Source organism: Flavobacterium sp. CFBP9031 (genome assembly GCF_034044945.1).
Classification (GTDB): Bacteria; Bacteroidota; Bacteroidia; order Flavobacteriales; family Flavobacteriaceae; genus Flavobacterium.
On record NZ_JAXCWF010000016.1, the window covers coordinates 1 to 115,343 of the forward strand.

The following is a 115,343-nucleotide window of genomic DNA, read 5'->3' on the forward strand; positions in this document are numbered from 1 at the left end:
ACTTCTTCTACACAACGAAGTTTAAATTCACAATTGTACTTGACTTTTCTTTCCATAAAAATGCCCCCAAATAGTGTCTAACTTTTTGGGGGCAGTTCATTAGAGTCTCTTTTTTGTTTTTAAGTATTTAAAGCTTTAATATGTTCTTCTTTAGCTTTTAAAAACTCTGAATTTAATCGTTCAATTTCTTCTAAAGCTTCAATCCATTTGTCAGCTGGATTTATATTGAAAGTTGGATAATAGTTTTTTACATTAGTGTAATCTTATTTTTGATAATAATTGCTCTTAAATTGTTTATGGCGTAACGCATTCTTCCCAACGCTGTATTTATACTGATTTCTTTTTCTTCAGATATTTCTTTAAAACTCATATTACGATATAATCGCATTTCAACTATTTCTTTTTGATCGTCATTGAGTTCTTCTATCAGTTTTTTTAAATCAATTTGAATCTGGTTTGTAATTATTCTATTTTCAATATTTGGAGAATTATCAGATAGAATAGAAAAAACGGAAAATTCATCAGTATCTCTTTGTATTGGCATTCTTTTTATTTTACGGAAATGATCCATAATCAAATTGTGAGAAATTCTCATAACCCAAGAAACGAATTTATCTTCTTCCTTATAAGAATTGCTTTTAAGTGTCTTAATTACTTTAACAAACGTATCTTGAAAAACATCATTTGCAATATCTGTATCCTTAATCTTCGAGCATATAAAACCATATATTCTAGATTTATGTCTGTTAATTAATTTTGAGAGCGCTTCTTCGTTACCTTCTACGTATTTTTTTATCAATAAAGAGTCAGGTATATTCAATTCAGTCATAACATCAAATTTCTAATTTTTGGAGTTGCAAAATTAAAGATGAATTGAATGTATCTTTTTGCCTATTAAGACTTTAAAGTATCAAAATACGGTCTTTTTTTATATAATTCCAGTTTCCTCCAAAAATCATAAACCTAACATTTCTAACTGTTCTTGCTATAGGGCTTTTGTTTATATTAAAAAGGTTAATGTATTAACCTGAAATATTTTTTAAATTGCTTGAAATAGAAATCAATTTATTATTTACAGAAAATGAATAAAACAACAATACTACTGATACTAGTAATCGTACTTTTTTCCTGTAAGAAAGATATTAATTCAGGATTTGATACTGTTGATAAACAAACTTTAGATTCAGTAAAGAATACAGAAAAGAATAAAAAATCTAATAGTAATATTGATAAGAGCATTTATACTAAATATGTATATACTAATTCTAAAGACAAAAGTCTAATAGTACAAAATAGCCTGCCCAAAGGCGGAATAAAATATACTCATCCTAAAGGAAACGAATACATTTATGCTGTATTTTGGACTCGAATAATCAATGAAACAGATGATTCTATTGAATTGAAAATTAACTTTCCTATAGATTCTTATGAGATTCCTACTCTGCCTGGAAAATATTACAAAACATTGATTCCATCTGACACGATGACAATTCAGAAAATACCTTTGTTTAATTATGGTTTGACAAACTTAGAAACTTTTTTTGATAAGAATATTGATAAACCATCTTTATTAAAAAGGACTATTAAACCAAAAGAATCAACTGCATTTTATGTTGTAACGTTTCGTTTGATTGGAGGAGATCAATATGGTGTGTTGAGAACAGAACTTAGTTTAAAGGGACAAAATCTTTTTTATAAAATAAGAGATAAAGAAATTCTGTGCGGAAGTATAGAAATAAAATAAGCTACTAAAAAAGAAAAATCCTGTAAATCAAAAGACTTACAGGATTTTCGTTTCTTTGTGGGGAGAGCAGGATTCGAACCTGCGAAGTTCACACAGCAGATTTACAGTCTGCCCTCGTTGGCCGCTTGAGTATCTCCCCAAAATCTGATTGCAAATTACAATTTATTGCATTCACGAAATTCAAAAAAAAATCCTTAATTTCTTAAGGATTTATTTGTGGGCGATGAGGGGTTCGAACCCCCGACCCCCTCGGTGTAAACGAGGTGCTCTGAACCAGCTGAGCTAATCGCCCTATTTTACTAGGCTGCTATCGTTTGTGATTGCGAGTGCAAATATACAGCTAGATTTTATATTTGCAAGCCTTTTTTTGAAAAAAGTAAAAAAAACTTCAATAAAAATATATAGAAAACTATTTTTCAACGAATTAAAAAAAAGAAAAAATCTGCAATTTCTAAATTTTAGTTAAAAATTGATTAGTCGAAAGCTTATTCAAGATATTCTTTTTGTATTCATTTGCTATAGTCATACCTTTGCGTACCTTAATTGTATATTCAAATGGCAAGATTTCAAGAAAATGATTTACCTAAAGCTAAATTAAACTCTAACTCCCTACAAAAAGCTCTCCGAATTTTTAAATACGCTAAAAATCACAAATGGAAATTCTTCCTAGGCTTGATTTTCTTATTTTTAACAAGCGCCACTGCCTTAGCCTTTCCTAAATTAATGGGAATGCTGGTTGATTGCGTTACGAATAAAGATCTTTCTAAAGCAAACGAAATTGCACTTGGTTTAATGGTGATTCTCACACTTCAGGCAATTTTCTCGTTTTTTAGAATTTCATTGTTTGTAAATTTTACCGAAAACTCTCTTTCTAATATTCGTTTTGCATTATATGAGAATCTGATAAAATTACCCATGTCGTTTTATTCTCAAAAACGTGTTGGAGAACTTAATAGTAGAATCAGTGCCGATATTTCGCAATTGCAAGATACATTTAGCACCACTATTGCTGAGTTTCTGCGTCAGTTTATTTTAATTATTGGAGGTTTTGTAATCTTAGGAAGCATTAGTCCAAAATTAACCTTAATGATGCTGGCAATTGTACCTATTGTAGCAGTTGCTGCTGTGATCTTTGGAAGATTCATTCGTAAATACGGAAAAAAAACACAAGATAAAGTTGCCGAAAGCCAGGTTATAGTTGAAGAAACACTGCAAGGAATTAGCAATGTAAAAGCATTTGCTAACGAATGGTACGAAATTCAGCGTTATAAAAACAAAATTAGAGAAATTGTAAAAATCGCTATTAAAGGTGGTCAATACAGAGGTTATTTTGCTTCGTTTATTATTCTTTGCCTTTTCGGATGTGTTGTTGCTGTTGTTTGGTACGGAATCACATTAACGATTAAAGGAGAAGTTGAAGGTGTTGGTGATTTAATCTCGTTTGTATTATATACTACATTTATTGGTGCTTCTTTTGGTGGAATTGCAGAAATGTACGCGCAAATTCAAAAAGCAGTTGGCGCAACAGAGCGTGTTTTTGAATTATTAGAAGAAACTCCAGAAGAAATCAATGCTAAGCCAAGACTTTCGGCAGTTGAAAAAATAAAAGGAAATGTAGCTTTCAATAACGTTGCTTTTAGTTATCCTTCAAGAAAGGAAGTTCAGGTTTTAAAAGATGTGAATTTCAATGCCGAATTCGGCCAGAAAATAGCAATCGTTGGACCAAGTGGAGCCGGAAAATCTACTATTTCTTCGCTTTTATTGCGTTTTTACGATATAACTTCAGGAGAAATTTTAGTTGATGGAAAAAATATTTACGATTATGATTTAGAAAATCTTCGAGGAAATATGAGTATCGTTCCTCAAGATGTTATTTTGTTTGGTGGAACAATTAGAGAAAATATTGCTTATGGAAATCCAAACGCTTCTGAAGAAGAAATTATAGCAGCCGCTAAACAAGCTAATGCGTTCAATTTTGTAGATGGTTTCCCTGAGAAATTTGAAACTTTGGTTGGAGAACGTGGAGTTAAGCTTTCTGGAGGTCAGCGTCAGCGTATCGCAATTGCGAGAGCTTTGCTTAAAAACCCAAGCATTTTGATCTTAGACGAAGCAACTTCTTCTTTAGATAGTGAAAGCGAAAAACTAGTTCAAGAAGCTCTAGAAGTTCTGATGGAAGGAAGAACAAGCATTATTATTGCGCACAGGCTTTCTACAATTAGAAATGCAGACAAAATCTTAGTTTTAGACAACGGAAGAATTTCTGAAGAAGGAACACATCAAGAACTAATAAACTTAGAAAACGGAATTTACAAGAATTTAAGCAACTTACAGTTTAGTAACTCTTAATTTGAAAATCCAATTTTTATAAAATCCAAATTCAAAAAAAAACTCCATTTAAAAATCAAATGGAGTTTTTTTATCTCAAATAACAAACCCGAAAGATTCTTAAAAACTGTCGGGTTTAATAATACTGACTTATTTCGAATAAAAAAGCTTCAATTTTAATTGAAGCTTTTTCTATATTAAACTGTAAACTGAATTATTTCCCTTTTCTACGTTTACGTTCTGCTTTAATCATAGATAATTCGCGGCTAGTTTGACCAGCAACAGAAGTATTCTCTTCTGCACGACGAATCAAGTACGGCATAACATCTTTTACAGGTCCGAATGGTAAGTATTTAGCAACGTTATAACCATTTTCTGCTAAGTTGTAGCTAATATTATCACTCATTCCGTATAATTGTCCGAACCAAATTCTAGAATCATTTTTAGCGATTCCTTTTTGGGCCATCATTTCCATTAATTTATAAGAGCTCAATTCGTTGTGAGTTCCTGCAAAAATGGCCATTTTTTCAATATGCTCTAACATATATTGTACAGCATTATCGTAATTGATATCAGTAGCTTCTTTAGAAACACAGATTGGAGAAACATAACCTTTTTCTTCCGCTCTTTTGTTTTCTTTTTCCATGTAAGCGCCACGAACTAGTTTCATTCCGATATAAAAACCTTCGGATTTCGCTACCTCATGAAGTTTTTTCAAATAATCTAAACGATCCCAACGATACATTTGCAAAGTGTTAAATACAATTGCTTTTTCTTTATTGTATTTACGCATCATATCGGTAACCAAATCATCAGCTGAATCTTGCATCCAGCTTTCTTCACCATCAATTAATAAGGCAACATCTTTTTTATGAGCTTCGCCACAAACTTTATCAAAACGGGCCACTACTCGATCCCACTCTGCTTGTTCTGCGGGATTAAGAGTTTGTTTTTCTCCTAATTTTTCGTACAATTCAAAACGACCTAAACCTGTTGGTTTAAAAACTGCAAATGGAATTGCTAAACGTTCTTTAGCAAAATCAATAGTTCTTAAAGTCATTTCTAATGCAGCATCAAATTGCTCCTCTTCTTCTTTTCCTTCAACAGAATAATCTAAAACAGACGAAACGCCTTTTGTAAACATTTTATCTACAACAGTAAGACAGTCGTTTTCGTTTACACCACCACAAAAGTGATCAAAAACAGTTGCACGAATTAATCCTTCTACTGGTAAATGAGCTTTAATTGCAAAATTTGTTACAGCAGTTCCTATTCTTACTAGAGGTTCACTGTCAATCATTTTGAAAAGGAAATAAGCTCTATCAAGTTCTGTATCACTTTTTAGCGAAAACGCAACTTGTGTGTTATCGAATATTTTTTCCATTAAGTTTAGTTTTTGTGCAAAGATATAGAGTGTTTTGAATATTATTCACTAAATGGTATCATATTTTTCAATTTTAGCAATAAAAAAGAAATCAATTTTAGCTAAAGAATGCGATAGAATAATTATTTTCCAAATAAGTAAGAAATTACTTTGAATTTTTACTAATTTTGCAAAAAAATGAGTGTTATGAATGCAATTGATAAAATACTTAATGAAACAAAAAGAAAGCAAAGCATCTCAAGCTTTACTGTTCTAACAGTTATTATTTCATTACTCGCAATTGACTTTTTTCCTTATTTTAAAAGTTTAGAAATCATCAATCCTCAATTCCTTTATTTGTCACTGATAAATATGCTATTGGGCTTTTATTTTTACTTTAATTCAGATATAACTTCAATTACCTCATTGTCAATATTAAAAAAGAGTTTCCTTTTTAAACTTTATCTAGCTTTTGTATTTCTTTGCGGAATATCTCTTTTTGCAGCAAAAAACACATCGCTAGTTTATACTAAATTTACTGAAATAGTAATTGTATTTTGCTTATTTATAAATCTCACTATTCTACTGAAAGACAAGCTAGATCTGCTTTATAAAATTACTATAATCGTAGGTATTAGCGCTTTTTTACAGGCTTGGTTGCAATTATGCAATTTTATAATTATTCCGCGACATGCTTCCATAATAGATCTTTTGCATGCAATGAAAGGAAATACAGGAAATATAAATATACTTGCAGCAAGTCTTACAATCAAAGTTCCATTTTTATTGCTTGGAATAACTTATTACGATGGTTATAAAAAATGGTTCCTTCTCGTCGCATTATTTTCAGTAAGTGCAGTCATTTTTCTAACTGGCGCAAGAACTCCTTTAATAAATCTTTTTTTAATCTATACTGTCTACATCATTTATCTACTTAAAGGATCTCTTAGTAAATCGAATTTCATAAGGATTATATATTTAATAATTCCTGTTTTAATAGCTGTATTATTTGTAAATTCAATTTTTGAAAAATCTAAAGACAAGGAACGATATGCATCGTTGGAGAACAGAGTTAGCCAGATTAATACTGATGACGCTTCATCAAACGCTAGATTAACATTTTGGGGTAATGCAATTAAAATGAGCGAAAAAAATCCAATTTTTGGAATTGGATTAGGTAATTATCAAGTCGAATCCATTCCTTATGAAAGGACTACTTCTAACGATTCAACTGTTTCTTTGCATGCCCATAATGACTTTCTTGAAATCTTAGCTGAAACAGGTATTATTAATGGTTTAATTTACCTTTCTATATTTATTTATCTTTTAATTATTAATTTGAAAAAGATAATTAAGCCAAATAGCACCGATAAGCAACTTATTGCGATCTTAACATTGATGTTGCTAATTGCATATGGTATAGATTCTTTCTTTAATTTCCCGATGTACAGACCTACAATGGCTATATTTTTTAGTTTGATTTTAGCCTTGAGCTTGGCTAATACTGAAATAGATCAAATCGTGCCATCAAATAAAATTTCATTAAAAATTACAGTTTCAATTATAATTATAGTATCTCTACTAACAAGTTATTCTGCTTTTATAATTTATAAAGCTTCAAACTTAGAATACTTAATTGCTCTTGACGATATAAACATGAACACAAAAGGTGTTCTTAGCGGAGATGAAGTAGTGAATAAAATGTCAGCATATCCCAATACACTTAGTAGTTCAGAGTCATTTTATGAATATGCTGGAATTTATTATGTACGCGAGAAAAATTACGAAAAGGCACTTAACTGTTTTTCAAAAGCAAGTAAAATTAATGGTTATGCTGGACGTATTGAGTTTTACAAGCAAGTCATTTCTAAACATAAAGGAAATATTGATAGTGCTTATATTTATTCAAAACAAGCTTTTTATCTACGTCCAAGAAATTATGACATATTTAATAATGCAATTAAATTTGCTATATCTAAAAGGGACACATTAGAAATAATAAAACAGAATAAGTTGTTTTCGGAATACAGACCAATGCCTCAAACATGGAATATTGCAGCTCGCGGACTTCAATATTCAGGCTATAATTATCGAAATTTACTTAAATTTATTGATGAAGGATTGAGGAAATTCCCTAAAGATAGTCTCTTAACAATACAAAAAAACGAACTTTTAATTACAAGTTATCTAATTGGAGGTCATAATTTTGAAAACAAATCGGATTTAAACAATGCTTTACATTCCTATGAAAAAGCGTTAAAAATTGATCCTAGAAATGTGTACGTATCTCAAAATATAGGATTTAATTATTTAAAGCAGGGGCAAAATAAAAAAGCAATAAATGCTTTTCTTGAAGCATTAAAATCGCCTGGTTTAAATGGCGGAAAGACAGAGTTTTTCTTAGGTATTTGTTATTTAAAAGAAAATGATAAAGCTAATGCACTTAAGTATTTTAACTTAGCAAAAGAGAAAAATTATTCTGCTGCAAAACAATTAATGTCTAAAATTCAGAATACTGATGCAGAAGAAGCTGCATTAAAAAAGCGTAAAAATGATCTTTTAATCGCAGATTTAATTACAGAAGGACAAAAATTTGAAGAACAGAAAAAAATGGATGAAGCTCTTGAGTCTTACCAAAAAGCTTTAAAAATTGATCCAAAAAGTATTTACGCTGCACAAAATATTGGTTTCTATTATTTAAAAGTCGGCCAGTCAAAAAAAGCCATAAATTATCTTTTGAATGCTTTAAAGTATCCGGGCTTAAATGGTGGAAAAACAGAATATTTCCTTGCAATTTGTTATCTCCAAGAAAATGACAATAGTAATGCATGTAAGTATTTGCATATATCAAAAAGCAAAAGCTATCGTGATGCTGAAGCACTAATTGCTAACAAATGCAATTAGCTATACAGGCGAAATTTTGAATTTAAGAAAGCTGCTAAATGATATAGGCTAATTTATTTTAAAACAAATTAGCCCAGAAGTTTGAATATTATTACGTTAAAAATGCCTTATTTTGCGCTTTCAATTAACAAAAGAATTATGCAATCTATTCAAGCCAATAATTATCTTGTACATTTTAATGAGAATGCTTACGAAGCTTTAAATAAACATTTGAGAGAGAATAAATATTCTAACATATTTATAATCGTAGATGATCAGACTAATGAACATTGTTTGCCAAAATTTATTCCTTTATTAGAGACAGATTTAGCGATCGAAATCATTGAATTTGAAGCTGGTGAAGCCAATAAAAACATTGAGACTTGTATCGAGATATGGAATATATTAACAGAACTTGGTGCTGATAGAAAATCGCTAGTTATTAATTTGGGAGGTGGCGTTGTTACAGACTTAGGTGGTTTTGTTGCTTCTACTTTTAAAAGAGGTGTAAATTTCATTAATATCCCTACTACATTATTATCTATGGTTGATGCTTCTGTTGGAGGAAAAACTGGTGTTGACTTAGGAAATCTTAAAAATCAGATTGGCGTTATCAACGTGCCTCAAATGGTTTTAATTGACACGCAATATTTGGAAACTTTACCACAAAGCGAAATGCGTTCTGGTTTGGCAGAAATGCTAAAACACGGGTTAATATATGATGCGCCGTACTGGAGACAATTTTCAGATTTGAAATCCATTGTTTTTGATGAATTAGACCAATTAATTTATCGTTCGGTTGAAATCAAGAATGAAATCGTAATTCAGGATCCAACTGAGAAAAACATCCGTAAAGCTTTAAACTTCGGACATACGTTAGGACACGCCATTGAAGGATACTTTCTAGAAAGTGAAGAAAAAACCACTTTACTACATGGAGAAGCCATTGCGGTTGGAATGATTTTGGAAAGTTATATTTCTCTTCAAAAAGGATTAATTTCTGCAGAAGAATATAGAGAGATTAAAGCAGTGATTAAAGACATTTATGATGATGTAATTTTTGAAGAAAAAGACATCGATCCGATCTTAGAATTGCTAATTCACGACAAAAAAAATGAATACGGTTTAATTCAATTTGCATTGATTGAAGAAATCGGAAAAATAAAAATTAACCAATCCGTTGAAAATAAATTGATTCTAGAAGCGTTTGAGGATTATAAATCTTAAACTTTTTTTAATCAAAAGCATTGCATTTGGTATATATTATTTTTTACATTTGCGCCATGAAAACAAAGAATCAGCAAAGACACTTTAGCTCTTACAGAAACAGACTCAACAGTTCTTTATTAAGAATGTTGGATCGTTTTTATAATAGTAAAAGCCCATTCTGTTTTGATGTTTTCCAATGTACAAAAGCCGAGCACGAAAAACTGCCGATTATATTTGCCAATATTAGAGTTTGAATTTAAGATTAAGCCCCAGAAAGCCTAACATTAAGTAAAATACAATCTCTAAACATTGATAAATAAATGAATACAAAATATTCTGATCTAATAAATCAAACATACTACTTTCCACAAGAGGAATTCAAACTAAACAAAGACAACCTATTGTTTCACAACATCGATTTGATGAAATTGGTTGAGCAATATGGCACACCATTAAAGTTTACTTATCTGCCTCAGATTTCTGAAAATATCAACAAAGCAAAAGCTTGGTTCAGAAAATCAATGGAAAAAAATAAATACGAAGCAAAATATTACTATTGTTATTGCACAAAAAGCTCTCATTTTGAATACATTATGAATGAAGCTTTCAAGAATAACATTCACATCGAAACTTCATCTGCATTTGACGTGAATATTGTGGAGAATTTATTAGAAAATGGAAAAATCAACAAAAGTACTTATGTAATTTGTAACGGTTTTAAAAGAGATGAATATATTGCTAACATTGCAAGATTAATCAACAACGGACATAAAAACACTATTCCGATTATTGATAATTACGAGGAGTTAGATTTGCTTCAGGCAGAAATTAAAGGAAAATTCAAAATCGGAATCCGTATCGCTGCCGAAGAAGAGCCTAAGTTTGAGTTTTATACTTCTAGATTAGGTATTGGTTACAAAAACATAGTTTCTTTCTATAAAAAACAAATACAGGAAAATGATAAATTAGAGCTGAAAATGCTTCACTTTTTTATCAATACCGGAATTAACGATACATCATATTACTGGAATGAGCTTGTAAAATGTATTAAAGTATATATTGCTCTTAAAAAAGAGTGTCCTACTCTAGACGGTTTGAACATTGGTGGTGGTTTTCCAATTAAAAACTCACTTGCCTTTGAATATGATTATCAATACATGATTGATGAAATTATCAATCAGATCAAAATTGCTTGTGATGAAGCTGAAGTTGATGTTCCAAATATTTTTACGGAATTTGGATCATTTACTGTAGGTGAAAGCGGTGGTGCAATCTATCAGATTTTGTATCAGAAACAACAAAATGATAGAGAAAAATGGAATATGATTGACTCATCTTTCATTACCACTTTACCAGATACTTGGGCTATAAACAAACGTTTTATTATGCTGGCAGTAAATCGCTGGAATGATACTTACGAACGGGTTCTGTTAGGAGGTCTGACTTGTGATAGTGACGATTATTACAATTCTGAGCAAAACATGAACGCCATTTATTTGCCTAAATATAACAAAGAGAAGCCTTTGTATATTGGATTCTTTAATACTGGCGCTTATCAAGAAACAATTGGAGGATACGGAGGTCTACACCACTGTTTGATTCCACAACCTAAACATATTTTAATCGATCGTGATGAGAATGGAATTCTGGCAACCGAAGTGTTCTCAGAGCAACAGACTTCAGACGACGTTTTAAAGATTTTAGGATACAAAAAAAAGGTGTAAAAAAAACGGCACATTAAGTAATAATTTTTCTTAAAAAATTCTTAATTTGCATGAACATCCAAAAAGGTTAAAACTTTTTAATTCAAAAAAAAAACAAAAAAAATGAAAGGACCAATCAGTCAGTTTATTGAAAAACATTATTTGCATTTTAACTCTGCTTCATTAGTAGATGCTGCAAAAGCTTATGAGCAGCAATTAGCTGATGGTGCTAAAATGCTGGTAAGTATGGCTGGCGCAATGAGTACAGCAGAAATTGGTAAAATTTTTGCCGAAGTAATCAGACAGGACAAAGTGCATATTATTTCATGTACTGGAGCAAACTTAGAAGAAGATATCATGAATTTAGTAGCTCATTCTCACTACGAGAGAGTTCCTAACTATCGCGATTTAACACCAGAAGACGAATGGGCTTTATTAGAAAGAGGATTAAACCGTGTTACAGACACTTGTATTCCTGAGCATGAAGCTTTCCGTCGTTTGCAAAAACATATTTACAAAATTTGGAAAGACGCTGATGACAAAGGTGAGCGTTACTTCCCGCATGAATTTATGTATAAAATGTTATTGTCTGGCGTTTTAGAAGAATATTATGAAATTGATCTAAAAGATAGCTGGATGTATGCAGCTGCAGAGAAAAACTTGCCGATTATCGTTCCAGGATGGGAAGATAGTACAATGGGGAACATCTTTGCTTCATACGTAATTAAAGGAGAATTAAAAGCGTCTACTATGAAATCTGGAATTGAATACATGACTTTCCTTGCGGATTGGTATTCTAAAAACAGTTCAAACGGAATTGGATTCTTCCAAATCGGTGGTGGTATCGCAGGTGACTTCCCTATCTGTGTAGTGCCAATGCTATACCAAGATATGGAAATGCACGATGTTCCATTTTGGAGTTATTTCTGCCAAATTTCAGATTCAACAACTAGTTATGGATCTTATTCTGGAGCAGTTCCAAATGAAAAAATCACTTGGGGTAAATTAGACATCAAAACCCCAAAATTTATTATTGAATCGGATGCTACAATCGTTGCGCCGTTAATTTTTGCATACTTATTAGATTTATAAGATAATTTATGAAAAGAGTTATAGTAGACTACGCCAAACTTACCAACGAAATTTTAAACCTTTTGGTTGAAAAATTTCCTGATGGTTATGATGATTCGGATGTTATCCGTTTTAGAAATGCTAAAAACGAATTGGTTGAAGCTGTAGAAGTTCGTACTGAAGACACAATTTACTTGGTGAAAATTAGTACTAAACTTGCTGACAGAATTGAAAACTACGATGAAGATGATGATTTAGATGTTGATGTAGATGCAATTGCGCCAGTTAAAGGTATTGATCTTGATGATGATATTAGCAATGACGATGACGAAGATGATGATAATCTTGATAAGCCAGATACTGACAGTGGTGACGATGATGACGATGAAGATGACAAAGCAGATACTGAATATGATGAAGAAGACGAAGACGATGAAGATTAATTCATTTTCTTTTTAATAAATAAAGGAACTCTATTGGGAGTTCCTTTTTTTTATGATGAATAAGAAACAAACAAAACCAAATTATATTTTTATTTTTATAGGATTATTTTTACATTTAAATCTTGGATAAAAAATATATGCCTATGACTTCAGAAATTCTACATACTACACTAAAAGAAAATTTTGGTTTCGAAAGATTCAGACCCAATCAAGAAACCATAATTAATACCATTTTGTCAGGACAAGATACCTTGGCAATTATGCCCACTGGAGGTGGAAAATCAATATGTTTTCAACTTCCCGCTTTAATTCTACCAGGAATAACAGTTGTCATATCGCCTTTGATCGCTTTAATGAAAGATCAGGTTGATAGTTTAAAAACCAACGGAATTTCTGCTTGTTTTATTAATAGTAGCCAATCTTCTCAAGAGCAGCAATATTATATTGATAATTTAAAAACAAATCATTTTAAGTTAGTTTATATCGCGCCTGAAAGTCTTTCTTATTTGGATATGGCTTTCAATGAGTTGAACATTAGCTTAATAGCAATTGATGAAGCACATTGTATTTCGTCTTGGGGTCATGACTTTAGACCTGCTTATACTAATTTGGGTTATTTGAAAAGTCGTTTCCCTTCTACTCCAATTTTGGCCTTAACTGCGACTGCTGACAAAGCAACACGAACAGATATAACCAAGCAATTAAATCTTAAGAATCCAAAAACGTTTATCGCTTCTTTTGATAGAGCAAATTTGAGTCTAGAAGTTCGTCCTGCTTTAGATCGCGTTAAGCAAATCATTGATTTTATTGAAAGCAAACCCAATGAATCTGGAATAATTTATTGCTTGAGTCGTAAAACTACAGAAGAACTTGCTGAAAAACTTAAAAAGAACGGAATTGAAGCTAAAGCATATCATGCAGGCCTAGATAATGAAACACGTGCCAAAACTCAGGATCAATTTATTAATGACGATTGTCAAGTAGTTTGCGCTACAATTGCTTTCGGAATGGGAATTGACAAATCAAATGTTCGTTGGGTCATTCACTACAATCTTCCAAAAAATATAGAAGGATATTACCAAGAAATTGGGCGTGCGGGCCGAGATGGTTTGCCAGCTGAAACCGTTTTGTTTGAAAGTTACGCCGATGTAATTCAATTGCAGAAATTTGCATCGGAAGGATTGAACTCAGATATTCAGCTTGCAAAGTTAGATCGTATGAAGCAATATGCCGATGCTGTAAGCTGCCGCAGAAAAATTCTGCTGTCTTATTTTGGCGAACTGGTAACTGAGAATTGCGGAAACTGCGATATTTGCAAAAATCCGCCAACTTTTTTCGATGGGACGATTCTCGCACAAAAGGCTTTGTCGGCAATTGTGCGATTAAGAGAATCTGAGTCTCTAGCTGTAATTGTTGATTTTTTGAGAGGCTCGAGAAACGCGTATATTTACGAAAAAAATTATCAAGAGCTAAAAACGTACGGAATTGGCGCTGATGTTTCTTGGTACGATTGGAATCAATATCTTATTCAGCTTATCAATTTAGGATATTGTGAAATTGCTTTTCATCAGCACAATAAAATTTTGCTTACTCCTTTTGCGAAGAAAGTTTTGTTTGAAGGAGAAAAAGTAAAACTGACAACAGTTGTCAAAAAAGTAATTGATAAAAACGAAGCCAAAGAAGCAAAACCAAAAGCTGCTAAAAATTCTCTTTTTGAAACGCTTAGAAAATTACGTTATGAAATCGCTCAAGAAGAAGAAGTTCCCGCGTATGTTATCTTTAGTGATGCATCATTAAGACAAATGGAAGTTTTAAGACCAATGTCTGATGAAGATTTTCTTGCTGTGGAAGGTGTTGGTAAAGCTAAACTAGAAAAATACGGAACCGATTTTATAAATGCTATAATTGAATTTCAGCGGAATAAATCGGTTGTCAAAAAAGAGAAAAAAGAAAATACTTATAAAAAAACGCTAGAATTATTTCAAGCCGGACTTTCTGTAAAGGAAATTGCTGAGCAACGAAATCTGGGCGAAACTACAATCATTTCTCATTTGGCTAAATTATACGTTGACGGAAATGATATAGATTTAAGTCAATTTGTTTCGGAAGAGGAAATTCTTCAAATTGAAAAAGCTAAGATTGAATTAGAAAATCCTAATGCATTAAGACCTTACTTCGATTACTTTGAAGAAAAAATGTCTTATGACAAAATTCGATTTGGATTGGCGTTCCTGGAGAGAAAGCATCAAACAGCATAAAAAGGCTTCGACTTCGCTCAGCCTGACATACCAATTAATAAACTATCTATTCCAGGCTGAGCGAAGTCGAAGCTCACGTTTCTAAAAGCAAAAAACTGTACTTTTTCAAGTACAGTTTTTTTTTTATATACAAAGTATATTTTACAAATATCTCTCTTCAAAAACTTTCTGATGGTGTTTTTGATGTCCAATCATTACAAAACCTAAAGCACGAACAGAAATCGGATTGTTAGACGCAGTTCCAATTCTCTTCAACTGTTCTTTGGATAAGCTTTTGTAAAATAATAAAGTCGAATGTCTTACCGCTGAAAATTCAGTAAGCAGATCTTGAATACTTCTGCTGTTTGAATTTGTATTGTCTGCATAATCATTTTCCTCAAAGCTTGGTAAAGGCGTTTTGTCGTTTCTTGAAAAACGCAAAGCACGATATGCAAAAATTCTCTCCGTATCTATTACGTGCTGAATAATATCTTTAATGGTCCACTTCCCTTCCGCGTAGCGATAATCAAATTTATCCATTGGAATATTTTGAACAAATCGAATGAACTCGTGAAGAGAAATTTCCAATTCTTCAATTAAAATACCATCTCCGGCTGCTTTAATGTAAGTTTCAAAATGACCTGAATATTCATTTTCCAATAATTCTGATGCTCTCATTTTTTATTTTTTTAAGCTGAGTTTCTACTTGCATTCGTATTTCCGAATAGTGATCTCGTTACGATTTTCTCATAAACTTTAATCAACTCTTCATCAGGAGTTTGTTCTTTGTTTAGCTCATTGATTCTCAATAAAGCATATTGCTGAATTGTCAATAAAGGCAAAACAATACGCTCTCTTATTTGAATAGAAGCAATACCATCAGGATAATTTTCCATTAATGTTTTATGATCAGCAATTTTCAACAAAAGACGTTTTGTTTCTGAGAACTCATCGTAAATAATCTGCCAGAATTCGCCAAACTCAGGATCATTTTTCATGTAAGCTGTCAAAGGCAAGAATGATTTTGCTAATGACATCATACTGTTTTCAAGCAAAGTTTTGAAAAACAATGAATTGTGATATAAATCGCTTACTTTGTTCCATTGACCAGATTCTTCAAAATGTTTTAATGCCGAACCTACTCCAAAAAACCCAGGAACGTTTTGCTTTAATTGACTCCATGAACCTACAAACGGAATTGCTCTTAAATCGGCAAAATCTAAAGATTCAGATTTACTTCTTTTTGAAGGACGGCTTCCAATATTAGTTTTTGAATAATATTTAAGCGTACTCATTTTTTCTAAATACGGAATAAACTTTGGATGGTTTTTGAAACTTAAATATTTCTCATAACCTAAATTAGCCAAATCCGTTAAAATTTGAGTTTCATCAGCTGTTAGTTCATTTTTCTCTTTACTAAATACTTGATTTGTAACACCGGCACTCAATAAGTTTTCGATATTGTAACGGCAAGAATCTAAAGTTCCAAAATTAGAGCTAATAGTCTGACCTTGAACTGTAATTTGAATCTCGTTGTTTTCAATTTTTGGACCTAAAGAAGCGTAGAATTTATGTGTTTTTCCACCGCCACGAGCTGGAGGTCCACCACGTCCGTCAAAGAAAATAGCTTTAATTCCGTATTCTCTAGAAATTTTAGTCAGCGAAATTTTAGCTTGATAAATACTCCAGTTTGCCATTAAATAGCCGCCATCTTTAGTTCCGTCAGAGAATCCAAGCATTATGGTTTGCTTATTTCCTCTAGATTTCAAATGTTTAGCATATTCTGGATTGGTATACAATTGCTCCATAATGGCATGTGCATTTTGTAAATCGTCTACAGATTCAAAAAGCGGAATAATATCAACTGTTGGTTTTTCCCAGTTATTTAAACGAATCATAGCAAATGTTTCCATCACATTCAACGCACTTTCGTTATTACTGATAATGTAACGGTTTGCTCCTTCTTCACCATTATTTTGCTGAATGGTTTTAATGGCTTGCACCGATTCTAAAGTATATCTTGTAATTTCATTTTCGAAATCAACAGGATTTAGATTTCCTTTTACTTTAGAAAGAACATCAATTTTTTGATCTTCTGTCAATTCGAAATAATTCTTAGGAAAAACATCTGAACCAGAATTCAAATAGTAATCTACCACATCTTTGAAAACGGCATTATGAATTTTACTATTCTGACGAATATCTAAAGTCGCAAAATGGAATCCGAACAAATTAATTTTTACTAGAAAAGCATCTAATTCATCCAAATATAAAGATTGATGTTTCTCTATAATTATAGTTCGAATTTTGTTTAATTGTGTCAATAATTCTTCTAAAGTAATAAAGATATCTCCTTTAGAATAGAATACAGAACGGTAAAGCTTATGTTCAAGTTCTGCTACTAAATCATCTACACCTGAGAAAGTTAGCTTGCGTTTTAAGTTTCTCATTTCTACATAATAGCACTTTAAAATTGAGGTGCGCAAACGATCTGCAACTTTAAGTGTAATATCTGTAGTAACAAAAGGATTTCCGTCACGATCACCCCCTGGCCAGAAACCAAGTTTTACTAATTGATTATGAATCGGATTTCCGTTTAAAATGTTTTTCTGCAAATAATGTACAATTTCTCCTGCAGTAGCATAAAATACATTTTCTAGGTACCAAATTAAGCTTACTGCTTCATCATAAGGATTTGGTTTTTCTTTCTGAATGAAAGGCGTTTTTCCTAATTGAGCAAGTAATTGTTTAATTTGAAGCAAATCATTTTGACGAATAGCTTCTGTCAAGTCATTTATAATTCCTAAAACGGGTCCTGGATAAAACTGAGTAGGATGCGCTGTTAAAACTGTACGAACGTTAAAGTTTTCTAGAAACTCTACCAATTCGTCATCTTTCTCTTTAGCATCAGATTTCTCCTTAATATCACGAAGAGATCCACGCCCTTCCATATTATTAACTTCTGGAAAAGCAGCATCTTCAATGGCATCAAACAATACAATCTGACGTTCTATATATTGAATAAATCGAAACATAAGATCGATTTTTTCATCTTCAGAAGTATTGTTTAAAAATTTATTAGAAAAGAAATCTACGATTTCTTTTGGTGTTTCTTGTTTTTTAAAGCCCGTTTCGCAAGTCTCTGTAAATAAAGGAAGTAAGACCCCTGTGTTATCTATAGAGTCAAAAGGTAATGTTATGAAAACACTATTATAAATGTGGTATTTTGAGAGAACGTCTTGATTAAAACGCTCAATTTTTGGCAACGTATACATAATCGTGTTATAGTTGGTTGGTTAATTAGTCATAAAAAAACCCCAAGAATAAACTTGAGGTTATATTTTAATATAGCATTCAAGAAAAGTTATTACATATTTTTGAAAATAGTATGCATCAAACGCTTCTTATCGTTTATACTTTCCTCTAATGAAATCATTGTTTCTGTTCTGTAAACACCATCAATATCGTCAATCATAAAGATAACTTCTTTCGCGTGCTTAGTATCTTTTGCTCTAATTTTACAAAAGATGTTGAATTTTCCTGTAGTTACAGAAGCTACAGTTACGAATGGAATTTGATTGATTCTCTCTAATACAAATTTAGTCTGAGATGTATTATTTAGAAAAACCCCTACATAAGCAATAAATGAATAACCTAATTTATCGTAATCCAAGGCTAATGAAGACCCCATGATGATACCGGCATCTTCCATCTTTTTAACTCTAACGTGTACTGTACCAGCAGATATCAATAGTTTTTTTGCAATGTCAGTAAACGGAACTCTCGTATTGTCTATTAACATATCTAAAATCTGGTGATCTACTTCATCTAAACGAAATTTACTCATAATTGTTTAATTAATATTACTAATTGCTATTACAAAGTATAAAATTATATATAAAAAACAACAAATTCACATAAAAATTAACTTTTTATTAATCCGTTAACAAATTTAACATTTTTATTTAAATAAAAATTTGCTTTCTGACCCGTTTTTGGAAAATTTTGGAAATCGTCCGAATATTCTGCGCCTTTTGCGTCGTATTCGTAATGACCAAAATAATTTTCCAGCTCACCTACTTCTACTATGTAAGCATTAAAATGAATCTTATTTTCGATTAATTCCTCTTTGTATTGTGCGACAAAATTCGTAATAATTTCGATACCATCATAATTTATTTTGACATTTTTATACATAAAATCATAAAAAACCACGTTATTTTGTGAAATATTCAAATATTCACCAAATCGATTATTAACTAAATCGTTTTCGGATATCAGTTTGAAGCTTGTAATTAACGCGAAAAATATGAACTTTCGAGTAACTTCTCGCTCGTAGTCACCTTGAAAGTGCCCAGCCTCAAATAAAATGGTTGAAACGCCTAAAAATTGAAAAGTGTCTCCTATACAATTAATATTGAACGAGTCATCAAAACGGCCAACTTGTCCCGGAATGTATTTTTGCAGTTCTTCATTGATTCCTGCAATAATATTGATCGCCTTTAATCTATTATCGTTTACTTCTCTTTCCTCATTATAAGAAGGAGCTAAAAAAGAAACCGTCGCTGGCTTTCCTGTCGTTCCTGCTCCAAAGATGGTTCGCTGGTCATGTAGGTTAAAACAGAAATCAGGTTTAAATTTTTCAAATACTTCGCGTAGAACTTTGCTTTCTGGTTGTGTCAGGTTTTGAGAATCACGATTTAAATCTACTTCATTTGCATTTGCTCGTGTATAAAGTCTCGCTCCATCAGGATTAAGTATCGGAATACAGTAGAAAGTAAAAGTCTCCAGCATTTGCTTAGCAAAATCAGTATCGCCATTTAATAAATTAATGAAATCAAATAAAGATTTAGTTGTTGTGCTTTCGTTACCATGCATTTGAGACCATAAATAAACACGTAACTTTCCTGTTCCGATTTGGTAACTATATATAGGTTCGCCTAAAACAGATGTACCAATAATCTCCACTTGGCCATTTGTATTTAACTTATCTAAAAGAGGTTTTATATGATCTAAAGTAAGATATCGTCCAGATATTGACTTTTCTTTGTATTGCGTAAAAAGCTGTTCTAAATTCATTGTATTTTGATTAGTTTACAAAAGTAAATATCTTTATTTTTACAATTGTAAACAAAAGAAAAATTTAATAATTTAGATTTGTAAACAGTTTTATAAAGTATTTATCCATTTACGCTTTAACTTGTTTTAATAGAGCTGTTTAATTCATTTAATATTCATAAATATATTAATTTCAGTTAATTATAAAGCTTTACATAAATTTTATATTTAACATAAAACTAAAGTCCTATTAAAAATGAAACAACAAGACTGGAGTGTTCTTTCTTTTTGTTTACATTTGTAAATAGAACAATTTAAAACATTAATTCACAATGGTAAACATAGATGATTTTGTAAAAAGACTCGAAACCATATTAGATTATTATGGTTTAAATGCTTCTACCTTTGCAGATAAAATTGGTGTGCAACGTTCTAGTATGTCTCATCTTTTATCTGGTAGAAACAAGCCAAGTTTAGATTTTGTAATGAAAATTCTGGAGGTTTTCCCTGATGTTGATCTGTATTGGATTTTAGTTGGGAAAGGAAGTTTTCCTAAAAACCATGACGAAAATTTAGAAATTCCAGAATCTCCTACTCCAATTTCATCCAATGAAAATATAGGTACAGATTTGTTTTCTTCCATTGAAAAAAATGAAGAAGAAAAGAGCGAAATAAAAAAAGTATCTCCTTCAAAAAATGTAAATATTAATTTTGAAGATGATGAAATTGAAAAAATAGTCTTATTCTACAAAAATGGAACTTTTAAAGCCTATTCTCCATAATATAAAAATTAGCGCGTATTTGATTCTTAGTCCAGAAAATTTTCAAATATGCAATTCTCGCGCGTTTGAAAAAATTCTCAGAAATTACAATTTGACTCCATTTTCAGGAATTTTCCCCAAAACTCCTTCATAGTGTTTTTTTAAGATTTCAAAATCGGCTTCATAATTTCCAGTTGGATAAAATGGCTTGCCCAGATTTACTTCTTTTTTGCCCCAATCAAAAGCTACGGGAACAATTGGAACATTCGCTTTAAGAGCGATAAAATAAAATCCTGTTTTAATTTCTTTTACTTTTTTTCTAGTTCCTTCTGGAGCAACAGCTAAACGAAAGATTTCTTTTCTGTCAAAAATTGCAGCAATAGAATCTACTTTATTTAATCCGCCGGAACGATCTAAAGGCTCTCCTCCAACATTTCTAAAATAATAACCGAACGGAAAACGAAACAATTCTTTCTTTCCTACCCAATTCATCTGTAGTCCAGAGATGCCTCGAGTAAAAAGTCCGATATAAAAATCGTGATTACTCGTATGAGGCATCACCATGAGTATACATTTTTTAACTTCTGCATTTTCGATTCCTACTATTTTCCAGCCCATTAGCTTAAAAAAGACGAATTTATATAATAGTTTTTTCATTAAAGATATAATATTTCGTGCAAAATAAAAGATTTAATGGTAAATTTGAGTAAAAGCATAAAAAATGATTCGAAAATTTTTCAGTTACTTAATTCCAATAAAAATATTTAAGAAAAAATCGACCCGAAGTAAAATGATCGAAGTTACCTGGGCAAATGGAGAATTAGTATTGGACACTGAAAACACCAATTATTCGTACGGAAGTCTACAGCGTATATTAAGGTACGGACTTCGAAATATTGGTTATGATAAAATTCTAGAAATGGAACACATCTTATTATTAGGTGTTGCTGGTGGAAGCGTAGTTAAAACATTAGTAAATGAGATCGAATATAAAGAAAAAATAACTGGGGTAGAAATAGATCCCGATATGATTGAGATTGCAAATCAGTATTTTAATCTTAATCAAATTAAACAGTTGGAAGTGGTTATTGATGATGCATTTGAATTTGTTTTAAAAACAAAAGAGAAATACGATCTCATAATAATTGATATTTTTGAAGATACACATATGCCTAACTTTTTGTTTGAGAAGTTTTTTGTAGATAGAATCTGCACGATTTTAAAAGATGCTGGCTTTGTTTTATTCAACACCATGATATTAGACGAAGCGCATAATGTTCGAAATAGAAAGTATGTGACAGAAGTTAATCCGAAATTGTTTCAAACCAAAATGTTACCCCGAATAGAAGTACATAATGAATTAATAATTATAAATAAAGTTGCCTAGTTTTATGAAGCCCCTTACCTCAATCTTAAATGCCCAGCCACCTACTAAAGTTATTGATGCCTCAATTAATATTTCAGAATACACGCCGTTAAATTTATCGGTTTCTAATGAGGAATTAGTAAGTCAAAAATTGGATACCTCAGAAGATTTTGAAAAATACATTTCAAAATTTTTAAAAGAAAACAACGCTAAAGTTGCATTTGGCGGTTATATAGAAGGAAGATTTTTATATCAAAGAAGTCCTATTTTTTTAGATGTATCCAAACCCGAACGTAATATTCACATAGGATTAGATTTATGGGCCGAAGCTGGAACAGCTGTTCTTGCTGCCCTTGACGGAGTTGTTCATAGTTTTAAAAACAATATTGGCCTAGGAGACTATGGACCGACTATTATATTGGAACATGAAGTAGAAAATGAGAAATTTTATACTTTATACGGACATTTATCGTTAGAAAGTATAGAAAATTTAAATATCGGAGACCAATTTAAGAAAGGCGAAAAGATTGCGACTTTAGGAAATGCCTCAGTAAATGGAGATTACGCCCCTCATGTACATTTTCAGATTATCCATAATATTGGCGATTATTGGGGAGACTATCCAGGCGTCTGCAATACAAATGACCTAAACTTTTATATCGAAAATTGTCCCGATCCTAACTTATTATTAAAAATTACTTAAATAGTTATGAAGAAAGCAGGATTGATTATATGTTTGTTATTGTTAATTGGATGTAAGTCGAAAACAGTAAGTAGAGATACAGAAGATTTAAAAATTAAAAAAGTTTCTGGAGAAGAAGTAAATGCAAATCAGCAGCGAAAAGCGTATGATTTAGGAAAGAGAGTTTTAGAAACTTGTAACACTTCAAAATTTAAACCTTTTAATGAAACTGAAGTTACTAAATCGGTTATGGAAAACACTACAGAAGAGCGTTTAACAAAGACCTGCCAAAGATTTAGACAATATTACGGAAGTTTTATAGATTTAAAATTGGATGGAGTTTACAAAACCAAACAAGAAGTCATTTACCGCTATCATGCCTTGTACACTAAAAAAGTGGCCAATAAAGAATTACGCATTTTTGTAAATGAAGATAATCTTATTTCTGCCATAAAATCTATGGATTGGGATGAGAAATTTGATGCCAAATTAGCCGAACAATAAATACCATATATATGAATTTTAAACTGTCACTACTCCTATTATTTTTTATTTCAACTTTTGCTTCGGCACAGCAAACAATGAGTGTAAAAGGTTCAGCTCCCTATCCAGCAACACAAGAATACACTTTTATTTGCGAAAAATATGCTTACTCTGGCGAAATTAACGTTCAAATAGCTAAGACGGAAAAAGGAGGCATTTTAAAACTAACTGTTTCAACAGCAAGTGACAAAGCAAAAATTGCTGGTGGCGTTTATGTCGATTTAACCAATGCAGATGTAATTGCGTGTACAGATAAAAACGTAAAAGAATCTGCTGACGGAAAAACAACTGCCTACTATTATTTTACTCCCGCAGAATGGCTGAAACTTAAAAAGACCGATATTTATGCGATACGGTTTATAATTGCTGGAGGGCCAGATATTTTAGGGAATCTAACGGGACATTTTACTGCTTACAGCAAAGTGAAGTATTTCTCAACAGCATTTGATAAAACAAAAAAAACATTTGATACAGCAAAAGAAATTAGTGTTTTGTAATGATTTTTTAATTTAATAAACCTTATATTTAACATAAATATATTTTTATGAATGCAAATGAGGCTTTAATTGCAAAATTCTATACTGCTTTCGCAAATGCAGATGCTAAAACGATGAGTGAATGCTATCATCCGAAAGTTCATTTTATAGATCCAGCTTTTGGATTATTAAAAGAAGAACAGGTTTCTAAAATGTGGGAAATGTTACTTCTAAAAAGTAAAGGCAATTTAAAAATCGAATTTTCAAACGTAACTGCCGACGATTCTACTGGTTCAGCAAATTGGACCGCTACCTATAATTTTAGCAAAACAAATAGAAAAGTTGTCAATAAAATCTCTGCCCATTTTATTTTTCAAGACGGATTAATTATCAAACACACCGATAGTTTTGATGTGTGGAAATGGTCAAAACAAGCTTTTGGCATTACGGGCTATTTATTAGGTTGGACAGGATTTTTTCAGAAGAAAGTTCAATCGCAAGCCTTATCAGCACTGAAACAATTTCAGAATGCCAAATAAAACAATACGTTACAACTAGATATCACTATTTGCCTCACGCCCGATTCTAATTTTTTTGTTACTTAATTTTACTAAAAGTGTAAATTTTAGATACTAATGAAAGAAATCGTACACAAAAAATTAAATGAACTACAGGCAACTGCAATTTGCGGAAACGACATTAGCTCTTCTTGCTTATATGTTTCAGCGTTAACCATTTTATATGCAGGTCAATATGCTTGGATTTCACTTCTAATTGTTGCTGTTGTATTATTTCTTTTCCGTAAAATTTACGCTGAAGTTGTTGGAGCAATTCCTTTAAATGGTGGTGCTTATAATGTTTTATTAAACACTTCGACCAAACGTCTGGCTTCTTTAGCAGCGACTTTAACGGTTTTATCCTATATGGCAACCGCTGTAATTTCTGCTTCTGAAGGAATGCATTACCTGCACGGAATCTTTGAAGGTTTAAATGTAACAATTGCAACAGTAGTCGTTTTAATTCTGTTTACGGGATTAGCCATTTTAGGAATTGGAGAATCGGCATTTGTGGCCGTCATTATTTTCATGACACATATAGGGACTTTGACTTTGCTGGTTTTAGCATCAGTTTGGTTTGTCCTAACTCACGGATTAGATACTTTTCACATCAATTGGCAAACACCTATTTCATCAGGAAGCATACAAACGGCTCTTTTTCTTGGTTTTTCGGCAGCCATGTTGGGCATCTCAGGTTTTGAGAGTTCGGCCAATTTTGTTGAAGAACAAGAACACGGTGTTTTTCCTAAAACACTTCGAAACATGTGGGGAATTGTAAGTTTCTTCAATCCCGTAATTGCTATTTTGTTAATCAGCGTAATTCCGCTAACAGAAGTTGGAGAAAATAAAGAATCACTTTTAGCGCATTTAGGAGAAACAACAGGTGGATCTTGGTTAGCATGGCTTATCTCTATAGATGCTGTTATGGTGCTGTGCGGAGCTGTTTTAACCTCATTTGTGGGGGTTTCAGGGCTTTTAAACCGAATGACATTAGACCGAATTCTTCCTAATTATTTTCTAAAACAAAACAAAAGAGGTTCTCATTATAGAATTGTTTTAAGTTTTCTAATTCTTTGTATTTCTGTTCTTTTTGCGACAAACGGGCATTTGGAATCTCTTGCTGGAGTTTATACTTTTTCATTTTTAGCTGTTATGGCTCTTTTCGGAATCGGAAATCTGCTTTTAAAATACAAACGCAGAAAACTGCCAAGACCAGAACGTGCGCGAGGTATTGCGGTCGTAATTGCGGTAGTTTCTGTAATAGCTGCTTTTTTTGGAAACATGCTCCTCAACATCAATTCGTTTTATACCTTTTTGCAATATATGATTCCAGCCTTACTCTTTATTGGAATTATGCTCAATCGTGTTATCTTAATACGTCTATTAATAGAAGCTTTAGAATATTTCTATCAGCCACTGCGTAAAATGGTTATTCTGAGTAATCGTTATCTTGAAAAACTAAGTTCCGAAATTAACTCTCAAGAGTTTGTTTTCTTTACAAAAGGAGATGACATTACAATCTTGAACAAAGTCTTGCAATACGTTGAAGACAACGAAACTACAAAGAAATTAAAAATTGTTCATGTCAAAAAAGATCCTGTAGACAACGAAGCACTTAAAAAAGATCTCGAAGTTTTAGATCGCGCTTACGGCGGACTAGATATAGAATACATCGAAATTGAAGGCACATTTGGTCCCGAAATAATCGACGAGCTTTCTGAAAAATGGAAAATCCCAAAAAACTTTATGTTTATCGGTTCTCCAGGAAACAAATTCTCTTACCGTGTAGCCGATCTTGGTGGTGTACGATTGATTATGTAATTTTTAAGAAGCAGAAAAATTTGTGTTTTCATAAGAAATAACAAAATTAATTGCCTTAGAAGACCTTTGTCAAAGTTTCAAACTTTGACAAAGGTTATACGTAAAATTGACAAACCCGACAGGTTTCAAAAACCTGTCGGGTTTACTAAACTTTGCGTTCTTTAAAAATATTTTTATAGAAAAAACTTTCGCGAACTTTGCGGTTAAATAAAAATCTAAGATTTAAACCAACTTTCAACTAGTTCATCTTCAAACGAAGTTGCATCTTTATGAATAAACTCGTTACGCATTTTATCATAAGAATAATCCAATGCCCAAGTTTTATGATTTGCTGCCAACTCTTTTATACTTTCACAAACAAAAGCAATTTCCTCATCTGTAGTCGTTGGGTGAATCGACATTCTAATCCATCCCGGCTTTTTAATTAAATCACCAATCGTAATTTCATTAACCAGCTTATTAGAAGTTTCTTGATCAACATGTAATAAATAATGACCGTAAGTTCCCGCACAGCTGCATCCTCCTCTAGTCTGAATTCCGAAACGATCATTCAAAATTTTAACACCCAAATTAAAGTGAAGATCATCAATAAAGAATGAAATGACCCCCAGACGTTCTTTGTGTTGCCCTGCTAAAATTTTGATATTTTCGACAGAATCTAATTGAGAGAAAACATAATCAACAATTTCGTGCTCACGCTCCATGATGTTTTCAATCCCCATTTCTTCTTTCAATTCAATGGCAAGCGCGATTTTAATAACTTGTAGAAAACCAGGTGTTCCACCATCTTCGCGATCTTCAATATTATCGATGTATTTATGCTCACCCCAAGGATTTGTCCAACTTACCGTTCCTCCTCCAGGGCAATCAGGAATCATATTATTGTATAATTTCTTATTGAAAATTAAAACCCCAGAAGTTCCTGGCCCTCCTAAGAATTTATGTGGAGACATAAAAACAGCATCTAAATAGGCTTCTGGATCAGCAGGATGCATGTCAATTTCTACATAAGGTCCAGAACAAGCAAAATCAACAAAACAAACACCATTGTACTGATGAATCAATTTTGCCGCTTCGTGAAAAGGAGTTCTTAATCCAGTAACATTCGAACATGCTGTAATAGAAGCGATTTTTATCGTTCTATCTTTATATTTTTCTAATAAAACTTCAAGATTTTCTAAATTGAAAAGCCCTTTCTCGCAAGAAGGAATAATTTCTACATCTGCAATAGTCTCCAACCAAGAAGTCTGGTTAGAATGGTGCTCCATATGCGAAATAAAGACAATTGGCTTTTTCTCAGCAGGAACATTGGTAAAACCTTTCAAGTTTTCAGGAATTTTCAATCCCAAAATACGTTGGAACTTATTGATAACTCCCGTCATTCCAGTTCCATCCGTAATTAACACATCATCATGATTGGCATTAGCATGACGCTTAATAATATGTCTAGCATGATGATACGCTTTTGTCATGGCAGTACCAGAAACAGTCGTTTCTGTATGTGTATTGGCAACAAATGGCCCAAATTGATTCAATAATTTTTCTTCAATAGGGCGATATAATCTTCCGCTGGCAGTCCAATCGGTGTAAATTATTGATTTTCTGCCATAAGGTGACGTAAATTCTTGGTTTATACCGACAATATTTTGTCTAAATTCCTGAAAATACGTTTCCAGGGTCATGGTACTATTTTTGCTATTCATTAGTTGTGCCTTGTGTTTGACTGCAAATATATAGTTTTTTTATAAAATTGCGAATTTATCAATACTAAACTTCAAACACTACGTTACCGTTTGGTATTTTTAGTTAAAAGAACTTTTTTTTAATAAATTATCATAATATCCTATCGAATTAATAGGCATTAAATTTAAAGAAAGCATTATTTATGGGAAATTTATCAGTTGCTACCTTTGGTGGCGGATGTTTTTGGTGTATTGAGGCTGTAATTCAGCGTATAAAAGGTGTAGAATCTATAAAATCGGGTTATTCGGACGGATTTATAAAGAATCCTGCTTATCGCGAAGTATGCACGGGTAGAACAGGACATGCTGAAGTGATTCAAGTAACTTTCAACCCTGACATAATTTCATATCATGACTTAATTTTCATATTCATGACAAGTCATGATCCAACAACTTTAAATCGTCAAGGTGGCGATAGCGGAACGCAATATCGTTCTATCATTCTATATCATAATGACGAACAAAAAGAAATTGCAGAAAAAGTATTTGAAGAAGTTCAGCCTGCATATCCAGATCCAATTGTAACCCAATTAAAGCCTTTTGAAGTTTTTTACGAAGCCGAAGATTATCACCAGAACTATTATAATGAAAATCAAGAAGCTGGATATTGCCAAGTTGTAATTGATCCAAAAATTCAAAAACTTAAAAAAATGTATGCTGATAGGTTAATCAGCTAAATTTAGTTCTAGCCACAGATTACACAGATTAAAAAAGATTTTCTGTATTATCCATTTGCCACGAATTACACGAATTCGCACGAATCTTATTTAAACTAAGCCTAAAAATTAGTGGAAATTTGTGCAATTCGTGGCAAACAAAAAAATCCTTCTATTCTGTATAATCTGTGGCAAAAAGAAAATCAACAAAATGAAAAATCTTAAAATAAAAAATCGTTTTACTGCCGAATTACCAGCAGATCCAGATCTGACAAATGAAATTCGTCAGGTTAAAGACACGCTGTTTTCGTACGTAAATCCAGTAAAACCTTCCAATCCAAAATTGATTCATGCTTCTCAAGAAGTTGCTGAATTGGTTGGTATTTCTAAAGATGAAATTCAATCAGAGGAATTTTTAAATGTTTTTTCTGGAAAAGAAATTCTTCCAGAATCACATCCTTATGCAATGTGCTACGCAGGACATCAATTTGGAAACTGGGCAGGACAATTAGGCGACGGTCGTGCAATCAATCTGATGGAAGTAGAAAACAACAATCAGTTTTATACTCTGCAATTAAAAGGAGCTGGAAAAACTCCCTATTCTAGAACTGCAGATGGATTGGCTGTTTTACGTTCTTCTATAAGAGAGTATCTATGCGCCGAAGCAATGCACTATTTGGGTGTTCCTACTACTCGATCGCTTTCTCTTGCTCTTTCTGGAGATCAAGTTTTAAGGGATATTTTGTATAACGGAAATCCTGCTTATGAAAAAGGTGCAATTGTTTGTCGTGTTGCTCCTTCATTTATTCGTTTCGGAAGCTTTGAAATGCTAACGGCTCGAAATGAGTTGAAAAATTTGAAACAGTTTGTAGAATATACTATTCAACACTATTTTCCTGAAATAAAGGGCGAACCCAAAGAACAATATTTACAATTCTTTCAAAAAGTTGCCGATACAACTCGCGAAATGATTCTGCATTGGCAACGTGTCGGATTTGTACATGGTGTAATGAATACCGACAATATGTCGATTCACGGAATCACAATCGATTATGGCCCATACGGATGGCTTGAAAATTATGATCCAGACTGGACGCCAAATACAACCGACAGCCAAAATAGAAGATATCGTTTCGGAAATCAGCCTCAGGTAGCTCAATGGAATTTGTTTCAATTGGCTAATTCGCTTTATCCTTTGGTTAATGAAGCGGCACCTTTAGAAAAGATCTTAGATTCATTTATGACAGAGTTTGAAAATGATTACAAAACAATGTTTTTAAGCAAATTAGGTATCTTTACTTCAAGTGAATCTGATAATAAAATTATTAAAGGTTTAGAGGAAATTTTGCAGTTATCAGAAACCGATATGACTATCTTTTTTAGAAATCTGAGTAAAATTAAAAAAGAAGATTCTGTAGAACAAGCATTCGAAAAAATAGAATACGCTTTTTATATTTCAGAAGAAATAAAAGAAAACATTCTCGATGCTTGGCAAAAATGGTTTACGGTTTATTTGAAAAGATTAAACGCAGAAGAACTTTCAGATGAAGAAAGGGCTTTAAAAATGAATCAAATTAATCCGAAATATGTACTTCGAAATTATATGGCTCAATTAGCCATAGATGCTGCAGATAAAGACGATTACTCTTTGGTTGATGAATTATTTCAGCTTTTGAAAAATCCATATGATGAACAGCCTGAATCTGAAAAATGGTTTGCCAAACGTCCAGATTGGGCAAGAACTAAGGTGGGATGCTCTATGTTATCTTGTAGTTCATAAAAGTTTTTTGCCACGAATTACACAAATTCACACCAATTTCTATACTTTAAGAATAAAAATTAAACGGATAAAATTGGTGTGAATTTGTGTAATTCGTGCCTTACTTTTACTTTGAGCTTATATAATCTACAATCAGATTAGCATGAACTCTCGAGTTTTCTATAAACCACTTATGCGTCTGCATTCCGCCGCAAACTACACCAGCAAGGAATAAACCTTCTACATTAGTTTCCATGGTTTCAGGATTATAAACTGGAATTTTTAATTCATCTTCAGAAAGTTTAATACCCATTTTTTCTAGAAAAGTAAGATCTGGCTTATAACCCGTTAAAGCTAGAACGAAATCATTTTCAATTGTAACTTTTCCGTTTGGAGTTTCAATTTCTACTTCATTTTCTCTAATTTCGGTGATATTAGATTCAAAATAAGCTTTAATACTTCCTTCTGCAATTCGGTTTTCAATATCGGGTTTAACCCAATATTTTACACGGCTATTAATTTCGTTTTTACGAATTACCATGGTAACCTCTGATCCTTTTCTCCAGCATTCTAAAGACGCATCTACAGACGAATTATTAGCGCCTACAACCAAAACTTTTCTAAAAGCATATTCGTGCGCTTCTTTATAATAATGGCGTACTTTGGGTAAAGCTTCACCTAAAACATTCATTTCAATCGGAATATCATAAAAGCCAGTTGCAATTACCACGTTTTGAGCTTCATAATTTCGTTTGTCTGTTGTAATCTTAAAAATTGCGTTTTGTTTTTCAACACTCAGAACCTTTTCAAATAAATTGATATTGAATTTAAAATAGCGATGAATATTTCTGTAATATTCCAAAGCTTCCTGACGTCCTGGTTTTGGTGCCAAACAATTAAACGGAATCTCGCCAATTTCTAATCTTTCTGCTGTAGAAAAAAAGGTCATGTAAAGTGGATAGTTGAAAATGCTATTAACGATCGCACCTTTTTCTATAATTAAATATTTAAGTTTTTTCTTTTCAGCTTCTATCGCACAAGCCAGACCAATTGGTCCGCCCCCCACAATAATAAGGTCGTATTTTGATTCTGTCATTTTATTTTTGCCAATCTTTAAATGGATTTTTGCTTAAGTAAGCATTGTAATATCTTTCGTCATTTGTTACTTCTTCGCCCAACCATTCTGGCTTTTCAAAAGTTTCATTTTCAGAATTTAACTCGATTTCAGCCATTACCAAACCTTCATTTTCTCCATAAAACTCATCTACTTCAAAGATATGCTCTCCAGATTTTATTTCGTAACGTGTTTTTTCAATTTTGCCCTTTTCGCATAATTTCAATAGCTCTTGTGCTTCATCTAACGGAATTTCATTTTCCCATTCAAAACGAGACATACCACCGCTATGGCTTATTCCTTTTATGGTTATAAAGCCTTTGTGCCCTTTAATCCTAATCCGAACTGTACGCTCAGGAGCAGAACTCAAATAACCCTGGGCAATATTATTCTGAGTAAAAGCTTGACTCTTGAAATCATTGGATTTCACAAGAAACTTTCTTTCTATTTCGACCATTTTAACTGTAGATTATTTTTTATGCAAGTTACTCATTTTAATCAAGTCTTTGAACGTATAAAAATCGAAAAACAAGTCATTTTTTTTGCTTCACTTTAATGTATAAACATTAAAATAACTGATTATTAATGTGTTATGATTATTATTTTAATTAAATTTGATAGAATCTTAATCCGAAATATATGTCTAAAAAAGCACTTTACCTGTTAGGCATTGCAATAACCATCATTTTGGGTACTTTTTTATATCTGAAATTTTGCTGCAATTGCTGCGAAAAAACAACAACGGACATTACTCCAAAAACAGTTACTCCTACTGTCACAGAGCCCAATTTTGTTCCGTTTGTATTAAATGGTCCCGGACTTAATTATCAGACAAATGATAATTTGAAGTTCCTTAAAAACAGTGCAAAGCTTATTATGCCTGTAAGCGACTCGGTCACAACTGGCATCGATAACTTAAAGAAATTCTTAGAAGCAAATCCGAAACAGAAAATTACAATAACTGGTTACGCGACTTCGGACGAAACAAATTCTACTACTTTTGAAAATCTAGGTCTGGCGAGGGCCAATGATGTTAAGAATTATTTTGTTTCAAAAGGATTGTTAGAAAATCAGTTTTCTACTAAAGGCACCATTATAGATAAGTGGAAAATGAGTGGCGACACACTTCTTGGGCCTGCAGAATATTTATTTGAAGCAATAGATTCTACTGCAACATCAAATGATGAGTGGAGCGCATTAAAAGCAAAAATAAATGCTGATCCGTTAATTCTCCACTTCAACACCAACAAATCTAGCGAGAAATTAAGCGATATTGAGAAGCAAAAAGTTACTGACATCGCCAAATATGCCGAGAACGTAAAAGATGCGGTGATTGTAGTGATCGGGCATTCTGATAATGTTGGTAATCGCGATTCAAATATTGTTTTAGGACAAAAAAGAGCCGATTTCTCAAAAAATTATCTCTCTAAAAACGGAATCGATAATGCGAGAATTGAAACACAATCTAAAGGTCCTGACGAGCCTATTGGCGATAATAACACTGCAGAAGGAAAAGCTTCAAACAGAAGAACTGTAATTACCATTAAATAACATAAAAATATACGATCATGAATATACCTTGTATCTTAATACCTATTCTAGTAGGCTTAATTTGTGGAATCTTAGGTTATTTACTAGGAAAAATGAATTCTAAAAATGATGATTCGCTTTCAGCATCACTTCAAGCTGATTTAGATGCCTGTAAAGCGAATACACGAAACTTAAATGCAAAAATCGCTACACTAGAAGCAGATTTGGCGGCAAAAACCAAAGCTTCGGTACAATCTTTTGCAACTGCACCTGCAGACATTGTTTTTGATGCTGGTTTGGCGGCAAATGTCTTAGGCAAGAAAATTAAAGAAAATGATTTAAAAATTGTAGAAGGAATTGGTCCTAAAATAGAAGCGCTGTTTAATGCCTCAGGAATCAATACCTGGTACGAGCTTTCACAAGCTTCTACCGAAAAAATGCAGTCTATTCTTGATGCTGGCGGAGAAAATTACGCCATGCATAATCCGAGCACATGGGCAAAACAAGCACTCTTGGCTTATCAAGGCAAATGGCAGGATTTGAAAGAATGGCAAGAAAATCTTTTGGGAGGAAAAGAGTAAAAAATAGGTTCAAAGGTACATAGTTTCAAAGGTTCAGAGATTTTACCTTTGTCACTCTGTACCTTTGAACCTTTCCCAATTCTTAGAAGAATTGTACCAAAGTTTTCCATTTTTTACTTCAAGTGGGCAATCTATATTATTAGTATATAATGCTCCGGTTCCTAAACCTTGTGGCATATCTGAATTTAAAGTAAAGGTCCATTGTGCAATAGCATTCAATCCGATATTGCTTTCTAATGCCGAAGTAATCCACCAGCCAATATTATTTTTTTCTGCTAGAGTAATCCATTCCTGAGTACCACGGAAACCACCAATAAAGCTTGGTTTTAAAATGATGTATTGGGGTTGGATTTCTTGAAGCAGTTTTTCTTTTTCTTCAAATGAAAACACTCCAATAAGCTCTTCGTCTAAAGCAATTGGAAATGGAGTTTGTTTGCACAATTCTGCCATTTCTGAAATATGACCTTTTTTAATTGGTTGTTCTATGCTATGAAGCTGAAATTGATTTAATTGATTCAATTTATTTAAAGCCTCTATTGAAGAAAAAGCACCATTAGCATCAACTCTGATTTCTATCTCTTCTGCAGAAAAATGGCTTCTGATATATTGCAACAATTCTAATTCTTTATTGAAATCAATAGCACCAATTTTAAGTTTTATGCAGCTAAAACCGTCTGCCAATTTCTCTTCTATTTGCTGTTTCATAAAAACAGCTTCGCCCATCCAAACTAATCCGTTTATGGTTATTGAGCTTGAATTATTAGTAAAACGTGACGGAAATAAAATGTATGAATCTTCGCTTTTAAGAGACAAGAAAGCCATTTCTAACCCAAATTGAATAGAAGGGAATTCTAATAAAGCGTTCCAAAGTTCGGTTTCTCCTAAATGAATATTATCGCAAGCCCATTTTAGTTTTTCTTCGTAGTCTTCGCGGTCGTCTGCACTTAAGCCACGAAGTATGCCGCACTCTCCTATTCCTTTTTTGCCATTTTCTTCCAGAATTATAAACCAAGTTTCTTTCTCGGTCATAATCCCTCTTGAAGTTCCTGAGGGGCGTTTAAACTCTAATAAATATTTTTGATAGGATGCTTTCATTTTTTTTTAAGATGCTGAGTTGCTAAGATACTGAGCTGCTAAGCTTAAAAAAAACCTTAAGAAGCATTTCACATCTAAACAACTTAGTGTTTTAAAAACTTAGTTATATAATTTTAAGATTTTTTCAAAATCTTTTGTTGGCAAACCTGCTTTTTCAAATGCTGCAAAGTCTAATTTTGTTTTGGCAATCCAGCTTAAGCTATCGGTTACATTTTGTGTTTGGTATTTTTTGTAAATGGCTTTAGCAGCACCATAATCATCGCTTACCAAATAAGTATGTGCCAAATTTAATTTTACCAATAATTCGGTATCATCCAATTTTTCGCCTTCTAAAAGCACTTTTAATGCTTTTGCATATTGTTTGGTTAAAATATAGCAATAACCTAAAGAACTGTAATCTAATGCAGTTGCTTTGCCTTCGCTAACAATCGTGTTTAATTTTGGAATTGCCTCGTTGTATTTTTGAGCTTTAATTAAAGAAGCAACTTGCGTTCTCAAATCGTTGAATACATTTTTAGAAATATCGGCATCTTTGTAACAGCTGTTTCCAAAATCTTTGTACACTTTTGTCTTTTCTACGGCTAATAATTTTTGAAACTCGTCGTAACGATATTGCTTCATAATTTTATTTAAAATGCAAACACAGAAATCATCTGAATTGGCCATTTTTTGTGCCATTGTAGACGTTTTGCACAAACTTATAATTTCATTTTTATTGTCTTGATTCCAACCACGGCTTAATTTAGTATCAACCCAAGGCACCACTTCTATAACAACTTTCTGACTCAAGATCCAATTTTTGCTTTCAAAGCCAAACCAAATAGTGCTAATATCTTCTTTTAAACAAGAAGATTTGTTTACGGATAAACGTTTGGCATCTTTGCTTACAGGTTCTGCTTGAGAATAGCAAGCATTGTCAATTTTACCATCTGCAATATATTTTTTAGCATTTTCATTAGATGTAAAAATCGAATAAGTGCATTTGTCATCTCCTGAAATTTTTGACATCAGAAAAACAGCGCCAGCCGAACCCTGACTTACTCCTGTTGGATCTGGAATTGCTTTTAACAAAGAGACCAAACTATTGGCCATTTCTTGGTTTTTGTCTAAAAGAGTGATTCTATATACAATTTCTGTAGTTCCAACCGGCAAATCTTCTGTTGGTATAGAAATTCTATCGCGCGCAGGAACCATAATTTCTTTGGTTGTAGCGCGTTCTTTGTCCCAATAACCGTCTTTTTGTGCAAACGCATTACTGGAAATTGCGATAAATAGTAAGAATAGAATTGGTTTGAAAGTTGAATTTTGTGATGATGCTTTAGTTGCCACTGATTTCACAGATTAAAATGATTTTTACTTTAAAAAACTTTAATTCAATTAACATAGATTATGCCAAATAACTTTCTTATGGAATTGAGTGCCCTAGCCCCGATAGTAGCGATATCCTTTTGTGGCGGGGTTCGCCACAAAAGATATAGCGTATAGCGGGATTAGCTCCTTCGACTCCGCTCAGGATGACAATTATAATTCAATAGAATCTCCGATTGGTAAAAGCATTAAGTCTTTTCCTTTATCGAAGAATTTACGAATTGCTTCTTCATGATTGATTTCGATATAGCCAAAAGTGTCAAAGTGATATCCTAAAACTTTGTCACATTCTACAAAATCTGAAGCAATAATAGCATCTTCAACATCCATTGTAAAATTGTTTCCAATTGGAAGAATTGCTAAATCTAATTTTGTACGAAGCGGAATCAATTTCATATCGTAAGTCAAAGCAGTATCTCCAGCGATATATATATTTTTATGTTCTCCTTCGATTACAAAACCTCCAGGATTACCTCCGTATGTGCCATCAGGAAAACTGCTTGAGTGAATTGCGTTTACATATTTTACTTTTCCGAAATCAAATTTCCAGCTTCCACCGTGATTCATTGGGTGCGAATTGAATCCTTTTTTTGCGTAATAGCTTGCAATCTCAGCATTAGAAACAATAACTGCCTTTGTATTTTGAGCAATAGCTTCAACATCTAAAACGTGATCAGGATGTGCATGTGTCAATAAGATATAATCGGCTTTTATGGTACTAAGATTGATTGATGCTGCTTGCGGATTTCCGGTAATAAATGGATCCACAATGATATGTTTTCCTCCTACTTCAATTCCCAATGAAGCATGTCCGTAGTATGTAATTTTCATTTTTTTACCTTTTAAATTAAACGTTTATTTTTATCTACCTCCCAAAAAGAGGTTTACAATGATATCTGAAATCAAAGAAATCATACACACTGTAAGTAGTATAGAAAGTAAGAACGTGCTTAATGCCAGTTTCTTTAATTCTGGATCTAATAATTTTGGATCTTGATTTTTGTAAACGGTGATTAAATGTTTTGTCAACGGAATATAAGCCAATAAAAACAGATATTGGTCGAAGTTGTAATCGCTTAAAATAGCAAATACAACTACTAATACCATTGCAGTAATAATCAGGAAAAAGTGATAGTTTTTAGCTTTTTTAGCTCCTATCTGCACTACAATTGTATTTTTACCCGATTTTTTATCCGACTCCTGATCGCGCATATTGTTTAGGTTTAAAACCCCAACACTCAATAGCCCGATTGCAACGGATGGAAGAATCAAAAGCGGATCAACTTCTTTTGCATACAAAAAGTTCACTCCCAAAGTACTCACTAATCCGAAGAAAATAAAAACGAATAAATCTCCAAATCCTCTATAACCATAAGCAGAATTACCAACTGTATAGCGAATTGCAGAAACAATAGCCGCGATTCCTAATAATAGAAAAAAGATTGAATATCCGAAATTGTCTTTTCCGAAAGCAAAATAAATTAATGTGATGGCAGACAATAAAGTTAAAAGCGAAGTAATAATAATGGCTTTTTTCATTGCCTGAGGCGTAATAACACCACTCTGAATAGCGCGTTGTGGCCCTACTCGATCAGCATTATCAGTACCTTTTACTCCATCGCCATAATCGTTTGCAAAATTGGATAAAACCTGTAATCCTAACGTTGTCAATAGAGCAAAACCAAAAACTTTCCAGCTGAATACTTCTGTTGGAGTGTTAATCGTTTCTGTTGGATTTGACAATGCATAAATACTTCCAACTATAATTCCGGAAACTGATAAAGGTAATGTGCGCAGTCTAGCGGCTTCAATCCAATGTTTCATTATTTGTTTTGTTTTTTTAGTTTCAGGTTTCAAGTTTCAGGTTCTTAACTTGAAACCTGAAACTTGAAACTATTTTATAACTTATTTAAGGTAACCACTTATTTTCACCGAAGTTTGGTTTTCTTTTCTCTAAGAAAGCGTTTCTTCCTTCTTTTGCTTCTTCGGTCATGTAAGCTAAACGAGTTGCTTCTCCTGCAAAAACTTGTTGTCCGACCATTCCGTCGTCTGTCAAGTTCATTGCAAATTTCAGCATTTTTATAGATGTTGGTGATTTTTGAAGAATTTCCTGTGCCCACTCGTAAGCAGTAGCTTCTAACTCGTCATGTGGAATTACAGCATTTACCATTCCCATTTCAAAAGCTTCTTGAGCAGAATAATTTCTACCTAAAAAGAAGATTTCACGAGCTTTTTTCTGACCCACCATTTTAGCCAAATATGCCGATCCGTAACCACCGTCAAAACTTGTTACGTCTGCATCAGTTTGTTTAAAAATGGCATGTTCTTTACTTGCAAGCGTCATGTCGCAAACTACGTGCAAACTATGTCCGCCACCTACGGCCCATCCTGGAACCACTGCAATAACTACTTTAGGCATAAAACGGATTAAACGCTGTACTTCTAAAATATTTAAACGGTGCTGTCCGTCTTCTCCAACGTATCCTTGGTGTCCACGCGCATTTTGATCTCCACCGCTGCAGAAAGAATAAACTCCGTCTTTTGTTGAAGGCCCTTCAGCTGAAAGTAAAACTACACCAATCGAAGTATCCTCTTGTGCATCATAAAAAGCTTGGTATAATTCTGAAGTAGTTTTAGGACGGAATGCATTTCTAACATTAGGTCTGTTAAAAGCTATTCTCGCTACTCCATTGCATTTTTTATAAGTTATATCTTCAAATTCTCTGGCTGTAATCCAATCCATTTTGATTTTTTGTTTAAAAATAATTATAGGGTAAAAATAAATCATTTTTACTACTTTACCTACTCAATCGCTCTTAAGTCTTTGCTAAATTGACTTCTAATGTTAACAATTGGTATTTACTTACAAAAAATAACATTTTTTAACATTAGTTTAGAAAAATAATAATTAATTTTACACCCTAGAAATCAATGAGATACAAAACATTTCAAAGATTTCAGATTGATTTTCTTTCACTGATTTATTAACCTAAAAAATGATTTTTTTGAGAAAATTTAAAAAATTTGTCGCTCATTTTTTTAGGGTTTTAAGTAACAAACCTCAATTAAAGGAGCAAATGATTTATGTGTTTGTCGAAACTTCAAAAAGAAAAAAGTAACACCTAAGGTTAAATGTTAGAATTGTCTATTGATTAGTATAGAAATGATAACGAAAAGAGGAAAAAAGTACTAATTCACAACTTTCTAAAAGTTATTTTATAAAACCAATGGATGAGCCGTGAAATTCTCTTTTTTGCTTTTAAGATAGGTGCATTGATTATTTAAAAGACATACCATCGATGGGACGATCTCTAAAATACGTAAAGCCATTGTCCTGAGATGAATTCGAATTATTTTATTTCTGTTTTTTTTTAATTACAATTTTTTTTAAAACTGAATAAAAAGCGAAAGGCTGCTTGTAATGAGCAGCCTTTCGTGTTATAATAATTTTGCTAGCGCAAAATAAATTCCAAATTTTAAATTCCAAATTCCAAGTATCAATTGGAATTTGGAATTTTTTAATTGGAATTTCTATTCTTTTACCAGATAAATTCCGTCTTCTTTAATTTCAATCAGTTTTTCTTTGTATAATGAGCCAATTGCTTTTTTGAATGACTTTTTACTCATTTTCAAAACTGTTTTAATGTCTTCTGGATGAGAATTATCGTTTAAGCGAAGGAAACCTCTGCTGGCTCTCAATTCGCTTAAAATCTTCTCTGCATTGGGCTCGATACTCTCAACGCCTTGAGGCTGAAGCGCAACATCAATTTTGTTATCAGGACGAATGTTTTTGATATAACCACGCATTCTGTCGCCGGTTCTTATCGAATCATCATAAACTTCATCTTTGTACAAAAGGCCTTTATGTTGTTCGTTTATAATAACATTAATTCCCATATCGGTAATATGAGACACGATTAAATCTACTTCTTCTCCTTTTTCAACCGTCAACTGGTCATTACTCAAAAATTGATTGGTTTTACTTGAAGCCACCAAACGATTGGTCTGTGTGTCTAAATATAAATAAACCAAATAGCGTTTTCCTTTTTCCATCGGACGCGCTTGTTCTTTAAACGGAACCAAGATATCTTTTTCCATTCCCCAGTCCATAAACGCACCAACGTTATTAATGTAATTTACTCTCAAAAGAGCAAACTCATTAAGTAAAATGTACGGAACCAAAGTTGTCGCAACTGGTCGCTGTTCATGATCTAAGTAAACAAAAACGATTAATTCTTCGCCAATTTCAAATACTTTTGGTACATATTTATTGGGAAGCAAAACATCGTGAACGCCATCTGGATCGTTTTCAGGATCTCCTAAAAACAAACCAACTTTGGTGTCACGCAATATAGTTAGGGTATTGTATTTTCCTATTTCTAGCATTTTCTAAATATTCTAAGTTGATTATACAACTAAGTTTGTGAGGTGCAAAGGTACGAAGTTTGGCATCGTACAAAGAAATTAATTTAACAAAACTTAATTTGTAGGTAAAAAACAGAAAATCCCTTTATAAGTAGAACTTATGAAGGGATTTTAAATTGCATCAAACTTAATTACTTGAAGATGCTTTCTTTCTTAAAATGTACAGTCAGTAAATAATAAACAACAGCTCTATATTTGTGTTTATTAGATTTTCCATATTTTTCCATAACGGCATCAATTCCTTTGTCTAAATCTGGACCACTACTTAAACCTAATTTCTTAATTAGAAAGTTGTTTTTTACAGTATCCAATTCTGATTGTTGCGAAGAAGCTACTGTAGAGGCATCATCATTATAAATAGATGGGCCACAAGCAATTGTGACTTTTGTTAATAAATCTACATCAGCTGTAATACCGCATTTCTCTTTTAAATCAGCAGTGTACTTTGTAATTAATTCTTCTCTCTTGCTCATAACTATGAATGTATTTGGTGAATAATGCGCCAAATCTATAGCTAAAGAAGCAATAAATCAATAATTTTAACAAAATTTTTCTTTCAAAAAATCAATATAGGTATTTAAAATACTGCTTTAAAATCTGATCATTCTCCAATGTTGGCGTAAATACTTCCAAAATTGCTGGTGCATCATCTGAACCATATAAGGATTTGATTCCGCTTTCTAAAGATTCATTGTCTTTTGCTGCATAATAATTAAAATTATACATCTTAGCCAAATGCTCCGCTGTAAGATTATGAGAGGTTTCAAAATACGTATTGAAAACAGGTTTTTCTTCATGTCCGGGCAAAATTCTAAAGATTCCTCCTCCTCCATTATTTATTAGAATAATTTTGAAGTTTTTTGGAATGTATGAATTCCATAAAGCATTGCTATCGTACAAGAAACTAATGTCTCCAGTAACAAAAACAGTTTGCTTTTTATTTCCAACCGCTGCACCAATTGCTGTAGAAGTGCTTCCATCAATTCCGCTTGTTCCGCGATTACAGAAAACCTCAATAGAACTATCAATATCGATTAATTGCGCATAGCGAATTGCAGAACTGTTGCTAATTTGCAACAAACTATTTTTAGGAAGTGATTCTATTACTTTTTCGAAAACTTTAAAATCAGAAAAATCAATTTTACTTAAATATTCTTTTCTTCTCTCTAATCTCGTTTGGTAAACGGCATCTACATTTTTAAAATAATTGCTTTTTACAAAAGAGGTTTTTGAAAGCAGGTTTTTAAAGAAATCATTGGGCTGCATCTCAAAATGTTTTGTCAATGCTCCAAATGTATCATACGCTCTTAAAGTATCAATATGCCAATGGTGTTCTGGTTTGTATTTTCTTAAAAATCCTTTGATTCTTTTTGAGACAACCATTCCTCCAAAAGTGATTAAAACTTCAGGGTTAAACTTCTTAAAATCAAAATCATCAAAAGGAGTAATTAAAGTATCTATTGAATTGATAAAACTAGGATGATGTAAATTTGATGTTGTTTCTGTCAGTACAACAATTGACGGATCTGAAGCTAAATTTTCAATAACTTCTTGATCAATTGCATTTGCTTCGTTAACTCCTACTAAGATTAATTTTCGCTTTGCAGTATTCCAAATAGAAACTATTTCGTCGCTATTTTCTATTGCTAAAGGAAAAGCTTCTGGCTCGGGATTTGTAATTTTGGGCTGTACAGAAAGCTCTTCTGTTGTTTCGTATAAAGGTTCTTCAAAAGGCGCGTTAATATGAACTGGTCCTTTCTTTTGAATTGCCGTTTCAATGGCCAAATTGATTTTCAAATCATTTTCTTCTGAAGCATCTTCGGTCAAATTTGCATTAAAAACGGAATGATTAGAGAAAACATTTTCTTGACGAATCGTTTGTCCGTCACCAATATCAATTTTACTTTGCGGACGATCGGCAGAGATTACAATTAAAGGAATTTGGCTGTAAAACGCTTCCGCGAAAGCGGGATAATAATTCAATAAAGCCGATCCTGAAGTACAAACAATTGCAGTTGGCTGTTTAGTTTGCTGTGCAATTCCTAGAGCAAAAAAAGCGGCACATCGCTCGTCTGCAATACTATAACAGGTAAAATTTGAATTTTGAGCAAATCCGATAGTTAACGGTGCATTTCTAGATCCTGGAGAAATTATAATATTAACAATGCCTTTGGCAGATAAAATTTCGATAATGCTTTGTGCAAGCGCTATTTTGGGGTAAATCATTCCGGTCGTGTATTACTTTTTTCAAAGAAAAATCCTTATTTAATCTTTCTTTCTCTTGCTTACAAAGTTACAAACTTCGCACTTGATTTATATTATAATTAGGAATATATTAAGGCTCTTTCTCAAAAAAGGGGATATATTTGTAAAATCGAATAATTAATAAAAGCCAGCCTTATTATGCGTTTCTTATTTATACTTTTTTTATCTGTTACTTTTCAAACCATAACTTCTCAGAATCAATTTGTTCCTGTTGATGTTCCGTACAAAACAGCTTTAGAAAATGCAAAAAAAGAAGGAAAACCACTTTTTGTAATGCTTTATGCCGATTGGTGTCCGCATTGTAATTTAATGAAAACCGAAGTTTTAAGCGATCCCGCTATTATTGATTTTTTGAATAAAAATTATGTATGCACGTATAAAAATATTGAAAAAGAAGAAGGAATTGCTTTAAAGAATAAATTCAATACAAAATCACTTCCTACTTTTTTATTTCTTGACGGCAATGAAACGCTAATTTATGCTCTGAAAGGAGAAATGAAAAAAGCGGAGTTTCAAAATGAATTGCGTTATGCTTTAAATCCGAAAATGCAATTACCATATTTAGAAAAGGAGTTTCTTGCTGATCCAAGCAATTCTGATAAATTCTTCACGTATTTAAATACTCTAAAAAAAGGAAAAGACAGAACTGAGTTATCAATACCAACTCACGTATATTTGAATACTCAAACGGATAATCAATTGGTTAGCGAATTAAACTGGAGAGTTATAGCCAACGGTGTTACGGATATTAAATCTAGAGAATTTCAGTTTGTTTTAGACCATCAGAAGGAATTTGCTGCTGTAGCATCTCAAAATCGCGTTGACCGTAAAATTGAAAGTATTGTAAATGAATTGCTTCGTCCTTTGGTTGATAATTTAGATACGGTAAACTATTATAAACAAAGGGAAATTGCCAAATCTATCCGATTGCAAAAAACAGATTCTTTGGTTTTTAAATACGATTTGACATTAGCAGAAAGAACTGAAAAGTGGAATTTCTATAAAAAAGTTACTCTTGAAGATACTCAGAAACTAGTTTGGAACGATGCTAGTTTTTTAAAGGACATCGGAAATACTTACTTTAAACATATTAAAGACACTGAAAGTTTAAAAAAGGCTATTTCTTGGGTGGATCGCTCTTTAGAATTAAATGATTCCTACGACGGAAACTTACTCGAAGCTAAGCTTTACAATAAAATAAAGAATAAGAAAAAAGCTTTGGAATACGCCAAAAATGCCAAAGCCATTGCTAAAGAAATGGATTGGAACTCTAAAGAAGTAGATGTTCTATTGGCTGAACTGAATACCAAATAAATCACAATAATTACCAATGAGCATTATTTTAAGACCTGCAACCACAAACGATTTACAAAAGATTCTAGAAATTGTAAATCACTCTATTTTACATACAACCGCTAATTATAGCTACGAGATTCAAACTTTGGAAGTTCAGACCAAATGGTTTGAAGATAAAAAAGCTAAAAATCTTCCTGTAATTGTAGCCGATTTAGATGGCGAAGTAGTTGGTTTTGGAAGTTATGGGCAATTTAGAGAGAAAATAGGCTATCAATATACCGTAGAACATTCTGTCTATGTAGTGGACAATGTTATAGGAAAAGGAATTGGTTCTAAACTTTTGACAGAATTAATTTGTTTAGCAAAAGAACAAGGTTATCATGTTATGATTGGCGCAATTGATGCTGATAATGCAGGAAGTATTGCTTTTCATGAAAAATTTGGATTTATCGCTACGGGCACGATTCGTGAAGTTGGCTACAAATTTGACCATTGGCTGGACTTGGTTTTTATGCAACTTATTTTAGTTTAACCGCAAAGTTCGCGAAGCATTACGCAAGGTTCGCAAAGTATTTAAAAACTCTGTTCCTTTGCCTTTGTATCTTTGGAACTTAAAGTTTTTGTTTTATTAACCGCAAAGTACGCAAAGTATTTAAAAACTCTGTTCCTTTGTATCTTTGTCCCTTTGAAACTAAAAAAAAAACTCAAATTTGAAATTTTCAAATTTGAGTTTTTTTTTATGCTTTTTAGCTTTTAATCCAATTAATAACTTCAGGTTCTGTAACTAAAGTTTTTGGTTTAATTACTTTAACCAATTCCCCTTTTTCGTTGATTAGGTATTTTTGAAAATTCCATTCTACTTCAGAATCTTGCAATCCATTTCTAGATTTCTCGGTTAAGAATTTATACACTTCACACATATCACTTCCTTTAACAGAAACCTTGTTCATCATCGGGAAAGTTACACCGTAATTCTGCTGGCAGAATGTTTCGATTTCTTTAGCCGTTCCAGGCTCTTGTGATGCAAAATTATTTGCTGGAAATCCAACAATTACAAAACCTTTATCTTTATATTCTTTGTAAACCGCTTCTAAATCTTTGTATTGCGGAGTTAAACCGCATTTTGAAGCTGTATTAACAATCATGACTTTTTTGCCTTTTAAAGAAGCAAAGTCAAAAGTATCTCCTGATAAATCTTCTACTTTAAATTGATAAATTGTTTCTTTAGCCATGGCTTTATCTTTTTTAGATAATTTGTTTGTATTAGTTTGAGCATTTAATCCTGTTGCTGACAAAAGAGCTGCTCCAAATAGCATTAATATTATTTTTTTCATCTGATAATTTTTTATAAAATTAGCTAAAATCCATTTCACAAAAACTATTTTAAGTCTATAATTTTTGCCAATCAAAAGTTAAATAAAAAATTGAAGCCTAACGTTAATCAGACGTTAGGCTTCCCCCCATACAAACAAATCAAACCATGAATTAATTATTATGTAATCTTTTATAAATTATAGTTGATGACACTCGGTTATGTCGAAAATTTCTTCAACCCCCATATGTCAAACGTCTTTAAAAAAAATCTCTTATTGGCTTGTATGATGAAAACTTAAATCCTAAAATTGTCGAATGACCTATTAAAAAAATCTTCTTTTTTTGGAAGTCCGAGTGCATCAACTATTTAATATTTTTAAACTATTTCGTTATCAATTCTTATACTAATAAAGCTCGTTAAAGCATCTTTTAAAAATTCACTTTCAGAAAAACTGATCAGTGTCAAAACTGTTGTTAATCCAACTATTAATATTCTGACTATTATTTTGCTATCCATATGTCTATAATGCTATTATAACAACAGTTTTTCGATTTTCTATGACTCTATTAAGATTTTTCTGGCCTTATAAATACATTTACGAAATTGGATTGTTTTTGGTTTTAAAAAAATGAAAAAAAAATGCATTTTTTTCTTGAAGCCTTTATTTTCTTAGGTTTTTCGCTATTAAAAAAAATATAAAAGTGAGAGAAAAATAATTTAACTTTATAACAGGTTAACATATAATGCTTCAATTTCTAATGTTTAAACTTAAAATTTCTAATCTATGAGTCAAGAAGAACTGCTAGTTTTAATTTACAAAAAGGACGAAAAAGCTTTTACCCATTTGTACGATATGTATTCAAAAAGCTTGTTTTCTGTCATTCATGTCCTAATCAAAAATCGAGAAGAAGCAGAAGATGTTCTGCAAGATGTTTTTGTCAAAATTTGGAAAAACATCGATTCTTATAATGAAAGTAAAGGTCGTTTTTACACCTGGATCATTAATATTGCCAGAAACACATCGATCGATAAACTTCGTTCTAAAGACTATAATAACACGCAAAAAAACCTTTCCTCAGATAATTTCGTAAATCTGTTAGATGAGAGTAATAAATTAAGCCACAAACTCGATGCAATTGGAATTCAAGAATTCGTAAAGAAACTGAAACCAAAATGTATCGAAATAATTAACCTATTATTCTTTAAAGGATATACCCAGCAAGAAGCTTCAGAAGAATTGGCACTGCCACTGGGGACTATCAAGACACAAAACAGAAACTGTATTAACGATTTACGTAATTATTTGAAAGTATAATGGAAGCACAAGAATATATAGAATCAGGAATTTTAGAGCTATACGTTTATGGCTTACTGAGCGAAAAAGAAAATTTAGAAATAGCAGAACTAGCAAAAAAGTCACCCGAAGTTGATCAAGAAATCATTTCGATAGAAAAAGCTATAATTGCACTTTCGTCGAGCTTCTCTCCTTTCCATTCTGTGGAAAATTTTGAAAAAATTAAAGCTCGTCTGGAGCTTAAGCACGGAAAAGTAGTCGAACTGAAACCGACTTCAAACTGGGCTCAATATGTGGGTTGGGCCGCTGCAGTATTATTATTGCTAGGTTTAGGATATCAGACTTTAGAATTAACAAAAACTAAAGAAGCAATCTCGACTGTTGGCAATGAAAAAAATAAAATTCAGCGCGAATATGCTTTCTTAGATCAGCAGAATAAACAAACTGAAAAAAATCTAAGCATTGTGAGAGATATTAAAAATACTGGAGTTACTCTTGGCGGTCAGGCCGTTTCTCCAGCTTCTTTTGCAAAAGTATACTGGAATAAGCAGACTAAAACAACTTATATTGATGCCGCAGGTTTACCAGATCCTCCAAAAGGAATGGTTTATCAGGTTTGGTCTTTAAAGCTAAGTCCTGTTCTTACGCCAACAAGTATTGGTTTACTGGATGATTTTGAAGGAAATAAACAAAAAATCTTTGCTGTAAGCCAAACCGATTCGGCTGAGGCTTTTGGAATTACTTTGGAGCCAGCTGGCGGAAGTCCAACACCAACAATGGAACAGCTTTATACTTTAGGAAAAGTTTAAAACTTACTTTTCATAAAAAGCTAAAACGCATATTCAGAGTAATATGCGTTTTTTTTTATTACTTTTAAATTCACCAAAAACCAATTTATGAATTCAACCTTGCTCTTAAGAATTGCTACGGCCATTATCCTCTTGACCCATTCCGTTTTCGGAATGTTTAATAATGGTATTAATGATTTTGGAAATCTTTTTCTAAATCAAATTGGTTTTGCTCCTTATGGCGTGTTTCTAGCTTGGAGCATCAAATTATCTCATGTTTTAGCGGCGGTACTTTTGTTAGCAAACAAATACGTTAAACTTGCGGGTTTTGTAACCATTTTTGTTCTTATAATGGGAATCATTCTAGTGCATTTTAAAGAAGGCTGGTTTGTTGTAGGCGGAGGAAGAAACGGTGTTGAATATAATTTTCTGCTCATAATAGTTTTATTGGCAATTATGTATCCTAGTGGAATCATAAGAAAGTAAAAAAGTAATTCATAAACCAAATATGAAACTGAAATGGAAATAATGTGTAAAAATTGCCATCAGATCTTTACAGGTCATTATTGCAATAATTGCGGTCAGCCTGCAGAAACACACAAAATAAATATTCATTTTTTGTGGCACGACATTCAACACGGTTTATTGCATTTTGATAAAGGCATTTTGTATTCTCTGAAGCAATTGTTTACAAGGCCAGGCCATTCTATCCGCGAATTTATAGAAGGAAAAAGAGTTCGTCATTTTAAGCCTTTATCACTGGTTGTGGTTCTTGCGACGCTTTATGGGGTTTTATATCATTATTTTCACATTAATACTTTTGATTCGGTAAAGAGTCCAAACATAGATTCTGATTATTTAAACGAATGGTTCGCGACCCATTTCTCATGGGTAACAGTAGCTTCCATTCCTATTTATACTATTGGTACGTATCTCGTTTTTAGAAAACAAGGTTATAATTTTGTGGAACTTTTTGTGCTTAATACTTTCAAAGCTGCACAAAGAATTTCTGTACAGCTACTAACAATACCAGCGTTAATTTTTTTCAATCATACTTCACACATACAGCAGTATACTTATACCATGTATATTATTGGTATTGTTTTAATCTTTTGGACCAACATTCAGTTCTTCAATAAAATATCTAAAACAAAAGCATTTTTCTTATCCATATTAAGTCATCTTATCTTTTTGTTTTGCTTTTTAATACTAACTGCTATTGTACTTCTTCTGTCAGGTAAATTTTCAGATTAGAAATAAAAAAAAGGCCCAACATGATGTTGAGCCTTTTTTATGAATTAATAATTATTGTAAATTATTTATTTCTTTACTTTTTTAGTTTTGTAGTATTTATGATATTTTGGATACGTAATTGCTCCAATTATACTAATGGCAATTAGTAAATAATATACCCAGTTTAATGAATGTGCTTCTCCGCTTGCATAAGAATGCAGACCAACTAAGTGAAAATTCACTCCATAATAAGTAAATAAGATCGAAATAAAAGCAAACATACTCATTAAGTTAAAGAACCATTTTCCTCTTAGCGCAGGTACAAAACGAGCGTGAATAACAAAGGCATAAACCATAATTGAAATTAAAGCCCAAGTTTCTTTTGGATCCCATCCCCAGTAACGTCCCCAGCTTTCATTTGCCCATTGTCCGCCAAGGAAGTTTCCAATAGTCAACATAATAAGACCAATTGTTAAGGCCATTTCATTGATATAGCTTATTTCTTTAATATGTAAGTCCATTTTAGTTTTGTTTTTCTCAGTTGTAAAGAAAATCAATACAAGACCAACAAAACCTAAAATCATTCCTAATGCAAATGGGCCGTAACTAGCAACGATTACTGCAACGTGAATCATTAACCAGTAAGAATTAAGCACCGGCTGTAAATTTGCAATTTCAGGGTCAATCCAGTTCATGTAAGCAGCCATCAAAATCATTGCTGTAACAAATGCAGATGAAGCAACTGTTAATTTAGATTTTCTATCAAAAGCAAGTCCGAAGAACATAGTTGCCCAAGCCACATATACAATAGATTCGTACGCGTTACTCCAAGGTGCGTGTCCAGAAATATACCAGCGTGCAATTAATCCTACCGTATGAAGTGCAAACAATAATCCCACCATAACGTGGAAAACGTTTACGGTAACACGAAGCCATTTTTTCTCAAAGAAAATATTTAAAATCGTAAATATTAACATCAAAATAGCTACTGTAATATACCAGTAAGGCAAAACTTTAAATACATCATACTTATTGTAAGCAATCTCTGCATCGATTTTTTGCTCACTTGGTCTTACTTTAGCTCCAAATTTCTTTTGAAAACCATTGATGCTTTCTACTAAATTATCTGCTGTATCGAAGTTTTTTTCGATAGAACCGTTATTTAAAGCACTAAAATATAACGGAAGAATTTGTTTTACGTAAGTAGAATCCATTCCTTTAAAACCAGCACTTTCACGCTCTAAATAAGAAACCCATTTGTGGTTTGGATCATTTGGAATTGGGAAGATTCTTAAAATACTTCCGCTTAATGCCGATTCCATTAAGTTTACTTTTTTATCAGTCTCAACAAAATCTTTCTCAAAATTATTCGGATTTGCTGCTTTGTAAGCTGCATCTAAATAAGGAGATAATTTATAATTTCCTTGTTCATCAAAGAATTTTACGAACGGTGCATATTGATCTTTAGAATCAATTCCGATAATTTTACGAATACTATCATTTCCAGATTTAATATAAATCAATGGAACTTGAATCCAAACCTGCGCATATTGCGTCATAGATAAGAAAACCTGATCAGAATTCATTTCGTTATACTTATCACTATGACTTACTTTACGAAGTAATTCTGATGAAAACGTATTAATTGGCTTCATTCTACCTCCAGCATCCTGAATAATCAAACGACCAAATTTTGCTGCGTGCGCTTCTGGCGCTTTGTAAATATTCAATAAAGAATCTAACTGTTTCTTGCTTGGCGGAGCCGTAACGTGATTGGCATGATCATTTGAATCTGCCGTATGCTCATGGTCATGATCATGATCGTGTGAATGAACATGAGGGGTTTGCTGTGCAAATCCGTTCAAACTAATCAATAAAACTAAAATAGTAATTAGCTTTTCTTTTTTCTTCTGAATGGCTTCTAATTTCTTTTTCAAATCACCAAAACGAGAATGTTTCGTAAACATAATTGCCATTAAACCAATGTATAATAGAAAATAACCAAAATAAGTAATATTCGTTCCCCAGAAATCGTGGTTTACAGATAAAACAGTTCCTTTTTCGTCTGGATCAAATGAAGATTGGAAGAAACGGAAACCTTTATAATCTAAAACGTGATTCATAAAAATATCGGCATCAAAAGTTTCTGTAGAATCCTGAACGGTTACTTTACTTTTGTATGAAGAATAACTTTTTTCTGTTCCAGGATATTTCTCAGCAATAAAATCGTTCAAACGAATTTTAAATGGCAAGACATAAGCTTTACTTCCAAAGAAAATAGAATATTCTATATTGCCAATTTTAACCGTTTTAGCTTCGCCAACTTGGCCTTTATTACCAAAAACCATTACTTCTTTTTCCTGTCCTTCTGCTTTTACTTTAACGACTAAGGCATCAGAATGAGATTTTGCTTTGAAATCATTATTAGATTCGTAATCCACTTTTCCTTTCAATGGAGGCTCTGGAAATACAATTCTAATATCTCCAATGCTGTATAATGAACGCATCATTAAAGGCTGCACATTATCTTTTGTAACTTTTCCTTTAAATTGATCAGCCATTCTCATAAATTCACCCTCAAAAGGAGTCTGGATTGTATATTCTTTTCCAGTTGTATTGATGTTAATGGCACCGTCTGTCTGCTTATTTAAAGCAAATAAAACATTGTGAATGTTCTGAACTTCACCTTCTTTCAGGTAATGTTCTTCACGTCCACCCGCTCCAGCTTCAACTAATTTAAGGTATAAAGTTCCGTTTGGATCTGGCTTAACCACTTCTTTTGCTCCCATGATATAGTTCGAATAGGTAACTTCAAAAGGAGTTTCGTCAAATTTTCCTGAAATGCTAAAGTCATTATTGGTAACAGGAGAAAGTAAAAGGCTTTTTTCAAAAACCCTTCTTTTCATTTCCCCTTTATATTCACCATCAGCAAAAATGGTTAAAAAGGTTTTATCTGAATATACTTGGTTTTCTGCCGCGCCTTCGCGAATTGGCATCATTCCTTCGTAACTAATATATCTTGTAATAAAAGCTCCTAAAAGGATAAAAACAAAAGCAAGGTGCAATAAAAGAGTTGCCCATTTTTCTTTTTTATGCAATTGATATCTTTTGATATTTCCGAAGAAATTAAGCATAAAGATGGCCATAATTGCCTCAAACCACCAAGTATTGTAAATTAGTATTCTAGCCGTATCGGTATTGTATTTACTTTCGATAAAAGTTCCAATACCCATTGCAATTGCGAATGTTAAAAAAAGAACGGCCATTAATCGTGTAGAAAACAAAAAAGAGAATATTTTTTTATCCATTTCTTAGGAATTACATTGTATAAAAGTGCGACAAAAGTACTTAAAAATGTTGATTAGCAGGCTTTGCCTTTTGTTAATAAAAACCAAAAATAAGGACTATTTTTTAAACGAATTGGTAATAAGGAAAGTTTAAACCTACAAAACAGATGTGCTTTTTTTGAATAATTGTTTTTAGCTAAAAAGTGTTAGAATTCTAACCAAAACCAGAAGACAATAAAAATTTCAAAAAAGCATTATCAATATTCAATAGTCTCCCGCATTAAAAAAAATAATACTAATTTTGCTTTCATGATTCAGATAACAATAATCGGTTCCGGCAATGTTGCACAGCATTTGATAAAGGCTTTTTCTGCCAGCAAAATTGTTGAAATTAAGCAGGTTTTTTCACGAAAGAAAGAAGCCTTACTTCATCTTATTGATTCTGAAAAGATTGTAACCGATTTTCAAGCATTAGAACCTACTGATTTGCATATTATTTCAGTTTCAGATAATGCCATTACAGAAGTTTCAGAACAGCTTCCGTTTAACAATCAATTGGTGGTTCATACTTCTGGAACATCTTCCATTGAACTTTTAGATCCTAAAAACAGACGAGGTGTTTTTTATCCGCTTCAGACATTTTCTAAAAATAAAGAATTAGATTATTCTGTTGTTCCATTCTGTTTGGAAGCAGAAAATACAGCCGATTTCAAACTTTTAGAAACCATTGCAAAAAGTGTTTCAACTGCGGTTTATTCTATAAGTTCAGAACAGCGCAAGGCACTTCATGTTGCTGCCGTATTTGTAAGCAATTTTACGAATCACTTGTACCAAATGGGGCACGAAATCTGCGAAGAAAACCAAGTTCCTTTTGCTGTTTTAAAGCCTTTAATTCAGGAAACGGCAGATAAAATCAATACACTCGATCCTATTGATGCACAAACAGGCCCAGCGATACGCCATGATTCTAACACAACCAATGCGCATATGGCCTTTTTACAAGACGAAAACAAAAAAAATATCTATAAAATCCTAACACAATCTATACAGCATAATGGGAAAAAGTTATAAAGAAATAATGAATGACATCACAACGTTTGTTTTTGATGTAGATGGCGTACTTACAGATGGTTCTGTTTTTGTAACCAATGAAGGCGAAATGTTAAGAACAATGAACATTCGTGATGGTTATGCAATGAAAGCGGCTATTGAAAGTGGTTACCATGTATGCATTATTTCTGGCGGAAGCAATGAAGGTGTACGTGTACGTTTGCGCAATTTGGGCGTTAATGACATTCATTTAGGAACTCCGGATAAAGTAAAAACTTTTAAAGCTTACTGCGAAAGCAACAATATTAAACCCGAAAATGTGTTGTATATGGGAGACGATATCCCTGATTTTCATGTAATGAAATTAGTTGGACTTCCAACTTGTCCGCAAGATGCTAGTCCGGAAATTAAAACACTATGCCGCTATATCTCACATGTAAAAGGCGGACGTGGCGCTGCGAGAGACGTTATCGAGCAAGTGATGAAAGTGCAAGGAAAATGGATGGATTATTTTAACGGAAAACACGATTAAGTAATCAGTCGCAGTTTTCAGTCCCAGTATCCATTTAAAAAAACTCAGTACCTTAGAATCTTAGCCTCTCAGAACCTTAGAATATGAAATTCCTAAAACTTATTCGTTATAAAAACCTTTTAATGCTTGCTTTTATGCAGCTGCTTTTTCGCTATGCCTTTTTAAAACAACAGCAAGTTCCGCTGGCATTGGCTGACTGGCAATATGGATTGCTGGTTTTAAGCACTGTTTTATTAGCCGCTGCAGGTTATGTAATTAATAATATTTACGATGTGGGAACTGATAGCATCAACAAACCGCAAAATGTTGTCGTTGGAAAAGGAATTACAGAAACGGCTGCTTATAATATTTATATAGGTTTAAATATTTCTGGCGTAGCAATTGGTTTTATTCTGTCGAATATTATTATGAGGCCGACTTTTGCATCCCTTTTTATTCTAATAGCTTCGCTTCTATATTTTTATGCAACGAGTCTAAAACAAATTATGATTTTAGGTAATTTCGTAGTGGCATTGCTTTTAGCAGCAAGTGTGTTAATTATTGGCATTTTTGATCTTTTTCCTGCTACAACAGGCGAAAATCAAGCCCAAATGGCCAGTCTTTTTTCTATTCTAATAGACTATGCCTTATTTGCTTTTATGATTAATTTTATTCGTGAAATTATAAAAGATATCGAAGATGTAAATGGCGATTACAATATGGGAATGAATACGTTACCTGTTGCAATAGGAGTTAATAGAGCGGCCAAAATCGCTTTGGGCTTTGCTGTTGTTGCATTTATTATGTGTGCGCTTTATTGCAATACGTACTTCATGCAAAACAAGCTTTACATTTCAGTATTTTATGCTTTTGCCACTGTTTTAGCGCCTTTGCTTTATTTTATAGTAAAAATATTTAGTGCAAAATCTCAAAAGGAATTTCATCATTTAAGCAACATCTTAAAACTTATCTTATTCTTCGGAATCTTATCAATCTTGGTTATTGCCTTAAATATCAAATACAATGCTTAAAGAAAAACTAAAAAAGTATAAAATCATTTTAGCTTCGGGTTCTCCTCGCAGACAGCAATTTTTTAAGGATTTAGACCTTGATTTTGAAATTCGCTTAAAAGACGTTGAAGAAATTTATCCGCCAGAATTAAAAGCGGTAGAAATTACCGATTATCTAGCCGAATTAAAGGCCAGCGCTTTTGAAGGAGAATTGAAAGAAAACGAAATCTTGGTTACAAGCGATACCATTGTTTGGCACCAGAATAAAGCTTTAGGAAAGCCTAAAAGTGCCGAAGAAGCATTTGAAATGATTAAATCGATGTCTAATGCAACTCATGAAGTCATTACTTCTGTTTGTTTTAAAACTTCAGATTCCTCTACTCTTTTGCACGATATTACAAAAGTAACCTTCAACGATTTGTCAGACGAAGCTATTTTGTATTATATAGAAAACTACAAACCTTACGATAAAGCTGGTGCTTATGGTATTCAGGAATGGTTTGGTTTTATGGCAGTTGCAAAAGTAGAAGGTTCTTATACCAATGTAATGGGGCTTCCGACAGCCAAAGTTTACGAATTTTTGACTACATTAGTGTAAAAATTTATTTATGTTTTCTTTTAAAGAGTATAGCCGAGAAATAATAGCGACAATCATTCTTATTGGTGTTTTGATTGTATTACGTATAGTAATTGCTAAACTAATAAAGCGTTTTGCGGCTACAAGTCAATTATTTGAACATCGCACCAATCTGGTTATTAAGTATATTAATATTTTAATGAATATACTTCTTGTAACCATTTTGATCATAATCTGGGGAGTTCAGACAGAAGATATTTTTATTACCATTTCTTCTATTGCAACTGTAATTGGTGTTGCTATGTTTGCGCAATGGTCGATTTTAAGCAATATTACTTCCGGAATGGTTTTATTCTTTTCCTTTCCTTTTAGAATTGGGGATACGATTAAAATTCATGATAAAGATTTTCCAATTGAAGCTGAAATCGAAGACATTAATACCTTTCATGTAAGCTTAAAAACAAAAGAAGGAGAAAAAATTGTTTTCCCGAACAATTTACTGCTTCAAAAAGGAATTTCGATTATTCCAGCAAAATATGAAGAGCGAGAGTTTTTTGACTAAAATGTAATGGGAATTTTATAACGGGCGCGAGAAAAGCTAGAACGTAAAAAGACAAATAAAGTGTAATATTTGTTTTATAAATTCAGCTAAATAAAATAAAAAATGACTCGGCCAATAACATTACCCTTTTATGCAAAACTTTCTTTTATTCTTGTAACTTTAATTTGTTTTGCATTCATTTTTTGTCTCGGAAAAGATATTCTTACGCCCATTTTAATGGCATTTTTATTTGCCGTTTTACTCCTTCCGATTTTTACTTTTCTAAAGACCAAACTTAAGTTTCCAAGGCACCTCGCTGCTATAGTCTGTCTTGCTATTTTCATTTCTATTGTGGTCGGAATTCTAGTTTTTATTTCCTACCAAGTCACTTATATGGCCAATGATTTTGAAACTATAAAGAAAAATGCAAACTCCTTTATTGTCGAAATTCATAAGTTTATAAGAGAAAATTTTCAGGTAAGCATTGGCGAACAGAAAAAATATCTGGATTCTGTTACAAAAGATTCGGTCAAAACGGGTCAGGCTAAACTAGGTTCGTTTATAATTTCGATAAGCGATGTTCTTTTGGACAGTACCATTATGATCATTTACACTTTTTTGTTTTTGATTTATAAAGAGCATTTTAAACTGTTTTTTGCCAAGTTAATCAAACAAGAAAATCATGGAATTTTGCAGGATATTTTATCTCAGATAAAAGTTTCAATCAACAATTACATCGTCAGTTTAATTATCGAAATGATTGTTGTTTCGGTATTGACGAGTTTAGGTTTGTGGATCATTGGCGTGAAATACTTCGTCCTTCTCGGATTGATTACAGGAATTTTGAACTTGATTCCTTATATCGGAATTTTTATTGCTGGAATTATTACCGTTCTGGCATCGTTAACAGGATCTGGAGAAATTTCAGTAATCCTCGGAATTCTAATTGTAAACGTTATTGTTCAGTTTATTGATAATAATCTCCTTGTGCCGTTAATTATTAATTCTAAAGTAGAAATAAATGCTTTTGTGTCTATTATGGGAATTATTGTCGGAGGTGCCGCAGCTGGAATTGCCGGAATGTTTTTAGCTATTCCGCTTTTGGCTATTTTGAAAATTATTTTTGATCGAATTGATTCGCTTTCTGCTTGGGGTTATCTAATGGGAAATCATGTTCCGCGAAAATTTGCTTGGAGAAAGAGAAAAATTACAACAGAAAATTAAAAATAACGTTATGCTAGCATAGCATCTGTTTATTCCTTAAATTCATAAAACTTAAAACTATTAGAAGAAAATTACCGAATGTCTTTAAACAATAAAATACTGTTTTTTATTTTGCTGTGCTTTTGTTTACAAAGCGGGTATGCGCAGGTAAATGATAATAAAAAAGAGCCTAAAAAAGAGAAAGATACTACGGAAATCTACACTAAGATTAGAAATTATTCTAAGAAAAATAAATTTACGCAGACCATGCATAAATTATTCTTCAGATCTAAAAAACCGAAGAAAAAAGAAGAATTGCTTGTTCCTATTGATTCCACAAATTATGATGGGAAAATTATTCGAAAAATCAATATTATTACTCTGGATCCTTTTGGGTATTCTGTTGCCGATACTACTCTAACTCCGAAAAACTGGGGAGAAAGAATGGGTAACAGACTTCATTTAAAAACAAAGAAAATTGCCATTTACAACTTGTTGCTTTTTAAGAGAAATTCTCGTTACGATACCTACAAAGTTCTAGAGTCTGAGCGTTTGATTCGTGCGCAGCGCTATGTTACAGCGGTTAGAATTTCCAATCAGACAGTGGGTCAAGCTTCAGATTCTGTAGATGTTACCATTCGTGTTTTAGATTCCTGGAGTACAATTCCGAGGTTTTCAATTTCGAGCAATCAAGTTTCGGTAGGTTTTAAAGAAAAAGATTTTTTTGGAAGTGGACAACAGCTTGAATATCGTTTTACCAACCGTTTTGATGACGGTCAAAATGCCAATGAAGTAACGTATACTGTTCCCAATATTAAGAATACCTATATAGGAACTGTTCTGCATTACAAAATGGATTTAGATAATAACTATATTAAAAGCATTGATATCGAACGAGACTTCTACTCTCCCCTGACCAAATGGGCTGGCGGATTTTATATGGATGAAAGTTTTAGAAAAGATACGCTTCAGGCTCCAGATTCTACATTTGCTTATCAACCCAAAAAATATACCTCACAAGATGTTTGGGCGGGGCGTGCTTTTAAAGTATTTGAAGACAATCACAAAGCCATAACAAACCTTGTTACTACTGCTCGTTTTTTGAATGTCAATTACAGTGAGTCGCCATCTGATCTTTACGATCCGAATCATTTTTATTCTTCTGAAAAGCTAATTCTGAGTGGAATTGGTCTCAATACAAGAAAATTTATCAAAGACAGCTATATTTTTAGAAACGGACAAACAGAAGACGTACCGATAGGAAGAATATATGGTGTTACTTTTGGATATCAGTACAAAAACACTTTTTGGCGGCCTTATGTTGGGGCTCAATTCTCTTTTGGAAATTATTACCGTTTAGGTTTTTTAAGTATGAATTTTGAAGCAGGCACTTTTTTTCATCAATCCAAAACTTACCAAACTTCCTTTCTGTTTGAATCCAATTATTTTACAAAATTATTTAGCGTCGGAAATTGGAAAATCAGACAATTCGTAAATCCGAAAGTGGTAATTGGAATAAATCGTGATGACATAATTGGAGATCAGCTGAATATAAATGAAGGAAACGGAATTCCTGGATTTAACAGTTATTTGTATGGAACCAGCAAAGCTGTTTTATCACTACAGACACAAACGTATTCGCCACACTCTTTACTTGGATTTCGTTTAAACCCATTTTTCAATTATTCCATTGCAGTATTAGGAAGTCCAGAAATGGCAATGACAAAGAGTAAGCCCTATTCTAAACTTACCGTAGGATTATTAATTAGTAATGACTACTTGGTTTTCAGTTCATTCCAGCTTTCGTTATCTTATTATCCAAGTATTCCGCAGCAAGGCGATAATGTTTTCAAAACCAATACTTTTGAAACTACCGATTACGGACTTCAAAGTTTCGAACTTGCAAAGCCTAGAGTTGTCAATTACAAATAATTTTTTTGTCTTTTTTTTGAAAAACTCTAAAAGCAACAAAAACCTTTAAAATCAATAAATTAACCATTTTCAACCGTTTTCTCTACTCGTTGAAATGCATTTTTACTCGACAAAATACATCTGCTTTTATTTTTTGGCACAGTATATGAATATCCCTGTTCAAGATTAACATTATAAAATTAAAAAAAGATGAAAACGATAAAATTAGCAATCGCCGGATTATTTCTAATGGTTGCAAACGCCACACAAGCTCAAGTATCGGTTAACGTAAATATTGGTGCTCCGCCAGCTTGGGGACCAGTAGGATATACAGAAATGGAATATTACTATCTTCCAGATGTTGAGGCTTACTACGATGTTCGTGCTGCTCAATTTATCTATTTCGGAGGAGGAAAATGGGTAAGAGCGACGTACTTACCTAGACAATATAGAAACTATGATTTGTATGGAGGTTACAAAGTAGTTTTAACAGATTATCACGGTAGAACTCCTTATACTTATTTTGACCGTCATAGAGTGAAATATTACAGAGGATACCACGGAGCTCCACAAAGACCATACAAACCAAGACCTGTATATGGTTACAGTGAACGTCGTCATTACGATCGTAAAGATTACAAACATTACGACAAACACAATAAACATGATAAACACCATGACAGACATGATCATGATGATCACGATCGTGGGCATGGACACGGTAGAAGATAATAATGCTAAATTACTAGCGATCAATACAAGAGAGTATCAAAAAAAACGATACTCTCTTTTTTTATGATTTGTTTAATGGGATCTTTTGTTAAAATGTTGTATATTCAATATAAACAACTGTATTACAGTAAGTTTCGCGTTAAAAATCTGATCTGTAATATATTTATAATATATATTTGCGCCGAATTTTAAAATCCAAAAAAGAAATTTATGAAAAAGAATGTTTATTTGCTTTCATTTTTAGCAATGTCACTGTTAATAGGTTGTGACGATAACAATGACAACAAAAACGATGGACAATCGTCAAATAACATTACCATTACCTCAGATCAATCTACATTAAACCAAAGACTTGACTTAACTAATTCTGGGGTAATCTCGATCGAAAATGGTGCTTTAGCAGGAAAATCTGCAGAGACTACCAACACTTCTTTTCCTCTTGTTCAAATTGCCGAAGTAAAACCACCAGTTGATGCAAACGGAAGAACGTTACAAGCTAGTCACGTTACTGTAAACGGAAATTACGCCTATGTTTCTTATATTATGAGAGGCGATGCTTATTCTGGAGCTATTGATGTGATTGATGTTTCTGATCCGTACAAACCAAAATTGGTCACTTCTGCCCTAATTCCAAGTACAGATATTACCTCTCTGACTTTTTCTGGATCAAATTTAATTATCGGAGCTGCTAAAGATGTAGACAAAGACACTCAACTAGCAGGGAATCCGGCAATTGTGTTTAATATGGAGTTAAGTTCAGGATTGCTTACAGATAAATTGAAAACAAATTACTTAGAAAGTAGAGTTACAACAGACGTAGCTGCTAATGCTTCTAATTATTTTGCTGTAACGGGAGACAACGGAAGTTTGTTTAAAGTAAACAGTTCTACAAAAGTAATTGCAGGAAAAGCTGCTATGGCCGATTTCCGTTCTATTGCTTTAACAAGCGATAAAGTTGTTACTTTAAGCGGAACTAAAGGAGTTAACATTTACAATCAATCGACTCTTGCATTGCAAAAGAGCTTTACAACTTCTGTAGACGTTAGTGGGGCAAAAAGAACGATGGATATCGACGGAACAAAACTTTTTGTTTCTGAAGGTCCAAATGGTCTTGGCGTATACGACATCAACAGTGGATCAAAGTTACAAACTATCGGAATCACAACTGCAGGCGAAGACAATGTAACCAATGCGGTTTCTTTTAATGATGGCTATGCTTTTGTTGCTAACGGAGCATTGGGACTTAATGTGTATCAATCTGCAACACAGCTAAATTTATTAGGTTCGGTTGGAATTGCAGGTTCTTCAAACTATGTAAAATCAAGCGGAAATTACATTTATGTAGCAAGCGGAACTGGCGGTTTGAAAATCATTAAAATGGAAAAACCAAATACTACTTTTGCGAGCTGTCTAACTTATGGTTTATACAATCAAGGGAGAGATTTGATTTTAAATTCTAATGATATAAAATCTTACCAAGGAGCAACAGCTATTAATTCGGCAATCATTAATTCTGGTGCAGTTTTAACACATTGTGGTTCTATTACTGTTCTTAGTAACTTAACACTAAATAGCGGTGGTACTTTTAACATGAGAGGAAGTTTATCTCAAGGTAAATACCAGCAATCATCTCCAACAGAATTAATTATCAATAGCAATGCTACATTGCAAGTTGAAGGATCTGTTGTAATTTGGGGAGATTTGAGATTGAATAGTGGCGCTAAAATCAATTTCATTGGAAATACTTCTTCTATCACTATTTACGGAAAAGTTACAAAAGGTACTGGCGTAACTATTACAGGAAACTACGTTGATACAGAAAACAAATTGAAATAAGCAGTAAACGGCATCAAATATATATTTTTAAGAAGCTGTCAGAACCAATCTGGCAGCTTTTTTTGTTTCATCATCTTAAAGAAAGGTATAATTATTGAGCGTTAACATTTCATTTAAATAATCTTCCATAAAATAATTACTATTTTTGGAATAATTTCAAAAAACACCTAACACTCACCATGCGAAAAATACAGATTCAAATCTTTATTCTATTTTTTATAGGTTTTCAGATTTCATTTGCACAACAGCCGCAAAAACCAAATTCAGTTGAAATTTACAATCAAATTAAAAAACTAAACTTTTTAGGTTCTGTATTGTATGTTGCTGCACATCCTGATGATGAAAACACTAGAATGATTTCGTATTTAGCCAATGAAATGAATGCCAGAACGGGTTATTTATCACTTACTCGTGGAGATGGCGGACAAAACTTGATTGGCCCGCAATTGCGTGAATTATTGGGTGTTATTAGAACTCAGGAATTAATTGAAGCTCGAAAAATAGATGGTGGCGAACAATTTTTTTCTAGAGCAAACGATTTTGGTTTTTCAAAAAATCCATCTGAAACTTTAGATATTTGGGACAAAGACAAAGTACTTGCTGATGTAGTTTGGACCATTAGAAAATTTCAGCCAGACGTTATTATTAATAGATTTGATCATCGTTCTCCTGGTACAACACACGGACATCATACCTCTTCTGCCATGCTGAGTGTTGAAAGCTTCAAATTAACAAACGATCCTAAAATTTATCCCGAACAATTAAAATATGTTTCTCCTTGGCAGGTAAAACGCCAATTCTTCAATCCTTCTTGGTGGTTTTACGGAAGCCAAGAAAAATTTGATGCTGCCAATAAATCTAAATTTACGAAGTTAGAAACAGGCGTTTACTACACAGGAATAGGAAAATCAAATCAGGAAATCGCTGCTTTAAGCCGAAGCCGTCATCAGTCACAAGGTTTTGGAAGTACTGGTGTTCGCGGTGAAGAAACCGAATATTTGGAGCTAATTAATGGCGAGACCCCAAAAGAACGTGATAATTTATTTGACGGTATAGATACAAGCTGGAACCGTGTTAAAAACGGAAAACCAGTTGGAGATTTGATTTCTTCCATCATTTCAAAATACGATTTTAGCCATCCTTCTGCAAGTATTCCAGATTTAGTCAAAGCCTATGCAATGATTCAAGCTTTAGACGATACCCATTGGAAAGAGATTAAACTTGCTGCTATAAAAAACATTATCGCATCTTGTTCTGGTTTATATCTTGAAGCGGTTGCCAACGAACAAGAAGCAACTCCAGGAAGTACAATAAAATTAACTCTTGAAGCTATTAATAGATGTTCTATCGGAATGCAATTAATTAGTGTGACTACGCTTCCAGACAATCAAACAACAGCCCAAAACGTTGTATTGAAGAATAATAACGATCAGAAGATCAATCTGCAATTGCAGCTTCCAAACAATATAGAATACACTCAACCTTATTGGCTAAAAGAAAAAGCAACAGTTGGAATGTATACCGTTTCTAATCAAGAAATTATTGGTACACCAGATATTATTAGAGACACAAAAGTGGTCTTTAACATCAAAATCAATGATATAGAGATTCCGTTTGAGCGCACTGTTGTGTACAAGTACAATGATGGCGTAAAAGGCGAAATGTACAATTTTCTTGATATCGTTCCAGAAGTTACAACTTCTATTTTAGAAAAAGTTTTAATTTTTGGAAATACCAAAAGCAAAATGGTTCCGGTAAAAGTTCGCGCTGGAAAAGATGATATAAAAGGGAATCTTCAATTAGAGTTGCCTAAAAGCTGGTCTGTTTCTCCAAAAGAAATTCCGTTTGTTTTAGACAAAAAAGGCAACGAGCAAATCTTCTATTTTGAAGTAACACCTCCAGTAAATCCAGAGGAAGCCACAGTAAAAAGTGTCGCAATTGTAGACAAAAAACGCTTTGACAAAGACCTAACTATTATTGATTTCAGTCATATTACCAAACAAATGGTTTTAAAACCATCTGAATCAAAATGCATTAGAATTGATTTAAAAATTTCTGGCGATGCAATTGCTTATATTATGGGCGCTGGAGACGAAGTTCCGGAAAGTTTGACTCAAATGGGATATAAAGTTTCGATCTTAAAACCCGAAGAAATTACTCCAGAAAAATTAGATTCTTTCAGTACTGTAATTACCGGAGTTCGTGCTTACAATACCGTAAATGCTTTGGCAAACAAGCAAAATATACTTTTCAATTTTGTAAAAAGCGGTAAAAACATGATTGTACAATACAATACAAATGGAAAATTAGTGACGGACAAAATTGCTCCTTATCCGTTGAAATTATCAAACGATCGTGTAACAGAAGAAAATGCTAAAATTACATTCTTAGCACCAAATCATCCTGTTTTAAATACGCCTAATAAAATATCTGAAAAAGATTTTCAAGGATGGACACAAGAACAAGGTCTATATTATCCAAACGAATATGATCCTGCCTTCACTCCTATTATTTCGTCGCACGATAAAGGAGAATCTCCAAAAGATGGAGCTCTTCTTGTCGCACCTTACGGAAAAGGATATTACATTTACACTGGTTTGAGTTTCTTTAGAGAATTGCCAGAAGGTGTTTCTGGAGCCTATCGATTATTATCGAATATTATTTCTCTAAAACAGCCAATTGAAGCTCCTAAACAAGATTTAAAGCAATAAATATGGAAGCTAAAAAAATAAAAAAATGGAAAAAAAGCTACACTTATGTTTTAGTAGCAAATGCAATCTATATTGCTATCTTTTTCTTAATCATGCAATTATACTCATAACCTATGCAGCTATTTGACTGGATCGTACTTATTGTCACACTATTATTTATTGTTGGATACGGCTCTTGGAAAACCCGAGGAAGTAAAAACGTAGAAGATTTTATTTTAGGAAACAACGAAACGCCTTGGTATACTGTAGGTCTTTCTGTAATGGCGACGCAAGCGAGTGCAATTACATTTTTATCGACTCCAGGGCAGGCTTATCATGACGGAATGGGGTTCGTGCAATTCTATTTTGGTTTGCCAATTGCGATGATTGTTATTTGTTTGACTTTTATTCCGCTATATCATAAAAGCAAAGTTTATACGGCTTATGAATTTTTAGAAAAAAGATTTGATGTGAAAACCCGTTCGCTTGCTGCAATTTTATTTTTAGTGCAAAGAGGTCTAGGAACCGGTTTAACTATTTATGCTCCAGCGATTATCTTGTCTGCACTTCTAGGATGGAATTTAACTGTAATGAATATCATTATCGGAGTTTTGGTAATCATATATACCTTTTCTGGAGGAACAAAGGCGGTAAACGTTACGCAAAAACAGCAGATGTTTGTCATTATGTCTGGAATGTTTATCACGTTTTTCTTGATTCTGCATTATCTTCCAAACGATATGACTTTTAATAGTGCGCTGCATATTGCGGGAGCAAATGACAAAATGAATATTGTTGACTTTTCTTTTAATCCCGAAGAAAAATATACTTTTTGGAGTGGTATTACAGGAGGTTTCTTTTTAGCACTTGCCTATTTTGGTACAGACCAATCACAGGTGGGACGTTACTTATCTGGAAAATCAGTTCGAGAAAGTCAAATGGGATTAATTATGAACGGGCTTCTAAAAGTGCCAATGCAGTTCTTTATTCTTCTTACAGGAGTTATGGTTTTTGTGTTTTTTCAATTCAATCCGGTTCCTTTAAATTTTAATCCGAATAATAAAATTGCAATTGAAAAGTCGGCTTATAAACAAGAATATCATGTTTTAGAAGAAAAACTAGTGAAACTTTCTGAAGATAAAAAAGTTATTAATTTATTGTATATCGATCAGCTGAATCAAGATTATGACAATCCGATTTTGCGTAAAGAATTGGTTGCGCTATCCAATAAAGAAAAAGATCTTCGCGATAAAGCCAAGGAAATAATTTCGAGAGCCGATAGTAATTCAGAAACCAACGATAAAGATTATGTGTTTTTTCATTTTATTCTGCATTATTTGCCAAAAGGTCTAATCGGATTGTTATTGGCCGTTATTATTTCGGCTGCCATGTCTTCTACTGCTTCTGGATTAACTGCACTGGCTTCTACAACAGCAATAGATATTTACAAACGAAATCAGAAAGAAGAAAAGTCGGAGAAACATTATTTACATGTTACCAAGTTTTTTACTCTTTTTTGGGGAGTTATAGCAATACTTTTTGCATGCGTTGGAACTTTGTTTGAAAATTTAATTCAGCTTGTAAACATTATTGGTTCTATTTTCTACGGAACTGTTTTAGGAATCTTCCTTGTAGCTTTTTATACCAAAAGAGTTCAAGCAAAACCAATGTTTATCAGTGCTCTCATAAGTCAGTTTACGATTTTTGTAATTTATTATTTTATGGTTTACAGACAGGAGAAACTGGGTTATTTATGGCTTAATTTTATTGGTGCTATTTTGACTATTGTATTGGCGCTTTTACTTCAGTTTTTGTTCTTTAAAGGAAAATCGGATGATAATGAGTTAATGCTTGAATAAAAGATGATTCGAAAACTGTTTTTAGTACTATTATTATTTTCATTCTCTCAGATAGAAAGTCAGAATCTTGATGCTTCTAATATAGTTGTAGACACTTCAATTTCTGCTCAATTATACACAAAATGTTTTGAGAATTTAAATCAAGGAAATGAAATTTTCTTGAAATATCCAGGATTTCAAAGTTCAAAATTTTGTTCATTAATCACTTGTTCTTTCCTTCTTTCATACAAAGAAGTTGATTTACAAATTGCTGGCGAGCAAAGATTAATTGGCATTGCTACTCAATTATTTAAAGAAGGAAATCCAGTTTATTTAATTAGCGGTTTAGATAGTTCTTTTGAAGCAGGTAAGAAAAATGAAAACTTAGAAGATGACAATCACATTGTTTATATTAGTTATTCCGATTGTATCAGTCCTGCATTTTTAAGAAAAGCGTCAGAAATTGTAAACCAACAGACTGATTCATTAATTAAACAAAAATCGCTCAAATAAGGCCTGATGCCCTAGCCCTGATGGGAGCGGCATCCTTTTGTGGCGGGGTTCGCCACAAAAGATATAGCGGACAGCAGGAAACAGCTGCTTAAAATTCAAATAACTATTTCGTTCCAATACGATTCTTCATTTATTGTAAGTAAAAAAGACTATTTTAGTACGTTGTAAAACTGACCTAAAACTAACCAATTTTAAGCTGAAGAAATGAAGATTTCAGACGATTTAGAAAAACTATTGCCATTTGGCTATCTCTTTTTGATTGTAATGGGGATACTAAAAGACAGTATTTATTATTATCAATTCGGAATTAATATCTTAAGGTATTCTACTATTATGGACGTTTTAATTAGTCCGATTGCTGAATTTACCTCAAACCCAATTATTCTTGGAGCTATCATTATACTTTTTTTGGTTCATTTTTATCTTCCTTCTTTTTTAGCGAAGAACAAAGATTTGGCCTTTGTAAAAAGATCTTTTGAACTAAAATCGACTGATGCATTATCTCCAGAAGAAACTAAAAGCTACTATAATAGCATTGCCATAAAATCACTTATACTTTTTCTGTTGTCTTTTTTTCTTGGCTATGGTATGGCAGGAGGTTATTTTACCAAGAAAAAGCTAAAAGAAAACAAATTGGAGTACAGCTATCAAATGGATTTTAACGAAGGAGAATCTAAAAACGTTTTTGTTATTGGAAACAATAGTTTGTACTACTTTTATTTTGTCAAAGGAGATAAAAAAGTAAAAATTACTCCGCTAGCCGCTATAAAAAACATTGAACTCGTTGAGAACAGAATGATTGATTAATTATTGTTATCTAAAAAAAAGCTTTATGAAAGATCACAGAAGGTACAGCAATAAAACCAAAGCTGCTTTTATATTACTAGTTGTAATGCTTATCATTCTGCTTGGTAACTTTAATACGTTGCGAAATTCTAAAAACGTAAATGACAATATCAATGCTATTTACAAAGACCGATTGGTTGTGGCGCATTATATTTTTCAATATTCTAAAGAACTTCATTTTATAAAAGCTGAAGCTGAAAAATTAGATTTAAGCGATAATATCAAGAAAGATGAAATTATTCACACCTTAGACATTATTCATAATATTGATGATTTATATGCTAAAACGGTTTTGACCAATAAAGAAAAACAGTATTTTGATGCTTTTTTACTTTCATGCAAAGAAATCAACAAACAGGTTGAAAATAAAGATTGGAACAAAATAGCCAATTCGAGTGCACAAGCACTAAAAACTCTCGAATCTCTTTCGCAAATTCAGATTGAAGAAGGAAAAGCAAAACTTGCTGTCGCAAATGCGATGTACAGCAGAAACAATGTACTTGGCCAACTTCAAATCGCATTGCTGATTATTTTAGGAGGCATTACTTTTTATTTATTAATTATAAAGAAAATAAAAAGGACGGTAAAAATTCCTGAACCGCCCTCTATGAATTAAATTCCTTAAAGTTTTCTTTCTTCTTCTTTTATTGAAAGATCATTGATACTTGCAAAACGTTTTTGCATCAAACCATTTGAATCAAACTCCCAATTCTCATTTCCATAGGCTCTAAACCAGTTTCCTTCAAGATCTTGATATTCATACTCAAATCGAACCGCAATTCTATTTTCGGTATGCGCCCAATATTCTTTTTTAAGTTTATAATTTTTCTCCTTTTTCCATTTTTGCGTTAAGAACTGTACAATTTCTTCTCTTCCGTTTACAAATTGATTTCTGTTCCTCCACTCACTGTCAATCGTATAGGCTTTTGAAACTCTTTCTGGATCCTGACTGTTCCAAGCATCTTCTGCTAATTGAATTTTCTCTATTGCTGTTTCATACGAGAAAGGCGGCAATGGCAATTTCTGTTCCATAATAATTAGATTAAAGTTTGGATAATTTTCTTAGTTTGCTCAATAAATTGATTGGATTTAAAAAGCTGACTTTCTATAATGCAACTCTCAAAAAGCAGATATATGTGATCTGATAAAAGATTATCATTTAAAATTTCGGTAAAATAGACGCGTAAATCAGCTTTATGGTTTTGAATTACGTTTAAAATTTTAATATTATCTGATTGAATTTCTGATAGAATATTTAGAAAACTGCAACCTCTAAAATTTTCCTTTTTATTCATATAAATTAAGAAATCAAAAGAAGCTAAAATTTTTAGTTTCCTGTCCTCTTCTTTGGATGTAAACTTTTGCAATTCTTCAAACCAAAAGAAATGACGCTGATTTAAAAAAGCCACACACAAATCCTCCTTAGATTTAAAATGCTGATAAAAACTTGCCTTTGCAACTTTTGCTTCTTCAATAATTTGATTGATGCCAGTAGCATTATAACCTTGTGTGTGAAATAAAGTAAATGTCTTCTCTAATATTCTTTCTTTTGGCAGCATAACATCGTAATTTATATCTGCAAATATAAAAAACATTTTTAAACAAACAGACAAGTCTGTATATTTTATTCTAAAGACAAAAAAAAATCCAAAACTCGTCAGTTTTGGATTTTGATATTTTAAAAAATTGGAATTTAAGAATTCGGAAGAATTATTATCTGCTCCATTCAGCGATACTATCTTTATTCAATTTTACGTAATCGGCGTTGTTTGCCGCTTCAGCAGATGCTAGAGAAGCTTTTGCAGTTTCGATTGCTCCTTTTTTGTCACCTTGTTTTGCTTGAATTTGAGACTTCAATCTTGTTACGTAGTATGGTTTATCTGAACTCATATCAAGCGCTTTGTCTACATAATTTCTAGCTGTTTCGATATTTCCATTTGATTGGAATAAATATTGAGATGCAGCAAAATAATCATTCCAAGTTGGACCTGCCAAAGTTTTCTCAATACTTGCCACAGCAATTTTAGCTGTTGGAACTTCAAATTTTAAAGCTACATGAGAATTTTCCCAAGCAATATCTAAATATCCAAAATTAGGATCTAATCCGTTAATTCCTATTGTAAAAGTTTCAATTGGAGTTGGCAAAGCATCTTCTTTAACTGTAGTTTTTAAAGCTACGTACGAATCGCTCCAGTTTTCTGGCAATCCCCAGTTATCAGTAGAAAGATAGAAAATGATATCCCAACTTTCGATTCTAGGAACTGTATAAATTGCATATTTTCCTTTTTTTAGCGTTTTTCCGTCAATTATTACGTCATCGCTAAAATTAATAATAGTATTTTCATTAGCTCCAGTTCTCCATAATTTTCCAAACGGAACTAAATTTCCGAACACAGCTCTTCCTCTTGCTCCTGGTCTTGAATACGTAACTTCAACATCAGTTAAACCAACAGTTTGTTTGATATATCCTTTTGGACTTGCTTGTGGAGTTTTTACTTGCGCTTCTGATGCTAATGGCGCTAAGATCAAGGCTAAAGCAATAAGTAGTTTCTTCATTATTTTAAGTTTTATTTTTTATCCAAATTTACAAATTCAATTAGGGAACAAATGTTAAATTTAATATAATTCAGTCCTTTAGCTGTGATATTTTTTCAGCATTCAATTCGTTAAAATGTTCTATAACTAAATCAGCTTCAGATAAATCTTGAAGATGAGAATGCTCACTATTATATCCTATACAATAAATTCCTGCCCCTTTCGCTGCTTTTATTCCATTTGTGCTATCTTCAATAATAACGCATTCTTCTTTTGGTGCAACAGAAAGAGAAGCCGCATGAATAAATATCGCTGGATTTGGTTTTGATTGCGGAAAATCTTCTCCACTCACAATATGCGTAAAATACTGGTGCAGATTGAATCTTGTAAAAACGCGATCGATAGTTACTTTTGAAGCCGAAGAAGCCAAAATTAATTGCATTCCGTTGTTGTACAAATCTTTAATCAAATCTTCGACCCCATCCAAAAGATGCAAATCTTCTTTAGTATCAAAAGCTTCATTAAAAATAGTTCTTTTTCTCTGAATCAAATCTTCCACTTCCTGCTCCACAGTTGGAAAATAACTTTTTAAAGTTTGAAATGTATTTCGAGTCGAAAATCCAGTAAACGTGGTATACATCTCTTCCGGAACTTCGATATTCAATTCTGAAAATTGTAAATAGTAGGCATAACGATGAACTGGCTCCGTGTCAACGATTACGCCATCCATATCAAAAATTACTGTTTTAATCATTTTTTTTTAGGTTCTAAGGTTCTGAGATACTAAGATTCTAAGGTTTCTCTCTTTTGTATCTAACTTTGACAAAGTTTTGAACTTTGTCAAAGTTATTTTAAGTTCTATTTATAAGTTCAAGAAATTAAGATTCACCATTCTAGCTAAAAAAAAACTTAGCAACTTAGAATCTTAGCATCTTAGAACCTTATTTTTTAAGCAAATGTCTAATCACTGTTTCGGCAGCGTGCAAGCCAAATAATCCTGGCATATAGCTGTTTGTTCCGTAAAATGACTTTTTAAAGTTTTTGCCGTCTGTTAATTTTAAGCTTTTTTCGTCTTGAATTTCAGAAGAGAAAACCACTTTCAGTTTATTGATTTTCACTTCTTTTAAACGCTTACGGACTGTTTTAGAAAAATAACAGTTAATTGTTTTTGAAATATCTGCTACTTTTACTTTAGAAGCCAACATTTTTCCTCCTGCTCCCATGCTGCTAATGATTTTTACTCTTTTGCGTTTTGCAGCAATAATAAGGTTTAATTTTGGAGTAATACTGTCAATACAATCTAAAACATAATCAAATTCTGGAGAAACAATCTCAAAAGCACGCTCTGGCGAAAGAAATTCCTGAACACGAGTTAAATTCAATTCCGGATTAATATCCATCAATCGATCGCCGACAATTTTAATTTTTGGCTGTCCAACTGTAGAATGCAAAGCTGGCAATTGACGGTTAATATTCGTAATGTCTACAACATCTCCGTCTACAATTGTCATGTTACCTACTCCCGCTCTTGCTAAAAATTCAGCTGCAAAAGATCCAACTCCTCCTAGCCCAACGACTAAAACATTAGATTTTTGTAAATTTTCTAATCCTTCTTTAGTAAACAAAAGCTCTGCTCTTTCTGTCCATTCTGCCATATATTCTCTTTTTTATTTTTTTGTTTCAAGTTTATGATTTTTCAAGTTTCAAGTTTCAGGTTTCAAGTTTTTCCCAGTTGTCAGGCTGAGCGAAGTCGAAGCCCTAATTGGAACGCCCTTCGACTTCGCTCAGGGTGACAAACTTTGAATACAAAAACTCTTTACTCTATATTCTTTTTTCTATGTTCTTTATTCTTTATTCTTTATTCTTTATTCCTTTCATTGTTTAAATAACCTTTTATAATTACTTAAAATAACGCCTTGTAATTCTTTTAAATTTAATCCTTTATATTCTGAAGCTAATTCATAAACTTGCTGAATCGATTCTTCAATTGTATCGGTTTCTAAGAAAAAACGATCATTTGGAACATTCTGAAAAACCGTTTTTAAATCTGGATTTTTCAATAGATATTTTCCAAACGAAAGATAAAATCCAGCTGCAATTAATTGCTCTGCCAGTTGATTATTTTTTGAGAAGCCATGAATAATCATTGGAACTCCTATCTTCATTTTTTTCTTGATTGCCATTACTTCCTGAAAAGCCGCAACGCAATGAATTACTACAGGTTTCTTGAATTTTTCTGCTAATTCCAATTGTTTTTCAAAAACTGAAATCTGCAAGTCAAACGGAACTTCAATTCTTTTATCTAAACCGCATTCGCCAATTGCCAAACAGTTTGGAGTTTGCAGTTTTTCTTCAATAATTCTCAAATCTTCATCAATTCGATTTTCGTCAATATACCAAGGATGAATTCCGACAGAATAAAACGAAATCGTCTCATCAAAATCTTTTGTATACTGATTAACCAATTCTACAACATTAGATTGATTGGTAAATTGATGTGTATGAAAATTAAAATATTCCATTAATGAAACGCTTTTACTCCTGCTTTAATTTCAATTTTCAAATCGTTTTCCTGTGGTACAAGCGGACAAGAATACTTGTAATTATAAGCGCAATACGGATTATAAGCTTGATTAAAATCGATTGCTATTGTATTTTCTTTCGGAATTTCTAAATCAATATAGCGGCCTCCAATATAGCTTTGCTTTCCACTTGTTAAATCTGAAAAAGGCAAGAAAAGATGATTTTTATATTTTTCTTGAACGATAAGTTCTAAACTTTGGTAAACGGCAAGTTTAAAAGCTTTTCCGTTTATTTTAAAGTTTAAAGTACCATATTTAATATACTTTGGAGTATAATTTCCTGAAGTTTTCATTTCAAAAACTTTTCCCCCTTTGGCTTTTTCCAAAGTGGCAGTTACAAAATAAGTTTCTGAAATAGGAAAAAATTCTAAGCTTTTAAAGGTTTTCAAATCTTCAGCCATCAACGGACTCGTCTTAGGATCAGCAAACTCGGTATTGATTTTCTTTTGAAATTTTTGAACATCGGTCTTATTGAACTTTTTTTGTGCAAAGCCAAAATTAAATACCAACAATAAAGCAAGGGCGTTTATAGTTTTCATCTTAGAAATTTTCTGCAAAAATAGTTCAAAAGTAACAAAACAGCAACCACTTAACGAGACAAAGTTTCCTAACTTTGTGACGATAATTTATCAAACAAAATGCTTAAAACTGCCTTAACTCACTACATTAACAACTTTCGAGGTTTTACCAGAGAAGTTTGGATTCTTGCTATCATCACTTTTATTAACCGCGCTGGAACAATGGTTCTTCCTTTTTTATCCAAATATTTAAAAGAAGATCTTCATTTTACCTATAACCAAGTAGGTTGGATTATGGTGGCTTTTGGTCTTGGATCTATGCTGGGTTCCTGGCTTGGCGGTAAATTATCGGATAAAATCGGGTTCTATAAAATCATGATTTTTAGTTTATTCACTAGTGGAGTTTCGCTATTTTTTGTTCAATATATTACCACTTTCTGGGCGCTTTGTGCCGCCATGTTTGTTCTTATGACGATTGCAGATATGTTTCGTCCTGCTATGTTTGTGTCTCTAGGCGCTTATGCCAAACCCGAAAACCGTACTCGTGCCCTTACGCTTGTGCGTCTTGCTGTAAATCTTGGTTTTGCAGCCGGACCAGCGCTTGGAGGTTTGATTATTATGGGAATGGGTTATTCAGGTTTGTTTTGGGTTGACGGAGCTTCTTGTATTATTTCGATTTCAATCTTTGCTTTATTGGTAAAAGAAAAGAAAAAAGCAACGCATGATGATAAAACAGAAAGTGCTACTGATGTAAAATCGGTTTTTCACGATAAAATTTTCTGGGTTTTCTTGTTTGTAAGTTTCATTACAGCAATGATTTTCTTCCAGTTATTTACCACTTTACCTTTATATCACAATGAAAAATTTGGCTTAAGCGAATTCCAAACCGGTTTGTTAATGACTTTAAATGGACTTTTAATCTTTACCCTAGAAATGCCAACAGTTGGATTTTTAGAGCGAAAAGCTTTTCCAAAGATTAGAATTATCATCGTTGGATCGTTTGTTATGGCGAGCAGTTTCTTTTTACTTCTAGTTAATTTCTGGGCCGGAATTTTGGTTGTGAGCATGGTCTGCATTTCGATTGGAGAAGTGCTTACTTTCCCTTTTTCTAACGCATTTGCTTTAAGCCGAGCACCTCGCGGACAAGAAGGCCGATACATGGCACTTTATACAATGAGTTTTAGCCTTGCTCATATTATTAGTTCTAAGCTAGGATTTGAAATTATTACCCGATTTGGTTATCAAATTAACTGGCTTTTTATGGCCTGTATCGGAGTTGTTGCAACGGGATGCTGCATTTGGATTAAGAACGCTTTAACCAACGAGAAGATTTCCTAAAAAAAACTTTTAACTTTTTAGAGTCTAACAAAAGCAAGCGTTTTCTTAATTTAAAACAAAAGAGAGCCGTATAAAATTGTACGGCTCTCAATTCAAAAAAAATATTTTTATTTCAGTTTTAAAATTATTCAATTTCAAAACTTGCTTCAACTTGTATATACCTTTTTTTACCATCTTCAGCTTTGACTAAAAAAATAACGTAATTTTCAAGGTAATCAGTAAGTTCATAATCTCTTAATTTTAATCTTCTATTTTCGTCATAGAATTTAGACGACCTAACAAATTCTTTAAGACCAATTTCTCTTTTTTTAGTCTTATAATTCTCTATCTTTTGAACTTCAGTAAAGTAAAAGCCACCAATACGAGCACCACTACCATCTTTTATGTAAAAATGATTTGGGATTTCTTTATGCGTAATAATATATTGGCTATCATAAGTAAAAAAAAGTGTGTCTTTTACTTTTTCCTGAGCTAGAGAATTTATTCCAAGAATAAAAGTCAGGAATAAAATGAATATTTTCATAATTTGTTTTTAAAATTTCAAGCTTTATATTAAATATTTATCCAAAAATCATAATTGAAACATTTACTTTAATATATTCGGTCTTTTTATCACTTTCTCTTATTAAAATAATTTTATAGTTTTTTATAAAATCGACCAGTCCTTTTATATCTAATGCTATTTTTCCTTGATTTATAAAGAATTTTGAGTTCCTTATAAAATACTTTAAATCCAATACTTCTGTAGGTTTTAAATTAAACAAAATTTCAGCTTCTTGAAAACAAAATTCGGTGTGTCCATTTCCGTCTTCAATAAAAAAAGTTTTTGGAATATTTTTATTTTCAAACAGATAGGAATTATCTATTTTAAAATACAACGTATCTTTTTCAACTTTTTGCTGCGCATGTAAATTACTTAAAAAAAATAAATGTATTATAAGTGTATATCCTAAAAAAACAAAGATTTTAAATTTCGACATCATCGTTCAAATCAAATTAAGTTTGATATTATTTATTATCACAAAAGCGAACTTGTGTTAGCTTCTTAAGTTGGTTGTTAAATATTGTATTTATCTATGTTTTTTTAGGAGTTAAAATATTCCAAACTTCACCATCTACTTCTTTCGAACCATTCCAAGACATTGCTTATCTTTTTAATTTCATTGACATTTTCGGCTTCAACATTTGTTCAATATTGAGATTAGTAAATTTCTCTAGTTCTAAATCAATCTTTGCAATTTTTGCATTTTCTGACCCTCTACTAATTCGTCATTATAATTAATAAATATCTTACAATTCAAAGCTACAAATATAAAAGAATTGTAATTTATTCATCAAATAAAATATTAAAAAACCTCTACATTAGAGCTTTCACTACAATAGCAACTATAAATCTTTTGAAATGGCTGTTCCAGCAGGATGCTATATTTGGATCAAGAACACTTTGACCAATGAGAAGATTTCTTAAAAAAAACTTTTAACCTTTTAAAATCTAACAAAAGCAGGCATTTTCTTTATCTAAAACAAAAGAGAGTCGTACAATTCTATACGACTCTCAGTTTAATACTATTTGTGTTTAATTTTTAAATTATTCAATTTCAAAACTTGATTCAACTTGTATATAACTTTTTTTACCGTTTTCAGTTTTGACTAAAAAAATAACGTAATTTTTAAGGTAAGTCGAAAGGTCATAATCCCATAATTTTAATCTTCTGTTTTCATCATAGAATTTAGATGACCTAATATATTCTTTAAGACTAATTTCTCTTTTTTTAGTCTTGCAATTCTTTATCTTTTGAACTTCAATAAAGTAAAAGCCACCAATACGAGCACCACTCCCATCTTTTATATAATAATCATTTGGATTTTCAGGATATGTATTAATATAATTACTATCATAAGCAAAAAAAAGTGTGTCTTTTACTTTTTCCTGAGCTCCTACAAAGCAAGGAAATAATGACAAAATAAAAAGTGTAGCAATTTTCATATCGTTTATTTTTTATTATTAGTTACTGCAAGGGCTTGTTTTGGAGAATTGCTCCACTCTGCTAGCAAGAGCCTCTATAGATGCCTTTTTTTCATCTGATAATTCATTCCAAGCTTTTACATGACTGTCTCTCAACCCTCCCCACGCAAGAGCCTCGTAAAACGCGTCACTTGGTGGTTCTTTATAGTAATCAGTATAAGCTTTAATATCACCAGGCAAAATACTCTGATGAAATTGTTTCAATGCTTCCTTCATACTCTGAACGTACAATTTGGCCATTACACTGTGCTGTTCCCTTTCATAATTTTCATATGTCGTTTTAAAATCTAAATTCTCTACATTCATAGCAAGTACTGTGCCAAGTTTCCTATAAATATCTGCGTGTATATATTCGTGCAATATAATCCTCGCAACTTCAAGCGGAGCTCTTTTATTTACCTCAGTAGTGCTAATTTCGATTTGTATTAATTTACCTTTTGGCTCTAACGTCCTCCCGTTAAGATATGTTACAACGCCATCTACAGTTTTAGGTAAGGCATCTACGGAGGAAATTGCAATATCGAACTTTGATGTCCCTTCAAACTTTGAAAATAGATTTTGGACAAAAGAATTCCCGTTTTTATTTAATAAATCATTAAGGCACTTTGCTTTTCCTGTAAGATAATCCATAATTTGGAAAGAAGAACTCTCTCCAAGATATTGCCCATTTTCGCTATAATGTGAATATTGCGCTATTCGCTGTAATTTTATAGCTTCTACATCTCCTGAACTCTCACAAGGATAAGGCACGGTATTAGTAGTTTTAGTAACCTTTTCACCTACATAGATGACCTCTAAAATCTTTGAACCATTGCTAATTATTCGCCAAACATCTTGAGTTAGCCATACCGTTTGTGTATATGTCTCCTTGCATAGAGGTATTTTGCTTGTAATATCGGATGGAGCATAAAACAAATTTATTGTTTTTGTCAAAACATCTAACTCATTTTTTCCTGAAACATTTGCCGCTTTACCATTTCTAACAACTACTGAACCTAAATTTTCACCATCAAAGGAATACACATTCAATCCCCCTGTAAAGTCCTTTAGATTTGTGATAGTCTCAGGGTAAACAGCACTTTTTGCAAGCGTAAAAACTTCTAAAAAGTATGATTGAGATTTGCCTTCACTTTCAATTGTAACACCTTGATATTTCAAATGGTTTTGCAGAACGTCAGATTCAAAAGTGTTTACAACTTTTTCTTTTGCTAAGAATTCTGAAATCTTAAAATCGTCTTTTTCAATTACGTTTACATTTTCAAAATCGACTTCAACATTTTGTGCAATATTGGGATTTGAAAATTTCGATAATTCTAAATCAGTCGTAACGGTTTTTACATTTTCCTGATTTTTTTCTAAAACATCATTACTACACGATAAAAGAAAAAGTGCAATAAAAAAACAAACGGAATACTTAATAAATTTGTGCATACGCATTAACATTGGTTGGATAATAAAATTCTTTTTTAACTAAAAAATATCTTACAATTAATTGTCGTGAATATAAAATAATTAAATTTAATTTAACAAATAAAATATTAAAAAGCTTTTACACTAAAACTTTTACTACAATCGCAAATATAAATCCTTTCAATGGTTGTTGAAACGTGATGCTATATTTGGATCAAGAACGCTTTGACAAACGAGAAGACTTCTTTAAAAAACTTTTCACCTTTTAAATCCTTATAATTCAATTTATTACCATTAAATTTGAATAGCATTTCTGCGTTCAAAACTAAAACCAAACTTAATTTTTAGTTAAATAACTACTTTTATAGTTGTGTAACTAAAAAAATAGTTGTAGGTTTGAATTAAAATTAGAGAAGATGCAGAAGTTAACAAACAAAGAAGAAGAAATCATGGTGATTTTATGGAAGCTGAAAAAAGCTTTTGTAAAAGAAATCCAAGCCGAAATAACAGAAGATCAGCCACATTACAATACATTATCAACTATTGTGCGTAATCTGGAAGAAAAAGGATATGTTGGACACAATGCTTTTGGAAACACCCATCAATACTTTCCAATTGTAGCAATTGAAGATTACAGAAAAGGATTTATGAAAACTGCAATCGATAATTACTTCAATAGTTCTTATAAAAGTATGGTTTCCTTTTTTGCGAAAGAAGAAAAAATTTCAGCAGATGAATTGCGTGAAATTTTATCAATGATCGAAAATAAAAACGAAAAAAAATAATCAGTTTATGGAAGCAGTTTTCATTTACATCGCCAAATCAAGCAGCTTAATGCTAATGTTTTATTGTGCTTACTATTTTTTACTGCGCAAAGAAACATTTTTTAACAGCAACAGATGGTTTCTTTTATCTGGCTTGATAGTCTCAGTAATTTTACCATTATTGACTTACACAAAAGTAATTTGGATTGATGCTGCTCCTAATTTTGATACCAATATCCAAACAACATTAATAAATAACCCAGACAGCGAATCGGTAGAATTTAATTGGAACTATATTATTGTTGGCTTCTATGGAATTGGTCTTTTTGTTTTTCTTTTAAAACTGGCAATTGACTTTTATAGTTTGAATTCTATTATAAAAGGAAAAAAAATCAAACAACAAGCCGATTTCAAATTCGTAGATATCAACGAGAATATCGCGCCTTTCTCCTATTTCGAATATATTGTGTACAACTCATCACTTTACACAGCATCAGAATTAGAGAGCATTTTGGAACATGAAAAAGTGCACAGCGATCAAAACCATACTTTTGATGTATTGATTTCGAGAATCTTCAGTATCATTTTCTGGTTCAATCCGATTGTATGGCTTTACAAAAAGGCAATCACTCAAAATCTAGAGTTTATTGCTGATAGTGAAGCTTCTAAGAAACTTTCAGACAAAAAAGCATATCAATACACGCTTTTAAAAATAACAACACACGAAAATTGTGTTGCAATCACCAATCATTTTTATCAATCATTAATCAAAAAACGAATTGTCATGTTAAACAAAAATCAATCAAAAAAGTGGAATTCCTGGAAGTATTATCTTATGCTTCCTGCACTTGCCACATTTGTTTTATTATTTCAAGTTGAAGTAATTGCGAAAGAAAAACCACAAATTATAAAAGAAAACGATTCAAATATTGAATCTGTAGATGTTTTTAAAATCAGCAAAAATTCTACAGATGCTGAATTAAATGAAATCAAGAATAATTTGAAGAAAAACCACAATGTAAAATTTGAAATGTCTGAAGTTAAGAGAAATGATTCAGACCAACTAACATCTATTACAGTCGATATAAAGAAAGGAAAACAGCATTCAAAATCCATTCAAAATTCGGATAAAGCAATAAATGAATTCGGAGTAATTATTATTACTTATAAAAATGGGGATAAAAAAATAGGAATTCAGACTGTAAATAATTCTAATGACAAAGAACCTAAAAAAGCAATTAGCAATAAACTAAAAACCGAAACCAATGTTAACACTAATTCTAATACTAGTACAAAAACTAACAGTAATAGTAGTGCAAATTCTAGCACTACTGTAATTGTAGATAATGACAATAATACGGTTATTACTACTTCTTCTGATAAAGGAACATCTGTTGCTGTTTCAAATGGTGTAAAAACGAATTTGAAATTAGGTTTTCCGCTTGTAATTTTAGATGGAAAAGATATGCCTTCTGATTTTGATATGAACAGCCTTCCTCCTAGCACGATTAAATCGGTAAGAGTTTTCAAAAGCTTAGATGCTGTAGCTTTATTTGGCGAAAAAGGCGAGAATGGGATTGTCGAAATTAAAAGCAAAAAATAAAAAGTTTTAATCTTTTAAATCACTGAGAAATGCAAAAACTGACCAATAAAGAAGAAGAAATCATGCATATTTTATGGAAGCTGAAAAAAGCTTTTGTAAAAGAAATTCAAGCAGAGATTTTAGAAGATCAGCCACATTATAATACTTTGTCTACCATTGTTCGTAATCTGGAAGAAAAGGGATATGTTGCACATAATGCTTTTGGAAATACACATCAATATTATCCAGCTGTAAGCATCGAAGATTACAGAAAAGGGTTCATGAGCACTGCAATTGACAATTATTTTAATAGCTCATACAAAAGCATGGTTTCTTTTTTTGCTAAAGAAGAAAAAATCTCGGCAGACGAATTGCGTGAAATCTTAGACATGATCGAAAATCCAAAAGCAGGTAAGTAATCAAAATAGTTATGGAAGCACTTTTCATTTTTATCTTAAAATCAAGCGGGTTATTAGCAATGTTTTATTTTGCTTACATCTTTTTACTTCGCAAAGAAACTTTTTTTAACAGTAGCCGCTGGTTTTTAATTGCGGGATTAATCACTTCTGTGGTATTGCCTTTTGTAGTTTATACGAAAGTAATTTGGGTTGAAACGCCTCCAGCGCCAATGCCAGATCCAATAATTACAACTACAACAACGGATGTATCGAATATTCCAACTTCAAATCATGAAGCTGCTGTTTATGAGACTCCGTATAAGCCAACAACTGTTTCTGTTATTGAAGAAGAGAATTTTGTAATCAATTGGACTTTGGTCGCGGCTGTAGTTTACGCAATTGGCTTCTTAGGTTTCATGATCAAATTTGCGCTTGATTTTTACAGTCTGAATTCTGTTTTAAAAGGAAAAAAGATTGAACAGCAGGAAGATTTTAAATTTATCGATGTTAATGAAAATATAGCTCCTTTCTCTTATTTCGATTACATTGTATATAACTCATCACTATATACTTCGTCGGAATTGGAAAGTATTTTGGAGCACGAAAAAGTGCACAGCGATCAAAAGCATACCATTGATGTTTTGATTTCTAGAATCTTTTGCATTCTATTTTGGTTTAACCCAATTATCTGGCTTTATAAGAAAGCTATTCTTCAAAATCTTGAATTCATTGCAGATAGTGAAGCTTCTAAAAAAATTGCCGACAAAAAAGCGTATCAATACACACTTTTAAAAATCACAACACACGAAACTTGTGTTGCAATCACCAATCATTTTTATCAATCATTAATCAAAAAACGAATTGTCATGTTAAACAAAAATCAATCAAACAAAAGAAATTACTGGAAGTATTCGGCAGTAATACCTGCTCTTGGTGCGTTTGTTCTTTTATTTCAAATAAGAACCATTGCACAAGAAAAGAAACAGGCTGAAGTTGCCTCAATCCAAAGAGACACTGTTAAAGATACTGACCAAACAATCAAAATTACTAAAAACACGACTGATAAGGAATTAAATGAATTGCCAGGCCAATTAAAGGCAAATCATAATCTGGATGTCGAAATTTCGGATGTAAAAAGAAATACCAAAGAAGAATTGACTGGGATTCAAATCAAAGTAAAATCGGATTCTGGAAAAAAACAAATGATCAGAATTGACGGAGACGAAGCTATTAAAGACTGCGAATTGGCAATTGGAACAAACGAAAACGGATCAAAGGCTATTGTAATTAATACCGATGGAAATTTCAGAACACCAATGATTATCAAAAATAATAAAGTTATTGTTCGCACTTTTGGCAATGGAGAATCTGATGTTGTAGCTCCTGCACCTCCAACTCCACCAGCATTTCCTTCAGGACCAATGCCTCCTGTTCCAGCAATTGATATGTCAAAAATGCCAAAACCTCCTGTTGCTCCAAAAAATCCAAAAGATAAAGTAGCAATGGCTAAATTTGAAAAAGACATGGAAGCATTTGGAAAACAGATGGAAGCGTTTGAGCCTCAAATGAAAGAATACGAAAAGCAAATTGAAGCTATCATGTCGCAAAGAGCAGAAGTTTATGAGAAAGAAATGGCGAAATATGAAATTGCTATGGAAAAATTCAGCGCAAACATGGAAAAGTTCAACTACGACTTTAATTTCAAATTCGGAGACGATTCTAAAGACTATGAAAACAGCATGAAACAATACGAGCAAGACATGAAGCAGTATGAACTTGATATGAAACAACATGCTAAAGATATGAAGCAACATGAAAAAAACATGAAACAACATGAAAAAGACATGAAGCAGCGTGAAAAAGAGATGAAAGAAATGGAAAAGCAGAATAAAAAAGCTTAATCCTGATGAGAGCCTTTCTTACCGTCTCTTTACTATTCGTTCTTAATTTATCTTTTGGTCAAAAAAAAGCTGACAAATCAACAGAACAAAAAATTGACCATTACATAAAAGAAGTAATAGCAATTAATGAAATTCCCGGTGTGGCATTGGCAGTAATAAAAGATGGTAAAATTGTTTATGAAAAATATTTTGGCAAAGCTTCTATAGAAGATAATAAAGCAGTGGATAAAAACACTGCTTTTAAAATATTTTCAACTACCAAATTAATTACCAATGTTGGGATATTTCAACTTATTCAACAAGGAAAATTATCTCTTGAAGACCCTATTTCAAAATATTTAGAAAATACACCAAAAGAATGGCAAGACGTAAAAATTAAAAACTTGCTTTCTCATTCTTCTGGACTTCCTGATGTTGTTAGGTTTGAAGAAATTCCGATAACGGCACCACTTGACGAAAAAATAGCTTTACTTTCTCAAAAAACAATGGATTTTAAAACAGGAAATCAATATCGTTACAATCAAACCAATTATTTATTTCTGGCTAAAATTATCGAAAGAATTACGGGTTTGACGTTTGAAGAATATATTTTACAAAATCAGTTTCCTTCTGTAAAATCAGGCGTTTATTTTTCGTCCAATTTTGGCGAAACGGCACTCAACAGTGCTTCTAGATACAACTATGATGATAAAACAAAAAAGTACGTTAAAAGCACTTCAAACTTTGGCACCGACGCTCATTCTGCAAACGGCTTAAATATTTCTTTACCAAATTTTATTCGCTGGAATCAAAATCTTGATAAAGGCGTTTATCTTCAAAAAGAAACCCAATACGATATGTGGAAACCGTTTCCGTTTGCCAACACCACAGATCGTTTTGCTTTCGGCTGGGAAATTGTACCGGTTAATAATGTCCTTTCATACGGCTTTACTGGTGGCAATGAAACTGCTTTTAGAAAATTTACGGATCGTGATTTAACGATAATCTTTTTATCCAATGGGCATAAATATTCGGGCTTATATGTACAAAGTCAAGTAATTAATCATGTGGCTTCGATTGTAGATAAAACACTTACAGATGAATTTTTACTAGCTGGAGAAAAAATCAATCAGAATTTTTTAAAATTAGATTTTACAAAAGCGCAACAGAATTATTTAGCCATAAAAAAGAATCATCCAGATTGGGACTTTGAATATCGACTAAATGTTATTGGCTATACATTAATGGATCATGGAAGATTACATGACGGAATAAAAGTCTTAGAGCTTAATGCAAAAGAGAATCCGAAATCTGGAAACGCATTTGATAGTTTGGCTGATGGCTATTTTAGAAATAATGAATTGGCACTTTCGAAAGAAAACTATCAAAAAGCATTATCTCTTTCTCCCGATAACAATAATGCAAAAGAAATGCTGGAGAAAATCAACACAATGTTAGCGAAGTAATCTATACTTCTCTTTAATAAATGAAAAACATATTTACTAAAATGAAAAAGCTCATTATACTTCTGTTTTTATGTTTTAGCTTTTCAATTCTAGCGCAGAAGAATACTGCTGAAAAAAGTACTTTTATTGCTATGGACAAAACAGCTTCGCTTTTAATAGGAAAGTCAAAAGCTAATTCTATTTCAATTGGAGTGGTTAAGAATGGAAAAATCTATACGAGACATTACGGCGAAATTGATAAGGGAAAAGAAAATATTGCGAACAACAATACTGTTTTTGAAGTTGCTTCTATAACGAAACTATTTACAGGTTTACTGACGGCGCAAGCGGTTTTGGAAGGAAAATTGAATCCAGACGATGATATTAGAAAATATATTACAGGCTCTTATCCAAACTTAGAATATAACGGAACTCCAATCACTATTAAAGATTTGGTTTCTTTTAGAACTGGTTTTGACAAAGATCTTCCAGATACTGCCGAATTAAGAAAAAACAGAAACGATAGTAGCTATTTGGCTTTTAAAAAGATGGATGAAATGTATAGTCGTGAGAAGTTTTTTGAAGATCTTACAACTATAAAATTAGACACTTTACCAGGAACAAAATTCAAGTACAGCAACGGAAGTCTTAATCTTACGGCTCATATTTTAGAAAACGTTTATGGAAAAAGCTATGAAACGCTTTTGAAAGAAAACATTTTTTCAAAACTTGACATGCAGTCAAGCGGTATAAATTTAAGTCCAAATACTGTTATTGCAAACGGCTATAATCTAAAAGGCATTCTAATGCCAAACATTTCAGACAATCTTTGGGGCGTCGCTGGAATGCTAAAATCTACTTTAGGTGATTTGACTAAATTTATTGCTTATGAGCTTAATACAAAAAGTAAAATTGTTCAAGAATCACAACGAAACCTGTTAAATAACCCAACAACTTGGAACGGTTATTTCTGGGATTATATTCAAGTAGATGAAAATGGAAAAAACTGCTGGAAACACGGCGGTGCTTTTGGAACTCAAAATATGCTGGTTGTTTATCCTGAACGTCAATTAGGAATTTCAATCATTGTAAATATAAGTGATGAAAATACCGGCAATGCACTTGGTGAAGCCATTACAAGACTCTCTAATGATTTATTGAGTGAAAACAAAAAACAAGCAGGCCTTTACGGTTACAAGATCGTCAACGATAATGTTGTATTTGTTTACGAACATGATAAGAATTTAGATCCGAATTTGGTTAAAAGCGTTTCCATAGCGGGTTCTTTTGACCAATGGAATCCAAATGACCAGAATTTTCAAATGATTCAGAAAAACAAAAACACATTTGAATTATCAGTCCCAAAATCGAAATTTGAAAAAAATAAAACACATCTTTTCAAATTTGTCATCAATAAAACGGGATGGATGGAAGCTCCCAAAAATGCCATAAATCGTGAAACCGAAGGCGACGAAAATCTGATTCTCAAAATTTAAATACTTTTACATTTTACTACCCAAAAGACTTTGCCTCAAACACAAAGTCTTTTTTTTATATCTTTGAACAAACAAATCTACTATGTATAAATTATTAGCTAAACTAAATAAACTACTTTTGCCAAGCTTTACCAAAAAAGGTCTAGATATTTCTAAGGCTACGAAATGGCAAATGGCTATTATTGGTTACCGCGCCTATGTTACAAAAAGAGCATTGGACAATTAATTTAGAATACATTTTATTATCCGACAGCAATTATTTTTTATGATTCTGTCTTATTTTTTATGAAAAACCGAGAATTCAGCCTTCCTCCTGTTCCAGCAGTATTATTAGCTATTATTAGTGTTCAATGTGGGGCTGCTATTGCCAAAACACTATTTCCTACAATCGGCGCAGCTGGTACGGCATCTATGCGTATTGGTATTTCGGCGTTAATTTTATTACTGGCTTACAGACCAAATCTAAAAGCGATAACTCCGCAACAATGGAAAATTGTAATTCCGTATGGTCTGTCGTTAGGGGCCATGAATTTAATTTTTTATCTCGCAATAGAAAAAATTCCAATTGGTTTAGCGGTAACTTTAGAGTTTGTTGGTCCTTTAATACTCGCTATAGCAGGTTCAAAACGTTTGGTTGATTATTGTTGGGTGATGCTGGCTGCAATTGGTATTTTATTAATTGCACCATGGACAAACGATCGCTTAGATCCTATCGGAATTATATGCGCGCTTCTCGCTGGAGCATTCTGGAGTGCTTATATTGTTTTAGGAGGTAAAATTTCGAAAATAATGAATGATGGAGATGCCGTTACAACCGGAATGCTGTTTGCGGCGATTTTAGTCTTGCCTTTTGGTTTTATAGAAAGCGGATTAAACAATCTTACACCAAAATTATTCGGAATGGGTGTTGCTCTTGCGCTTTTGTCTAGTGCGATTCCGTTTACTTTAGAAATGAAGGCTTTAGGAAAACTTCCACCCCGCACTTTTAGCATATTAATGAGTCTAGAACCAGCAGCAGCTTCTATTTGCGCTTTTATATTTCTTCAAGAAAATTTAAACTTCTACGAAATTCTAGCTGTACTTTGTGTTATAATTGCTTCTGCAGGAAGTACATTAACCGCTAAAAAATAATCTTGGAAAAATCTCAAAATAAAAATTCCAAATTCCAATTTAAGCTTGGAATTTGGAATTTTTTTTTTGGAATTTGAAACTACTTATTTTTTCGGAAGCAAAACAGCATCTATTACATGAATTACACCATTTGACTGATTAACATCTGCAATGGTCACTTTTGCTTTACTGCCATTTTCGTCAGTAATATATAGATCTTTACCTTTCATCCATGCCGTAAGAGTTCCACCGCTTACTGTTTTAATTGTTGCTTTCCCTTTTCCGTCTTTTATTGCTTTTGCAATATCAGCAGAACTCCATTTTCCTGCTGCTACATGATAAGTCAGGATATTTTGAAGCATTTTTTTATTCTCTGGTTTCAATAACGTCTCTACAGTTCCTTTTGGCAATTTATCAAAAGCGGCATTAGTTGGAGCAAAAACAGTAAACGGACCTGCCCCTTTTAATGTTTCAACTAAATCGGCTGCCTTTACTGCTGCTACTAATGTGGTGTGATCTTTTGAATTAACTGCATTTTCGATAATATTTTTATTCGGATACATCGCTGCTCCACCAACCATTACTGATTTTTGTGCATTTGATGTAAATGCAAATCCTAAAGCTAAAACTGCAAGAGCTAAAAATTTTCTAGTTTTCATATTTATTGTTTTTAAGTTATAAATTCATTTACGTCGATATATTTGTTTTGGTTTTAATATAAATGAAAATAATTAAAACGAATATTGAAAAATCATCAATTTACACTGAGAAACAATCTTTTAAAACAAAATAAAAGTTTTGATTATTTTTAATACCTTAATAGTTTTTGCTTTCTTTTTATCGTTAAATTTAAATTCCAAAACCTATTTACTATGAAAAATTTACCTCAAAAAGTTAGAAGTAGAAAATTAAATACAAGAGTAGATTTAACTGCAATGGTTAGCGTCTCTTTTTTACTGATCATTTTTTTTATGGTCACAATAGAATTACGAAAAAACAAAGCTATGGCTTTAAGTCTGCCAGATTATGATTCGCGTACATGTGGTTGGAGAGGTGGCTGCGGAGAAAACCGATCTTATACAATTTTACTGGGAGATGATAATAAATTAGTGTCTTATATGGGATTACTAGAAATACCCAAAGTTGCTCCTAAAAAGTTTGGATACGGAAAGGACGGAATAAGAGAAGAGCTTCTAAAACAAAACAAAAACATGCTTAATTATTCTGCTCAATTAGGAAGACCAGGACGAGGAATGGTTGTTATTATTAAACCAAGTAAAAAATCTAACTTTAAAAATCTAGTTGATATATTAGATGAAATGGCAATTGCAGATATAAGTACATATGTAATTGTAAATGATTTTACACCAGAAGAATCTAAATTATTAGCTTTAAAATAAAAAATCACTTTCAAAAAGGTTCTCGACTCCGCTCGAACTGACAAACGAAACAAACTTGAAACCTGAAACCTGAAACAAATAAAAAGTCCCACATTACTGTGGGACTTTCTATTTAAATCTTAATGAATTTCATACTTGAACTTCCTTTATCTGATTTTACTCTTATAAAGTAATTACCCGTTTTCAGCTTGGAAATATCAATATTTGAGGTTGTTTTTGCGTTTGGAATGGCTATTATTAATTGACCTAAAATATCATAAATCTCAAAAGATTGCACATTAATATTCTCATTCTGAGAAATATTTAAAATTTGATCTGATGGATTTGGATATAAAACCAAATATCTAGAAAAATTAAAATCTTGGGTCGTCAAAGTGCTTTTAAATGTAGAAGTTGCTGTATTGGTTAAAATTGGAAAATTATAATCGAAGTAAATATTTGCTTCGTTTGTAAATGAATCTCCAACAACAAGTGTTGGTTTGGTTTTAATTTTAAAAGCTACATAACCGTCATTATTGGCATCATCAAAAGGAAGATTAATATTTTCAAAAATAAACTCTATCTTATTTCCTCCAGAAATTTTAGTTACAAAAGGATGGCTAGAACTCGTTGGAATTAGCGTTGAAATATCAAACTTTGATAAATCAATGATGTCTTTTATAACGATATTTTGCGCTTGATAACTTCCTGTGTTTTCAAAACGAATCAAATAATGCACAAACTCACCTATTAATTCTGAAGTAATAACTGAGCCTTCCAAACAGGTTTTATCATTCGGATCATAAGATCCTACAACTGTTTGATTGAAGCCAAATGAATTGTCTTTAGGGGTTTCATCTGCATTTGAAGATACTATGGTTGCTGTATATGCCAATATATCACCATTATTTACAGCTGGAGTAGCTGTCGGAGCATTTACTTTAATGGTAAATGTGATTTCTCTGGACTCAAAAGGTTTAATATTTGTAAAATTCCATGATAAATTATTTGTACTCTGAGTATTTACAGCTGGATTTGATGCGATAAAATCCAAAACAGAATCATTAAAACTTAAATTCACTGATCCAGATTCTGCTATATTACCTTTGTTTTTATAAATAATTTTATATGATGCCTCAAATCCTGGTCTAGCTGGATTGATTGGTATAACGACTATTTCTAAGTCTGAATGTATACCATTTGGTGTAATACAAAAATTTTGATTCAACGGACTTGTCTGTGATGGAAAGTCAACATTTATAGCTGATGGCGTAATCGCAAAATAAGTAGGATTTTCTAAAACAGGTGTTATAGAATGCGTTCCTGTTGGCAAGGCAATAGAATAATTATTTCCATTGGCTATATAACTTGAAGTATCAGTTCCATTAGATATATTAAGCTTTAAATTTGGCAAATTTAAATCTTGAGTATCACAGCCGTTATTATCTGCGTCTATTTTATTATCCCCAGAAACAATAAAATATTGCCCTACTGGATTAAATGAGCAATAGGCATTTACACTGCAATTGGTATACCCATAATTATTTAAAAGACTTTGAACTTGCGACAATTGACTTTCATCTGCACAAACATATAACAAATTTGGATTTTCAGAAAAATTTAAATTTTTAGCTTCGTTATTGCCATTTCTTATATACAAAAAGTTAAGCTCATTGTTTGAGCAGTTAAGCTCTTCTAATTCACCTAAATCACTTACATCCAACATTTTCAATTGGTTGTAAGAACACTCCAATTTTGTTAGACTTGCTAATTGCGTTAAATCTAAAGCTGTAAGCTTATTATTTATACATCTAAAACCTTTAAGCTTTGGCAGTCCATTTATATTTAAATATTGCAATTGATTACTACTGCAATTTACATATTCGAGTTTTTCTAAACCATTCAAATTTAATGATGAAATAGCATTTCCATCACAATAAAGCTCAATAAGATTGGCTGAACCGCTTACATTAAGGCTCATTATTTGATTAGAAAAACACTGTAAATAACCCAGATTAGTTAATCCATTAAGATCTAATTGTAACAGTTTATTATAAGTACATGATAATGAAAAAAGTTTTGTTAAGCCATTCACTTTTAGTGATGTCAACAGATTACCACCGCATTCTAAAGATTCTAAATTTGTTAAACTTCTGACATCTAATTCAGCCAATTGATTTCCTCCGCAATATAACTTTTTAAGTGCAGTTAAACCTTGAAGGTTTAAGGTAGTCAATTTATTATTTGAAGCCGCAATTTCAGTCAAACTAACTGCCCCATTTAAGTTTAATGTCTCTAGTTTTGGATTTCCTGTACATTGAACATATTTCAAATTAGTTAGTCCATCAGCTATTATAGTGGTTAACTCTGGTAAATTTTCAATTTGTAAATATTGTTTGTTTTGAATATTAGAATACTTTAAATAAACTAATTTCTTTAGAAAATTAAAATCAACATCTGTCATAATTGGATTGTCACTACAATTTAAAAATTGAAGATTGGCAAAACTTTCTAATCCTTGTAATGAAATGACATTAGAGTTGCTAATATCTAAATAAGTAGTATTTAACGCTTCGCTGATTTCAATTTCCGAATTGGAGTTGGTATTTACAGGAGATGACAGCAATTTAATTTTAAGATTAAAATCCTGAAAAGAAACAAATTGTGCATTTGCACCATTAAAAAAGCATAAAGCCAAAACAAAAAAGTAGAGTTTTTTCATATGTGGTATTTTCATACAAAAATAACTTTTTAAGATAATAACACAACTTTATTTGTTAAAGTTTTCTAAATAAAATAAAATTTGAGCAAAAAAAAAGTCCCACATTACTGTGGGACTCCTATTTATAAAAAGCTAAGAATTATTTTTTCTCAGTTTTTTCCATTTTAGCTTTTAATGCAGCTAATACATCATTGTTATCTCCTAAAGTTGCAGCTGGTGCATTTGTAGAAGATGCAGATGAAGTATTTTCAGTTGCAGCTTTCACGTTTTTCTCTTCTTCTTCTCTGAAGATAGCAGTGTGAGAAGCAACTACTCTTTTGAATTCTTTGTTGAATTCAATTACTTTGAAATCAGCAGTATCACCTTTTTTCAATTTCTTTCCGTCTTCTTTTTCAAGGTGACGAGTAGGAATGAAAGCAACGATATCATCTCCGAATTCTACAGTAGCTCCTTTGTCAACGATTTCAGAAATCTCACCGTTGTGGATAGTTCCTACAGCGAAAGAATCTTCGTATTGATCCCAAGGATTAGCAGTAGTTTGTTTGTGACCTAAAGATAATTTACGTCCTTCAACATCTAACTCTAATACAACAACATCAAGTTTTTCACCAACGTTTACAAACTCAGATGGGTGTTTAATTTTCTTAGTCCAAGATAAGTCAGAGATGTAGATTAATCCATCAATTCCTTCTTCTAATTCCACGAAAATACCAAAGTTTGTAAAGTTTCTAACGATACCTGTATGTTTAGAACCTACTGGGTATTTAGAAGTAATGTCAGTCCATGGATCTTGAGTCAATTGTTTGATACCTAATGACATCTTACGATCATCTCTGTCAAGAGTTAAGATAACTGCCTCAACAACATCTCCAACTTTCACGAAGTCCTGAGCAGAACGTAAGTGAGTTGACCATGACATTTCAGAAACGTGGATTAAACCTTCAACACCTTCAGCAACTTCGATAAATGCACCGTAATCAGCGATTACAACTACTTTACCTTTAACTTTGTCACCAACAGTTAAGTTAGCATCTAAAGCATCCCATGGGTGAGCGTTTAATTGTTTCAATCCTAATTGAATTCTTGTTTTCTCATCATCGAAATCAAGGATTACAACGTTTAATTTTTGGTCTAATTCAAGAACTTCACTTGGGTGGTTGATTCTACTCCAAGAAAGGTCAGTAATGTGAATTAATCCGTCAACACCACCTAAGTCAATGAACACACCATAAGAAGTAATGTTTTTAACAACACCTTCTAATACTTGTCCTTTTTGTAATTGACCGATGATCTCTTTTTTCTGTACTTCAATATCAGCCTCGATAAGCGCTTTATGAGATACAACAACGTTTTTGAATTCGTGGTTGATTTTTACCACTTTGAATTCCATCATTTTGTTTACATATACATCGTAGTCTCTAATTGGCTTAACGTCAATTTGAGATCCAGGTAAGAACGCTTCGATTCCGAAAACGTCAACAATCATACCTCCTTTAGTTCTACATTTAACAAAACCGTTAACGATTTCTCCAGTTTCATTAGCTGCAATAACTCTATCCCAAGATTTGATAGTACGTGCTTTTCTGTGAGATAATACTAATTGACCTGTTTTATCCTCACGGATGTCGATTAATACTTCTACTTTGTCACCTACTTTTAAGTTTGGGTTGTAACGGAATTCATTTAAAGAAATAACACCTTCAGATTTAGCATTGATATCAACGATAACGTCTCTATCTGTAATTCTAACAACAACTCCTTCAACTACTTCTTCTTGATCTGTAGCGATGAAAGTTTTAGATACTAGTTCTTCAAACTCTTGTAAGTTTTTTTCATCTACTGCATCAATTCCTTCTTGGAAGTTATGCCAGTTAAAATTTGCTAAAAACTCTTCTTGTGATTTTAATTGTTCAGACATGCTGATAAAAAAATTTGTATTCTGTTTTTCTCGAGTTTCTCTATGCGATAGAAAATACAGAAGTTGTTTTACATAAATGGTTGATTCCTAATAGAAACTCTTCTCTGCCAAAAGGACTGCAAAATTAATACATTTTTCTGAATTAACAAAACAAAACCGATATGATTATCAGCCATTTGTTTAAGAAGCAGAAGAATTTATGTTTTCAAGACGTTCAGTCCCGCTATCCGTTGCAATCTTTTGTGCCGAACCCCGTCACAAAAGGATTTCCACTTCTATCGGGGCTAGGTTAGAAGCTGTATTGTTTTCAACAGCCATATTTGTCAGGTTGAGCGCAGGCAAAACCCTTTCTTCCTAAAAATACTATGCATAGCTACCTTTGTTTAAGTTTGAAGCTTAACAAGGACTTGATCCGTAAATAAAACAAACATGACAGGTTTTAAATCTTTCGGATTTATGATCATTTACAATCTTTAAAATTCCATTAAACTTTTAAGTTTTGCAAACGAATCATGAATCATTCTCAGAACATTTTCCTGTTCTAATGGAGTTGAACTTTCATATAACAAAAACAAAATAAACAGCATCAACAATACAAAGAACAATACCATAAGCACATTAACAAATATTGACTTTGGATAAAAAGTATAATCCTTGATATTGATTGAGTTTGCAATAAAAATCCAAGGATTTATTGTAAGGTCAGGCCTGTAATGCGCTAAACCCAATAAAAATGCCCGGATCAAATCTTCTCGATTAATATAAATGCCGCTAAAAAGATGACTGGAAGTAAAATATTCGCTGTGTATTATTTCTTTTTCATTTACTTTAATCCTCCAAAAAAGTTTCGTTACAATACCTCCTTCCGACCTGCCTCCTCTTGAATTATAAGCCAAACAATCAATATCAAATTTTGCGATATAAATTCCTTTTTGTTCTCCTAAGAGTCTTTCTGTAAATTGACTCCACAACAACTCATTCACAATCGTATTATTGAATCTGTTAAAGTAATGAACTCCATTTTCATCTATTATAGTAGTGATGTATCGTTTACTTCTTTCATAGACTACCTTATAAATAAAAAAGCCAATTGCACTGGCAATGGATAATACCAAAACAATTAAGCCTAAAATCTCTTTTCCAGACATTAAAGGTTCTGTAAGTAATTCTACTATCAAATAAATGATCAGACAAACTCCTGCTAAGACCAGCAACAGAAGAAAAACACCAGTAGTAAAACCCCAAAATGCATTAGAAATCGAACGTACAGCACGAAATGGAGGAAGAGAATTCTTGTAGTGAGATAACATATTGCAATTTTAAAAGCAAATATACAATGCTTAAATTATAAACAAAAACCTACAAAAAAAAACTTTGCTTCCCAAATTAAATGTAAATTTATCTATAACTTTAATTCCTTATTATAATCTTATAACCATGACACTTGATGAAATAAAAATAAAAATAAAGACTTTGCATGAAAAAGGACAAGTTATCAATGCTGTTTATTGGTTATTAAAAAAGTATAATCTCAAAAATGCTAACTTAAAAGGATTTGAGTTTAGAGAAAGCGCCAAACCAGATTTTATCCTCATGACAACTGAAGGAGATTTTGGGAAACCTCAAATCATTCGAATACCTGAAAACACCTTCGAATTTCAGTTAGAATTAATGCTTGTTTTAATCACTCACGAAATGGTTCACGTCAATCAAAAGACAATAAAACCTTATGTTTTAGATAAAAATGAACGAGAATGGCAAGCTTATTACGAAATGAACTTTCATATTCAGTTTCCGCAAATTCCGGAAATATCCAACTTTCACAAAAAATTCTTCGCCAATAAAGGTCTTGAATATTACAGCCGAATGGGTGAAGGTTCCGAGCTCCAACAAAAATATGCAGAACAAAAAAGGCAAGTAGAAGATCTGATTGCTTCTCTAAAATAAGTTTTCTAAATTCTTCACTAAAAAAATCCCGTTTTCGATATATTGAAAACGGGATTTTATATATAATTATAGAGATATTAATGACTCAAATTCTCAATTTCCTTCGGATCATGTTTGTGTTTAAACAAAATAGCAAAAGCGATTGCAATCACCAAAGCATAAGCTGCAAATGATAACCAGATCGTGTGCCAATCTTTCATCAAAATTGGATTTGTAAAAATTCCGTCTGCAGAAATTGAATTTCCTTGTCCTTTTACAAATTCTACCATTTTCTCATTAGTCGCATCTGTTTGTAAAAATCCAGCCAATTCTGTTGTGTTAGCAAATGATTTGGTAAAAAAACGATCAATTGCCCATCCAGAAGTTAAACTTCCTAAAACTGCTCCTACTCCATTGGTCATCATCATAAATAAACCTTGTGCAGAAGAACGAATTTTAGAATCTGTATTGCTTTCTACGAATAAAGAACCCGAAATATTGAAGAAATCAAATGCCATTCCGTAAACGATACAAGACAAAATAATCATCCATAACCCTCCTATCGGATCTCCAAACGCAAATAATCCAAAACGAAGAACCCAAGCCAACATACTAATCAACATAACCTGTTTGATACCGAAGCGTCTTAAGAAAAACGGAATTGCTAGAATAAACAAGGTTTCAGAAACTTGAGAAATCGACATTATAATAGTCGAATATTTTATTACGAAAGAATCTGCGTATTTTGGAAAATGCTTGAACTCATCTAAAAATACATCGCCATAAGCATTTGTCAATTGTAATGCTCCTCCTAAAAACATAGAAAAAACAAAAAACAAAGCCATTTTGTAGTTTGCAAACAATTTGAAAGATTCTAAACCAAAAGTTTCAATCCAAGTTGCATTTTCTTTAATCAAACGCTGCGGTTCACATTTTGGCAACGTAAAAGCATATACTCCAAGAATTAAAGCACCAACTCCAGCAATATAAAACTGATATTCAGTTGCTTTACTTCCACTTAAATTCGTAATCCACATGGCCACAATAAAACCAATTGTTCCCCAAACACGAATTGGCGGAAAATCTTTTACAATGTTTTTATTATTTAATTTAAGCGAAGTATAAGATATTGAATTACTTAAAGCAATTGTTGGCATATAACAGCACATCGCTAAAAGCATAACAATAATAAAAGTATCTGGTGTAGTAACTTGTGCAATTCCGAATAAAACTACCGCATAAAGAATATGAAGCGCACCGTATAATTTTTCGGCATTAATCCATCTGTCGGCAATAATACCTGTAAGTGTAGGCATAAAAAGAGAAGCGATTCCCATGGTTCCGAAAACTAGTCCGAATTGAGTTCCTTCCCAGTTTTTTGTTCCAAACCAATAATTTCCAATTGTTATAAGCCAGGCTCCCCAAACAAAAAATTGAAGAAAGCTCATTAAAATCAATCTATTTTTAATCCCCATATGATAAAAATTGTTCTTTAGTAAAAATGAAGCGGTAAAACTACCATTTAAAATAATATCTGCAAAAAATTATGCTGTTTTAACAACATCATTCACTAATTCTAAAACTGCAGCAAATTGTTCTTCTTTATTTAAGTAAGAATTATCAATCTCAATAGCGTCATCGGCAATTACAAGAGGAGAATCTTCGCGGTGTGTATCCATATAATCCCTATCTACAACATTTTTCAAAACTTCTTCATAAGAAACATTATCACCTTTTTCCTGTAGTTCATCAAAACGTCTTTGTGCACGTGTTTCTGCACTTGCGGTCATAAATATTTTTAATTCTGCATTCGGAAAAACTACAGTTCCAATATCTCTTCCATCCATTACAATGGCTTTATTGGTTCCCATTTCCTGCTGCTGCTCTACCAACTTAGAACGAACTTCTGAAACAGCTGCTACTTTACTAACAAAATTAGAAACTTCTATTGTTCTAATTTGTTTCTCTACATTCTCACCATTCAAATACATTTCTGCAAAACCTAAATCCGAATTAAACTTAAATTCTAATTTGATATCAGATAATACTTTAATCAAAGCTTCTTTCTTAAAAAAATCAGCCTCAATCAAATTATGTTGCATAGCAAAATAGGCTACGGCACGATACATCGCCCCAGTATCTACATAAACATATTCCAATTCTTTTGCTAATTGTTTTGCAAGAGTGCTTTTACCTGTAGATGAAAATCCGTCGATAGCAATGGTAATTTTTTTCAATTTTTTATTTTTAAATTTTTATTCTTTTAATGACAGTTGATTTTTAATAATAAATACTCATCAAAATATTCGATTCAGAACTATCAATTAGTCGTGATATTCTATCAAAGTATTTTTTATTAACCATAGGACAGCCAAAACTATTGCAAATGTAGCCATCTTTCTCTTCATATGGAACATCATAATAGTAATGAAAAACAATATCTCGTTTAAAAGCATTACTATTCGTTTTATCCAATCCGTAGAGCTTATATGCTCTACCAAACTTTCCGTAATAATGTTTTCCAATGTAATATTTCCCTAATGAAGTGCTTAATGAATTGGGAACGTTGCTAAAACGAAGTTTACCTTTAATACCTGTTTCAGAACCAGAACCATGGGCAACCAAACCTTTATCGATAATTTTATCTGCTTTTAAATCATAAACAAAAAAGCGATTTTTTCCCGAAGGAATTTTCATATCAACAAAGAAGGCTATTTTGTTATTGTATTGCGGATTTTTGTTTATCAGCTTTTTTATGTCAGCAATTTGAAATTCAATTCTTTTATCATCAGAAGACAATAAACCAATTTCTTTACTATCGGACAGCAGCAAATACCCGACAAAAAGCGCAAGAATAAAAAGGAATACAATAATTATTTTTTTCATTGATTTAGATTCAGAAAAAAAACTTTTCAATATTGAAGACTAAAACTATTCGACAATAAAAAGTTTTGACTTTCTTTTGGACACTCTTACGCTCTTTTATTAATAGTAAATATCCATAAGGATATTGGACTTAGAATTATCAATAATTTTTTCTATTCTTTTAAAAAACTGTTCGTTTACCATCGGGCATCCGTGACTATTGCTTATATAATAATCCTGTTCTTCGTAAGGAACCGCAGAATAATGATGCAAAACAATTGCTCTTTTTAAAGCATTGTTATTGCTTTCTTCTAAACCAGCCAATCGATAAGCTTTTCCAAAAATGCCTTTATAGGTTTTTCCAACAGAATATCTACCTAGAGCAGTGCAATTAGAGTTTGGCATATTGCTAAATTTAAGCGCTCCTCTTACACCTGTTTCAGACCCAGAACCATGAGCTACAAGACCTTGATCTACAACTTCATCTTTCTGCAGATCGTAAACAAAAAAGCGATTTCTTCCAGAAGGCACCTTCATATCAATTAAAAAAACTATTTTCTGATTGTACTTATGATCGGTAGTAATCATGTCTTTTATACCAGTAATTCTACCATTAATTCTTTCCATTTCTATTGTAGAAATAGTTTCTTCTTCTTTAAAAGAAAGTTTAGAACCCGTAAAAAAGCTTATTGACATAAACAAAGCCAAATAGAACAGTTTCATTTACTTATTGAAAATTTAATGTTAAACCAAAAAGACTTGTGTTGGCCGCCAACGTATATCTAGAATATGAATAATTGAATTTCAGTTTATTCATTTTTAAACCAAACCCCAAAGAAACGCCCGAAAAGTTACGCTGTTCGTCTACTCGTAATTCTTCGCCTCTTCTAAAATTATATCCTACTCTAAAATTGAATGCTTTTTTAGGGAAAAGCTCAACGCCAAAAGCTACGTGTCTTAGCGCATTGTTTACAAAAGAAACTTTTTCTGGACTTGTAGAGCCATCGATATTCGTTTCTCCACGAACTGGATTTGAAAAAGAGATATTCCATTGCTGTAAATTTTCTAGAGAAAGATGCCAGCGAATTGGAACATGTTCTAATTCTTGAGAAATACCTGCTACAATTTCAAATGGAAGATTTTCTTTAATTCCTGAATAAGTAGTAAACTGTGTCCCCATGTTTCTAAATACAAGGGCGAAATTTAGGTCATTCATTTCATCTACATATAAAAAACCCAAATCGACTGCACCACCTATCGAATTATAACTTTCTAAAGAAGAAGTGATCAATTTACCACTTGCTCCAATGTATAAATCGGTATAAGGAACATTGTACGCATATCCAACCGATAATGCACCTTCGCTTCCTGTAAAATTAGAAGTTGCCTGTCCGTTTTCATCATAACCTTCAAATGTACCATAGTTCACATAAGTAACTCCAGCATAAATAGTCTGCACATGTCTATCATAAGTATAAGCATACGATGCTGTACCATAAGAGGCTTCACCATAATAACTTCCGTAATTTAATGCCAAATGATTGTCCATGTCTGCGTTTATAAGAGCGGGGTTCGACATAGCTTGATTAACATCCTCATCATATATGGTAATAATATCTCCTCCTAATGCCGCCTGTCTTGGCGAAGTGGTCAAATTTAAAAACTGGTAAGTGTAGCGCCCTCCAACTTGTCCGAAAGAAGACGAACAAATTAAGATTATAAAAAATAAAACAACTTTTTTAAGCATTTGTTTTTGGCGCACCTATATGGGAATAACGCAAGTGCAAATATAAAATTATATAACACTAAAAATAAAGTCCAATAAAAAAATTCCAAACTCCAATCATTAAAATTGGAATTTGGAATTTACATATTCAGCCAAAAGAAATATTTATTTCAAATCTTTAGCATTTTTTACTTTCTGATCTGTTAAAGCTAAAGCTAAAACTTCACTCATTTCTTTTACATAATGAAAACTTAGGCCTTCTAAATATTCTGCTTTGATTTCATCAATATCGCTTTTGTTTTCGTGGCAAAGAATAATTTCTTTAATTCCTGCTCTTTTTGCCGCTAAGATTTTTTCTTTAATACCACCAACCGGCAATACTTTTCCACGAAGCGTAATTTCTCCAGTCATAGCCAAACTTTTCTTCACTTTTTTCTGAGTTAAAAGCGAAACTAAAGAAGTAAGCATTGCAATACCAGCACTTGGTCCGTCCTTTGGAGTTGCTCCTTCTGGAACGTGCAAGTGGATGTTGTATTTTTGGAATAATTCTGTACTAATGCCTAATTTCTTAGCATTTGCTTTAATGTATTCTAAAGCAATCGTAGCAGACTCTTTCATTACAGTTCCAAGGTTTCCGGTAATTGTCAGAGATCCCTTTCCTTCAGAAATCAAAGATTCGATAAACAAAATATCTCCTCCAACACTAGTCCAAGCTAAACCTGTTACAACACCTGCAACATCGTTATTTTCATATTTATCGCGCTCTAATCTTGGCACTCCCAAAATCGCTACAACATCTTCATCTGTAACTTTCTTTTTGTACTCCTCTTCCATTGCAACAGATTTTGCTGCATTTCTTATTACTTGCGCAATTTTTGTTTCTAAATTACGAACACCCGATTCTCTCGTATAACCTTCAATGATTTTTTCTAATTGCTTTTTACCAATAGTCAAATCTTTTGCGGTTAAACCGTGAGCTTCTAATTGTTTTGGAAATAAATGTCTTTTGGCAATTTCAACCTTTTCTTCAATGGTGTAGCCTGACATTTTGATCACTTCCATTCTATCACGCAAAGCTGGCTGAATTGTAGCCATATTATTTGAAGTTGCAATAAACATTACTTTAGATAAATCATATCCCATTTCAAGGAAATTATCGTAGAAAGAACTGTTTTGCTCTGGATCTAAAACTTCTAACAAAGCTGAAGATGGATCGCCACTATTACTGTTTGATAATTTATCGATTTCGTCTAAAATAAATACAGGATTTGATGTTCCTGCTTTTTTCAAGCTCTGAATAATACGTCCAGGCATTGCTCCAATATACGTTTTTCTATGACCGCGAATCTCCGCTTCATCACGCAAGCCTCCCAAAGAAATACGAACGTACTCTCTTCCTAAAGCTTCTGCAACAGAACGACCGATTGAAGTTTTACCAACTCCTGGAGGCCCTGTTAAACATATAATTGGTGATTTCATATCATTTCGCAATTTTAAAACTGCCAAATGCTCGATCATTCTTTTCTTAACTTCATCAAGTCCAAAATGATCTTTATCTAAAATTTTCTGTGCATGTTTTAAGTCGAACTTATCTTTAGAATATTCGCCCCAAGGCAATTCCAGAAACAATTCCAAGTAATTGCGCTGAATTCCAAAATCTGGCGATTGCGGATTCATACGACGCATTTTAGACAATTCTTTCTCGAAATGTTTCTGCGTTTTTTCATCCCATTTTTTGGTTTTCGCCTTCTGCCCCATTTCGTCCATTTCCTCTTCCTGAGAAACGCCACCCAATTCTTCTTGAATGGTTTTCATTTGCTGGTGAAGGAAATATTCTCTTTGCTGCTGATCTAAATCAAAACGAACTTTTGACTGAATGTCGTTCTTCAATTCTAGTTTTTGAAGTTCTACATTCATATAACGTAAAGTCTCTAAAGCGCGTTCTTTTAACCCATTTATCGATAAAAGACCTTGTTTTTCTTTTACTGACAAATTCATGTTAGACGAAACAAAATTGATTAAAAACGATTGGCTTTCAATGTTTTTAATAGCAAAAGTAGCTTCTGAAGGAATGTTTGGACTTTCTTTGATAATCTGAATTGCCAATTCTTTTACAGAATCTAAAATAGCAGTAAATTCAGTATCATTTTCATCTGGTCGTTCTTCAGCAACTTCTTTGATCGTTGCTGTCATATAGGGATCTTCTAAAACAACTTCGTCAATTTCAAAGCGTTTTTTTCCTTGAAGAATAACCGTTACATTTCCGTCAGGCATTTTAAGCACACGTAAAATACGTGCAACAGTTCCAACTTTATGAATATCATCTTTTGACGGATCTTCGTCTTCTTCGTTAATTTGCGAAACTACACCAATTATTTTTCCGCCTGCATTAGCATCATTAATCAGTTTAATAGACTTATCTCTTCCAGCAGAAATTGGAATAACAACTCCAGGAAATAAAACAGTATTGCGTAAAGGTAAAATCGGAAGAGAAACAGGAAGTTCTTCATTATTCATTTCCTCTTCGTCTTCTGGAGTCAATAATGGAATTAATTCTGCCTCTGAGTCAAATTCTTGAAGTGACAGATTGTCAATAGTAAGTATTTTATGGTTTGACATAATAAAATATAAGTCTTTTTGTCATTAAATTTTCTGTGCTATCTATAAATGGAGTATTGCTTATTGAAGTTTTACCAAAAACGTGTTTCGTTTTTCAATTACAAGATAGGGCATAAAAATAGACAATCATTATGCCAAAACAAACTTAAATCTTAAATAATTCTTATTAGTCAATTTTAAAATACAATCCATTTTAAAGTTTAGAAAATAAAAAGCCCGAAAAAAGATTTTCGGGCTTCAAACATTTTATTTATCCATTACTTCAAAGAGTAAGAAACGAGTTCTGAAGTAGTACCAGACGATTCTAATTTTACAATTCCAACATCCTTAGCGATCCAATAAAATGTATCTGATGAAGAACTTTGTCCTTGCGCGCTAGCTTCAATATGCAGTTTAAATTTGATTACATTACTATAGGTTACTTCTTTTACCTTTAAGCTTATTCCTTTTTCTAAAATAGTACCTGTGTAATTTGCATTCATTTTCAAAGAAGGAAAACTTGGTATGTTAAAGCTTGTTTCTAGAGAATAAGATCCTTTCCATGTTTGATTTACATCCAGATAATCCTTAAAAAGAATAAATTCATATCCAGTTGATTTTCCCGTTATTCCTTCAGAACTATAATTTACTTCATCAATAACGATGTAATAATCTCCTTTTACTTTTTTAAGCGAAGCACCTGCCGTTCCAGAAATTTCGTCAGTAGCACCAAATAATTGGTTAAATTTATAATACGTATTGCCATCTTTATTAGATGAACTTTGAATTTTTACTGTGCTTTCAGCGCCATCTTGATTAAAAACCCATTGATTACCGACTTTAGAAGGCCAATAATCACCTGTTGATTCTCCAGCACTTTCACTAGAATCGTCATTGCTACATGATGTTAACATAAATCCTGTCATAACAAACAGAATTACAAAGCATTTGTTTAATTTTCTCATTATTGAATTTGTTTTTGGTAGTTAAATTTTATGTGAAATTATAGCAATGAATGTATTATACCTTACGGCATTACGTAAAATCAAAAAATATTTTTATTTTTTTTTATCAAAACTGTAACAAACAAAAAAAAGCCAAGTCTATATTAAAAACCAAAAGCCACTACTTGAATATAAACAACCAAAATATCGAAGAACTAATTGCGCTCTGTAAAAACAATAACCAGAAAGCGCAGTTTGAAATATACAATCGCTATTGTAAGGCGATGTATAACGTGGCTTTTCGTATTGTAAAAGACGAACATTTTGCACAAGACGTCATGCAGGAAGGTTTCTTAAAAGCTTTTACAAAAATCAATGACTATAAACAAGAAGTGGCTTTTGGCGCATGGTTAAAAAAAATAATCATCAATTATAGCATCGATTTTTACAAGAAAAACAACTCTTTTCATGTAGAAGATTTAAGTAAACAGCTTTATAAAATCGAAGAAAACGACGGAATTCTTTCTGAAAATATTGACTTAAACGCTCTAAAACTAAAACAGGTTTTAGATACCATTTTGCAGCTGAAAGATAATTACAGAATGGTGCTGACTCTTTTTTACATTGAAGGTTACGATCAAGAAGAAATCTGCGAGATTTTGAACATTACATATGCAAATTGCAGAACAACCTTGAGTAGAGCCAAAGATAGTTTGAGAAAAAAATTGGAAGAAATATAAAATGAATTGGAATTATGAAAAATGAAAAAGACAATTTAGACGACTTATTTAAAAGATTTGAAAACCAATGGGATATTCAGGAATTAAATTCTGATCACCAGGTAGATTTTCTGCAAAAATTAAACAAAAAAGAGCCTAAGAAAAAATACTGGTTCGCGACTGCTATTGCCGCTTCGATTGTATTGATGCTTGGAGTTTCTCTTTTTTATAAAAATGAAAAACCAAAAGAATTCAAATTTGCTTCTAAAGAAACTAAACGTACAGACTCTATTTTCAATATTCTAATCGATAATGAACTGGTTAAGCTAAAAGAGAAAAACTCACCAGAAAATCAGCAGATTATTACTGATGCTATGAATCAGATGAAAACTTTTGACGCTGATTATCAGAAAATCATAAACGAACTGCAAAAAAATGGTGAGAATAAACAAATTATTTATGCGATGATTAGCAATCTTCAAACGCGTATTTCTTTTTTACAAACCGTTTTGAAAAGAATTGAAGACAACGAAAAATTAAAAAACAACTCTAATGAAAAAACACTATAACTTACTAATCTTATTTCTTTTGATTCCTTTCTTAGGTTTTTCAAATGATGATGCTTTTGTTACTAAACAAAAAAACATTAAAAAAACCTATATCGTTAATTCTAATGCAGGAATCGATATTGATAACAAATATGGAAGCATCACTGTAACCACTTGGGATGAAGATAAAATTGATCTGGATATTACTATAAAGGTAAATGGCCCAAATGAAAATTGGGTAAACGAAAGATTAAACAGTATCGATGTTGATATCACGGCGCTTAAAGGTCTAGTTTCTGCCGTAACCAAACTAGGAAGCTCTAATCTTAAAAGCAAGGGAAGTAATAATAGTTTTGAGATCAATTATGTGATTAAAATTCCTAAAAACGGATCAATTAAATTGGTTAATAAATACGGTAATATTTCGGTACCAAATGCTGAAGCTTCTACAGATATTGACTGTAAATATGGAAAAGTGGCTTTAGGAAAACTAAATGGATCTAGTAATCAAATCTCTATTCAATACTGCCAAAATTCAAGCATAGAGTACATAAAAACAGGAAATATTGATGCTCGATATTCGAATCTTAAAATTAATGATTCTGGGAACTTGAATCTAAGCGCAAATTATACAGATGTTAATCTTAATGATGGCCAAAACATAAAAGCAGATTGCAACTACGGAACGTTTAAATTTCAAAAAATCAATTCTTTGAGTGGTTCTGGAAATTATTTAACTTTCATTATTGGCGAAATTTCCAGTAACTTTAGCTACGATACCAATTACAGTAAAATCAGTATCGGGACTGTAACTGAAAAAGCGGGGAACATTAGCATAAACTCAGGATATACAGATATTTCAATTGGTTACGTACCCAATTATGCATTTGATTTTGATATTTCTGCAAGATATTCAAACATTAAACATGATAATTCTTTAGAGATTTCTGTCTCTGAGGTTAAAAGTAACAGTAAAAGAATTGCTGGCTATTACAAGAAAAAAGGTCAAAATAAAATCAATATCAATTCGAACTACGGAAATATTTCCCTAACAAAAAATTAATCATCTAAAAATCAAAACAATGAAAAAGTCAATTTTACTTACAGCATTAAGCCTACTTTTTATGGCAATAAATTCTAACGCACAAACAAAAATAAGCGGAAACGGTACTGTCACTACCGAAACAAGAACAACTGGAGACTATGATGGCATAAGAATCTCAGGATTTTTTGATGTAGATTTAGTATCAGGAAAAGAAGGAAAAATTATTCTTAAAGGAGAAGAAAATTTATTGTCTAAAATTAAAGTGGAAGTTGAAGGAAATGAATTGAAAGTTTATATTGAGAGAGGAGTACAACTTCGTACCAGTATGGGCAAAAAGATACAAGTAATAGTTCCTTTCGAAAAAATATCAGCAGTTACATTGTCTGGATCTGGAGATGTTAAAAGCAAAAACAAAATCAATAGCGATAGTTTTTCTGCAAAACTTTCTGGATCAGGAAATTTTGATTTAGATGTTGATTCTAGAAATTTTGATTTAGCGCTAAGTGGTTCGGGAGATATAGTTTTAAAAGGGAAAGCAGATTCTTTTACAAGCAAAATATCAGGATCAGGAAACGTTAATGCTTCAAATTTAAAATCACAAACTGTAGATGTTACTGTTTCAGGTTCTGGAAATAGCGTAGTAACTTGCGAAAGTAGTATTACGGGAAGAGTTTCTGGTTCTGGAAATATTAAGTATCTAGGAAATCCAGAGAAAAGAGATGTAAAAGTTTCGGGGTCTGGAAAAATTTACAAAGGTTAATTATTTAAATAAAAATATCGCAAATTACAAAACTATCATCAATCAATAATTAATTGCACTTTGCGATATTGTAGTATAAAGACGTTTCGATTATTTTGAAACGTCTTTTTTATGCACTCTTCTCAATAGAAATATGGATATAACAAAAAATACGGCCAAGATTACAATTGCAGCACGAGGGCTTCCGGTAATTTGATCGATAATTCCGTAAACGCACATTCCGATTACAATTCCGATTTTTTCTGCAACATCATAGAAACTAAAAAACGATGCTGTATCTTGTGTATCAGGCAATAATTTTGAATAAGTCGAACGAGATAATGCTTGAATTCCGCCCATTACAAATCCGGCAACTGTTGCCATTACATAAAAATGTGTTGGCAAAGTAATAAAATAGGCAAGCGCACAAAATACTGCCCAAATTACGTTGATAAATATTAAAGTGGGTACGTTTCCAAATTTCTCTGAAGCTCTAGAGGTCAAAACAGCTCCAACAACAGCTACCAATTGAATGATTAAAATACAAACAATTAAACCTATTGTACTTTGTTCTTTAGTTTCCCACTGAATTTCCTGAGCTCCAAAATAGGTTGCTACAAGCATTACCGTTTGTACAGCCATACTAGAGACGAAGAAACCTCCTAAATATCGTTTCAAAGGAATATTCTCTTGTAATAGCGTCCAAACTTTTTTTAATTCTTTAAAGCCATTAAATACTACAGATTTTGTTAGCTTCTGACCAAATTCTTTGCTTCCTTTTGGTAAATAATAGTAAGTGTACTGACTAAATAAAATCCACCATACTCCTACCATTATAAAAGAATAACGCATTGCCTTCATTCCTGCTTCGCCATCAGTTCCTGAAATTCCAAAAACTTTAGGCTTCATAATCATCGCTAAATTGATGATTAATAAGATAACACTTCCAATATATCCTAACGAATATCCTTTGGCACTAATTCTGTCTTGCTGTTCTTCAAATGCAATATCTGGAAGATAGGAATTGTAGAAAACTAAACTTCCCCAATAGCCAAGCAATCCAAGGAAATAGAATAATAATCCGACATAAATATTATCCAAATCAAACCAGTATAATCCCATACAAGACAAAGCTCCTACGTAACAAAAAAACTTCATGAATGATTTCTTGTTTCCAACATAATCAGCAATTCCAGATAATAATGGTGAAATAAACGAAACCACCATAAAAGCAAATGCCGTAATAAAACTAATTAATGCTGAGTTTTTAAGATGCATTCCGAAAACATCAATATAATGATCTCTGTCGCTGAATAATGCTTCGTAAAAAATTGGAAAAACTGCAGATGCAATAGTCAAGGTATAAACTGAATTTGCCCAGTCATAAAACGCCCAAGCATTTAAAAGCTTCTTATCTCCTTTTTGTAGGTTTTTCATAGAAATGGTTTTGTAAATAGGCTACGAATTTATCTATTTTTTATGATAATCAAACGGAAATTATTGAAATCGTACATTATTAAATTATAAACTTCACAAAATAAAAAAAGCCATTCGATAACGAGTGGCTTTTTTTATTTTGTGTACTTATTGTGTACTAAAAGTTTATTTTATAGTTCCAACTTTCAACGCAATTGCTTTAGCTTCTGGAATTAAAGCTTTAATATTAGCAATTCTTGTTGCATCAGAAGGGTGTGTACTCATAAATTCAGGTGCAGAAGCTCCACCAGATTTGGCAGCCATTCTACTCCAGAAAGCGACAGCATCATCTGGATTGTAACCAGCAATTGCCATTAAAGTCAAACCAATTTTGTCGGCCTCACTTTCGTTACTTCTACTAAATGGAAGCATTACTCCAACTTCAGAACCAATTCCGTATGCTTGTGCAAATATTTGCTGTGTTGCTTCAGATTTTCCGCTAGTTGCTGCTCCTAAAGCTGCTCCTCCTATTTGCTGTAATTGAGCGGCAGACATTCTTTGCGCTCCATGATTTGCCAAAGCATGAGAAACTTCGTGCCCCATTACAGTTGCCAAACCAGCTTCATTTTGCGTAACTGGCAAAATTCCAGAATAAACTACAATTTTACCACCAGGAAGACACCATGCATTTACTTCTTTGTTATCAACCAGTTTATACTCCCATCGATAATCTTTTAAGTATTGTGTCTGACCTAAATAATTTAGATATTTTTCTGCAGCTGCTTTAATTTTATATCCCACATTTTCTACAAGTCTAGCATCTGCTGTTCCAGTAATAACCTTATTTTCTGTTAAAAACTGGTTATACTGCTGAAAAGAAGAAGGGAATAATTCGCTATTTGAAACAAAATTCAAGTTTTGTTTCCCAGTAATTGGATTTGTTGCACAAGCCATTACAAGTGCTCCAAAAATCCCTAAAAACATATATTTTTTCATAATTCGAGCTATTTTCTAACAAAAATACAATTAAAAAAAATAAAATATTTTACATATTAAATCAAAAAAATATCAAAATTTAACTATTCGCCCACTATATGAAGTTCATTAAACTCTTTATCAATTAGTAAGAAATTATTTTGCTCGAAATTAATTTTATTAAACTCGATCTTTTCGTTATCAATTTCGATTTCTGCAACTTTAAAAGGCAATCCAATAAGATTGATTTTATATTTGGTGTAAGGAGTTATATATTTTCCCTCTTTGTGAAGCTGAATAATAAGTTCTTTTTCTTTTCCAATATTTCGCAATGACAAATAACTGTAGCGTCCTTTTTTATAATCGTAACCATCTTGAGCATCTTCATAAACCGCTGACTGCTCTTTACCGTTTTTGTAATAAACATCAAGTGTTAATTCATCAAATTCTAATTCGCCTACATATTGCTGAACTGGGTATTTTGGAATAATAGCACCCGCTTTTACAAACACTGGAATCTCATCAAATTTTGTATCAATCCAGATCTCTTTACCGCCTATAAACAATTCGTTTGTCCAATAGTTATACCATTCTCCTCTAGGAATATACATACGTCTACCTACAGCATTAGGTTCAAGTATAGGACACACTAAGATCTGATTTCCAAAGATGAATTCGTCGTTGCGATAATGTGTCTGTGTATCGTCTTGGTCATAATAAACTAAAGGTTTTAACATCGGAACTCCTTCTTCAATATATTGCCAAAACATGGTATATAAATAAGGTAATAATTGATAACGAAGGCTCACAAATTTTCTGGTAATATTAATTACTTCTTCATCAAAAGCCCATGGCTCTTGATTTCCGTGATCTCCAGAAGAATGTGTTCTGCAAAAAGGATGAAAAACCCCCAATTGAATCCAGCGTGCGTAAAGCTCGCCTGTAGGTTGTTCTGCAAAACCTCCAATATCAGAACCTGTAAATCCCATTCCTGAAATAGATAATCTCTGAACTTGAATATTTGCAATCCACAAATGCTCCCAAGTTGCTACATTATCACCTGTCCATGACGATGTATAACGCTGTGCTCCCGCATAAGCCGATCTCGTTATGACAAAAGGACGTTTCGGATAAGCAAATCGTTTTACTCCATGGTAAGTTGCTCTTGCCATTTGTGTTCCGTAAATATTGTGCGCTTTTCTATGGCTACAAGGGTTTCCGTCATAGATATGACGAACATCCATTGGAAAAGTTTTATTCGGAACCTCCATAACTGCTGGTTCGTTCATATCATTCCAAACTCCTTTTACACCAATATCTGCAATTAATTCTTTAAATAAACCAGCCCACCATTCTCTAACTGCGGGATTTGTATAATCTGGAAAGTTACATTCTCCTGGCCAAACTTTTCCTTTCATATAAGGTCCGTCTGCCCTTTTGCAGAAATAATCTTTTTCTAAAGCTTCTTTATAAACCCAGTAATCTTTATCAATTTTAATTCCTGGATCAATAATTACTATGGTTTTAAAACCATCTTCTGCCAATTCAGAAACCATTCTTTTAGGATCTGGAAAATAGTTTTTATTCCAAGTAAAACATCTAAAACCATCCATATAATCTATATCCAGATAAATGGCGTCACAAGGAATTTGAAGTTCCCTAAATTTTGATGTAATTTCTTTGACTTTACTTTCGGGATAATAACTCCATTTACATTGATGATATCCTAAAACCCAAAGCGGCGGTAATTCTGGCTTACCTGTTAAGTCGGTATACGTTGTTACTACGTCTTGCATTTGAGGACCGTAAACAAAATAATAATTCATTTCTCCACCTTCAGCCCAGAAACTAGTCACATTTCTTCTTTCTTGACAAAAATCAAAAAATGTTCTGAAAGTATTATCGAAAAATATACCGTAAGATTGTTTATTATGAAGGCCAATATAAAATGGAACCACTTTATACAAAGGTTCTTGATCTTTCTGGTAAGCATATTGATCTGTGGCAAAATTCTCTACTCTTTTGCCTTTCAGATTCATTTGAGTGGCCTTATCGCCTAAACCATAATAACATTCACCGTCTTTAGCATATTTACTCATTTTTACGATATTCCCTCCATATTCATAGCTTTCTTCCCAATGAAAACCAAGTTCATCTTCAAGGATAAGAAAATCATTTAAATCGTAAATTGAAAGACGAAGATCTGCTTTCTGTATTTTACATTTTACTTTACTAGTTCTAATCTGAAAGTATGTTTCTTCTTCTGTGACCTCCAAGAAGTTATAGCCATGAAGCTGAGTTTTATCAATGGCATAAGAAAAATCATTGCTGAAATAGCCTTTTGTAGTAAAACGAAATCGGATTAAACTATCACGAAGAATAGTTACTTTTAAAATTACTTTGTTATCCGTATTAAAGAAAATAGAATCTCCTTCATGTTCATAAGAGACAATTTTTGATGGATATAAATCGCCTTTGTATTCTAATGATGTGTTTGTAATCATATCTCCAATGAATTAATTTAACATTTTCCTTCTACTCAAACATACAAAAAAAGTTCGTAACGCTCTATGAATAAAAGGTTTATTCACGAAAACGTTTTTTCTGAATGAGCTTCAAATTACCAAACAAAAAATCAACAATTTGATAATTTTGAAACGATATAATGACAAAATCTTATTTCAAGATTTTTACTTAATTTAAAGTATATACGGCAACACTCAAAGGAGGCAAAATCAATTCTGCAGAAAAATCTCGGCCATCATACGAAATTGATTCTATTTTTAATGGTTTAGTACTTTCTATACCGCTTCCTCCATATATTTTGGCATCAGTATTAAAAATCTCTTTTAAATTGCCTTTTTTAGGAATACCAATTCTATAATTTTCGCGAACGACTTGAGTAAAATTGCAGACAACAATCACATTTTCATCTGGATTATTTCCTTTTCTAATATAAGATAAAATAGCATTTTGATGATCTGAATAATTAATCCATTCAAAACCATCTCCTCTAAATTGTTTTTCGTATAATGCTGGCTGTGATTTGTACAATTGATTTAAATCGGTAATCAAACTTTTTATTCCAGAATGAAAATCATACTGAAGCAAATGCCAATCTAAACTTTGTTCAAAATTCCACTCACTTGTCTGACCAAACTCAGCTCCCATAAACAAAAGTTTTGTTCCTGGATGCGTAAACATATACCCGTACAATAATCTCAAATTTGCAAAGCGCTGCCATTCGTCGCCAGGCATTTTATAAATAAGAGAATTTTTACCATATACTACTTCGTCATGAGAAAATGGAAGCATGAAATTTTCAGTAAAAGCATATGTCATCGAAAAAGTCAATTCATTCTGATGGTATTTTCTATAAACGGTTTCTTTTTGAAAATACTTTAAAGTGTCATGCATCCAACCCATCATCCATTTCATTCCAAAACCTAAACCTCCAACAGATGTTGGTCTTGAAACCATAGGAAATGAAGTGCTCTCTTCAGCAATAGTCTGAATACCACCAAAATTAGAATAGATTACTTCATTAAATTCTTTAAGAAAGCTAATAGAATCCAGATTTTCCCTTCCTCCATAAATATTAGCTTCCCATTCGCCATCCTTTCGAGAATAATCAAGATATAACATTGAAGCTACAGCGTCAACACGAAGTCCGTCGATATGATAATTTTGAAGCCAAAAAACAGCATTACTTATTAGAAAAGCTCGAACTTCATTTCTACCATAATTAAAAACTAAACTTTTCCAATCTGGGTGATATCCTTTTCTTCGATCTGGATGTTCGTATAAATGAGAACCGTCAAAATACCCTAAACCATGTGCATCATCAGGAAAATGTGACGGAACCCAGTCTAAAATCACTCCAATTCCCTCTTGATGCAATCGATCAACCAGAACCATAAAATCTTGTGGTTTTCCAAAACGGGAAGTTGGTGCAAAATACCCTGTAAGCTGATAACCCCAAGAAGGGTCATAAGGATATTCCATAATTGGCATAAACTCAACATGCGTAAAACCAGTTTCTTTTATATATTTTACCAAATCATCGGCAAGTTCAAGATAAGTCAAAAAACGATTATGTTCTCCTCTTCTCCAAGACCCCAAATGCACTTCGTAAACCGAATAGGGTTTATCCAAAGCATTATAATCATGACGATTTTGCATCCAATTATGATCTTTCCATTTATAATCCAGATCCCAAACCACAGATGCAGTGTGAGGTGGTTTTTCGCAATAGCGCGCAAATGGATCGGCCTTTTCGGTAATTACGCCATTTATACTAGATTGAATCTTGTATTTGTAAAGCGCCCCTTTTGAAATATCAGGAATAAATCCTTCCCAGATTCCAGAAGAATCCCAACGGACGTTTAAAACATGTTCGCCCTGTGTCCAATAATTAAAATCTCCAACAACTGAAACAGAATGAGCCGTTGGAGCCCAAACAGCAAAATAAACACCTTTTACTCCATCTACTTCAATTAAATGAGCTCCAAGTTTTTCATATAATCTGAAGTGTTTTCCCGCTTTGAATAAATCTATGTCAAAGTCAGTAAAAAGAGAATGTGGGATTACTTTAGTCATATGGTTGGTTTAAGAGATAATTATTATCGAATTTGGAATTTGGAATATTTAAATTGGAATTTTCAGTCTTTATTCAATTCTAAAATTGTCTGCAAGTATAACTCCTTTTTTTACTACGACAATTCCGTCTTTAATGCTGTACAATTCGTTAGTAAAATTATCTAAATGTTTACCTCCGCTAATATGAACATTGTTTCCAATACGCACATTTTTATCAACCAAGGCATTTTTAATAAAGCAGTTTTCGCCTATACCAACATGTATTTTATTGATACTGCTTTCGTGGTTCAATTCTTCAAGATCTTGATAAAAATCGTTCCCCATAACGTAGCAATTCTCCAAAACAGTTCCTTCACCAATTCGGGAACGTATGCCTATAACCGAACTTTTAATCTCTTTGGCATTAATAATACATCCCTCAGAAATTAAAGATTGGTTGATTATTGAGTTTCTAAATTTAGACGGAGGCAATAATCTTGGTCTAGTGAAAATTTTATTTTCGTTATCGAATAAATTAAATTCTGGAATATCTGCTGTTAAGCCAATATTAGCTTCAAAAAATGATTCTATATTCCCGATATCTGTCCAATAACCTTCATATTGATAACTTAATATTTTATGTTTTCCAACCGATTGCGGAATAATTTCTTTACCAAAATCTTTTGTTTCTTGGTCAGCCATTAGCTCCTGTAGCAAAGATTTATTAAAAATATAAATTCCCATTGAGGCAAGGTATTTTTTACCTTTTTCCTGCATTTGTTCGCTCACCTCCGATTCCCATTCAGGCAATAGCGATGGATGTGGTTTTTCAATAAAAGCTTCAATAACACTTTCGTGATTGGTCTTTAAAATTCCAAATTCGGGAGCGTCTTTAGCATTTACAGGCAACGTTGCAATAGAGATTTCTGCATCAGCCGCAATATGTGCTTCAAGCATTTCGTTAAAATCCATTTGATATAATTGATCCCCCGAAAGAATTAAAGCATGGTCAAAATCATGTTTCAAGAAATGTGACATACATTGTCTTACAGCATCTGCTGTTCCTTGAAACCAGGTTGGATTGTCTGGAGTCTGTTCTGCCGCCAAAATATCTACAAAGGACTGACTTAAAATACTAAAATTAAAAGTGTTTTTAATGTGAGCATTTAGAGAGGCGGAGTTAAATTGCGTCAAAACAAATATTTTAAAAATATCAGAATTGATACAATTAGAAATCGGAATGTCGACCAAACGATATTTTCCACCAATGGGAACTGCAGGTTTCGACCTTGTTTCTGTTAATGGAAATAAACGTGAACCTTGTCCACCTCCTAAAATAATGGCAACTACATTTTTCTTTTTAAATTTCATTTTGCTGAATTATTAAGTTGTATATTTCGATATATTCTTGGCAAACTCTTTCCCAGGAATGATCTGCTGACATTCCTCTTTTTAAAACTTCATTGAAATTTATTTTATCCTCATACAACCTAACAGCACGATTTATTGAATAGCATATGTCGGCTACAGAAGCCTGATCATGACAAATGCCATTTCCTTCATCTCCAAAATCAACAACCGTATCTCTTAACCCTCCAGTTCTTCTAACAATCGGAATTGTTCCGTAACGCATCGCATACATCTGATTTAATCCACAAGGTTCTACCCTAGAAGGCATTAAAATATAATCTGAACCTGCATAAATCAAATGCGCTAAATCTTCATTATAACCTATAAAAACATTGTAATTTCCTTTATAATCATTTCGCAACTGAGTTAACTGCGTTTCAATCTCTGCATTTCCTGAACCTAAAATCAAGATATTAATTTCCTCAAAATTTTCAGATAAAGCCAAAGCAGCAGCATGCGGAAGCAAATCACCTCCTTTTTCTTCAAACAATCGGCCAATAAAGCTAAATAATGGTTTTGATGGATCTAGCTCAAATTGTTCGCATAATTTCTCTTTATTCTTTCTTTTTCCAGCTTCAAAATCTTCAATCGAATAATTTTCCTCAATCATTTGATCTTTCATCGGATTCCAAACTTCAATATCAATTCCATTTAAAATTCCTTTAGATTTATTTCTAACAGAATTAAATAAAGATTCTAAACCATTTGCTGAAATATTAATTTCATTTAAATAGCTTGGAGATACTGTAGTTACGGCATTGGCGCATTTAATGGCAACTGCTAAAGAGTTGATAGAATTGCTCCATTCTAAAAAACCAACATGTCTCAAATCAAATTTTGGCAGATAATATAATTTATCAAAACCAAACCAGCCTTGATATAAGCCATTATGAATCGTTATAAGTGTTTTTACATTTTTTAAACTTTCATATTTATAAGAAAACTGAAGTAAAAATGGAATAATGCCTGTATGATGATCATGACAATTAATAACATCTGGCGTTTTATTCCGTGCTATAATCCAATCCAATGTGGCAATCTGAAAAGATAAAAATCTTTCGATATCATCTTCGTAACCATAAATATTCGGACGATTAAATAATTCATTAATCTCTATTAGATATAATTCAAAACCTAACTTATCTGTTTTTTCTTTTAGTACACTAAACGGAAAACTAAAATTTCCTAATTCAATTGTACCCCAATGAACACATTCAAAATCATTTTCCTTTTTAAACTTCGTGTCATAACAAGGAATTACAACTCTAACAGAATGGCCAGCAGCTTGTTGATATTTTGGCAATGCACCCACTACATCGCCTAATCCGCCAACCTTTGCTACAGGATAACATTCTGCGCTAATATGAAATATTTCCATTTCAGAAATTAATTTAGGATTATCATAAGAAGCAATCATTTATATACTACTTTTATGTTTTTTAAATTTAGCAAAAAAACAAGCAAAATCCTTCTTTTAAATAAGTTTTATTGAAATGGCAAAAA

General features: G+C 32.4%; 104 protein-coding genes and 2 tRNA genes (1 of these 106 running past the window's edge). 56 read left to right on the plus strand and 50 right to left on the minus strand.

What is annotated here, in order from left to right:
- Window positions 1-247: 247 nt before the first annotated feature.
- A complete protein-coding gene (locus tag SOM12_RS21805) occupies window positions 248-829 on the minus strand; it encodes an RNA polymerase sigma factor (protein WP_095931208.1) in 582 nt (193 codons plus the stop codon).
- Between the two features lie 252 nt (window positions 830-1,081).
- Between SOM12_RS21805 and SOM12_RS21810 the strand changes: the two genes are divergently transcribed.
- A complete protein-coding gene (locus tag SOM12_RS21810; protein ID WP_320495454.1) occupies window positions 1,082-1,744 on the plus strand; it encodes a hypothetical protein in 663 nt (220 codons plus the stop codon).
- Between the two features lie 58 nt (window positions 1,745-1,802).
- On the opposite strand, the gene SOM12_RS21815 is transcribed toward SOM12_RS21810, so the two are convergent.
- Window positions 1,803-1,883 (minus strand) — tRNA-Tyr (locus SOM12_RS21815).
- Window positions 1,884-1,961: 78 nt separating this feature from the next.
- Window positions 1,962-2,036, minus strand: a tRNA-Val gene (locus SOM12_RS21820).
- Window positions 2,037-2,299: 263 nt separating this feature from the next.
- Between SOM12_RS21820 and SOM12_RS21825 the strand changes: the two genes are divergently transcribed.
- The gene (locus SOM12_RS21825; RefSeq protein ID WP_320495455.1) at window positions 2,300-4,090 is read left to right on the plus strand and encodes an ABC transporter ATP-binding protein; all 1,791 of its coding nucleotides are present in this window, start codon (window positions 2,300-2,302) and stop codon (window positions 4,088-4,090) included.
- A 193-nt stretch (window positions 4,091-4,283) separates the two neighbouring features.
- Here the strand turns inward: SOM12_RS21825 and SOM12_RS21830 are convergent, their stop codons facing one another.
- Window positions 4,284-5,453: a proline dehydrogenase family protein gene (locus tag SOM12_RS21830; RefSeq protein ID WP_320495456.1), complete on the minus strand. Its 1,170-nt coding sequence runs from the start codon at window positions 5,451-5,453 to the stop codon at window positions 4,284-4,286.
- 186 nt (window positions 5,454-5,639) lie between these two features.
- Here SOM12_RS21830 and SOM12_RS21835 point away from each other — a divergent pair, with 186 nt between their 5' ends.
- The 7 genes from SOM12_RS21835 to recQ all read left to right on the plus strand — a co-directional run bounded on the left by SOM12_RS21835 (window position 5,640) and on the right by recQ (window position 14,999).
- Window positions 5,640-8,336, plus strand: a complete 2,697-nt coding sequence (locus SOM12_RS21835; protein ID WP_320495458.1) for an O-antigen ligase family protein — start codon at window positions 5,640-5,642, stop codon at window positions 8,334-8,336.
- A 138-nt stretch (window positions 8,337-8,474) separates the two neighbouring features.
- Window positions 8,475-9,542, plus strand: a complete 1,068-nt coding sequence (gene aroB, locus SOM12_RS21840; protein ID WP_320495459.1) for a 3-dehydroquinate synthase — start codon at window positions 8,475-8,477, stop codon at window positions 9,540-9,542.
- Between the two features lie 56 nt (window positions 9,543-9,598).
- Window positions 9,599-9,778: a hypothetical protein gene (locus SOM12_RS21845; protein ID WP_320495461.1), complete on the plus strand. Its 180-nt coding sequence runs from the start codon at window positions 9,599-9,601 to the stop codon at window positions 9,776-9,778.
- A gap of 66 nt (window positions 9,779-9,844) precedes the next feature.
- Window positions 9,845-11,248, plus strand: a complete 1,404-nt coding sequence (locus SOM12_RS21850; protein WP_095931203.1) for an arginine decarboxylase — start codon at window positions 9,845-9,847, stop codon at window positions 11,246-11,248.
- A gap of 102 nt (window positions 11,249-11,350) precedes the next feature.
- Complete coding sequence (locus tag SOM12_RS21855) at window positions 11,351-12,319, plus strand: deoxyhypusine synthase family protein (RefSeq protein ID WP_095931202.1); 969 nt, start codon at window positions 11,351-11,353, stop codon at window positions 12,317-12,319.
- A gap of 8 nt (window positions 12,320-12,327) precedes the next feature.
- Window positions 12,328-12,741 carry a DNA primase gene (locus SOM12_RS21860; protein ID WP_172426943.1) on the plus strand — a complete coding sequence of 138 codons (414 nt, stop codon included), beginning with the start codon at window positions 12,328-12,330 and terminating at the stop codon, window positions 12,739-12,741.
- Between the two features lie 143 nt (window positions 12,742-12,884).
- Window positions 12,885-14,999, plus strand: a complete 2,115-nt coding sequence (gene recQ / locus SOM12_RS21865; protein WP_320495463.1) for a DNA helicase RecQ — start codon at window positions 12,885-12,887, stop codon at window positions 14,997-14,999.
- A gap of 141 nt (window positions 15,000-15,140) precedes the next feature.
- On the opposite strand, the gene SOM12_RS21870 is transcribed toward recQ, so the two are convergent.
- From SOM12_RS21870 to SOM12_RS21885, 4 genes are all read right to left on the minus strand, one after another.
- Complete coding sequence (locus tag SOM12_RS21870; protein ID WP_320495464.1) at window positions 15,141-15,656, minus strand: DinB family protein; 516 nt, start codon at window positions 15,654-15,656, stop codon at window positions 15,141-15,143.
- An 11-nt stretch (window positions 15,657-15,667) separates the two neighbouring features.
- The gene (locus SOM12_RS21875; protein ID WP_095931199.1) at window positions 15,668-18,253 is read right to left on the minus strand and encodes a phosphoenolpyruvate carboxylase; all 2,586 of its coding nucleotides are present in this window, start codon (window positions 18,251-18,253) and stop codon (window positions 15,668-15,670) included.
- Window positions 18,254-18,345: 92 nt separating this feature from the next.
- The gene (locus SOM12_RS21880; protein WP_008468989.1) at window positions 18,346-18,825 is read right to left on the minus strand and encodes an Lrp/AsnC family transcriptional regulator; all 480 of its coding nucleotides are present in this window, start codon (window positions 18,823-18,825) and stop codon (window positions 18,346-18,348) included.
- Window positions 18,826-18,902: 77 nt separating this feature from the next.
- Window positions 18,903-20,057, minus strand: coding sequence for a M14 metallopeptidase family protein (locus tag SOM12_RS21885; protein ID WP_320495476.1), 1,155 nt, complete (start codon window positions 20,055-20,057; stop codon window positions 18,903-18,905).
- Between the two features lie 311 nt (window positions 20,058-20,368).
- On the opposite strand from SOM12_RS21885, the gene SOM12_RS21890 reads away from it, so the two are divergent.
- Window positions 20,369-20,818 carry a helix-turn-helix domain-containing protein gene (locus SOM12_RS21890; protein ID WP_095931197.1) on the plus strand — a complete coding sequence of 150 codons (450 nt, stop codon included), beginning with the start codon at window positions 20,369-20,371 and terminating at the stop codon, window positions 20,816-20,818.
- Window positions 20,819-20,902: 84 nt separating this feature from the next.
- Here the strand turns inward: SOM12_RS21890 and SOM12_RS21895 are convergent, their stop codons facing one another.
- On the minus strand, window positions 20,903-21,454 hold the full coding sequence (locus SOM12_RS21895; protein WP_095931196.1) for a 1-acyl-sn-glycerol-3-phosphate acyltransferase: 552 nt from the start codon (window positions 21,452-21,454) through the stop codon (window positions 20,903-20,905).
- 64 nt (window positions 21,455-21,518) lie between these two features.
- On the opposite strand from SOM12_RS21895, the gene SOM12_RS21900 reads away from it, so the two are divergent.
- The 6 genes from SOM12_RS21900 (at window position 21,519) to SOM12_RS21925 (ending at window position 26,242) form a co-directional block, all read left to right on the plus strand.
- A complete protein-coding gene (locus tag SOM12_RS21900) occupies window positions 21,519-22,184 on the plus strand; it encodes a fused MFS/spermidine synthase (RefSeq protein WP_320495479.1) in 666 nt (221 codons plus the stop codon).
- A 4-nt stretch (window positions 22,185-22,188) separates the two neighbouring features.
- A complete protein-coding gene (locus tag SOM12_RS21905; RefSeq protein WP_095931194.1) occupies window positions 22,189-22,866 on the plus strand; it encodes a peptidoglycan DD-metalloendopeptidase family protein in 678 nt (225 codons plus the stop codon).
- Window positions 22,867-22,872: 6 nt separating this feature from the next.
- Entirely contained in the window at window positions 22,873-23,349 is a 477-nt protein-coding gene (locus tag SOM12_RS21910; RefSeq protein WP_095931193.1) for a hypothetical protein, read from the plus strand.
- A gap of 11 nt (window positions 23,350-23,360) precedes the next feature.
- Window positions 23,361-23,885 carry a hypothetical protein gene (locus SOM12_RS21915; protein ID WP_320495481.1) on the plus strand — a complete coding sequence of 175 codons (525 nt, stop codon included), beginning with the start codon at window positions 23,361-23,363 and terminating at the stop codon, window positions 23,883-23,885.
- A 47-nt stretch (window positions 23,886-23,932) separates the two neighbouring features.
- Window positions 23,933-24,403, plus strand: coding sequence for a nuclear transport factor 2 family protein (locus SOM12_RS21920; protein ID WP_095931191.1), 471 nt, complete (start codon window positions 23,933-23,935; stop codon window positions 24,401-24,403).
- Between the two features lie 96 nt (window positions 24,404-24,499).
- Complete coding sequence (locus SOM12_RS21925) at window positions 24,500-26,242, plus strand: APC family permease (RefSeq protein ID WP_095931190.1); 1,743 nt, start codon at window positions 24,500-24,502, stop codon at window positions 26,240-26,242.
- A gap of 215 nt (window positions 26,243-26,457) precedes the next feature.
- On the opposite strand, the gene SOM12_RS21930 is transcribed toward SOM12_RS21925, so the two are convergent.
- Window positions 26,458-27,945, minus strand: coding sequence for an aminotransferase class V-fold PLP-dependent enzyme (locus tag SOM12_RS21930; protein WP_320495483.1), 1,488 nt, complete (start codon window positions 27,943-27,945; stop codon window positions 26,458-26,460).
- 182 nt (window positions 27,946-28,127) lie between these two features.
- Here SOM12_RS21930 and msrA point away from each other — a divergent pair, with 182 nt between their 5' ends.
- Window positions 28,128-28,661, plus strand: coding sequence for a peptide-methionine (S)-S-oxide reductase MsrA (gene msrA / locus SOM12_RS21935; protein WP_095931188.1), 534 nt, complete (start codon window positions 28,128-28,130; stop codon window positions 28,659-28,661).
- 190 nt (window positions 28,662-28,851) lie between these two features.
- Window positions 28,852-30,420 (plus strand): protein adenylyltransferase SelO, encoded by a 1,569-nt coding sequence (locus tag SOM12_RS21940; RefSeq protein WP_095931187.1) that lies wholly within the window; start codon window positions 28,852-28,854, stop codon window positions 30,418-30,420.
- Between the two features lie 106 nt (window positions 30,421-30,526).
- Here SOM12_RS21940 and SOM12_RS21945 read toward each other — a convergent pair whose 3' ends face one another.
- Window positions 30,527-31,495, minus strand: a complete 969-nt coding sequence (locus SOM12_RS21945; protein ID WP_095931186.1) for a YpdA family putative bacillithiol disulfide reductase — start codon at window positions 31,493-31,495, stop codon at window positions 30,527-30,529.
- A gap of 1 nt (window position 31,496) precedes the next feature.
- Window positions 31,497-31,970: a CYTH domain-containing protein gene (locus SOM12_RS21950; protein ID WP_095931185.1), complete on the minus strand. Its 474-nt coding sequence runs from the start codon at window positions 31,968-31,970 to the stop codon at window positions 31,497-31,499.
- 182 nt (window positions 31,971-32,152) lie between these two features.
- Here SOM12_RS21950 and SOM12_RS21955 point away from each other — a divergent pair, with 182 nt between their 5' ends.
- Entirely contained in the window at window positions 32,153-33,064 is a 912-nt protein-coding gene (locus tag SOM12_RS21955) for an OmpA family protein (protein ID WP_320495485.1), read from the plus strand.
- Window positions 33,065-33,081: 17 nt separating this feature from the next.
- On the plus strand, window positions 33,082-33,624 hold the full coding sequence (locus SOM12_RS21960) for a hypothetical protein (RefSeq protein WP_320495486.1): 543 nt from the start codon (window positions 33,082-33,084) through the stop codon (window positions 33,622-33,624).
- A 51-nt stretch (window positions 33,625-33,675) separates the two neighbouring features.
- Here SOM12_RS21960 and SOM12_RS21965 read toward each other — a convergent pair whose 3' ends face one another.
- From SOM12_RS21965 to menD, 8 genes are all read right to left on the minus strand, one after another.
- The gene (locus SOM12_RS21965) at window positions 33,676-34,719 is read right to left on the minus strand and encodes an o-succinylbenzoate synthase (protein ID WP_320495487.1); all 1,044 of its coding nucleotides are present in this window, start codon (window positions 34,717-34,719) and stop codon (window positions 33,676-33,678) included.
- A 99-nt stretch (window positions 34,720-34,818) separates the two neighbouring features.
- A complete protein-coding gene (locus SOM12_RS21970) occupies window positions 34,819-36,057 on the minus strand; it encodes a hypothetical protein (protein ID WP_320495488.1) in 1,239 nt (412 codons plus the stop codon).
- 183 nt (window positions 36,058-36,240) lie between these two features.
- The gene (locus tag SOM12_RS21975) at window positions 36,241-36,918 is read right to left on the minus strand and encodes a metal-dependent hydrolase (RefSeq protein ID WP_320495489.1); all 678 of its coding nucleotides are present in this window, start codon (window positions 36,916-36,918) and stop codon (window positions 36,241-36,243) included.
- A 30-nt stretch (window positions 36,919-36,948) separates the two neighbouring features.
- The gene (menA, locus tag SOM12_RS21980) at window positions 36,949-37,911 is read right to left on the minus strand and encodes a 1,4-dihydroxy-2-naphthoate octaprenyltransferase (protein WP_320495490.1); all 963 of its coding nucleotides are present in this window, start codon (window positions 37,909-37,911) and stop codon (window positions 36,949-36,951) included.
- 85 nt (window positions 37,912-37,996) lie between these two features.
- Window positions 37,997-38,830 (minus strand): 1,4-dihydroxy-2-naphthoyl-CoA synthase, encoded by an 834-nt coding sequence (locus SOM12_RS21985; RefSeq protein WP_053473251.1) that lies wholly within the window; start codon window positions 38,828-38,830, stop codon window positions 37,997-37,999.
- Between the two features lie 788 nt (window positions 38,831-39,618).
- Window positions 39,619-40,473 (minus strand): CvfB family protein, encoded by an 855-nt coding sequence (locus SOM12_RS21990; RefSeq protein ID WP_320495493.1) that lies wholly within the window; start codon window positions 40,471-40,473, stop codon window positions 39,619-39,621.
- A 170-nt stretch (window positions 40,474-40,643) separates the two neighbouring features.
- Window positions 40,644-40,985, minus strand: a complete 342-nt coding sequence (locus tag SOM12_RS21995) for a DUF2853 family protein (RefSeq protein ID WP_320495494.1) — start codon at window positions 40,983-40,985, stop codon at window positions 40,644-40,646.
- A gap of 91 nt (window positions 40,986-41,076) precedes the next feature.
- Window positions 41,077-42,738 carry a 2-succinyl-5-enolpyruvyl-6-hydroxy-3-cyclohexene-1-carboxylic-acid synthase gene (gene menD, locus SOM12_RS22000; protein ID WP_320495495.1) on the minus strand — a complete coding sequence of 554 codons (1,662 nt, stop codon included), beginning with the start codon at window positions 42,736-42,738 and terminating at the stop codon, window positions 41,077-41,079.
- A 177-nt stretch (window positions 42,739-42,915) separates the two neighbouring features.
- Here menD and SOM12_RS22005 point away from each other — a divergent pair, with 177 nt between their 5' ends.
- Both SOM12_RS22005 and SOM12_RS22010 read left to right on the plus strand, forming a co-directional pair.
- Window positions 42,916-44,091 carry a thioredoxin family protein gene (locus SOM12_RS22005; RefSeq protein ID WP_095931174.1) on the plus strand — a complete coding sequence of 392 codons (1,176 nt, stop codon included), beginning with the start codon at window positions 42,916-42,918 and terminating at the stop codon, window positions 44,089-44,091.
- 16 nt (window positions 44,092-44,107) lie between these two features.
- Entirely contained in the window at window positions 44,108-44,605 is a 498-nt protein-coding gene (locus SOM12_RS22010; RefSeq protein WP_320495496.1) for an N-acetyltransferase family protein, read from the plus strand.
- A gap of 214 nt (window positions 44,606-44,819) precedes the next feature.
- On the opposite strand, the gene SOM12_RS22015 is transcribed toward SOM12_RS22010, so the two are convergent.
- Entirely contained in the window at window positions 44,820-45,407 is a 588-nt protein-coding gene (locus tag SOM12_RS22015) for a glutathione peroxidase (RefSeq protein WP_095931242.1), read from the minus strand.
- 765 nt (window positions 45,408-46,172) lie between these two features.
- Here SOM12_RS22015 and SOM12_RS22020 point away from each other — a divergent pair.
- The 4 genes from SOM12_RS22020 (at window position 46,173) to SOM12_RS22035 (ending at window position 48,724) form a co-directional block, all read left to right on the plus strand.
- Window positions 46,173-46,703 carry an RNA polymerase sigma factor gene (locus SOM12_RS22020; RefSeq protein WP_095931172.1) on the plus strand — a complete coding sequence of 177 codons (531 nt, stop codon included), beginning with the start codon at window positions 46,173-46,175 and terminating at the stop codon, window positions 46,701-46,703.
- The gene (locus SOM12_RS22025; protein WP_320495497.1) at window positions 46,703-47,491 is read left to right on the plus strand and encodes an anti-sigma factor; all 789 of its coding nucleotides are present in this window, start codon (window positions 46,703-46,705) and stop codon (window positions 47,489-47,491) included. The genes SOM12_RS22020 and SOM12_RS22025 overlap by 1 nt, the downstream gene beginning before the upstream one ends.
- Window positions 47,492-47,578: 87 nt before the next feature.
- Window positions 47,579-47,956 carry a DoxX family protein gene (locus SOM12_RS22030; RefSeq protein WP_320495498.1) on the plus strand — a complete coding sequence of 126 codons (378 nt, stop codon included), beginning with the start codon at window positions 47,579-47,581 and terminating at the stop codon, window positions 47,954-47,956.
- Between the two features lie 33 nt (window positions 47,957-47,989).
- Window positions 47,990-48,724, plus strand: coding sequence for a DUF3667 domain-containing protein (locus SOM12_RS22035; RefSeq protein WP_320495499.1), 735 nt, complete (start codon window positions 47,990-47,992; stop codon window positions 48,722-48,724).
- Window positions 48,725-48,789: 65 nt separating this feature from the next.
- Here the strand turns inward: SOM12_RS22035 and ccsA are convergent, their stop codons facing one another.
- Entirely contained in the window at window positions 48,790-52,011 is a 3,222-nt protein-coding gene (ccsA, locus tag SOM12_RS22040; protein ID WP_320495501.1) for a cytochrome c biogenesis protein CcsA, read from the minus strand.
- A gap of 288 nt (window positions 52,012-52,299) precedes the next feature.
- Here ccsA and SOM12_RS22045 point away from each other — a divergent pair, with 288 nt between their 5' ends.
- The 14 genes from SOM12_RS22045 to SOM12_RS22110 all read left to right on the plus strand — a co-directional run bounded on the left by SOM12_RS22045 (window position 52,300) and on the right by SOM12_RS22110 (window position 67,864).
- Complete coding sequence (locus SOM12_RS22045) at window positions 52,300-53,061, plus strand: Rossmann-like and DUF2520 domain-containing protein (RefSeq protein WP_095931167.1); 762 nt, start codon at window positions 52,300-52,302, stop codon at window positions 53,059-53,061.
- Complete coding sequence (locus SOM12_RS22050) at window positions 53,045-53,572, plus strand: KdsC family phosphatase (RefSeq protein WP_248726888.1); 528 nt, start codon at window positions 53,045-53,047, stop codon at window positions 53,570-53,572. Before SOM12_RS22045 ends, SOM12_RS22050 begins: the two co-directional genes overlap by 17 nt.
- Before the next feature lie 83 nt (window positions 53,573-53,655).
- Entirely contained in the window at window positions 53,656-54,582 is a 927-nt protein-coding gene (locus SOM12_RS22055) for a geranylgeranylglycerol-phosphate geranylgeranyltransferase (RefSeq protein ID WP_320495503.1), read from the plus strand.
- Window positions 54,575-55,159, plus strand: a complete 585-nt coding sequence (locus SOM12_RS22060) for a Maf-like protein (RefSeq protein ID WP_095931164.1) — start codon at window positions 54,575-54,577, stop codon at window positions 55,157-55,159. Before SOM12_RS22055 ends, SOM12_RS22060 begins: the two co-directional genes overlap by 8 nt.
- 10 nt (window positions 55,160-55,169) lie before the next feature.
- Window positions 55,170-55,700, plus strand: coding sequence for a mechanosensitive ion channel domain-containing protein (locus tag SOM12_RS22065; RefSeq protein ID WP_095931163.1), 531 nt, complete (start codon window positions 55,170-55,172; stop codon window positions 55,698-55,700).
- A 102-nt stretch (window positions 55,701-55,802) separates the two neighbouring features.
- Window positions 55,803-56,903, plus strand: a complete 1,101-nt coding sequence (locus tag SOM12_RS22070; RefSeq protein ID WP_095931162.1) for an AI-2E family transporter — start codon at window positions 55,803-55,805, stop codon at window positions 56,901-56,903.
- Window positions 56,904-56,981: 78 nt separating this feature from the next.
- Window positions 56,982-58,814 (plus strand): hypothetical protein, encoded by a 1,833-nt coding sequence (locus tag SOM12_RS22075; protein WP_095931161.1) that lies wholly within the window; start codon window positions 56,982-56,984, stop codon window positions 58,812-58,814.
- A 189-nt stretch (window positions 58,815-59,003) separates the two neighbouring features.
- Window positions 59,004-59,525, plus strand: coding sequence for a hypothetical protein (locus SOM12_RS22080; RefSeq protein ID WP_095931160.1), 522 nt, complete (start codon window positions 59,004-59,006; stop codon window positions 59,523-59,525).
- A gap of 210 nt (window positions 59,526-59,735) precedes the next feature.
- On the plus strand, window positions 59,736-61,361 hold the full coding sequence (locus SOM12_RS22085; protein WP_320495504.1) for a hypothetical protein: 1,626 nt from the start codon (window positions 59,736-59,738) through the stop codon (window positions 61,359-61,361).
- Window positions 61,362-61,540: 179 nt separating this feature from the next.
- Window positions 61,541-64,072 carry a PIG-L family deacetylase gene (locus SOM12_RS22090; protein WP_320495506.1) on the plus strand — a complete coding sequence of 844 codons (2,532 nt, stop codon included), beginning with the start codon at window positions 61,541-61,543 and terminating at the stop codon, window positions 64,070-64,072.
- 113 nt (window positions 64,073-64,185) lie between these two features.
- Window positions 64,186-65,910 carry a sodium:solute symporter gene (locus SOM12_RS22095; protein WP_095931157.1) on the plus strand — a complete coding sequence of 575 codons (1,725 nt, stop codon included), beginning with the start codon at window positions 64,186-64,188 and terminating at the stop codon, window positions 65,908-65,910.
- Between the two features lie 3 nt (window positions 65,911-65,913).
- Entirely contained in the window at window positions 65,914-66,402 is a 489-nt protein-coding gene (locus tag SOM12_RS22100) for a hypothetical protein (RefSeq protein WP_320495507.1), read from the plus strand.
- A 204-nt stretch (window positions 66,403-66,606) separates the two neighbouring features.
- The gene (locus SOM12_RS22105; protein WP_320495508.1) at window positions 66,607-67,209 is read left to right on the plus strand and encodes a hypothetical protein; all 603 of its coding nucleotides are present in this window, start codon (window positions 66,607-66,609) and stop codon (window positions 67,207-67,209) included.
- Between the two features lie 25 nt (window positions 67,210-67,234).
- Window positions 67,235-67,864, plus strand: a complete 630-nt coding sequence (locus SOM12_RS22110; protein WP_320495509.1) for an MCP four helix bundle domain-containing protein — start codon at window positions 67,235-67,237, stop codon at window positions 67,862-67,864.
- A gap of 5 nt (window positions 67,865-67,869) precedes the next feature.
- On the opposite strand, the gene SOM12_RS22115 is transcribed toward SOM12_RS22110, so the two are convergent.
- From SOM12_RS22115 to SOM12_RS22145, 7 genes are all read right to left on the minus strand, one after another.
- A complete protein-coding gene (locus SOM12_RS22115; RefSeq protein WP_095931153.1) occupies window positions 67,870-68,280 on the minus strand; it encodes a nuclear transport factor 2 family protein in 411 nt (136 codons plus the stop codon).
- Between the two features lie 5 nt (window positions 68,281-68,285).
- Window positions 68,286-68,807: a TetR/AcrR family transcriptional regulator gene (locus SOM12_RS22120; RefSeq protein ID WP_320495561.1), complete on the minus strand. Its 522-nt coding sequence runs from the start codon at window positions 68,805-68,807 to the stop codon at window positions 68,286-68,288.
- Between the two features lie 154 nt (window positions 68,808-68,961).
- A complete protein-coding gene (locus tag SOM12_RS22125) occupies window positions 68,962-69,804 on the minus strand; it encodes a DUF2911 domain-containing protein (RefSeq protein ID WP_095931152.1) in 843 nt (280 codons plus the stop codon).
- A 70-nt stretch (window positions 69,805-69,874) separates the two neighbouring features.
- Complete coding sequence (locus SOM12_RS22130; protein ID WP_320495510.1) at window positions 69,875-70,537, minus strand: HAD family hydrolase; 663 nt, start codon at window positions 70,535-70,537, stop codon at window positions 69,875-69,877.
- A gap of 187 nt (window positions 70,538-70,724) precedes the next feature.
- Window positions 70,725-71,438 carry a tRNA threonylcarbamoyladenosine dehydratase gene (locus tag SOM12_RS22135; protein WP_250836263.1) on the minus strand — a complete coding sequence of 238 codons (714 nt, stop codon included), beginning with the start codon at window positions 71,436-71,438 and terminating at the stop codon, window positions 70,725-70,727.
- Between the two features lie 219 nt (window positions 71,439-71,657).
- Window positions 71,658-72,305: a TatD family hydrolase gene (locus tag SOM12_RS22140; protein ID WP_095931149.1), complete on the minus strand. Its 648-nt coding sequence runs from the start codon at window positions 72,303-72,305 to the stop codon at window positions 71,658-71,660.
- Window positions 72,305-72,904 (minus strand): DUF1684 domain-containing protein, encoded by a 600-nt coding sequence (locus SOM12_RS22145; RefSeq protein WP_095931148.1) that lies wholly within the window; start codon window positions 72,902-72,904, stop codon window positions 72,305-72,307. Before SOM12_RS22145 ends, SOM12_RS22140 begins: the two co-directional genes overlap by 1 nt.
- 99 nt (window positions 72,905-73,003) lie before the next feature.
- On the opposite strand from SOM12_RS22145, the gene SOM12_RS22150 reads away from it, so the two are divergent.
- Window positions 73,004-74,221: an MDR family MFS transporter gene (locus SOM12_RS22150; RefSeq protein WP_095931147.1), complete on the plus strand. Its 1,218-nt coding sequence runs from the start codon at window positions 73,004-73,006 to the stop codon at window positions 74,219-74,221.
- A gap of 124 nt (window positions 74,222-74,345) precedes the next feature.
- Here the strand turns inward: SOM12_RS22150 and SOM12_RS22155 are convergent, their stop codons facing one another.
- The 4 genes from SOM12_RS22155 to SOM12_RS22170 all read right to left on the minus strand — a co-directional run bounded on the left by SOM12_RS22155 (window position 74,346) and on the right by SOM12_RS22170 (window position 77,678).
- Window positions 74,346-74,744 carry a hypothetical protein gene (locus tag SOM12_RS22155; RefSeq protein ID WP_320495513.1) on the minus strand — a complete coding sequence of 133 codons (399 nt, stop codon included), beginning with the start codon at window positions 74,742-74,744 and terminating at the stop codon, window positions 74,346-74,348.
- Between the two features lie 37 nt (window positions 74,745-74,781).
- Window positions 74,782-75,204, minus strand: coding sequence for a hypothetical protein (locus SOM12_RS22160; protein WP_320495515.1), 423 nt, complete (start codon window positions 75,202-75,204; stop codon window positions 74,782-74,784).
- A 605-nt stretch (window positions 75,205-75,809) separates the two neighbouring features.
- A complete protein-coding gene (locus SOM12_RS22165; protein WP_320495517.1) occupies window positions 75,810-76,208 on the minus strand; it encodes a hypothetical protein in 399 nt (132 codons plus the stop codon).
- 18 nt (window positions 76,209-76,226) lie between these two features.
- Entirely contained in the window at window positions 76,227-77,678 is a 1,452-nt protein-coding gene (locus SOM12_RS22170) for a hypothetical protein (RefSeq protein WP_320495520.1), read from the minus strand.
- Window positions 77,679-78,073: 395 nt separating this feature from the next.
- Here SOM12_RS22170 and SOM12_RS22175 point away from each other — a divergent pair, with 395 nt between their 5' ends.
- The 8 genes from SOM12_RS22175 (at window position 78,074) to SOM12_RS22210 (ending at window position 86,353) form a co-directional block, all read left to right on the plus strand.
- Entirely contained in the window at window positions 78,074-78,442 is a 369-nt protein-coding gene (locus SOM12_RS22175) for a BlaI/MecI/CopY family transcriptional regulator (RefSeq protein ID WP_320495522.1), read from the plus strand.
- A gap of 7 nt (window positions 78,443-78,449) precedes the next feature.
- Window positions 78,450-80,024: a M56 family metallopeptidase gene (locus tag SOM12_RS22180; RefSeq protein WP_320495525.1), complete on the plus strand. Its 1,575-nt coding sequence runs from the start codon at window positions 78,450-78,452 to the stop codon at window positions 80,022-80,024.
- Between the two features lie 29 nt (window positions 80,025-80,053).
- Entirely contained in the window at window positions 80,054-80,422 is a 369-nt protein-coding gene (locus SOM12_RS22185; protein ID WP_095931144.1) for a BlaI/MecI/CopY family transcriptional regulator, read from the plus strand.
- 11 nt (window positions 80,423-80,433) lie between these two features.
- Entirely contained in the window at window positions 80,434-82,302 is a 1,869-nt protein-coding gene (locus tag SOM12_RS22190; RefSeq protein WP_320495527.1) for a M56 family metallopeptidase, read from the plus strand.
- A gap of 5 nt (window positions 82,303-82,307) precedes the next feature.
- Window positions 82,308-83,747: a serine hydrolase domain-containing protein gene (locus tag SOM12_RS22195; RefSeq protein ID WP_320495528.1), complete on the plus strand. Its 1,440-nt coding sequence runs from the start codon at window positions 82,308-82,310 to the stop codon at window positions 83,745-83,747.
- A gap of 41 nt (window positions 83,748-83,788) precedes the next feature.
- Window positions 83,789-85,222: a serine hydrolase gene (locus SOM12_RS22200; RefSeq protein ID WP_320495531.1), complete on the plus strand. Its 1,434-nt coding sequence runs from the start codon at window positions 83,789-83,791 to the stop codon at window positions 85,220-85,222.
- Window positions 85,223-85,304: 82 nt separating this feature from the next.
- Complete coding sequence (locus tag SOM12_RS22205; protein ID WP_095931140.1) at window positions 85,305-85,448, plus strand: SsrA-binding protein; 144 nt, start codon at window positions 85,305-85,307, stop codon at window positions 85,446-85,448.
- A gap of 59 nt (window positions 85,449-85,507) precedes the next feature.
- Window positions 85,508-86,353, plus strand: a complete 846-nt coding sequence (locus SOM12_RS22210; RefSeq protein ID WP_320495533.1) for a DMT family transporter — start codon at window positions 85,508-85,510, stop codon at window positions 86,351-86,353.
- Window positions 86,354-86,436: 83 nt separating this feature from the next.
- Here SOM12_RS22210 and SOM12_RS22215 read toward each other — a convergent pair whose 3' ends face one another.
- Window positions 86,437-86,991 carry a fasciclin domain-containing protein gene (locus SOM12_RS22215; RefSeq protein WP_250836226.1) on the minus strand — a complete coding sequence of 185 codons (555 nt, stop codon included), beginning with the start codon at window positions 86,989-86,991 and terminating at the stop codon, window positions 86,437-86,439.
- Window positions 86,992-87,204: 213 nt separating this feature from the next.
- Between SOM12_RS22215 and SOM12_RS22220 the strand changes: the two genes are divergently transcribed.
- Entirely contained in the window at window positions 87,205-87,732 is a 528-nt protein-coding gene (locus SOM12_RS22220) for an ExbD/TolR family protein (RefSeq protein WP_095931137.1), read from the plus strand.
- 112 nt (window positions 87,733-87,844) lie between these two features.
- Here SOM12_RS22220 and SOM12_RS22225 read toward each other — a convergent pair whose 3' ends face one another.
- The 3 genes from SOM12_RS22225 to SOM12_RS22235 all read right to left on the minus strand — a co-directional run bounded on the left by SOM12_RS22225 (window position 87,845) and on the right by SOM12_RS22235 (window position 93,661).
- Complete coding sequence (locus SOM12_RS22225; RefSeq protein ID WP_320495536.1) at window positions 87,845-90,448, minus strand: DUF7619 domain-containing protein; 2,604 nt, start codon at window positions 90,446-90,448, stop codon at window positions 87,845-87,847.
- Window positions 90,449-90,572: 124 nt separating this feature from the next.
- Window positions 90,573-92,351 (minus strand): 30S ribosomal protein S1, encoded by a 1,779-nt coding sequence (gene rpsA / locus SOM12_RS22230; protein WP_250836229.1) that lies wholly within the window; start codon window positions 92,349-92,351, stop codon window positions 90,573-90,575.
- Between the two features lie 473 nt (window positions 92,352-92,824).
- Window positions 92,825-93,661, minus strand: a complete 837-nt coding sequence (locus SOM12_RS22235; protein WP_320495537.1) for a hypothetical protein — start codon at window positions 93,659-93,661, stop codon at window positions 92,825-92,827.
- A 127-nt stretch (window positions 93,662-93,788) separates the two neighbouring features.
- Between SOM12_RS22235 and SOM12_RS22240 the strand changes: the two genes are divergently transcribed.
- Window positions 93,789-94,298, plus strand: coding sequence for a hypothetical protein (locus tag SOM12_RS22240; protein ID WP_320495538.1), 510 nt, complete (start codon window positions 93,789-93,791; stop codon window positions 94,296-94,298).
- A gap of 77 nt (window positions 94,299-94,375) precedes the next feature.
- On the opposite strand, the gene SOM12_RS22245 is transcribed toward SOM12_RS22240, so the two are convergent.
- The 7 genes from SOM12_RS22245 to SOM12_RS22275 all read right to left on the minus strand — a co-directional run bounded on the left by SOM12_RS22245 (window position 94,376) and on the right by SOM12_RS22275 (window position 102,431).
- Window positions 94,376-95,752 (minus strand): nucleoside permease, encoded by a 1,377-nt coding sequence (locus SOM12_RS22245; protein ID WP_320495540.1) that lies wholly within the window; start codon window positions 95,750-95,752, stop codon window positions 94,376-94,378.
- A gap of 69 nt (window positions 95,753-95,821) precedes the next feature.
- Window positions 95,822-96,514 carry a (d)CMP kinase gene (cmk, locus tag SOM12_RS22250; RefSeq protein ID WP_320495542.1) on the minus strand — a complete coding sequence of 231 codons (693 nt, stop codon included), beginning with the start codon at window positions 96,512-96,514 and terminating at the stop codon, window positions 95,822-95,824.
- Between the two features lie 43 nt (window positions 96,515-96,557).
- The gene (locus SOM12_RS22255) at window positions 96,558-97,163 is read right to left on the minus strand and encodes a murein L,D-transpeptidase catalytic domain-containing protein (protein WP_320495544.1); all 606 of its coding nucleotides are present in this window, start codon (window positions 97,161-97,163) and stop codon (window positions 96,558-96,560) included.
- A 99-nt stretch (window positions 97,164-97,262) separates the two neighbouring features.
- Window positions 97,263-97,865: a murein L,D-transpeptidase catalytic domain-containing protein gene (locus SOM12_RS22260; RefSeq protein ID WP_320495545.1), complete on the minus strand. Its 603-nt coding sequence runs from the start codon at window positions 97,863-97,865 to the stop codon at window positions 97,263-97,265.
- A gap of 4 nt (window positions 97,866-97,869) precedes the next feature.
- Window positions 97,870-98,889: a type IX secretion system protein PorQ gene (gene porQ, locus SOM12_RS22265; RefSeq protein WP_320495546.1), complete on the minus strand. Its 1,020-nt coding sequence runs from the start codon at window positions 98,887-98,889 to the stop codon at window positions 97,870-97,872.
- Between the two features lie 144 nt (window positions 98,890-99,033).
- A complete protein-coding gene (lon, locus tag SOM12_RS22270; RefSeq protein ID WP_320495548.1) occupies window positions 99,034-101,487 on the minus strand; it encodes an endopeptidase La in 2,454 nt (817 codons plus the stop codon).
- Window positions 101,488-101,744: 257 nt separating this feature from the next.
- The gene (locus SOM12_RS22275; RefSeq protein ID WP_320495549.1) at window positions 101,745-102,431 is read right to left on the minus strand and encodes a hypothetical protein; all 687 of its coding nucleotides are present in this window, start codon (window positions 102,429-102,431) and stop codon (window positions 101,745-101,747) included.
- Between the two features lie 164 nt (window positions 102,432-102,595).
- Here SOM12_RS22275 and SOM12_RS22280 point away from each other — a divergent pair, with 164 nt between their 5' ends.
- From SOM12_RS22280 to SOM12_RS22295, 4 genes are read left to right on the plus strand one after another with little or no spacing between them, the layout of a single operon-like run.
- Window positions 102,596-103,150 (plus strand): RNA polymerase sigma factor, encoded by a 555-nt coding sequence (locus SOM12_RS22280; RefSeq protein ID WP_320495550.1) that lies wholly within the window; start codon window positions 102,596-102,598, stop codon window positions 103,148-103,150.
- 14 nt (window positions 103,151-103,164) lie between these two features.
- Window positions 103,165-103,698, plus strand: coding sequence for an anti-sigma factor (locus tag SOM12_RS22285; protein WP_320495551.1), 534 nt, complete (start codon window positions 103,165-103,167; stop codon window positions 103,696-103,698).
- The gene (locus SOM12_RS22290) at window positions 103,682-104,740 is read left to right on the plus strand and encodes a hypothetical protein (protein WP_320495552.1); all 1,059 of its coding nucleotides are present in this window, start codon (window positions 103,682-103,684) and stop codon (window positions 104,738-104,740) included. Before SOM12_RS22285 ends, SOM12_RS22290 begins: the two co-directional genes overlap by 17 nt.
- 19 nt (window positions 104,741-104,759) lie before the next feature.
- The gene (locus tag SOM12_RS22295; protein WP_320495553.1) at window positions 104,760-105,482 is read left to right on the plus strand and encodes a head GIN domain-containing protein; all 723 of its coding nucleotides are present in this window, start codon (window positions 104,760-104,762) and stop codon (window positions 105,480-105,482) included.
- 90 nt (window positions 105,483-105,572) lie between these two features.
- On the opposite strand, the gene SOM12_RS22300 is transcribed toward SOM12_RS22295, so the two are convergent.
- From SOM12_RS22300 to SOM12_RS22325, 6 genes are all read right to left on the minus strand, one after another.
- Window positions 105,573-106,898 carry an MFS transporter gene (locus SOM12_RS22300; protein ID WP_320495554.1) on the minus strand — a complete coding sequence of 442 codons (1,326 nt, stop codon included), beginning with the start codon at window positions 106,896-106,898 and terminating at the stop codon, window positions 105,573-105,575.
- Window positions 106,899-107,063: 165 nt separating this feature from the next.
- The gene (locus SOM12_RS22305) at window positions 107,064-107,873 is read right to left on the minus strand and encodes a M48 family metallopeptidase (protein ID WP_095931121.1); all 810 of its coding nucleotides are present in this window, start codon (window positions 107,871-107,873) and stop codon (window positions 107,064-107,066) included.
- A gap of 83 nt (window positions 107,874-107,956) precedes the next feature.
- Entirely contained in the window at window positions 107,957-110,356 is a 2,400-nt protein-coding gene (locus SOM12_RS22310) for a glycoside hydrolase family 31 protein (protein ID WP_320495555.1), read from the minus strand.
- A 190-nt stretch (window positions 110,357-110,546) separates the two neighbouring features.
- Window positions 110,547-112,451 (minus strand): 1,4-alpha-glucan branching protein GlgB, encoded by a 1,905-nt coding sequence (gene glgB / locus SOM12_RS22315; RefSeq protein ID WP_320495556.1) that lies wholly within the window; start codon window positions 112,449-112,451, stop codon window positions 110,547-110,549.
- A 69-nt stretch (window positions 112,452-112,520) separates the two neighbouring features.
- Window positions 112,521-113,801, minus strand: a complete 1,281-nt coding sequence (locus SOM12_RS22320) for a glucose-1-phosphate adenylyltransferase (protein WP_320495557.1) — start codon at window positions 113,799-113,801, stop codon at window positions 112,521-112,523.
- Complete coding sequence (locus SOM12_RS22325) at window positions 113,791-115,218, minus strand: glycogen synthase (protein WP_320495562.1); 1,428 nt, start codon at window positions 115,216-115,218, stop codon at window positions 113,791-113,793. The genes SOM12_RS22320 and SOM12_RS22325 overlap by 11 nt, the downstream gene beginning before the upstream one ends.
- A gap of 115 nt (window positions 115,219-115,333) precedes the next feature.
- On the opposite strand from SOM12_RS22325, the gene SOM12_RS22330 reads away from it, so the two are divergent.
- On the plus strand, window positions 115,334-115,343 hold the beginning of the coding sequence (locus SOM12_RS22330; RefSeq protein ID WP_320495558.1) for an alpha/beta hydrolase. Its footprint extends 857 nt past the window's final position; the window shows 10 of its 867 coding nt (coding positions 1-10); its start codon is at window positions 115,334-115,336; its stop codon lies beyond the right edge, outside the window.

What these genes read in the sequence shown, in the direction of transcription:
- SOM12_RS22215 (WP_250836226.1), bottom strand. Translation starts at nt 86,991, where the DNA reads ATGAAAACTAGAAAATTTTTAGCTCTTGCAGTTTTAGCTTTAGGATTT.
- ccsA (WP_320495501.1), bottom strand. Translation starts at nt 52,011, where the DNA reads ATGGATAAAAAAATATTCTCTTTTTTGTTTTCTACACGATTAATGGCC.
- SOM12_RS21895 (WP_095931196.1), bottom strand. Translation starts at nt 21,454, where the DNA reads ATGAAAAAACTATTATATAAATTCGTCTTTTTTAAGCTAATGGGCTGG.
- SOM12_RS21930 (WP_320495483.1), bottom strand. Translation starts at nt 27,945, where the DNA reads ATGAATAGCAAAAATAGTACCATGACCCTGGAAACGTATTTTCAGGAA.
- SOM12_RS22225 (WP_320495536.1), bottom strand. Translation starts at nt 90,448, where the DNA reads ATGAAAATACCACATATGAAAAAACTCTACTTTTTTGTTTTGGCTTTA.
- SOM12_RS21990 (WP_320495493.1), bottom strand. Translation starts at nt 40,473, where the DNA reads ATGCTAGAAATAGGAAAATACAATACCCTAACTATATTGCGTGACACC.
- SOM12_RS22150 (WP_095931147.1), top strand. Translation starts at nt 73,004, where the DNA reads ATGCTTAAAACTGCCTTAACTCACTACATTAACAACTTTCGAGGTTTT.
- SOM12_RS22325 (WP_320495562.1), bottom strand. Translation starts at nt 115,218, where the DNA reads ATGGAAATATTTCATATTAGCGCAGAATGTTATCCTGTAGCAAAGGTT.
- SOM12_RS21870 (WP_320495464.1), bottom strand. Translation starts at nt 15,656, where the DNA reads ATGAGAGCATCAGAATTATTGGAAAATGAATATTCAGGTCATTTTGAA.
- SOM12_RS22190 (WP_320495527.1), top strand. Translation starts at nt 80,434, where the DNA reads ATGGAAGCACTTTTCATTTTTATCTTAAAATCAAGCGGGTTATTAGCA.
- msrA (WP_095931188.1), top strand. Translation starts at nt 28,128, where the DNA reads ATGGGAAATTTATCAGTTGCTACCTTTGGTGGCGGATGTTTTTGGTGT.
- SOM12_RS21910 (WP_095931193.1), top strand. Translation starts at nt 22,873, where the DNA reads ATGAAGAAAGCAGGATTGATTATATGTTTGTTATTGTTAATTGGATGT.
- SOM12_RS22115 (WP_095931153.1), bottom strand. Translation starts at nt 68,280, where the DNA reads ATGGAACAGAAATTGCCATTGCCGCCTTTCTCGTATGAAACAGCAATA.
- SOM12_RS21810 (WP_320495454.1), top strand. Translation starts at nt 1,082, where the DNA reads ATGAATAAAACAACAATACTACTGATACTAGTAATCGTACTTTTTTCC.
- lon (WP_320495548.1), bottom strand. Translation starts at nt 101,487, where the DNA reads ATGTCAAACCATAAAATACTTACTATTGACAATCTGTCACTTCAAGAA.
- SOM12_RS21860 (WP_172426943.1), top strand. Translation starts at nt 12,328, where the DNA reads ATGAAAAGAGTTATAGTAGACTACGCCAAACTTACCAACGAAATTTTA.
- SOM12_RS22305 (WP_095931121.1), bottom strand. Translation starts at nt 107,873, where the DNA reads ATGAAAAAATATATGTTTTTAGGGATTTTTGGAGCACTTGTAATGGCT.
- SOM12_RS22255 (WP_320495544.1), bottom strand. Translation starts at nt 97,163, where the DNA reads ATGAAAAAAATAATTATTGTATTCCTTTTTATTCTTGCGCTTTTTGTC.
- SOM12_RS22055 (WP_320495503.1), top strand. Translation starts at nt 53,656, where the DNA reads ATGAAATTCCTAAAACTTATTCGTTATAAAAACCTTTTAATGCTTGCT.
- SOM12_RS21925 (WP_095931190.1), top strand. Translation starts at nt 24,500, where the DNA reads ATGAAAGAAATCGTACACAAAAAATTAAATGAACTACAGGCAACTGCA.
- SOM12_RS22200 (WP_320495531.1), top strand. Translation starts at nt 83,789, where the DNA reads ATGAAAAAGCTCATTATACTTCTGTTTTTATGTTTTAGCTTTTCAATT.
- recQ (WP_320495463.1), top strand. Translation starts at nt 12,885, where the DNA reads ATGACTTCAGAAATTCTACATACTACACTAAAAGAAAATTTTGGTTTC.
- SOM12_RS22070 (WP_095931162.1), top strand. Translation starts at nt 55,803, where the DNA reads ATGACTCGGCCAATAACATTACCCTTTTATGCAAAACTTTCTTTTATT.
- SOM12_RS22025 (WP_320495497.1), top strand. Translation starts at nt 46,703, where the DNA reads ATGGAAGCACAAGAATATATAGAATCAGGAATTTTAGAGCTATACGTT.
- SOM12_RS21845 (WP_320495461.1), top strand. Translation starts at nt 9,599, where the DNA reads ATGAAAACAAAGAATCAGCAAAGACACTTTAGCTCTTACAGAAACAGA.
- SOM12_RS21995 (WP_320495494.1), bottom strand. Translation starts at nt 40,985, where the DNA reads ATGAGCAAGAGAGAAGAATTAATTACAAAGTACACTGCTGATTTAAAA.
- SOM12_RS22235 (WP_320495537.1), bottom strand. Translation starts at nt 93,661, where the DNA reads ATGTTATCTCACTACAAGAATTCTCTTCCTCCATTTCGTGCTGTACGT.
- SOM12_RS21885 (WP_320495476.1), bottom strand. Translation starts at nt 20,057, where the DNA reads ATGAATTTAGAACAGCTTTTTACGCAATACAAAGAAAAGTCAATATCT.
- menD (WP_320495495.1), bottom strand. Translation starts at nt 42,738, where the DNA reads ATGATTTACCCCAAAATAGCGCTTGCACAAAGCATTATCGAAATTTTA.
- SOM12_RS22030 (WP_320495498.1), top strand. Translation starts at nt 47,579, where the DNA reads ATGAATTCAACCTTGCTCTTAAGAATTGCTACGGCCATTATCCTCTTG.
- SOM12_RS22175 (WP_320495522.1), top strand. Translation starts at nt 78,074, where the DNA reads ATGCAGAAGTTAACAAACAAAGAAGAAGAAATCATGGTGATTTTATGG.
- SOM12_RS22060 (WP_095931164.1), top strand. Translation starts at nt 54,575, where the DNA reads ATGCTTAAAGAAAAACTAAAAAAGTATAAAATCATTTTAGCTTCGGGT.
- porQ (WP_320495546.1), bottom strand. Translation starts at nt 98,889, where the DNA reads ATGCTTAAAAAAGTTGTTTTATTTTTTATAATCTTAATTTGTTCGTCT.
- SOM12_RS22110 (WP_320495509.1), top strand. Translation starts at nt 67,235, where the DNA reads ATGAAAGATCACAGAAGGTACAGCAATAAAACCAAAGCTGCTTTTATA.
- SOM12_RS22090 (WP_320495506.1), top strand. Translation starts at nt 61,541, where the DNA reads ATGCGAAAAATACAGATTCAAATCTTTATTCTATTTTTTATAGGTTTT.
- SOM12_RS21805 (WP_095931208.1), bottom strand. Translation starts at nt 829, where the DNA reads ATGACTGAATTGAATATACCTGACTCTTTATTGATAAAAAAATACGTA.
- SOM12_RS22125 (WP_095931152.1), bottom strand. Translation starts at nt 69,804, where the DNA reads ATGAAGAAACTACTTATTGCTTTAGCCTTGATCTTAGCGCCATTAGCA.
- SOM12_RS22185 (WP_095931144.1), top strand. Translation starts at nt 80,054, where the DNA reads ATGCAAAAACTGACCAATAAAGAAGAAGAAATCATGCATATTTTATGG.
- SOM12_RS22075 (WP_095931161.1), top strand. Translation starts at nt 56,982, where the DNA reads ATGTCTTTAAACAATAAAATACTGTTTTTTATTTTGCTGTGCTTTTGT.
- SOM12_RS22195 (WP_320495528.1), top strand. Translation starts at nt 82,308, where the DNA reads ATGAGAGCCTTTCTTACCGTCTCTTTACTATTCGTTCTTAATTTATCT.
- SOM12_RS22005 (WP_095931174.1), top strand. Translation starts at nt 42,916, where the DNA reads ATGCGTTTCTTATTTATACTTTTTTTATCTGTTACTTTTCAAACCATA.
- SOM12_RS22065 (WP_095931163.1), top strand. Translation starts at nt 55,170, where the DNA reads ATGTTTTCTTTTAAAGAGTATAGCCGAGAAATAATAGCGACAATCATT.
- SOM12_RS21915 (WP_320495481.1), top strand. Translation starts at nt 23,361, where the DNA reads ATGAATTTTAAACTGTCACTACTCCTATTATTTTTTATTTCAACTTTT.
- SOM12_RS21905 (WP_095931194.1), top strand. Translation starts at nt 22,189, where the DNA reads ATGAAGCCCCTTACCTCAATCTTAAATGCCCAGCCACCTACTAAAGTT.
- SOM12_RS22160 (WP_320495515.1), bottom strand. Translation starts at nt 75,204, where the DNA reads ATGATGTCGAAATTTAAAATCTTTGTTTTTTTAGGATATACACTTATA.
- SOM12_RS22050 (WP_248726888.1), top strand. Translation starts at nt 53,045, where the DNA reads ATGGGAAAAAGTTATAAAGAAATAATGAATGACATCACAACGTTTGTT.
- aroB (WP_320495459.1), top strand. Translation starts at nt 8,475, where the DNA reads ATGCAATCTATTCAAGCCAATAATTATCTTGTACATTTTAATGAGAAT.
- SOM12_RS21950 (WP_095931185.1), bottom strand. Translation starts at nt 31,970, where the DNA reads ATGGTCGAAATAGAAAGAAAGTTTCTTGTGAAATCCAATGATTTCAAG.
- SOM12_RS22180 (WP_320495525.1), top strand. Translation starts at nt 78,450, where the DNA reads ATGGAAGCAGTTTTCATTTACATCGCCAAATCAAGCAGCTTAATGCTA.
- SOM12_RS21900 (WP_320495479.1), top strand. Translation starts at nt 21,519, where the DNA reads ATGATTCGAAAATTTTTCAGTTACTTAATTCCAATAAAAATATTTAAG.
- SOM12_RS22220 (WP_095931137.1), top strand. Translation starts at nt 87,205, where the DNA reads ATGAAAAATTTACCTCAAAAAGTTAGAAGTAGAAAATTAAATACAAGA.
- SOM12_RS22210 (WP_320495533.1), top strand. Translation starts at nt 85,508, where the DNA reads ATGAAAAACCGAGAATTCAGCCTTCCTCCTGTTCCAGCAGTATTATTA.
- SOM12_RS22155 (WP_320495513.1), bottom strand. Translation starts at nt 74,744, where the DNA reads ATGAAAATATTCATTTTATTCCTGACTTTTATTCTTGGAATAAATTCT.
- SOM12_RS22170 (WP_320495520.1), bottom strand. Translation starts at nt 77,678, where the DNA reads ATGCACAAATTTATTAAGTATTCCGTTTGTTTTTTTATTGCACTTTTT.
- SOM12_RS22135 (WP_250836263.1), bottom strand. Translation starts at nt 71,438, where the DNA reads ATGGCAGAATGGACAGAAAGAGCAGAGCTTTTGTTTACTAAAGAAGGA.
- SOM12_RS21875 (WP_095931199.1), bottom strand. Translation starts at nt 18,253, where the DNA reads ATGTATACGTTGCCAAAAATTGAGCGTTTTAATCAAGACGTTCTCTCA.
- SOM12_RS21940 (WP_095931187.1), top strand. Translation starts at nt 28,852, where the DNA reads ATGAAAAATCTTAAAATAAAAAATCGTTTTACTGCCGAATTACCAGCA.
- SOM12_RS22020 (WP_095931172.1), top strand. Translation starts at nt 46,173, where the DNA reads ATGAGTCAAGAAGAACTGCTAGTTTTAATTTACAAAAAGGACGAAAAA.
- SOM12_RS21835 (WP_320495458.1), top strand. Translation starts at nt 5,640, where the DNA reads ATGAATGCAATTGATAAAATACTTAATGAAACAAAAAGAAAGCAAAGC.
- SOM12_RS22290 (WP_320495552.1), top strand. Translation starts at nt 103,682, where the DNA reads ATGAAAAAACACTATAACTTACTAATCTTATTTCTTTTGATTCCTTTC.
- SOM12_RS21890 (WP_095931197.1), top strand. Translation starts at nt 20,369, where the DNA reads ATGGTAAACATAGATGATTTTGTAAAAAGACTCGAAACCATATTAGAT.
- SOM12_RS22035 (WP_320495499.1), top strand. Translation starts at nt 47,990, where the DNA reads ATGGAAATAATGTGTAAAAATTGCCATCAGATCTTTACAGGTCATTAT.
- SOM12_RS22010 (WP_320495496.1), top strand. Translation starts at nt 44,108, where the DNA reads ATGAGCATTATTTTAAGACCTGCAACCACAAACGATTTACAAAAGATT.
- SOM12_RS22080 (WP_095931160.1), top strand. Translation starts at nt 59,004, where the DNA reads ATGAAAACGATAAAATTAGCAATCGCCGGATTATTTCTAATGGTTGCA.
- SOM12_RS21850 (WP_095931203.1), top strand. Translation starts at nt 9,845, where the DNA reads ATGAATACAAAATATTCTGATCTAATAAATCAAACATACTACTTTCCA.
- SOM12_RS21825 (WP_320495455.1), top strand. Translation starts at nt 2,300, where the DNA reads ATGGCAAGATTTCAAGAAAATGATTTACCTAAAGCTAAATTAAACTCT.
- SOM12_RS21855 (WP_095931202.1), top strand. Translation starts at nt 11,351, where the DNA reads ATGAAAGGACCAATCAGTCAGTTTATTGAAAAACATTATTTGCATTTT.
- SOM12_RS22105 (WP_320495508.1), top strand. Translation starts at nt 66,607, where the DNA reads ATGAAGATTTCAGACGATTTAGAAAAACTATTGCCATTTGGCTATCTC.
- SOM12_RS22100 (WP_320495507.1), top strand. Translation starts at nt 65,914, where the DNA reads ATGATTCGAAAACTGTTTTTAGTACTATTATTATTTTCATTCTCTCAG.
- SOM12_RS22295 (WP_320495553.1), top strand. Translation starts at nt 104,760, where the DNA reads ATGAAAAAGTCAATTTTACTTACAGCATTAAGCCTACTTTTTATGGCA.
- menA (WP_320495490.1), bottom strand. Translation starts at nt 37,911, where the DNA reads ATGAAACATTGGATTGAAGCCGCTAGACTGCGCACATTACCTTTATCA.
- SOM12_RS22320 (WP_320495557.1), bottom strand. Translation starts at nt 113,801, where the DNA reads ATGAAATTTAAAAAGAAAAATGTAGTTGCCATTATTTTAGGAGGTGGA.
- SOM12_RS21830 (WP_320495456.1), bottom strand. Translation starts at nt 5,453, where the DNA reads ATGGAAAAAATATTCGATAACACACAAGTTGCGTTTTCGCTAAAAAGT.
- SOM12_RS22085 (WP_320495504.1), top strand. Translation starts at nt 59,736, where the DNA reads ATGAAAAAGAATGTTTATTTGCTTTCATTTTTAGCAATGTCACTGTTA.
- SOM12_RS22285 (WP_320495551.1), top strand. Translation starts at nt 103,165, where the DNA reads ATGAAAAATGAAAAAGACAATTTAGACGACTTATTTAAAAGATTTGAA.
- SOM12_RS21975 (WP_320495489.1), bottom strand. Translation starts at nt 36,918, where the DNA reads ATGAAAATTACATACTACGGACATGCTTCATTGGGAATTGAAGTAGGA.
- SOM12_RS22095 (WP_095931157.1), top strand. Translation starts at nt 64,186, where the DNA reads ATGCAGCTATTTGACTGGATCGTACTTATTGTCACACTATTATTTATT.
- SOM12_RS21920 (WP_095931191.1), top strand. Translation starts at nt 23,933, where the DNA reads ATGAATGCAAATGAGGCTTTAATTGCAAAATTCTATACTGCTTTCGCA.
- SOM12_RS22130 (WP_320495510.1), bottom strand. Translation starts at nt 70,537, where the DNA reads ATGATTAAAACAGTAATTTTTGATATGGATGGCGTAATCGTTGACACG.
- SOM12_RS22275 (WP_320495549.1), bottom strand. Translation starts at nt 102,431, where the DNA reads ATGAGAAAATTAAACAAATGCTTTGTAATTCTGTTTGTTATGACAGGA.
- SOM12_RS21960 (WP_320495486.1), top strand. Translation starts at nt 33,082, where the DNA reads ATGAATATACCTTGTATCTTAATACCTATTCTAGTAGGCTTAATTTGT.
- SOM12_RS22205 (WP_095931140.1), top strand. Translation starts at nt 85,305, where the DNA reads ATGTATAAATTATTAGCTAAACTAAATAAACTACTTTTGCCAAGCTTT.
- SOM12_RS22165 (WP_320495517.1), bottom strand. Translation starts at nt 76,208, where the DNA reads ATGAAAATTGCTACACTTTTTATTTTGTCATTATTTCCTTGCTTTGTA.
- SOM12_RS21965 (WP_320495487.1), bottom strand. Translation starts at nt 34,719, where the DNA reads ATGAAAGCATCCTATCAAAAATATTTATTAGAGTTTAAACGCCCCTCA.
- SOM12_RS22015 (WP_095931242.1), bottom strand. Translation starts at nt 45,407, where the DNA reads ATGAAAAAAATAATATTAATGCTATTTGGAGCAGCTCTTTTGTCAGCA.
- SOM12_RS21955 (WP_320495485.1), top strand. Translation starts at nt 32,153, where the DNA reads ATGTCTAAAAAAGCACTTTACCTGTTAGGCATTGCAATAACCATCATT.
- SOM12_RS22300 (WP_320495554.1), bottom strand. Translation starts at nt 106,898, where the DNA reads ATGAAAAACCTACAAAAAGGAGATAAGAAGCTTTTAAATGCTTGGGCG.
- SOM12_RS22260 (WP_320495545.1), bottom strand. Translation starts at nt 97,865, where the DNA reads ATGAAACTGTTCTATTTGGCTTTGTTTATGTCAATAAGCTTTTTTACG.
- glgB (WP_320495556.1), bottom strand. Translation starts at nt 112,451, where the DNA reads ATGACTAAAGTAATCCCACATTCTCTTTTTACTGACTTTGACATAGAT.
- SOM12_RS22140 (WP_095931149.1), bottom strand. Translation starts at nt 72,305, where the DNA reads ATGGAATATTTTAATTTTCATACACATCAATTTACCAATCAATCTAAT.
- SOM12_RS21985 (WP_053473251.1), bottom strand. Translation starts at nt 38,830, where the DNA reads ATGGATTGGATTACAGCCAGAGAATTTGAAGATATAACTTATAAAAAA.
- SOM12_RS22120 (WP_320495561.1), bottom strand. Translation starts at nt 68,807, where the DNA reads ATGCTGCCAAAAGAAAGAATATTAGAGAAGACATTTACTTTATTTCAC.
- SOM12_RS22240 (WP_320495538.1), top strand. Translation starts at nt 93,789, where the DNA reads ATGACACTTGATGAAATAAAAATAAAAATAAAGACTTTGCATGAAAAA.
- SOM12_RS22310 (WP_320495555.1), bottom strand. Translation starts at nt 110,356, where the DNA reads ATGATTACAAACACATCATTAGAATACAAAGGCGATTTATATCCATCA.
- SOM12_RS22045 (WP_095931167.1), top strand. Translation starts at nt 52,300, where the DNA reads ATGATTCAGATAACAATAATCGGTTCCGGCAATGTTGCACAGCATTTG.
- SOM12_RS22145 (WP_095931148.1), bottom strand. Translation starts at nt 72,904, where the DNA reads ATGAAAACTATAAACGCCCTTGCTTTATTGTTGGTATTTAATTTTGGC.
- SOM12_RS21880 (WP_008468989.1), bottom strand. Translation starts at nt 18,825, where the DNA reads ATGAGTAAATTTCGTTTAGATGAAGTAGATCACCAGATTTTAGATATG.
- SOM12_RS22245 (WP_320495540.1), bottom strand. Translation starts at nt 95,752, where the DNA reads ATGGGGATTAAAAATAGATTGATTTTAATGAGCTTTCTTCAATTTTTT.
- rpsA (WP_250836229.1), bottom strand. Translation starts at nt 92,351, where the DNA reads ATGTCTGAACAATTAAAATCACAAGAAGAGTTTTTAGCAAATTTTAAC.
- SOM12_RS21945 (WP_095931186.1), bottom strand. Translation starts at nt 31,495, where the DNA reads ATGACAGAATCAAAATACGACCTTATTATTGTGGGGGGCGGACCAATT.